Genomic DNA, 115,343 nt, shown 5'->3' with positions numbered 1-115,343 from the left:
CCAACGACTTTCGGGTCTCCTGCAGATCGCGGATGAGGTCGCGGGCCCAGCCCTCGGCCTCCAGCTCCTCGGTGACCACCGAGTTCAGCACCACCAGACCGGCATTGCCGGGCAGGGCGGCGGTGGACTCGGGCTCGGCGGCGACCAGGCGCTGCGTGTATTCCTCAGGGAGCAGCGCGATTCCGGCGGCGGTGACGACACCGGCGGCGTCCTCGGACCATTCGCCCGCCTTGACCGCCTTGATCACCGTCTGCACGTCCTTGCCGAGGCGCGGACCCGCGACACGGGCGTTGACGACCAGTTCGAACCGGCCGTGCACGTCGACGTCGGTGGTCAGATCGACCTTCTTGACGTTGACCTCGTCGGCGATGATGTCGGCGTAGGGCGCCAAGCGCGCGGCGTCGGCCGCGGCGATGGTGACCTCGGCCAGCGGCAGCCGCACCCGCAGGTTCTGCGCCTTGCGCAGGCTCAGCACCGTCGAGCAGACCACGCGGGCCTCGTCCATCGCGGCGACCAGCTCCGGATCCGCAGGCAGCTCACCGTCTTTCGGCCAGTCGGTCAGGTGCACCGACTCGCCACCGGTGAGCCCACGCCAGATCACCTCGGTGATCAACGGCAGCAGCGGCGCGGCCAGTCGGCTGACCACCTCGAGCACCGTGTGCAGCGTGTCCACCGCATCCGGCTCCTCGCTCCAGAAGCGCGAACGCGACCGGCGCACATACCAATTGGTGAGCGCGTCGGCGAACCCACGCAGCTGATCGCAGGCACTGGCGATGTCGTACGTCTCGAAGGCCTGGGTCATCGAGTCGCGGGTCTCCGCGAGCTTCGCCAGGATGTAGCGATCGAGCACGTTCGGCGAATCGGTGCGCCAGGTACCGGGTTTCGAGGCGTACAGCTGCAGAAAGGTCCACGCGTTCCACAGCGGCCGCAGCGCATGGCTGACGCCCTCGCGGATGCCGCGCTCGGTCACGATGAGGTTGCCGCCGCGCAGGATCGGCGAACTCATCAGGAACCAGCGCATCGCGTCGGAGCCGTCCCGATCGAACACCTCGTTCACGTTCGGGTAGTTGCCCTTGGACTTGCTCATCTTCAGCCCGTCGTCACCGAGCACGATGCCGTGCGCGACAACGTTTTTGAAGGCGTGACTGTCGAAGAGCGCGGTCGAGAGCACATGCAGGTTGTAGAACCAGCCACGGGTCTGCCCGTTGTACTCGACGATGAAATCGCCGGGGAAGTGGTTCGCGAACCACTCCTTGTTCTCGAACGGGTAGTGCACCTGGGCGAACGGCATGGAGCCCGACTCGAACCAGCAGTCGAGCACCTCGGGTACCCGGCGCATGGTCGACTTGCCCGTCGGATCATCGGGATTCGGGCGGGTCAGGTCATCGATCATCGGCCGATGCAGATCGGTCGGGCGCACGCCGAAGTCGCGTTCCAGCTCGTCGAGCGAACCGTAGACGTCGGTGCGCGGGTAGGCCGGATCGTCGGACACCCACACCGGGATCGGGCTGCCCCAGTAGCGGTTCCGGCTGATGTTCCAGTCCCGCGCGCCCGCCAGCCACTTGCCGAACTGGCCGTCCTTCATGTGCTCGGGCACCCAGTCGATCTGCTGGTTCAGCTCGACCATCCGGTCGCGGAAGGTGGTGACCGCGACGAACCAGGACGGCACCGCCATGTAGATCAGCGGCTGACCGGAGCGCCAGCTGTGCGGGTAGGAGTGCTCGATCGTCTCGTGCCGCAACAGCTTCCCGGCGGCCTTGAGATCCTTGATGATCACCGGGTTGGCGTCGAACACCATCAGGCCCTCGTACGGCGGCACCATCGAGGTGAACTTGCCGCCTTGATCGAGCGGTTGCACGATCTCGATGCCGTTAGCGGTGGCGACATCCATGTCCTCTTCACCGAAGGCCGGTGCGAGGTGGACGATTCCGGTGCCGGAGTCGGTGGTCACGTAGTCGGCGTTCAGCACGCGGTGCGCGCGCGGGTGCCCGACGAAGAAGTCGAACGGCGGATCATACGACAGGTCGGTCAGTGCCGCACCGTCGAACTCCCCGAGCACCTCCGGCTCGTCGCCGAACTCGCGGGTGTAGTGCGACACGCGTTCGGCCGCCAGCAGATAGCGCTTGCCGTCGGCGCCGCGCAGGTGCACGTAGCGGACGTCGGGGTGTACGGCGATCGCGAGGTTCGACGGCAGGGTCCACGGGGTGGTGGTCCAGATCAGCGCGTTGGCGCCGTCCAGCGCGTGCAGCGGATGCTCGGCGGGCACGCGCAGCAGCATGTCGACGGTGACCGCCGGGTCCTGGCGCATCTTGTACGCGTCGTCGAGGCGGGTTTCCTGATTCGACAGCGGCGTCTGCTCGTACCAGCTATAAGGCAGTACCCGGAAACCCTGGTAGATCAGCCCCTTCTCGTGCAGCGACTTGAACGCCCACATCACCGACTCCATGAAGTCGAGATCAAGTGTCTTGTAGTCGTTGTCGAAGTCGACCCAGCGCGCCTGACGTGTCACGTAATCGCGCCATTCGGCGGTGTAGCGCAGCACGGAAGATTTAGTGGCCGCGTTGAATTCGGCGAGGCCCATTGCTTCGATCTGTGATTTGTCCGTGATACCGAGCTGCTTTTCCGCCTCGAGTTCGGCGGGCAATCCGTGACAATCCCAGCCGAAACGCCGGTCGACGCGCTTGCCGCGCATCGTCTGGAAACGCGGGACGAGATCTTTGACGTATCCGGTGAGCAAATGTCCGTAATGCGGCAGCCCGTTCGCAAACGGCGGTCCGTCGTAGAAGACGAACTCCGCTGCCCCGGAACGGTTTTCGATGCTCGCGCGGAAGGTGTCGGCGGCCGCCCATGCGTCTAGCACGCGGCGTTCCATCTCGGGGAACGTCGCAGCGCTCACCCGCCCCGTCGGCTCCGCCGACTGCCATCCCCCAGGGGCACCAAGGTCGACCCTCGGGTACGCGCTGTTGCTGGAAGTTTGGTCCGCCATCGCGGATGCATCTCCTCGTGCCGTGTCGTTGGCACGGGGACGATGCCGACGCCGGTGCGTCGATACCGCGGTACCACCCCGCTTGTCCGGCAAGAGCTGCCGAACCTCTCGTAGTGAGCTGTGACGGGCTCACCCGTTCGGTTCTACTGGGCCCCGCCGCCGAGTGGGCAGCGAGTGCTGTTCTTCCGAAGGCTCCCCGGTGATGGCCGGATCAACACCATGTTCATGTTTGATTCTAGCCAGTGCGGTCAATCCTGTTTACGGCGCGCCTAGCGTTTCGCGTGACGCCCGGGCGGCGGAGCGGAATCTTCGTCCGGCTTACGCATAGACAGGGCACTGACCAGCAACAGCACCGCACCGAGCACGCACACCACGATGCAGCCCCACGCCCAGATCACCGATCCGGTGGTCAGCGCGGCTACCAGTAGTGCGAATCCGACAGCGGCAAGAACAAGCGTCAAGACGAGCATGTAACCCCCGTGCCAGGCGGCTCGACAGTTCCTCTAGTTGGCTGAACTGCGGTGTGCTCGGTGTGAGCGGCTTACTTGCCACCCTTGGCGAACGTGGCCGGCTGCAGGTTGTTGGCCGTGTTGGCGTCGGCAAAGGCCTCGCCACCGTCGACCGGGACCGCCGAGCCGCGGTTCTCCAGCTCTTCGAGCTGCGACTCCAGGTAGGACTTCAGCCGCACCCGGTACTCCCGCTCGAAGGTCTTGAGCTGCTCGATCCGGCTCTCCAGCACGCTGCGCTGCTGGGTGATGGTCGCCATGATCTCGGTGTGCTTGCGCTCGGCGTCGGCCTGCAATGCGTCGGCCTTCTCCTTGGCCTGACGCAGCTGGTTGTCCGAACGGGACTGCGCGTCCGACAGCATGGCGTCGGCCTTCTGGCGAGCATCGGCGATCATCGCTTCGCTGCGTGTCCTGGCATCGCCGACCAGACGCTCGGAGTTTGCCCTGGCGTTCGACAGCAGGTTTTCCGCTTCGACCTTCGCGTCGCTGGTCAGCCGGTCCGCCATCTCCTGGGCGAGGCTGAGCACCTTGGCGGCCTGCAGATTCGCGTCCGCGCTGGGCGCCTCTTTCGGGGCGGGCGGGGCGGGCATCGGCGCGGGCGGGGCCTGCTGCACCGGGGGCTTGATCGGCTCCGGCGGCGGCGGGGGGGCCTGCTGGACAGGCGCTTTCACGTTGTTCGGGCCAACGGGACCGCGATTCTTTTTGGCATCGGCCAGTTCCGCGTCGAGTTCGGCAACCCGCTGACGCAGATCGGCGTTTTCCTCGATCAGACGCGAAAGTTCCTGCTCGACGAGATCCAGGAAGGCGTCGACTTCATCCTCGTTGTAGCCGCGCTTCCCGATCGGCGGTTTGCTGAACGCGACGTTGTGCACATCGGCTGGAGTCAGCGGCATGGAAGGATCCCTTCACGCGTCTTTTGGAGATCTAGCAGATCTAGCAAGCTACTTCACGGCCCATTCTGTCACACCGGGGCTACCGGCTGCCCGAGCCTGCCCACGATCGACATCAAGATGAAGACGATGAATAGCAGGACCATAATCGACAGATCCAGGCGAATTCCTCCCAATGACACCGGTGGTATCAACCGCCTCAGGAGTTTCACCGGAGGGTCGGTGATCGTGAAGATCACCTCGAGGATGATGACCACGACACCGGTCGGGCGCCAGTCACGAGCGAAGCTTCGGATGAACTCGACGATCACCCGGCTGATCAGCAACAGCCAGAAGATGAACAGTACGAAGTACAGCACCGCGAACAAGGCCACGAGTTCACTCTGCCGCAAAATCCGCTTTGCGCAAAATGACCGCGCCGCCCCACCTGCGACCGGTCTGCAACACCCCCCAGATCACGACCTTATTTCTGGTTGTAGAAGCCGGTTTCGGCGATGCGTCGGCGTTCTTCGGCTGATACGTCGACATCGGCCGGTGAGAGGAGGAACACCTTCGTAGCAACCTTGTCGAACGAGCCACGCAGCGCGAACGCGAGTCCGGCGGCGAAGTCGACGAGGCGCTTGGCGTCGGCGTTGCTCAGGTCGACCAGGTCCATGATCACGGGGTTGCCCTCGCGGAACCGCTCGCCGATGATCCTGGCCTCGCTGTAGTCGCGCGGGCGCAGTGTCGTGATCTTGGACAAGGGGCCTCCGTCCTCGAAGATCCCCGGCCTGCGCGCGGGTGCCGGCTCGGGGCGCACGCGCTCCTCGAGTCGACGCTCCTCGGCGTCGGGATCGACGGCGAGCGCACCGCGGGTGGTACCCCGCATCGGTGGCACGCTGCCGCCCGCACGGAACCGGCCGGACGACGGCGCGGTCTCGATCCGGGTGGGACGCCGCTGCGACTCGTAGCGGTCCTCGCCGTACGGCTCGTCGGCGTACTCGGAGCGGCGGGACACGGGGTATCCGGCCTTGTACGGCGACTTGTAGGCAGGCTCCGGGTAATCGGCGTCCTCGCGGTCGAAGCCGTCGGCGGCGTAATGATCTGCGCCGTAACGGTCTTCGGGGTACCGATCGGCACCGTAGCCGTCCGGGTAGTCACGGGGCCGAGGCCGACGTGCGACGCGATCGTCGCTCCCTCGAGGGGCGCGGTCATCGACATAGTCATCTTCGTAGTCTTCGAGAGGGACCATGCCGAAGTACGCCTTGAACTTATGCAGCGTGCTCATGACTGTGCCTCGCTGACGCTCGGCGCAGTCATGACCACGATGGTGGCTGCGTCGAGAACTCGCTCGCTGCGCTCGCTCATATTGGTCGACCTTCCTTCGGCCCCGGTGGCGGCCGGGTGTTGAAGTCTTGCTCAGCCCTCGTCTGCCTCAAGCATATGTGTCGAATGTGACTGATGAGGTTTCTTTGCTACGCCGAGGTTATCGGTCGAGCGCCCATCAAGGCGGTACCGACACGCACACACGTGGAGCCGTGTTGGATGGCGGTTTCCAGATCTCCCGACATTCCTGCGGAAAGTTCTGTCGCGCCGGGATGCTCGGCGAGCAGCATGGTGTGCAAAGTCGCAAGTCGCGCAAATGCCGCATCAGACTCAGCCCCCAATGGGGGAATGGCCATCAGACCGGACAGTCGTAATCCAGAAGACGCCGCAACGTGTTCCGCGAGGCGGGCCAAATCGTCGGGTGCGACACCGCCGCGGGAGGGGTCGTCATCCAGGCTCACCTGCAGTAGGACCCGCACCGGGTCGGTCCGCTCCCCCGCGTCCAGCGCGGTGCGCGCACCCGCGTCAAGGGCCGTTGCCAGACGTTCGCTGTCGACCGAGTGCACGGTGTGCGCCCAGCGCGCGACGACCCGCGCCTTGTTGCGCTGCAGGCGTCCTATCATGTGCCACTGCACATCTGGGAGGTCTTCATCACCCGCAGAGCCATCGGCTACCAAAGAAGGCAGCGCGGCGACCTTTGCCGTGGCTTCTTGCTCGCGCGACTCGCCGAACTCGCGTCGGCCGAGACGGTAGAGGATCGCCACGTCGTCGACGGGGAAGAACTTCGTCACGGGGAGTAGACGCACCGAGTCCGGTGCGCGCCCCGCCGCGAGACAGGCCGCGTCGACGCGCTGGAGCAACGCGGACAGGTTGGTGGCCAGCTCGGCGGTCCGCGCGTCGACCTGCGCCGCAACGGCTTCCGAGTGACTCATCAGCGCACCTCCGCCCAGATCACGCTGCCGAGTCGTCCGGTCGGCGCGCCGCGGCGATGGCTGAACAGGGTGCGGTCCTCGATGGTGCAGCGCGGGTCGACGGCAACCCCGTTGACCCCGGCTTCGACGAGCTGCCTGGTGATTCCGGCGCGCAGGTCGAGCGAAGGGGTCTTGCGCACGGTGGTGGCGGCGCTACCCGGCAGATGCTTCTCGACATCGGCGCGCATCGCGGCGGGCACCTCGTACTGCCGCCCCGACGCGGCCGGTCCGAGGAACGCGCCGATCCGATCGACCCGCGCGCCGATAGACACCATCGCCTCGAGCACCTTGGGCACGATTCCAATCCGGGCGCCGATCCGCCCGGCATGCACGGCGGCCAGCACACCTGCCTCGTCGTCGGACAACAGGATCGGCACACAGTCAGCGGTCAACACCACCAGGGCGAGACCAGGCACGTTGGTCACGATCGCGTCGGTGGCAGGCACCGGCTCATCCCGTGGCCCATCGATGATCTCGACATTGCGCCCATGGATCTGCTCCATCCACACCAGCCGGTCCGGCGTGAGCCCGATCCCCTCCGCCAGCCGATCCCGATTGCGCTGCACCGTCGCCGGATCGTCCCCCACGTGATCCCCGAGATTGAACGACTCGTAGGGCGGAGCCGAGAACCCACCCGCCCTGGTCGTCGTCACTCGTCGAACGGTCAGCGTAGGGGCAGAAGTCATGTCAACGAGCCTAGTAGCGCTCCGAACCCCCGACGACCCACGAGCCGAGGGTTACGACACACCCCCGCACACCCTTTGTGTGAGCCGCACACCCTCTATACGGGGTGTGCGGCTTAGACAAAGGGTGTACACACCCCTTCTGCCGGACACGGCCCACCCAGCACAGCCCCGCCGGAAGCATCGAGGCGAGTCAAATGGTCGCCAAACGATCTCCAGCAGCAACCATATGACTCACTTGATCTTGAAACGCCCGAAAACAGCACCACAGCCAGATGACCACGCCGGAACCCGACACCACACACCCGACCGCTAACTACAGCCGGGAACCCCACCCGACGTGCCCAGCACTACTCACGGGAAAACCTGGGTAGGTCTCAGCTTCTACGGACTGCCCACCTGCGGAGTCCTAAGAAGCACTTGCCCGGTAGGTGCACTTCTTCGGGGGGTCTCTGGGTGTACTAGTCCAGGATCGTGTACGCAGAGACACCCCTGGTCTGCGGTCCCTAGGTTTTCGACAGTCCGTGGGATGACCGGAGTAGTGCTGAGCACGTGAGGTGGGGTTCCCGGCCTTAGTTAGCGGTCAGGTGCGCGGTGTGGAGGTTCCAGCGTGGTCATCTGGCTGTGGTGCTGTTCTCAAGCGTCTTTTCGGGCGGGCTGGGTGTCGGAGGGTGGGTTTTCAAGATCAAGGCGAACTGATGCAGGCATCGGCCCGAGAGAGCTCACCTGCACCAGTTCCCCATGATCTTGAAACGGGTGCTGTCGGCGACAGCTGCACCCTGTCTCGGGATCTGCACTGGCTTTAGGGCCCTAGAGCCAGTGCGGATCCCGAGAAAGAGTGCGGATCTTGGACGCACTCGCCGGGACGCGGGCGCAGGGGGTGGGATGGCGCGAAGGCCCTGATCCCGGCGGGGATCAGGGCCTTCGTGGTTCAGCTTGTGGTGCGCGCTGACTGGGCGTCACCGTCGCATGAAGGACGGGACGTCGACGTCGTCGTCATCGTCGTCGGGCGGTTCGATGTGTGTACGCGCGTTGTTCGCGACGGTCGGGTCGGCCATCCGGGCCTTCTCGGTTTCCCGGTAGCTCGGCACGGCACCGCGGGTCGAGCTGGTCGAGCTCGCGGTGGCGGCGGCGATGTCGGTGCTGCGGGCCGCTACCTCGGCGGGGCGGCTCGTGCCGATCTCGCCGGCGCGGGCCGATCCGATGGTGCTCCGGCTCGGGTTCTCGAAGGTCCGCCGGGCGGGACCTCCCCCGTCAAAACCCGCTGCGATCACGGTGACTCGCACTTCGTCGCCGAGCGAGTCGTCGATCACCGTGCCGAAGATGATGTTGGCCTCGATGTGCGCGGCCTCCTGGACCAGCGACGCGGCCTCGTTGATCTCGAATAGGCCGAGGTCGGAGCCGCCCGCGATGGACAGCAGCACGCCGTGCGCGCCGTCCATGGACGCCTCCAGCAGCGGCGAGTTGATCGCCGACTCGGCCGCCTTGACCGAACGACCCTCGCCGCGCGCCGAGCCGATGCCCATCAGCGCGCTGCCCGCGCCGGACATCACGCTCTTGACGTCGGCGAAGTCGACGTTGATCAGGCCCGGGGTGGTGATCAGGTCGGTGATGCCCTGCACACCGTTGAGCAGCACCTCGTCCGCCGAGCGGAACGCGTCCATCAGGCTCACCGCCGCGTCGCCGAGCTGCAGCAGCCGGTCGTTGGGGATCACGATGAGCGTGTCGCAGGACTCGCGCAGCTGGCCGATGCCGGTCTCGGCCTGGCCGCCGCGCCGCTTGCCCTCGAAGGAGAACGGGCGCGTGACGACGCCGATGGTCAGCGCGCCGAGCTTGCGCGCGATCTGCGCGACGACCGGGGCGCCACCGGTACCGGTGCCACCACCCTCGCCCGCGGTGACGAAGACCATGTCGGCGCCCTTGAGCACCTCTTCGATCTCGTCCTTGTGGTCCTCGGCGGCCCGGCGGCCGACCTCGGGGTCGGCGCCTGCACCGAGACCACGGGTGAGTTCGCGGCCGACGTCGAGCTTGACGTCGGCATCGCTCATCAGCAGGGCTTGCGCGTCGGTGTTGACCGCGATGAACTCGACACCTTTGAGGCCCTGTTCGATCATCCGGTTGACGGCATTCACACCGCCGCCGCCGATACCGACGACCTTGATCACTGCAAGGTAGTTGTGCGGGGGCGTCATGGGCTCTCGCCTTCCTTCGATCTAAAGCCTGTCGTTTTCGGATTCGAGACACTTCGCCGTATTCGCCTGAGCGGCTTCACTCAGCGAACCGCCGCCCGGGCAAACCCTAAACCTGAACCATAGGGTTAGCGTTATGTCAAGTATCCGACTGCTGCGGAACGCTATTCGCCGCCGCCGCAATACGCGCGCAGGCGCGCCGAAACGAAAGACAGAATCTTGTGTGATCCCTCTCGTCTCGCAGCGCCGCACGACGTATGGTGAACGGTTGCCCCCCGGCGCTCGGTTCCCGGCGCGAGGGCCGGTGGCGTGAGCGTCAGGCCCGGAAGTGGCTGCTCGCGCGGCCCTGGAGGGCCTGCGAGCGCCACCCGTCGAATACTGCAATTCGACGCGGGCGCAATGGGTATCGCTCACTTTACCGTGACCAGGTTAGGACTCGACACATCGAACACCGTTCCAGGGCGGGTGAGCAGCGGAAGCACGACCGCCGACTTGCGTTCGGCGTCGTTCATCCCGCCCCAGAGTACCGTGCGGCCGTCCTTCAGATTCAGCGAAACATCCGAAATAGACCGCGCCACAACCTCGTCCACCTGAACGACCAGCGCGGGCGGCAGCGCGGCGAGCACCGCGACCGCAGCCCTGGTCACGGGGGCGTCGCTGGCCGGGCGATCGGTGACCAGCTTGGGTACGCCGATCGGCGCGTCCTCGATCGCGAATTCCACGCTCTCGGCGTCGAGCAGATGCGCGCCCTGCGGACTTTCGAAGAACAGCACGGGTACCCGCTCGACCACGGTCACCTGGACCGTCGACGGGAAAACGCGCTGCACCCTGGCCGTGCGCACCTTCGGAATGCTCGCCACCCGCCGCGCGATGGCGGTGGTGTCGATGCGCAACATCGACTGCCCCGAAGGGATTTCGAGCAAGTCGCGCACCTGCTGTTCGGGCACCGCGACCGCGCCGTCGACCTTGACGGTGCGCACCGAGAGCACCGGCGTGAACCACGCGACGGCACCGACGACGGCAAGCACGCACACACCGAGCAATCCCCACAGCCAGACCCGCCGCCACCCGTTCGGCCCGAGCCGCGCACCGGCCGATCGCGCCGCGCCGAAGCCTGCCCTGCGCACACGTTCCGATCCCCTCGTACGTGTCAAGGCCTCACCGCCCGTACTGAGGGCGCGCCCGTAAGCCGTCGAGGATCTGGCTGCCGAGCATGGTCACATCGCCTGCGCCCATGGTGATCACGACGTCACCGGGCAGCGCGAGCTTCGCGACCTGACGGCCGACGCACGACATATCCGGCTGGTAGTGCACGGGTTTGGTGACCGACTGGGCCACCAGCGCGCCGTTCACGCCGGGCAGCGGCTTCTCCCGCGCGCCGTACACGTCGAGCACGACCACCTCGTCCGCGAGGCTCAGCGCGGCACCGAAGTCCTGCGCGAAAGTCGCGGTGCGGCTGTACAGATGCGGTTGGAAGACCACGATCACCCGGCCCTGCCGAGACCGGGCCCCGTCGCGGGCTTCCTGCTGCACCAGTTCGGCGGCGGCGCCGAGCACGGCGCGCACCTCGGTCGGATGGTGTGCGTAGTCGTCGAAGACGCGCACGCCGTTCTCCCGGCCCGCGAACTGGAACCGGCGGTGCACGCCGCCGAAACCCTCCAGGCCCTGGATGATTTCGTCCATGTCGGCGCCCGCCGCGCGGGCGGCGAGCAGCGCGGCCAGTGCGTTCAGCGCCATGTGCCTGCCCGGCACGGACAACCGCAGGGTGCGCGGTGTCGCTTCGTCGTCGAGCTGGAACTGGGCGATGCCGCCGACATCGCGCGGCTCCCAGCTGTGCATCCGCACGCCGACGGGCACCGGCGCGTCGGCGAGTTCGCCGGAGCCGTACCCGAGGACGCGAATGTTCTTGGCGGCCAGCTTCTCGCCGACGCGTTCGGCGAGCGCCCAGGAACCCGGATCGTCCAGGCAGACCACCAGCAGGCCACCTTCGGCGAGCCGGTCGGCGAAATCGTCGAAGACCTGGACGTAGGCCTCGTCGGTGCCGAAGTAGTCGAGGTGATCGGATTCGATATTGGTGACCACCGCGACGTCCGGGTCGTACTGCAGTAGCGACCCGTCGCTCTCGTCGGCCTCGGCGACGAAGATGTCCCCGGTGCCGTGGTGCGCGTTGGTGCCCGCCTCGTTCAGCTCGCCGCCGACCGCGAACGACGGGTCGAATCCGCAGTGCTGCAACGACACGATGAGCATCGAGGTAGTGGAGGTCTTGCCGTGCGTTCCCGAGACGAGCAGGGTGCGATGGCCCTGCATCAGCGAGGCGAGCACGGCCGGGCGCAGCAGCACCGGGATGTCGCGCCGCTTCGCTTCCACCAGTTCGGGATTGGTCTTCGGGATGGCCGCGTAGGTGGTGACCACCACGGTCGGGCCGCCGGGCAGCAGGTCGAGGGCGCTGGCGTCGTGGCCGATGCGCACCTGCGCACCACGGGCCCGCAACGCGAGTACGCCGCGGCTCTCCTTGGCGTCGGAGCCGGACACGGCACCACCGCGGGACAGCAGAATCCGCGCGATCCCGGACATCCCGGCACCGCCGATGCCGACCATGTGCACCCGCGCCAACGAGGGCGGCAGAGCCGAGAGGTCGTCAGCCACGTGCGACCTCCAGCACGATCCGCGCCACCGCGTCGGCGGCGTCGCGATGCCCGGCACTGGCCGCGGCGCGACCCATCTCGATCAGCCGTGCGGAGTCCATGAGCAGCGGAATCACCTCATCGATCACGTATTTCGGCGTCAGCTCCGAATCCGGGACAATTCTGCCGCCGCCCTGTCGGACGACCGGCCTGGCATTGAGCTCCTGCTCACCGTTGCCGTGCGGGAGCGGCACGTAGAAGGCGGGCAGCCCGACCGCCGACACCTCGGCGACGGTCATCGCGCCCGACCGGCAGACCACCGCGTCGGCGGCGGCGTAGGCGAGATCCATCCGGGAAAGATACGGCACCGCGACATACCGTGTGCTCGCGCCACTCTCGGCAACATCGAGGGTGTTCTTCGGTCCGTGCGCGTGCAGCACCGAGATGCCCGCGGCGGCGAGTTGCGGCGCGGCACCGGACACCGCCTCGTTCAGGCTGCGCGCGCCTTGCGATCCGCCGAACACCAGCAGCACCGGTCCCTCGGCGGGCAGCCCGAAATGCGCCCGTGCCTCGGCCCGCAGCGCGGCCCGATCGAGCGTGGTGATCGCGGCGCGCACCGGGATGCCGACGACCTGCGCCCCGGCCAAACCCGAATCCGGTACCGCGGCAAGCACTCGCGCGGCGCGCCGCGCGCCGACCTTGTTCGCGATCCCCGCCTTGGCGTTCGCCTCGTGCACCACCACCGGCACCTTGCGGCGACGGCGCAGCAGCCCCGGCCCGGCGGCCAGGTAGGCGGGCAGCGCCACGTATCCGCCGAAGCCGACGATCACGTCGGCCTCGACCGCGTCGATCACCGCCCTGGTCCGCGCCACCGAGGCACGCACCCGACCGGGCAGCCGCAGCAGGTCCGCGGTCGGCTTGCGCGGCAACGGAACCGGCGGGATGAGCTCGAGCGGATAGCCGCGCTCGGGAACCAGCCTGGTCTCCAAGCCGCGTTCGGTGCCCAGCGCCGTCACCCGGATCGAATCGTCGAGTCGCCGCAGCGCGTCCGCCACCGCGAGGGCGGGTTCGATATGGCCCGCCGTGCCGCCGCCTGCGACGATTACCGAGATCACCTAGATTTTCCTCGTTCTCTTGTGTGGTTGACCGGGTAACTGGGCTCCCACGCTCTGGTCGCGCGCAGCGAGCTGGTGCCACGGCTCTCCGGTGAGCGGCGCCGTCCCGGCTCGGGCTGCGGGCGCCGCGCGGGTGGCAGCGCCTGTCTCCCTTGTCGTGGCGCCTTGCGCTGTGCGGATTTCGCCCTGGCGGCGCTGGCCCGGGCCGGCGAGTACACCTCCGGCTTGGGCAAGCGCAGCAACTTGCTGAACCTACCGTCTTGTCCGGCATGCAGCGCGGAGACGGCCTCCGGTTCGTGCCGTGCTGCGTTGGCGATGATGCCGAACATGAACAGGGTGATGGCCAGCGATGAACCGCCCGCGGAGACCAGGGGCAACTGCAGGCCGGTGACCGGGAGCAGGCCGACGACGTAGCCGATATTGATCAGCGCCTGCCCGGTGATCCACGTGGTCGCGGTGGCCGTGAGCAACCGCAGGAACGGATCGACCGAGCGACTGGCGATGCGGATGCCGGTGTAGACGAACAGTGCGAACAGTCCGAGCACCAGGGCGCAGCCGAGGAAGCCGAGTTCCTCGCCGATGATGGCGAAGATGAAGTCGTTGTGCGAGTTGGGCAGGTAGCTCCACTTGGCCCGGCTCTGGCCGAGCCCGCGCCCCCAGATGCCGCCGTCGGCGAGGGAGAAGAGCGCTTGGCGTGCCTGATAACCGATGCCCTGTGGGTCGTCGCCGGGATTGAAGAACGCGCGCATGCGGTCCGAGCGATACCCCGCCGACAAGGCGAGCACGGCCGCGGCGATCAAACCGGACACCGCCACCGTCACGAACAGCCGCAGCGGCAGGCCGCCGAACCAGAGCAGCGCCGCGATCACCATGCCCAGCGCGATCGTCGTCGACAGGTTCGGCTCCACCACGACGAGCAGACACACCAGCAGACCCGCCGGAACCAGCGGCATCAGAATGTCTTTCAGCCCCGCGTGCTCCGAGCGGCGCGACGCCAGCAGATGCGCGCCCCACACCACCAGCGTGACCTTCACAATCTCCGACGGCTGCACATTGAACAAGCCCAGGTCGATCCACCGCCGCGCACCCTGCACCTTGGAACCGATGCCCGGCACCAGCACGAGCACCAGCCCCAGCACCGACAGCACGAACAGCGGGAACGACCACTGCCGCAACCGGCGCAACGGAATGCGCAGCGCGAGATAGAACAGCACGGTGCCGATCGCCGCGAACATCGCCTGCTGGATGAACAGCGAATACGCCGATCCCCCATCGGCATACGCCTCGACGCTCGACGCGGAAAGCACCATCACCAGGCCGAGCACGGTGAGCAGCGTGGCGATGGTGACGACGAGATGAAACGACGCGAGCGGCCGCGCCAGCCAGGCCACGAACCGGGCACCGGCTCGGGGCTGTTCCTGACGCCGCGCCGGCTGTGTCTGAGTCGCGCCGTTCACGGGGCCTCCATGGTTACGCTCCGACGCCGCCTCCGGGCCCTGAGCTCACGGCGCGGCGTCATAGCGTCCGCCCGACGTCACCGTCTTCCAGTGCGTGCACCGCCGCCGCGAAACTGCGGCCCCGGTGCGTGTAATCGGCGAACATGTCCAACGAAGCCGCCGCGGGGGCGAGCAGTACGGCGTCGCCTCGACTGGCGAACCCGGCCGCGGCCTGTACGGCACGCGCCATCACGGCGTCGGCCTTATCTCTCGACGCGTCACCCATCCCTGCATCGTCTCCCGCGATCAGCTCGATGACCGGGACCTCAGGCGCGTGTCGCGCCAACGCGGCCGCGAATACCGGTGCGTCGGCGCCGATCAGCACCACGGCGACGAGCCGGTCGGCGACCTCTTCGACCAGGTCCTCGATCTGCGCGCCCTTGAGCTGACCGCCGGCCAGCCAGACCACCTGCGGGTGCGCCAGGATCGCGGTGCGCGCGGCGTGCGGGTTGGTGGCCTTGGAGTCGTCGATGAAATCGACGCCGCCGACCTCGCGCACGAACGCGGACCGGTGCGGGCCGACCTTGTGCTCGATCAGCCCTTCCCGAATGAACTGCGGCGCCACGTCGATGGCCCTGGTCAGCGCGGCGGCGGCGAGCGCGTCGGCGACACCGGCGGGTCCGGGCGGGCTGATGTCGCCGACCTCGGCGAGGATCGCGGCCTTGGTGAACGCGCGATCGAGCAGTTTGCCGTCGACCACGCCGAGCTCACCGTCGGCGGGCACGCCGATCCGGAAGCCAACGGTGCGACGGGCTTTCGAGCGGCGGGCCAGCGAGGCGGCCACCGGATCGTCGAGCCCGACCACGCCGACCCGGCCGACCAGCGCCCGCGCCTTGGCGGCCGCGTACGCGTCCAATCCGCCGTGCCAATCCAGATGATCCTCGGCCACATTGAGCACCACGCCTGCCTCCGGACGCACCGACGGCGCCCAGTGCAGCTGGAACGAGGACAGCTCGACGGCGAGCACCTGTGGTCCTGGGTTGCGCCGCAACGCATCCAGGATCGGCAGGCCGATATTGCCGCAGGCGACGCTGGGGATGCCCGCGGCGCGCAGGATGGCGTGCGTCATCTGGGTGGTGGTGGTCTTGCCGTTGGTTCCGGTGATCACCAGCCACTTGCGCACCGGCCCGTAGATCCTGGCTTGATCGACCCACCAGGCGAATTCGACATCGCCCCACACCGGCGTGCCTTCGGCCACGGCCGCGGCGAGCACCGGTGAGTCCGGCCGCCAGCCCGGGCTGGTGATCACCAGCGCGAACCGACTCCAGTCGGTGGTTTCAAGTTCCACGCAGGTGGCGATGTCCAGGCCGAGCCCGGCCGCCTCGGCCAGCGCCGCGGCGCCACCGTCGGTGACCACCGGGCGCGCGCCGATATCGCGCAGCGGCTCGACGAGCGAGCGCCCCGATATGCCCCAGCCCGCGACGAGAACGTCACGGCCGCGCAGAAATTCGAGCATGGGCCCAGGTGATCGCAGGGCCCGAGGAGAATGTTCGACCATCGCTAGTTCACCCGACCGCAGAGAGATATTCGCTGTAGAACAAGCCGAGCCCGACGGCCGAAGCCATCGCGGCCAATAGCCAGAACCTGATGATCACCGTAGTCTCGGCCCACTTGCTGAGTTCGAAGTGATGATGGAACGGCGCCATCTTGAACAACCGGTTGCGCGTGGTGCGGTACACCGCCACCTGCAGCACAACCGACAGGGTTTCGGCCACGAACAGCGCGCCGATGACGATCATCAGCAGCTCGGTCCGTGTGGTGATCGAAAGTCCGGCCAGCATGCCGCCGAGCGCAAGCGAACCGGTGTCACCCATGAAGATCTTGGCGGGCGCGGCATTCCACCACAGGAAGCCGACGCACGCCGCGGCGCCCGCGGCACAGACCAGCGCCAGGTCGAGCGGGTCGCGCACGTTGTAACAGCCGACCTCGGCCTTGATCTCGCAGGCGTGGTAGTACTGCCAGAACGTGATGACCACGTAGCCGCCGAGCACCAGGCTCATCGAGCCGGCCGCGAGTCCGTCCAGTCCGTCGGTGAGATTCACCGCGTTGGACCAGGCGACCACGACGAGGCAGACGAACACCAGGAACACGACGACACCCATCGTCACCGTGCTGATGTCGCGCACATAGGACAGGTGCCTGCTGGCCGGGGTCAGCCCGCTGGCGCCGCGGAACTGCAGCGCGAGCACGCCGAACACGACAGCGGCGGTCAGCTGGCCGAGGTACTTGCCCGCGGCGGTCAGGCCGAGGTTGCGCTGCTTGCGGATCTTGATGAAGTCGTCCACGAAGCCGACGCCGCCGAGCGCGGTGGCCAGGCCGAGCACCAGCAGGCCGGACGCGGACGGCCCGTCCGCGCGGTAGCCGATGCCGATCAGGTGCGAGCCGAGGTAGCCGGCCCACATGCCGATGATGATGGCGACGCCGCCCATGGTGGGGGTGCCGCGCTTGGCCTGGTGACTGGCCGGGCCGTCGACCCGGATCTCCTGGCCGAAGCCCTGCTTGGCGAACATCTTGATCAGCAGCGGGGTCAGCAGAATCGATACGGCGAGCGCGATGGCCGCCGCGAATAGAATCTGTCTCACGACTGAGCCTCGCTAGCGCTCGCCTCAGCCGTTCGACAGAAGGTCGCTGCGACTTCGGTTCGCTCGCTGCGCTCCCTCACTCCAATGCCTCCGTGCTTCCCGTACGTCCGCTGGATGGCTCCGATTTGATCAAGTGTTCGGCGACCTCCCAGAGGCCCACCGACTTCGACGCCTTGACCAGCACCACATCACCCGCCTCGACTTCGTCGTCGAGCAACGCGATGGCCGCGTCGATGTCGGGCACGAGGATCGACTCCTCGCCCCATGAGCCTTCCATCACCGCTCCCTTATGCATCGCGCGGGACGGCCTTCCGGTGCCGACCACGATCAGCCGATGCACGTCCAGCCGCACCGCGAGCCGGCCGATCAGGTCGTGTTCGATCACGGAATCTTCCCCCAGCTCGCCCATTTCGCCGAGCACGGCCCAGCTGCGGCGCGGGGTCGTGCCCGCGCGCGACATGGTGACCAGGGCTTTGAGAGCGGCGCGGACCGAGTCGGGGTTGGCGTTGTAGGAGTCGTTGACGACGGTCACCCCGGCCGCGGTGGTGCGCACGTCCATCCGGCGGGCGGACGCTGCGCGCGCGTCGGACAGTGCCCGCGCGATGGTGTCGAGGTCCGCGCCGCATTCCTGGGCGACCGCCACCGCGGCAAGTGCATTGCCGACCTGGTGTTCGCCGTGCACGGCCAACTGGATCGGGATGCCGCCGGTCGGGGTGTGCAGGGTGAAACCGGCGCGGGCTTCGTCGTCGAGCCGGATATCGGTGGCCCGGATGTCGGCGCTGTCGGATTGGCCGACCAGCACCACGCGGGCGGTGGTGCGCGCGGTCATCGCGGCGACCTGCTGATCGTCGGCGTTGAGCACGGCCAGCCCGGTCGAGGGAAGCGCCTGCACCAGTTCGCCTTTGGTCTTGGCGATCGCCTCGCGGCTGCCGAACTCACCGAGGTGCGCGGTGCCGACATTGAGCACGACGCCGATGGTCGGCGGTGCCACCTCGGCGAGCGCGGCGATGTGGCCGGGGCCGCGCGCGGACATCTCGAGCACCAGGAAACGCGTATCGGCGTTGGCGCGCAACGCCGTCCACGGATGGCCGAGCTCGTTGTTGAACGAACCGGGCGGTGCGACCACGGACCCCAGCGGCGCGAGTACGGCCGCGAGCAGGTCCTTGGTCGAGGTCTTGCCGGACGAGCCGGTCACCCCGACAACGGTGAGAGTGCCTGCCGCGGTGAGGCGTTGCACGCTGGCGCGGGCCAGGTCGGCGAGCGCGGCGAGCACCGCCGCGCCCGAACCGTCCGAATCACCCGCCAGCGCAACGGAAGTCGACGGCACCGAGCCGGGGTTCGGCGTGACGACGATGGCGGGCACACCCACCGGACGCGCCGCCAGCACCGCGACCGCACCGGCCGCGACCGCCGTGGCGGCCCAGTCGTGGCCGTCCGACCGCTCGCCGGGCAGGGCCAGGAACAGATCACCGGAACCGATTCGGCGCGAATCGAATTCGACCGAACCGGTGACTCGCACCTCCGGGTCGGGGACGTCGTGCAGCGTGCCGCCGACGACGTCCGCGATCTCCCGCAGTGTCATCTCGATCATGAAACCGTCAAGTCCTCCGCGTCCGCGTGGTGCGGACTTCGCTTGTCCAGTGCCGCCGCGAGCACGTCGCGGTCGTCGAAGGGGTGCTTCACACCCCGGATCTCCTGCCCTGCCTCGTGCCCCTTACCCGCAACCAGTACCACGTCGCCGGCCTGAGCCCAATTCACCGCCGCCGCAATGGCTTCGGCGCGATCGCCGAGCTCGCGTACATCACCATGTTCGGGCACCGCCAGCGCGCCGGATCGCATCGCCGCCCGGATTGCCGCCGGGTCCTCGCTGCGCGGGTTGTCGTCGGTGATGATCACCAGATCGGCACCGCGGGCCGCTGCCGCGCCCATCAGCGGGCGTTTGCCCGCGTCGCGGTCGCCACCCGCCCCGACCACCACGGCGAGCCGCCCCGGCGATTCCGGCGCGTCCGCCGCGAGATGTCCACGCAGCGTGGCGATCACCGATTCCAGCGCGGCGGGCTTGTGCGCGTAGTCGACGATCGCGAGGAAGTCCTGCCCGCGCTCCACTCGCTGCATCCGGCCGGGCACGTCGACGGTGGCCAGTGCGGGCGCGGCGATCGCGGCCTCGACACCGGCGGCCGCGCACACGGCGACCGCGAGCAGCCCGTTGGCCACGTTGTAGCGCCCCGGAAGCCGCAGCCGCACAGCGATATTGCCGTCCGGTCCGGCCGCGGTGAACTCCTGCTCGCCGCCGTGCGCCACGATGTCGCCGTCCAGGCGCCAGTCGCCGGTTCCGGTGGTGGACACCGTGATCGGCGCCTCGAGCCCATCGGCGAGGCGCTGGCCCCATTCGTCATCGACGCAGATCACCGCAGTTCGCGCGGCAATCGGCGATGCGGGCTCGAACAGCCTGCGCTTGGCGGCGAAGTAGTCCTCGAAGTCGGAGTGGAAGTCCAGGTGGTCCTGCGACAGGTTGGTGAACGCGCCGACCGCGAATCGGACGCCATCCACCCGGCCCAGGGCCAGCGCGTGGCTGGACACCTCCATCACCACCGCGTCCACGCCCTGCTCGACCATCAGCGCGAACATCGCGTGCAGCTGCGGCGCTTCCGGCGTGGTCAGCGCGCTCGGCACGCGGCGGCCACCGATCCTGGTCTCGATCGTGCCGATCAGCGCGGTCGACAGCCCGGCGGCGGCCAGCCCGGCTTCCACCAGATACGAGGTGGTCGTCTTGCCCGAGGTGCCGGTGATGCCGACGATGCGCAGTCGCTCGCACGGATTGCCGTAGATCTGCGCGGACAGCTCGCCGAGCACCGCGCGCGGATGCTCGCGCACCAGCACCGGGACATTCAGCTCCCCGGCCAGCTCGGCGCCCGCCGCGTCGGTGAACACCGCGACCGCGCCGCGTTCGACCGCGTCCGCGGCGAACCGGGCACCGTGCGCCTGCGCGCCGGGTAACGCGGCGAACAGGTCACCGGGTCGCACGGCCTGCGACCGTTGCTCGATGCCGGTGACGTGGATCTCCGCGAACGCGGGTCCGGTCGCCTCGGCGCCGGTCGACGCCAGCAGGGCGGTCAGCGCGGTGGCCGGCGGATCGGCGGGCCGGAGCGCGTGCTGGCTGGACTGCGCAGGCACATTGCTCCTCTCAGATACGGGCGGGACTGGGACGACGAGTCAGGTTACCGACGGCCGTTCACGGGCCCGCAACGCACCTACGGTAAGTCCCACACCGCACAGATTCAGTCCGCCTGGAGCACGAAACGCTTGGACGGCTCCGGCGACGGCGGGATGCGGTCACGCTGCATCGCCCAGGAGGCGATGTTGTGGAACAGCGGCGCGGCCGACTGGCCGCCGCTGCCGTCGGCGCTGCGGATCGGGTTGTCCAACATCAGGCCGATGACGTAGCGCGGGTTGTCGGCCGGGGCGATGCCCGCGAAGGTGATGTAGAACGACGAGGTCGAGTAGCACTGGCAGCTGGGGTCGACCTTCTGCGCGGTGCCGGTCTTGCCCGCGATCTGGTAGCCGTCGATCGCGGCGGGCCCGCCGGTGCCGTTCTGGTTGGCGTTCATCGGATCCTTCTGGACCACCGACTGGAACATGGTGCGCAGCGTCGCGGCGGTCTGCGAGCTCACCACGCGCACGCCGTCGGGCTGCGTCTCGTCGGTCCGGCTGCCGTCCGGTGCGATCTTGGCCTTGATGATCCGCGGCGGGATGCGCACACCGTCGTTGGCGATGGCCTGGTACATGCCCGTCATCTGCAGCGTGGTCATCGAAAGGCCCTGTCCGATAGGCAGGTTGGCGAAGGTGCCGCCGGACCACTGATCACGGGCGGGCACCACACCGCCGCTCTCGCCGGGCAGGCCGACACCGGTGCGCTGGCCGAGGCCGAAGCGGTTGACCATGTCGGCGAACCGATCCTCGCCGACCCGCTGGGCGAGCATCAGCGTCCCCACGTTGGAGGACCTACCGAAGATGCCGGTGGTGGTGTACGGCGCCACGCCGTGGTTCCACGCGTCGTGCACGGTCACACCCGCCATCCGGATCTCGCCCGGAACCTGGTGCACCTCATCGGGAGTGGTCAATCCGTACTCGATCGAGGCCGCCGCAGTAATGATCTTGTTCACCGAGCCGGGCTCGAACACATCGGACACCGACGGGTTGTTCATGTCGGAGCTGGCCCAATTCTGCGGTCCCAGTTGCGGATTGAAGGTGTTGTCGTTGGCCATCGACAGCACCTGGCCGGTCTTGGCGTCGAGCACGACCGCGGAGGCCGAGTTGGCCCCGGACATCTCCTTGGCCTGCTGCACCTGCTGTTGCACGTAGTACTGCAGGTCCGAGTCCAGGGTCAACTCCACACCGTGGCCGTTGACGGCGTCCTGCTTGTCGCGCGAGCTACCGGGGATGACCGCGCCGTCGGAGCCACGGTCGTACGTGTGCGAGCCGTCGGTGCCCGCGAGCACCGAATCGAGCGACGACTCGAGACCGATCTGACCGTGCCCGTCCCAGCCGGTGGCGCCGAGCACGTTGGCCGCCAACGAGCCGCCCGGATGTTCCCTCGGATACTGGGAATCCGCGCCGACCTCGGGGTACTGCGTGCGGATGTCCGAGGCGATCCGCGGATCGACACCGCGCGCCAGGTACAGGAACTTCTCGTCGCTGCGCAGCATGGTGAGCAGATCCGACTCCGCCGGACCCGCCTTGCCGAGCTTGTCGTGCACGGTCTTGGCGATGGCCTTCAGGCGCTCATCCGGGTCGGGCGCCTTGTCGTTCTTGGCTTTCGCGTCGGCCAGCTGCTTGCGGACCGCGATCGGCTGGAAGGTCAGCTGTTTCGCGGCGATGGTGAACGCCAGCGACTTGCCGTTGCGATCGGTGATCGGGCCGCGGATCGCGTAGTCCGGCTCGTGCTGGGTGCGCTGGGTTGCCGCCTGCGCGGAAAGGCTTGGCGCGTTGATGGTTTGGATCCACAGCAGTTGCAGTGCGACGACACCGAGTGCGATCAGCATGATGATCCGGCCCGCGCCGAGGCGGCGACGCAGCGGCTGGTTCTTCTTGGGCGGAGCCGAACGCGGTCTGGTCGCCTTGCCTGGACCAGGCCCGCGTCGCTGGCGCGGGGCGGGCCTGGTCTGTGTCACCGCTGGCCTCCGTCTGGCAGTGCCTGTGACTGTGGCGTTTCCGGCTGTCCCTGGGCAACATCCGCGGGCGGATGCGCGGCTTCGGGCTGCTGCGGTGCGGCCTCGGCCGGTGCCTGCGGGACCGGGCTGACCGGAACCGGGCTCGCCGGAGCCGCATTCACCTGGACGTTGTTCGCCGGAGCGTTGTTGGCCGGACCGTTGGCGCCCGGCGGGGGCGGCAGGGCGGGCGGCGGCGGCGTGGTCGTCACCGGCATCACGCGTTCACCGCGGGCCTGCACGTTGCCCGCCTGCGGGTTGGCCGGGGCGGTCGGCGAGACGTTCAGCGGCGGCACCGGGGCACCTTCCGCCGGAGTCGGTTTGCCGATCACCGACACGGTGCCGTCCGGCGCGACCACGATGCGGGCCGGGTCCTTGGCCGGAATCATGCCCAGTTCCCTAGCGCGGGCGGCCAAGTCGGGCGCGGAATCCGCGGACTCCACCTCGCGTTGCAGCGCGGCCCGCTCGTCGGCCAGCCGCTTGTTGGTCGCCCTGATGTCGCCGAGCTGGTAGCTGTCCTCGGCGGCGCGGGTGGTCAGCAGCAACGTGAGCGCGAGACCGCAGCCGAGCAGCGCGATGATCGCCGCGACGAACGGAATGCGCGCCGCCATCACCGACCCCTGCTGACGCGGCAGATCAGGTGTGTCCGAACGGGTTTCGGCGCGGGTCCGGCGCCGGGCGTAGGCCCGTTGCGCGGCACCCGATTTCACCCGCTCGGATTCGTGGACCCGGCGGGCGATCCGCCCGGGTGCCTCGACGGTCCGCGTCCGTATGCTCATGCCTCCACCTCGCTAGCGCTCGGCTCCGGCATGCGCATGGCGCACTGATACACGATTCGCTCGCTAAGCTCGCTCATACTCTCGTCCCCTCGTGAGTCTGTGCGGGACATCCGGCCTCCCTTGTCCAGGCCCCGCACCCGGTCCGCCGGACGAGCTCATGTCTCATCCGACCTCCTGAATTCGCTCCGCGGCCCGCATCCTGACGGGTGCGGCCCGCGGGTTTTCTTCTATCTCCTGTTCGGTCGCCTTTTCCGCGCCACGGGTCAGCATCCGGAATTCCGGTCCCATGCCGGGCAATTCGACCGGTAGGTCGACGGGGGTGCGGGAGGCCGCGCGCGGCGCGAACTCCTGCTTGACCACCTTGTCCTCGAGTGACTGATACGACATGACGACGATCCGGCCGCCGATCCGCAGCGAGTCCATGGCCGCGGGTAGCGCGGCGCGCAGCGAATCGAGCTCGCGGTTGACCTCCACCCGCAGCGCCTGGAAGGTGCGCTTGGCCGGATGTCCGCCGGTCCGGCGGGTCGCCGCCGGTATCGCCGCGTAGAGCAGTTCGACCAGTTCGGCGCTGGTGGTGAACGGCTTCTGCTGGCGGCGGCGCAGCACCTCGGAGGCGATCCGGCCCGCGAAGCGTTCTTCCCCATAGGTTTTCAGCACGCGGGCCAGGTCGCCGTGGCTGTAGGTGTTCAGCACGTCGGCGGCGGTGGGACCGGTGGTGGGATCCATCCGCATGTCCAGCGGCGCGTCGATGGAGTATGCGAAGCCGCGCTCGGCCTCGTCGAGCTGCATCGAGGACACGCCGAGGTCCATCAGGATGCCGGAGACGGATCCGTTGGCGGTCAACCCGGCTTGCGCGAGTGCCTCGGCAATCCCGTCGTACCGGGTGTGTACCAGGGTGATTCGATCCGCGAACGGCGCGAGCCGCTCGGTGGCCAGCTTCAGCGCGGCGGTGTCTCGATCGAGACCGACGAGCCGGAGGCCGGGATAGGTACGCAGGAAGTGTTCGGCGTGTCCGCCGAGACCGAGGGTCGCGTCGAGGTAGACCGCACCGGGTTCGGTGAGCGCGGGCCCGAGCAGGGCGTCGGCCCGGCCGAGCAGAACAGGAACATGGCGGGGGCCGTCCTGCTCACGGTTCACCTCGACCTCCCGGGATCTGCCTCGCTTCGTCGCGCACCGCGCACGGGTCGCCTTGTTCCTCTGTGCCGATGCGGGAGTTCCCGCACCCCATCGGCCCAACGAGCGCTTCGCGATTGTGTCTCATTGGGCCGCAAGTGCTTTTGCATAAGAAACCGTTGCCGGAGACGAATGCCCCGTGGTCTCTGACCGAACCTCGGCACCTGGCGTCGGGGAAGTACGTCAGGGTCCGCGTCCGGGCAGAGGCCGCGCGGCACTCGTTCGCTCGGGGCTAGAAGATTCCGCCCAGCGACTCGTCTCTCGCTTGCGAGAAGTCCTCCTCGTGCTCGGCGAGGTAGGAGTCCCACGCCTGCTTGTCCCATATCTCGAGGAAATCGACCGAGCCGGTGACCACGCAATCCCGTTGCAGGTTTGCGTACCGCCGATGTTCGGCCGACAACACGATCCGGCCCTGTGCGTCCGGACGTTGTTCATCCGTTCCGGCCGCTAGTGCCCGGACGAACGCGCGCGCCTGCGGGTTACTTCGAGATGCCGCCGCGGCCCGACGAGCGAGCGCGGTGAACTCTTCTTTGGGGTACACGGCAAGGCTGTGATCCTGACCCTTCGTGACCATCAACCCTCCCGCCAGATCGTCTCGAAATTTCGCAGGCAACGTGAGTCGCCCCTTGTCGTCCAGCCGAGGTGTGTAGGTACCGAGAAACAACCCGATACCTCCCTAGTCGATCACCTCGATGGTCGGCCTTTCCGGTAGTGCGCGCTCCACATTACCCCACTTTCCCCCACTTTCAATCGAAACTGCCGGTGATCTGGCTCCCGGCCCAAACGATTTCGCAGGTCATCCCAGCTATCACCATGGTGGAGAACTTCTTGCGTGTTCTGCCGACACGCACAGTCCGCATGGACAAAGGCCCGGAAACACCCAGCAAACGCCCAGGTGCGGGCCAGCTCAGCCGAGAAGGGGGCGAAGTAGGGGATCTTGTGGGGAGATGTGGAGGAAGCGTCGCGCACCCCGCCCGGAGATCAACGGCGGCGCGAGGTTATCCACACGCGAGACGGCGACGCCGCACCGGATCGGTGCGGCGTCGCCGTCGGTATGCAGATGTCAGGCTATGAACGAGCTAATCCTGCTCGAACCGTCGCCGGAATCGGTCTTCCATCCGCTCGGAGAAACCGCCGGACTTGCGTTGGCGCCCACGCGGTCCGGTCGTTCCACCGCTCGGACCGCCGGGCGTGGCGTCGCCGCCGGCCCGATCACCCTTCGCGATGCCCTTGGACGTGCCGACCAGCAGCAGTACGCCCGCAGCGAACATGACGATGAATCCGACCAAACTGATGATCGGGAAGCCGCCGGGCTTCACCGGAGCGGCGATGCCGGCGATGAGTAGAAACAGACCAAGGACGAACAAGGCCGCGGCCTGGAGTCTGCGACGACTCGAGGTCGAGCGAAGGCGCCCGCCGCGGACGGACGACGCGAACTTCGGATCCTCAGCATAGAGCGCGCTCTCGATCTGTTCGAGCATGCGCTGCTCGTGCTCGGAGAGTGGCACGGTACCTCCCCCGGCACTAGGCGTGGCTGTCGCCTCCGGGTAGGCGACCTGATAGCCGACCTTGGCGGCTATCTATCACCAATGATACGAGTTCGATCAGGGCCGTACCACCTAGTCGCCCATAACTATGTGGGCGTGCCGCCGGTCACTATCCGGTCATGCCGCTAGACCACCCCGGTGCGGGGCGCAACCGAGCCGATGCGGTAAGGAGATCTTCAACGTCGTGAAGGAATGCTCCTACCCGCGAATAGAACTCGTCGGCCTCGTCGTCGTCGACGTCGCGATCGAGTCCGGCCTCCAGCGCGGCCCTGGTCTCCGACCGCGCGCTGAAGTAATCGGCCCACATGACGAACTCGGGCGCGGCGGACTGCATCAGTACCCAAGCGTTACGCGAACGAGCCCGGGGCGCGTTGTCGGCGCCGGTCAGCGCGATCACCGCGCCCGCCCCGCGCAATGCGGCCAGATAGGCGGTGCGGAAGCGCTCGCGCGGGTCCCGCTCCCCCGCCGCCTGCATGAGCAGGCCATCGGCCCGTTGCAGCAGCTTGCCCGCCCGACCGGGCTGTCCCGGATGTTCGACCCGACCAGACATCTCGGAGTCCCTCCGCCATCGCATACCTGGAGCCAACACCGCCTAGTGTGACCGAACAAGTATTCGAACGTTTGAATTGAGATTGAATATAGAGACGCCCACCGACAAACTTCCGCGCCCACCTGTGGACCCGACGAGAGCCATGACCGCCGTCAAGCCCAATCACACCCCCGCACCTGTCGTCGTCGACCTCTCCGTCGCGGCACTGCGCTCCCGGCTGCACGATGCACTGGCGGTGTATGTCGCGGCGATGGACTATCCGCGCGGCACCGAACACCATCGCGCGCCGATGTGGACCGAACACACCACCCGCCCCGGCTGGCAGGCCGTCGCCGCGGTGGTCCCCGACGATTCGGGGCACGTCGACCTACGCTCGTCGCCGATCGTGGCGATCGCCTACGGCTACCGCGGTGCCGCGCACCAGTGGTGGCACCAGCAGGTGCACAGCGGGATGCGGCGCTCCGGCTGGCCGGAACATTCGACGCGCGAACTGCTTTCGGACTACTTCGAGCTGACCGAACTGCACGTGCACCCCTCGGCGCAGGGGCTCGGCATCGGCGGCACGCTGCTGGAACGGCTGCTGCGGGACCGGCCCGAGCAGGCGGTGCTGCTGTCCACGCCGGAGGTGGACGGGGAGGACAACCGGGCCTGGCGGCTGTATCGGCGCCAGGAATTCACCGACGTAGTGCGGAATTTCGTGTTCTCGGGCGACAATCGGCCGTTCGCCATTCTCGGGCGGCGGCTGCCGCTGTGACGGCCGGCACGGTACCGGCGTGAGGGTCACGTGACGGTCGTCGTTGTCGGTTCCGGCCACAATGCGCTGGTCGCCGCCTGTTATCTGGCGCGGGCCGGGCACGACGTGGAGGTGCTCGAACGCGACGAGGTGCTCGGCGGGGCGGTGTCGACGGTCGAGCGGTTTCCCGGGCATCTGGTCGATCGCGGGTCGTCCGCGCACATCATGGTGCGGCACACAGGGATCATCGAGGAGCTCGAGCTCGACCGGTTCGGCCTGCGGTACATCGATTGCGACCCTTGGGGTTTCACGCCGGGCAGCGATGGGCGTGCGCCGCTGGTGTTCCATCGCGATCTGGCTGCCACCTGTGCGTCGATCGCGGCCGCCTGTGGCGATCGGGATGCGTTGGCGTATCGGCGTTTCGTCGAGGTGTGGGGGCCGCGTAGCGCGCGGGTGATGCGCGCGTTCGGCGGTGGGCCAACGCCGGGCCGATTGCTGCGTTCGTTCTGGGGGTTGGACGCGAAGGACGGCGGGAGCGCGTTGTCGCGGGAGTTCCTGCAGTCCGGGGATGCCTTGCTGGACACGCACTTTCAGGATGAGCGACTCAAGGCCTCGTTGGCGTGGTTCGGTGCGCAGTCCGGTCCGCCGATGTCGGAACCGGGCACGGCGCCGATGGTGGGGTTCGCCGCGCTGATGCACACGCTGCCGCCGGGACGTGCGGTCGGCGGCAGTGGCGCGTTGAGCGCGGCGCTGGTGCGGCGGCTGCGCTCCGATGGTGGCGTGGTGACGGCGGGTGACGCGGTGACCGCCCTGCGGCGCGACGGTGACGGCTGGCGGGTGTACACCGCGTCGGGGCGAAACCTGCACGCCGACACGGTGATCGCGGGTTCGCACGTGCTGACCACGCTGGATCTGTTGCGCGAAGGCGGATTCGACGCCGCCGTGCTGGACGACTGGCGGCGGCGCATTCGGGTCGGGCCCGGGATCGGCATGGTGGTGCGGGTATCGACCCGGTCGTTGCCGAACTACCCCGGCAGCTCGGTCGACGAATCCGCCCGTGGCCTCCAGTTTCTCGTGTCCGATCGGCGTCAGCTTCGGCTCGCACACGGGGCCGCGTCGGCCGGAGATCTGCCGCCGCGGCCGGTGGTGCTTGCGATGAGCTTCAGCGCGCTGGACCCGAGCATCGCGCCACCGGGTGAACATCAGCTCTCGCTGTGGGCGCAGTGGCACCCGTATCGGCTGGCCGACGGCAGCGATTGGGCCGAGCACGCCGAGCGGGAAGGTGATCGCATCATCGCCGAAGTCGACTCCTACGCACCGGGTTTCGCCGACTCGGTGCTGCGCAGGTATGTGCAGACACCGGTCGATCTGGAGCGGGAGATGGGGCTGCTCGGCGGCAATGTGATGCACGTGGAGATGTCACTGGATCAGATGATGCTGTGGCGGCCACTGCCGGAGCTGTCCGGACAGCGGGTGCCCGGCGCACCGGGTCTGTACCTGACCGGTGCGTCCACCCACCCGGGCGGCGGCGTCTCCGGCGCCAGCGGCCGCAGCGCCGCCAACCTCGCACTGCGCGACCTCCGCCGCACTCGATTCCCGCTGCTGCGGAGGCGATGAACCCGTGCACACGCATACCTTTCGACGCCCCGCATACCGAATCGCATGCGATTTCGTCTGCGGGACATCAGAAGGTGTGCGGGTGTGAGGCAGTCGCGTGGCGCACGTGGGACAGTGCGGCAGTTTGTGCCGCTTGTCTTCGCGGTGGTGCTGATTGTTGTGCAGATCGTCTATCCGCTGACTTCCGGCGCGGGGCGGGACCGGGTCACGGTGGCGGTTGTGCTCCTGTCGGCGGGTACGGCGTTGGCGCATGCCACGGCGACGCGTGGGATTCGTTATGCGGCCGGGTTTTTGGTGATCGTGTCCGGGCTCGGGCTGCTCGCCGAGATCGTCGGGACCGCAACGGGAGTGCCGTTCGGGTGTTATGCGTACGCGGTGGATCGGCTGGGGCCCGCGCTCAGTGGGGTGCCGTTGGTGATTCCGCTGGCCTGGACCGGCGGGCTGTATCCGGTCTGGGTGGTGGCCGGACTGTTATCACGACGGATGCTGTCGCGGATCGGACTGACGGCCGTGGGAGCGGTCGGCTGGGACCTCTTCCTCGATCCGCAGATGGTCGCGGACGGGCAGTGGACCTGGTGTGACACCGGCTCGGGTTTGCCCGGTCTGCCCGATATCCCGATCACGAACTATCTCGGATGGTTCGCGGTCGCGCTGCTCATGGGTGTGCTGCTGACCGTCTTGGAGCGCGCGTCAGTGGGGCTGGATTACCCGCCGAATCCGTCAGCAGGGCTGGACACCGTTTCACCGCTTTCCGGCTCGACCGCGGTGCCGGTGGCCGTTTTCTTGTGGACCTGGCTCGGGTCCGCGCTCGCGCACGCGGTGTTTCTCGGTCTACCGGTTTCGGCCGGTTACGGCGGCGTGGGGCTGGCGATTCTGGGCCTCCCGCTGCTCCGTCACCTCTGCTTTTCCCGCCCGCGACCGGATCCGGCGGGCTAGCGGAAGCACATCGCCGGGCTCGTTCCGCCCGTCGCGTGGGCAGTTGGACGGATGGCCTGGCACGATGTCCCCGTGCAGCCGAGTCCCGTCACCACGATGTCCGATGCCCCGGTACTACCGTCGCCGCGGACGCACCGCCCTGGCGTGCGTGTCGCCGCGGCAGTCCTGCTCGCGGCGTTGTTGGTGCCCGTGCTCGCGGGCTGCCTGCGAGTGCAGGTGTCGATGGGCGTTTCGTCCAACGACCGGGTGTCCGGGCGGATCGTCGCCGCGGTCGTGCCCGCCGAACCCAATGACAAGGGTCCGCAGCTGAAGGCGCCCGACTCGCTCGCCGCGAAGGTGCGGGTGGAGTCCTACGCCCAGGACGGGTACGTGGGCAGCCAGGTGTTCTTCGAGGACATGTCGTTCGGCGAGGTCGGCCAGCTCGGTCAGCTGTCCGAGCAAACCCAGGGCATGTTCCAACTGCAGTTCCAGCGGGCCGGCGACCTGGTCAGCCTGACCGGTCGGGTGGACCTGAAATCCGTGCCACCGCACGGTTCCGACGTGCAGTTCACCATCGCGTTCCCGGCCCGTGTCGCCAAGACCAACGGCAACCGCGAGGGCGACAACATCGTCTCCTGGAAGCTCCCCGCGGGCGACGTCTCCACGCTGCGCGCCGAGGTCAGCTACGCCGACCCGAACACTCGCTCGTTCGCGGGCTGGGCGGGCATCGTCGGCGGCATCACCCTCGCCGTCGCCGCCATCATCGCCGCCATGGCGTACATGGACCGCAACCCGCCCGCGCCGGGCGCCCCCACCGGTCTCTCCTGGAACCGCTGGTGGAAAACGGTCAAACAAAGCCGCTGAGTACCATCCTGCGGCTGGGGGGTGCGGTGTGGGCCGGGGCCGGAATCTCGTTGGTGGGCGCTGGGATTGCGCTGTACAACCGGGTTACGGTGCGGCAGTTGGCCGACACTGCGACCAGTGTGATCGAGCCGGTCACCGTATGTGTGCCAGCTCGTGACGAGGCGGCGCGCCTGCCGGGGTTGATCGCGGATCTGCGGGCGCAGCGCGGGGTTGCGCGGTTGAGTGTCGTGATTCTCGATGACGCGTCGGGTGATGACACCTTCGCGGCGGCAGTCGACGCGGCTGCTGGAGATCCACGAATCTCGGTGTTGCGCAACGACACCGAACCGCCGCCCGGCTGGACCGGTAAGGCTGCCGCGTGCGCGCGATTGGCCGAGTCTGTGGTTGCGCCGGTGCTGGTATTCGTGGACGCGGATGTGCGGCTGGCGCCGGGTGCGATCGCGGCGGCGGTCACCGAATTGCGCAGGCGGCGGGTCGCGCTGGTGTCGCCGTGGCCGATGCAACGGGCCGAGTCTATGGCCGAGGCGTTGGTGCAGCCGTTGCTGTGCTGGTCGTGGGCGGCCACGCTGCCGATCTCGCTGGCCAACCGGACCCTGCGGCCGTCGACTTCCGTTGCCTGCGGGCAGTTTCTGGTGTTCGACACGGCCGCCTACCGTGCCATCGGCGGACACGCCGCTGTGGCCGTCAGCGTCACCGAGGACCTCGACATCGCCCGAACATTGCGCCGCGCAGGACAATCCACCGTCCTCGTCGCCGCGGGCCGCATGGCGAACACCCGAATGTACGAGGGCACTCGCGAACTCGACGCCGGATACACCCGCTGGCTGTGGTCCGCCTACGGTGGCACCGTCGCGGGCGGCACTGCCGTGGGAACGCTTGCCGCGCTGGCCTATTGGGTCCCGCCCCTGGCCGCAGCTTGCGGTCGCGGCAAGGTCCGCCGGGTCGGAGCCCTCGGCTACACAGCTGCGGTCACCGGAAGGCTGCTGGCCCGCTCGACCGAGACCGGCGGACCACTCACCCCCGCCGATGTCCTTGCGGCCCTGTCCCACCCGTTCTCTGTGGCCGCCTACCTACTGCTGTGGGCACGCTCTCATCGCGCCCGACGCCGAGGCGCGCTGCGCTGGAAAGGCCGCGCGCTCAACACAGTCGGTGCTTAGCGCTTACGGAACCTCGGTGATCCCCACCGTCGGCAGGAAGAAGCAGGACTTGCCGCCGTTCTCGACGGTGCCGAAGACCGCGGCCAGCACGGTGCCCTGACCGGTATCGACGGGTACGGCACGGACGCCGCCCATCGGGAGGGCGGCGACGAAGAAGTTCTGGATGGCCCGTTCGGCCATGGGGCGCAGGGCGGCCGGGACTTCGGCGGGGATCATGGCGCGGAAGACGGTGGACAGCGGGCCCATCGACGCGAGGCCGCCGCGACCGCTGGTCACGTTCATCCAGGCGACCTGCATGCCGGTGGTGTCCGGCCCGTCCTGGCCGAGGCCGTAGGGGACGAAGGTGAACATGGTCTGGCCGGACTTGACGGCGGCCAGGTCGAGTCCGGGGATGGTGATCGAGGTCTTGGGCCACGGGCCCGGCACCGCCCCGGCTACGGCGGGTGCGAGGCCGAGCGAGGTGCCGTTGAGGCAGAACGCGGCCGCGGTCGGGTAGAGGAACGGCTGCATGCCGAAGGCGCGCAGGCCATCTATCGCGGTGTTGTAGACGCCGAACAGGTCGCCGGGTGCGGCGGTGCCGGTCGGGGCGGGACGGTCGCTCGCCACGGCGGGCGGAACGGGCGGCACGGCGGGCGGGATCGGGGCCGCGCCCGCGGTCGGTGCCGCGAGCGCCAGTGCGACCGAGCAGGTCGCCACGGCGGACAATACGGTCAGACGGCGTTGCACGGCCACGGAGACCTCTTCTCATCGTCGACACAATCGAAGGCTGACGGTACTCCGGCAAACGCTGTGAACAGCCCGTATTGCCCCTGGCAAGCTATCGGCGTGTCACCTCGAGCCCACCGCTCCAGCACTGCCGATCGATCCCCTCCCCTCAGTTGCGCAAGCGCACACATCAGGTCTGCGGCCCGACTTCGCGGGGTCCGCACACGGACACCTCCGACGAGCCGTATGCTGCTCCCCGACGGAGCCGCCCCGAGCGCGTGAGCGCCCGATCACACTGCGCCAGCGCATATCCGGCTACCGGACTTACCCGGCGAATCGGGCTACGGCAAGATCTACGCTCACGGTGATTACTTCCCTTGCCCAAGGGTTCGCCTGCTGGGCATGATAATTCGGCTCGACCCTGACATCGTCCGGTGTCCGGATCGGCGACAACCATCCAGAGCGACCGAGAGACCTGGCTCGTCGACGTCGCAGCAACCCCCCGGTTCACCGGGTGCGGGTGCTTCCGCCGGGACCGATGGAGGAACCGAAGTGATCATCGCTGCTGTCCGAGGCACCCGTTGGGGCCGCCGTCATATCGATCAATGCAAAGTGACATCCGCGAGCTGTCGGGGCTGACCCGCAGCCAGTCTGTTGCACCCGTCGCTGGCCGGGTGATGTGACCGCGGCCCGATGTGGCGCGGTCCGTTCGTTCTTCCGAAGGACCTCGACCATGCGTGAGCGCAGCGAGCGAACAAATGACACAGCTGCTTTCGCACTCATGACGGAGCCGAGCGCCCGCGAGGTGGAGTCATGAGTGCGTCCGCCGCACCCGATGCCGTCGCCGTCCCCGACGCCGTTCTGGACCTGGCGCCGGACAAGTCCGTGCCCGCGTCGACCGAGAGCATCGCGGACTCCCCCGTGACACCCGCCGAATCCGCCACCGTTCCGGGCGATTCCGCGCCGACCGTCGCCAAGACGTGGCATCCGTGGCGCTGGGTGATCAGCGCCGTCGCGCTCAACCTGCTCGCCCAGTTCATCCACGGCCTGGTCACCAATCCCGGTTGGGATTGGCCGACTTTCGCGAAGTACATCACCGCGAAGTCGGTGCTCGCCTCGCTGAAGGTGACCCTGGAGCTCACCGCGTGGGGTACCGCCCTGGGCTTCCTGCTCGGCACCGCGCTGGCTATCGCGCGGCTGTCGAACAACCCGGTGCTGCGGGTGATCTCGTGGTGCTACATCTGGGCGTTCCGGTCGATTCCGCTCATCGTGCAGCTGCTGTTCTGGTTCAACATCGCCTACCTGTACAACACGCTGTCGGTCGGAATACCGTTCGGCCCCGCGTTTTTCACCTTCGAGGTGAACGGCGTGATCAGCGGGTTCACCGCGGCGGTGATCGGGCTCGCGCTGCATCAGGCGGCGTATTCGGCCGAGATCATCCGCGCGGGCATCATCTCGGTCGACGCCGGTCAGCTGGAAGCCGCTGCCGCGCTGGGTATTCCGAAGGTCCGGCAGTTCCGCTCCATCGTGGTCCCGCAGGCCATGCGGTCGATCCTGCCCAACGCGACCAACGAGGTGATCAGCCTGTTCAAGGGCACCTCGATCGTGTCGGTGATGGCGATCGCCGAGCTGTTCTATCAGGTCCAGGTGATCTACGGACGCAACGGCCGGGTGGTGCCGCTGCTGCTGGTCGCCACCGCCTGGTACATCGTGCTCACCACCATTCTCTCGGTGGCGCAGTACTACATCGAGCGCCACTACGCCAAGGGCACCCAGCGCACGCCACCGCCGTCGCCCACCCAGCGGGCCTGGCAGAAGCTGCGCGAGATCGCCGATTCCGGTTCCACCGCACCGCGAGGAGCGACCCGATGAGCACCGCACTCGCCGTCGAGGTCCGCGGCGTCCGCAAATCCTATGGCGCGCACGAGGTCTTGCGCGGCGTCGACCTGACCGTGCGCTCCGGCGAGGTGGTCACGGTGATCGGCCCGTCCGGTTCCGGCAAGTCAACGCTGCTGCGGGTGGTCAACCACCTGGAGTCGCTGGACGCGGGCACCGTACACATCGACGGGGAGCTGATCGGATATCGGCTGCGCCGCAACACCTTGCACGCGCTGCCCGACCGTGAGGTGCGCAAGCAGCGCTCCCGCATCGGGTTCGTCTTCCAGCAGTTCAATCTCTTTCCCCATCTGACGGTGCTCGATAACGTCACGATCGCACCGCTTTCCGCGCAACGTCGCGACCGCAATGAGGTCGAGGCCGAAGCTCGGGTGCTGCTCGAACGGGTCGGCATCGGCGAGCTGGCCGACGCGTACCCGCGCAGGCTGTCCGGCGGACAGCAGCAGCGGGTGGCGATCGCGCGGGCACTTGCCTTGCGCCCCAGGGTGATCCTGTTCGACGAGCCGACCTCCGCGCTGGACCCCGAGCTCGTCGGCGAGGTCCTGGATGTGATCCGCGACCTCGCGCACGGCGGCACCGCGCTGGTGATCGTCACCCACGAGATCGGCTTCGCCCGCGAGATCGCCGACACCGTGGTGTTTCTCGATGCGGGCGCGATCGTCGAGCAGGGTCCCCCCGAGGTCGTCCTCGACCATCCCGAACACCCGCGCACCCGCGCCTTCCTTTCCCGAGTCCGTCGATGAACAGGTATCCGATGAAGCTCTCCGCCCTGGCCACCGCCGCCGCGACCGCGGTCGTCCTGCTGGCCACCGGCTGCACCGATCCCGAAGCGGAGTCCGCGGCCCAGCCCGCCGGTGCGATCACCTTCGACCTCTCCGCCGCCCAGACCGGCCGGGTACGCGCCGCCAAGGTGGACAGCATCGCCGCCGAAGTGCCGCAGGCCATTCGGGATCGCGGCACCCTGGTGGTGACCGGTGCGTCCGGCACCGCGCCGCCGCTGCGCTTCTACGCCGACGACGACAAGACCGTGGTCGGCTCCGAGGTCGATTTCGCCTCACTCGTCGCCGACACCCTCGGCCTGAAACTCGATCTGCAGGTGGCGGATTGGGCGCAGAACTTCGTGCACATCGATTCCGGCGAGGTCGACGCCTTCATCGGCAACGTGACGGTGACCGAGGAACGCAAGGAGAAGTACGACTTCGCCACCTACCGCAACGACACCGTCGCGCTGGAGGTGCCCAAGCAGAGCACCCTCGACTACAAGGATCGTAAGAGCCTGGCGGGCAAGCGGATCGGTGTCGGCAGCGGCACCAACCAGGAACAGCTGCTGGTCAAGTGGAACGAGCAGAACCGCGCGGAAGGCCTGGCGCCCATCGACATCGCCTACTTCCAGCAGACCAGCGACTACTACCTGGCGCTCGCCTCGCAGCGGCTGGACGGCTACATCGGCCCCAACCCGACGGCGATCTACCACTCCGCCACCGCGAATCAGACCAAGATCCTCGCCACCTTCTCCGGTGCCGGTGACGCGCTGCAAGGCGAGATCGCAGTGCTCACCAAGAAGAACAGCGGGCTGATCACCGCCGTCCAGCACGCGCTGAACTACGCCATCGAGCACGGCACCTATCAGCAGGTGATCGATCGGTGGGGCCTGAAGTCCGAGCAGGTCACCGAGTCGCGGATCAACCCGCCCGGCCTACCGAAGCAGCGGTGAGCCGGTGACCCAACAGCTTTCGGCACGCGACCTGCGGGTGCATCAGGTCGCCCAGGACGATCCGCTGGCCGCACCGCTGCTCGCCGAACTCGCCGTCGAATACAGCAGCCGCTACGGCCGCAGCCCCGGTGAGATGCACGCGTCGCTGCGCGACTACCCGGCCACCGAGTTCGCGCCGCCGCACGGCGCGCTGCTGGTCGTCACCCGGGACAGCGAGGCGGTAGCGGGTGGCGCGTTCCAGCGCTACGACGCGGAAACGGCTGAGCTCAAACGGATCTGGACGTCTCGCGAACACCGCAGGCAAGGGTTGGGCCTGTTCGTGCTCGAGCAGCTCGAAGCCGAGATCGTGCGGCGCGGCTACCAGCGCATCTACCTGACCACCGGGCCACGCCAGCCGGAGGCCGTCGGCCTCTATCTAGCCGCCGGATACACCGCGCTCTACGACCCGGCCGTGCCCGCCGAGGAGCTCGGCCCGCATCCGTTCGAGAAGCACGTCACCGACGAATTGGGGGCCACCGCATGAAGTTTCTGTTGTTCACCCTGGTCACCCGGGTGCCGGACCCGACAACGGGCCGACTGCCCGGCACCAGGGAGCGACTGCGCAACGTCGTCGAACAGGCCAGGCTGGCCGAGGATCTCGGCTACGACGGGTTCGCCGTCGGTGAACGGCACGAGGATCCGTTCCTGTCCGCCGCTCCCCCGGTGATCCTCAGCCACATCGCCGCGGTCACCTCCCGCATCACCCTGTTCACGGCTGTCACCACGCTGAGCCTGCTGGACCCGGTGCGCGCCTTCGAGGACTACTCGACGCTGGACAACCTCTCCGGCGGCCGCCTGGAGCTGATCATCGGCAAGGGCAACGGGGCCGCGCAGGCCGAGCTGTTCCACGTCACCACCGACGACCAATGGGACCGCAATCGCGAAGGCTACGACCTGTTCCGGGCGCTGTGGGCCAGCGACAGCGTCACCTGGTCGGGCCGGTTCCGGCCGGAGCTGAAGAACGCCAAGGCCTTGCCGCGACCGTGGCAGCCGAAGATCCGGATCTGGCACGGCAGCGCGACCAGCCGGGATTCGGTGGAACTCGCTGCGCGCCAGGGTGATCCGCTGTTCTCGGCGAATGTCACCAACCCGATCGAGCCGTACGCCGAACTGGTCCGGCACTATCGGGAGCGCTGGGAGTTCTACGGGCACAACCCGGCCGACGCGCTGGTCGGCGCGGGCACCGCCGGATTCCATGTCGCCCGCAGCTCCCAGCAGGCTCTGGAAACGTACCGGCCGATCTTCGAGGCGCGACTCGCGTTGGCGCGCACGCTCGGCCTGCCGATCGTGTTCGAGACGTTGGACGACTTCGTCACCCGCAGTTCGGCTTTGGTCGGCAGCCCGGAGCAGGTGATCGACAAGGTCGGCAGGCAGCACGAGCAGTTCGGCCACGAGGTGATCCACCTGTCCGCCGAGCGCGACGGCCGCCCCGAGATCGACTACCTGGACAGCCTGGCCCTGTTCCAGACCGAGGTGGCGCCGGAGCTGCGCCGCCGAATTCCCAGCCGCCCGTTGGCTACCGGCGCCGAGAGCGCCGAGCTCGATCCGCGTGACGAACTCGTCCGCACCGAAACATCTGGAGTTACCTCGTGATCCGAACCCGTCACCGAATCGTCGCGCTGGCAGGCGCACTCGCCGCGGCCACCACCGTGGCCGCCTGCGGCACCGATTCGGCCGCACCCGGCGGCGATGCCGGGCCGCCGCAGCCGGGCGGCACCCTGCGCTATGGCCTGTCGCAGGCGCCGACCTGCTCGGACCCCGCGCAGTCGAGCACCAACCAAACCCTGTACGTGACAAGGCAGATCGTCGATTCGCTGACCGACCAGGATCCGGAGACCGGCGAGCTGAAGCCGTGGCTCGCGCAGAGCTGGGAGGCCTCGCCGGACGCGAAGGTGTTCACCTTCCACCTCACCGACGGCGTCACCTTCAGCGACGGCACGCCGCTCACCGCGGACTCGGTGGGCAAGACCTTCGATTCGATCATCAAGCTCGGCGCGGCCAAGACCGCACTGGCGTCGAGTTACCTCACCAACTACGTCGGCACCACCGCCGTGGACCGGCTGACCGCGCGCGTCGAGTTCAGCAAGCCCAATGCGCAGTTCCTGCAGGCATCCTCGACCACCCAACTCGGGATTCTGGCCGACACCACCACCGCCAAGCCCGCCGAGCAGCGCTGCCTCGGCGACAACATCGCCAGCGGGCCGTTCACCTACGCGAGCTACCGCCAAGACGCGTCCGTGACGCTGGCCAAACGCGCCGGATACCAATGGGGTTCGTCGGTATTCGGGCATCGCGGCGAGGCGTACCTGGACAAGATCGAGTTCACCGTGGTGCCCGAATCCGGTGTGCGCACCGGCAGTCTGGCGTCGGGTCAGCTCGACGCCGTCAGCGATGCGCTGCCGCAGGACGAGCCACAGATCACGGCCGCGGGTGGGCGGGTGCTGAGCACCTCGAATCCCGGTGTGCCGTTCGGCTTCCAGACCAACGTGACCCGCGGACCGCTGCGCGACCCCGCGGTGCGTCAAGCCCTGCTACCCGCGATCGACCGTAAGCAGTTGGTGGACACCGTGCTCGGGCCGCAGTTCAAGCCCGCGACCAGCCCGCTGGCCAGCAGCACACCCGGCTACCAGGACCTTTCGGCGCGGCTGGCGTACGACCCGGCTAAGGCCCGCGGCATTCTCGACCAGGCGGGCTGGGTGCCCGGTGGTGACGGCATCCGGGCGAAGAACGGTGAGCGGCTGACCTTCTCGGTGGTGTTCAGTCAGGTGTTCGGCGGCAATCAGGCGATCATCGAGCTGGTGCAGCAGCAGCTGCGGCAGGTCGGGGTCGAGCTGAAGCTGGACCTGGTGTCGGTCGCCGAGCAGACGGCACGGCAGAACACGAAGGACTTCGACAGCAGCTACGGCAACACCACCCGCGCCGACGGGGACATCCTGCGCACCTCGTTCGGCTTGGATGGCCGCAATCTCAATGCGCGCGCGGGTATTCCAGCGCTCGATGACGCGCTGAACGGGCAGCTGAGCACGATCGACGCCGGCATCCGCACTGGCCTGATCCACACCGCGCAGCAGCAGGTGCTCGACGCCGGACTGCTGATTCCGACGGTGGAGCTGTCCCAGGCCATCGGCGCGGGCAGCGCCACCCAGGATCTGAAGTTCGAGGCGTCGGCGCGACTACAGTTCTTCGACACCTGGCTGAGCGGGCGGTAACGATGGCGCGCTATCTGGCTCTGCGGGTCCTGCAAGCGACCTGGGTGTTGTGGGCGGCATTCACCATCTCGTTCGTGGTGCTCTACCTGTTGCCCGCCGACCCGATCTCCATCGCGGCCGACGCCGGCGGGTCGGGCACCCCGGTGGACAAGGCCGCTATCGCCGAGTTGCAGGCCCGCTACGGGCTGGATCGTCCGCTGTGGGAACAGTATTGGACCGCGCTGGGGCACGCGGTGCGCGGCGATCTCGGACATTCGATCGCCACCGGGCAGCCGGTGACCGACGCCATCGGTGACGCGCTGCCCGGGACGCTCGGATTGGCCGGGCTCGCCTTGGTTTTCGCGACGGTCGGCGGGGTAACCCTGGCCTTCGCCTCGACGTACACCCGGCGGCCGTGGCTGCGCACCGCGCTCGCCGCACTCCCCTCGCTCGCGGTGTCGGTGCCGACCTTCTGGACCGGATTGCTGCTGCTGCAACTGTTCTCGTTCCGGTTGCGGCTGGCTCCCGCCTTCGGTGGTCATGGGTTCTCGGGCACCGTTTTGCCCGCGCTGACCCTCGCGCTGCCCATCGGCGCGGTGATCGCGCAGGTGCTGGCCGCCGGGCTGGCATCGACCTGGCGGCAGCCGTATGTCGATGTGGCGCTGTCGAAGGGTGGTTCGCGCTGGTGGGTGCAGCGCAGGCACGTGCTGCGTCCGGCCAGCGTGCCCACCTTCACCATCGCGGGGGTGCTGATCGGCAACATGCTCGCCGGATCGGTCGTGGTGGAAACCGTCTTCGCCCGGCAGGGTGTCGGCCGCCTGACTCAGACCGCCGTACTGGCCCAGGACATTCCGGTGGTGCAGGGCATCGTCCTGCTCACCTCGGTCGTCTTCGTCACCGTGAATCTCGCGGTCGACCTGCTGTATCCGCTGCTCGACCCGCGCATCGTCACCCGATCGCGCCGGGCGGCAAGGAGCGAGGAGACCGACGATCGGATCGGCGACACTGCCGAAGGGGTGGCAATTCATGGTTGACGTCATCGATGAGCGGCGCGGCACGCTGCCTCGCCTGCGCACGCCGGTGCTGCGGTGGAAGTGGTTGCGCGACAACGCAGTACTGGTCCTATGCGGTGTGGTTGTGCTGCTCGCCGTCGGATGGGCGCTGTTCCCGTCGGTGTTCGCCAGCGGCGATCCGTTGATCGGCGTGCCCGCGCAGAAGTTCCAAAGCCCCAGCGCCCAGCACTGGTTCGGCACCGACAATCTCGGGCGCGATCTGTACACGCGGATGGTGCACGGTGCCGGGCTCTCGTTGACCGCCACGCTCGCCGCGGTCGGCATCGCGCTGATCGCCGGGTCGGTGCTCGGCCTGCTGTCGGGCGCGGCGGGCGGCATCGTCGACGCCGCTGTCATGCGCGTCGTCGATGTGCTGCTGTCGATTCCGGCGCTGCTGCTGTCGCTGGCGCTGGTCACCGCGCTCGGCTTCGGCACCCGCAATGTGGCGATCGCGGTGGGTGTTTCGCTCGTCGCCAACTTCGCGCGGGTGATGCGGTCGGAGGTACTGCGAGTACGGCACGCGGTCTTCGTCGAGGCGGCACAGGCCTCCGGGGTTCGCTGGTACACGGTGCTGCTGCGGCACGTGCTGCCCAACTCCTACCAGCCGGTGCTCGCGCTGGCCGCCGTCGAATTCGGCATGGCCGTGCTCTCCATCTCGGCGCTGAGCTTCCTCGGCTACGGCGCGGAACCGCCTACGCCCGAGTGGGGTTCGCTCATCTCCGATGGCCGCAACTATCTCGCCACCGCCTGGTGGATGACCACTCTCCCCGGGCTGGTCATCGTCGCGGTCGTCGTGGCCGCCCAGCGCCTCGGGCGTGCCGTAGGAAGGAACGAATAGCCATGACCACCACGTCTTCGCCTCGAGCGGCACTGACCGACGAACCGTCGGTCGCGGAAACCACAGGGCAGGAAGCGGGTCCGCTGCTGCGGATCGACAACCTGCGCGTCCGCTACCGGTCGGACTCCGGCGATGTCACCGCACTGGACGGTGTCTCGCTCAGTGTGGCCCGCGGTGAAGTGGTGGCGCTGGTCGGTGAATCCGGTTCCGGCAAGTCCACTCTCGCGCAGGCGGTGATCGGCCTGCTCGGGGCGAATGCCGACATCATCGGCGGGACTGTCGCGTTCGACGGGCACGTCATCGATACCCGGTCCGAGCGGGCGTTGCAACGGCTGCGCGGTGCGCGGATCGGGTTCGTGCCGCAAGATCCCGGGCTGTCGCTGAATCCGGTGCGGCGCGTCGGTGACCAGGTGGCCGAGGCGCTGCTGGTCCATCGGCTGGCCGACAAGCGTTCGGCCCGGGAACGCGCGGTCGAGCTGCTGGCCGACGCGGGCCTGGACCGGCCGGAACTGCGGGAAGTGCAGTACCCCCACGAACTTTCGGGCGGGCAGCGGCAGCGGGTGCTCATCGCCTCCGCGCTGGCCTGCCAGCCGGAACTGATGATCGCGGACGAGCGGACCAGCGCGCTGGATGCCACGGTGGCGCGGCGAGTGCTCGATCAGCTGGCGGCACAGATCGCGGCCAAGGGCACCGCGGTGCTGCTGATCACCCACGATCTGGCGGTGGCGGCCGAGCGCGCCGATCGGATCGTCGTGCTGAGCGGCGGCGAGATCGTGGAGAGCGGGCCGACCGCGGCGGTGCTGGCCGACCCGCAGCATCCGTACACGAAGCGGCTGCTCGCCGCGTCGCCGAGCCTGGCGCCCGCAGGCGCCTATCGGACACCCAAGCCGCGCGAGGGCGCACCGCTGCTGGCGTTGCGCGAGGTGCACAAGCGCTTCCGCGCGCAGGCCGGTGGGTCGGTGACCGCGGTCGCGGGGGTCGGGTTCGAGCTCGGCCGCGGCGAAACCCTCTCGCTGGTCGGCGAATCCGGCTCGGGCAAGTCGACGACGGCCCGAATCGCGTTGCGGCTCACCGAACCCGACAGCGGCGGCGTCACCTTCGACGGGCACGAGCTGACCCGCGTCCGCGGCACCCGGCTGCGGGCGCTGCGCAAGCGGTTCCAGGTGGTGTACCAGAACCCGTACTCCTCACTGGATCCCCGGTGGCGGGTCGGCACGATCATCGAGGAACCGTTGCGCGCGTACGGCGTCGGCGACCGTGCGGCCAGGCAGGCCAGGGTCGCCGAACTGCTCAGGCAGGTGGCGTTGCCGGAGCACTTCGCCCAGCGCCGTCCCGCGGAACTGTCCGGCGGGCAACGTCAACGCGTCGCCATCGCCCGAGCCCTGGCCCTGCACCCGGATCTGCTGGTGCTCGACGAACCGGTCTCCGCCCTCGACGCCTCGGTCCAAGCCCAGATCCTGGAACTGCTCGACCGGCTGCAGGCCGAGCTGGCGCTGAGCTACCTGTTCATCTCGCACGACCTCGCGGTGGTCCGCCGCATCAGCGATCACGTCGCCGTCATGCGGCACGGCCGCATCGTCGAATCCGGGCCGACCGCAGCGATTTTCGACAACCCGCAGCACGAGTACACCCGCGAGCTGTTGTCGGCCATCCCCACCCCCGCCGTCGCGAAAGGACCATCCTGATGTCGGAATCGACCTATCGGCACAGCCGGATACTCGTCCGCCCCGACCGGACCGCGCACTGCCGCAGCAGGCCGGAGCGGGCGGGCTCGCTGCCCGCCCGAGCGAAACGCTGGTGGCGCACGCATCTGCACGTGCCCGAGCACACCGCCGCCACCGACCTGTGGCAGCACGCGTTCTTCTTCGCGCCCGACGCCGCGGGTGTGCACCCGGCGCGGCAGTGCCTGGACTGGAAGGAAACCTACTGATGGCCGAATCCGACTTCTTCCTGGCGGTGGAGCTCGCCGGGACGGGGATTCACCCGGCGTCCTGGCGGCGGGAGGACTCGCGGGCCGAGGATCTGTTCACCGGCGGGTACTGGGTCGACGCGGTCACCGCGGCCGAAAAGGCCGGTGTGGACGCGGTATTCGTGCCCGACTCGTTCGGGCTGCAACCCGGTGGGCCCGGTGTCGCGCGGGGCAGGCTCGATGCGGTGGCGATCGCGGCTCGGGTCGCAGCGGCCACTCGGCACATCGGCCTGCTGCCGCAGGGCGCGGTGACGCATACCGAGCCGTTCCATCTGGCCAAGGCCATTCAGAGTCTCGATTTCGCCACCTTCGGGCGCGCCGGTTGGGAGGTCACCGTGTCCGAAGGTGTGGAGCAGGCACGGGCATTCGGGCGTAAGGGCGAGCAGGACGTGGCGTCGCTGTGGCACGAGGCGGACGAGGCGATCGAGGTCGTCACCCGGCTGTGGGACAGCTGGGAGGATGACGCGGAGATCCGTGACGTGCCGACCGGGCGCTTCATCGACCGGGACAAGCTGCACTACATCGACTTCGCCGGAGAGAACTTCTCGGTGAAGGGGCCCTCGATCACGCCGCGGTCTCCGCAGGGTCAGTCGATCGTCGCGGTGCGCGCGGACGACGATGCGAGCACGGGTGTCGCGGTGCGCCGGGGCGATCTGATCCGTATCGCCGCAAGCGATCTCGACTCCGCGCGGGTCTTGCGTACCGCGCTGCGGACGGCTGTGCGGGCCGCGGATCGCGATCCCGATGCTGTGCAGATTCTGCTGGATGTCGAAGTCCATCTGGCCGATTCACCGGATGCCGCGCGCGATGAGGTGGCCCAGCTGGACGAGTGGACCGCCGATGCCCCGGCTGGCCTGCGCCACATCGGAACTCCAGCCACACTCCGTGAATTGCTGGGCTCCATCAGCGCTTCCGGCGCTGCCGACGGCGTGGTGCTCCGCCCGCTCGCGGTACCGGCGGCAGTCGGCCACCTCGCCGCGTTGGCGCGGAAACCACTGTCCGCCAGCACATTGCGCGATCGACTCGGCTTGCCACGGCCATTGAGCCGCTACGCCGACACCACCACGATCCAGGAAGGTACGCCGTCGTGACCGGCAAACCACGCAAGCAGATCCATCTCGCCGCCCACTTCCCCGGCGTCAACAACACCACCGTCTGGGCCGACCCGGCCTCCAAGAGCCAGGTCGATTTCGAGTCGTTCGTGCACCTGGCGAAGACCGCCGAACGCGGCCTGTTCGACTTCTTCTTCCTCGCCGAGGGCCTGCGGCTGCGCGAACACCTCGGGCGCATCCACGATCTCGACGTGGTGGGCAGGCCGGACACCTTCACGGTGCTGAACGCGCTGGCCGGGGTGACCGACAAGCTCGGCCTCGCGGGCACCATCAACAGCACCTACAACGAACCGTTCGAGCTGGCCAAGCAGTTCGCCTCGCTGGACCACCTGTCCGGCGGCCGCGCCGCTTGGAATGTGGTCACCTCCTCCGACGCGTTCACCGGCGAGAACTTCCGGCGCGGTGGCTATCTCGAACACGGTCAGCGCTACCAGCGTGCCGCGGAGGTGGTGCAGGTGACTCGCAAGCTGTGGGACAGCTGGGCCGCCGACACGCTGGTGGTCGATCGGGCGGCGGGGGTGTTCGCCCGCGAGATTCCCGAAACCCGGCACCGCGGTGGGCAATTCGATATCGCCGGACGGTTCGTGCTGCCGCCGAGCCCGCAGGGTCACCCGGTGGTTTTGCAGGCGGGTGATTCCGATGACGGCCGCGAGTTCGGCGCGGCCGCCGCCGACGCGATCTTCACCGGTCACGGCACTCTCGAAGCGGGACAACAGTTCTACGCCGACGTCAAGGGCCGGTTGGCGAAATACGGCCGGTCACCGGACGAGCTGAAGATCCTGCCCGCGGCCACCTTCGTGCTGGGCGACAGCGCGCAGGACGCCGAGGACCGGGCCCGCCACATCCGACGCCAGCAGGTCGGCCCGCAGACCGCCATCGCGTTCCTCGAACAGGTCTGGGGCCGTGACCTTTCCGGCTACGACCCGGACGGCCCGCTGCCCGACGTCGAACCGACCGACAACGTCACCATCACCCGCGGCCGGGTGCGCCACGCCAAGGACCCGCGCGCCGTCGCCGAGGCCTGGCGCGCCAAGGCCGAGGCCGAGAAGCTCAGCATCCGTGAGCTGATCATCGAGGTCACCGCGCGCCAGCAGTTCGTCGGCACGCCCGCCGCGGTCGCCGAGCAGATCGACACCTACGTCCAGGCCGACGCCAGTGACGGTTTCATCCTCGTCCCGCACCTCACCCCGGCCGGGCTCGACGAATTCGTCGACCGGGTCGTCCCGGAACTGCAGGAGCGCGGCAGTTTCCGGACCGAATACACCGGCACGACCCTGCGCGAACACCTCGGTCTGCGCCATCCGCACCAGCACACCACCGCCCACGAAGGAGCACGAGCCTCATGACGACCAGCATCAGCACCGTTTTCGAAACCGAGTGGGCGCACTGGCACGACAGCAGAGAGGATCAACTGCGTGATCCGCTCGGCTTCCTCAGCCTGACCGGATTGCATTGGCTCACCGACCAACCCGAGCGGCTGCCCGATGTGCCCGGCACCTGGTGGGTCACCGACGACAAGGTGTTCATCACCGCGCAGCCCGCCGACCGGCTGGAGTTCGACGGCGTCGGCATCGCGGGCGTGCGGATCATCAAGCCCGCGGAGGGCGCGCCGGGACTCAGTGTGCTGCACGAGCATCGGGTGCTCGAGGTGATCCGGCGCACGGGTCTGTACGCGGTGCGCGTGCACGATCCGGCCGCGCCGCCGCTATCGAGTTTCGACGGAATCCCCAGCTACGCACCGGATCCGCGCTGGGTGGTGCAGGGCCGGTTCACGCCGTTCGACGAGCAGCGCACGGTGACCACCGGCGCCGTGGTCGACGGACTCGAACACCACCACACCGCCTCAGGCACCATCGAATTCACCATCGGCGAGGCCACCGAGCGGGTCATCGCGTTCGGCGATCCGGCCGACCTTCGCCTGCTGTTCACCGATGCGACCAGCGGCATCACCACCTATCCCGCGGCACGCGCGCTCGCGGTCGGCCCGGTGGACGCGGACGGCACGGTGCGCCTCGATTTCAACCGCGCGGCCAATTTGCCTTGCGCCTTCACCGATTTCGCGACCTGCCCGCTTGCGCCCGCGGAGAACAGGCTGCGCGTGGCGATCGAGGCGGGCGAGCAGCATCCACGGCTAGGGAGGAATTCATGACCGTCCCACTCTCCATCCTCGACCTGTCCCCGATCAGCGCCGGGTCGACCGCGCAGCAGGCGCTGCGCAACACCATCGATCTCGCGCAGCACGCGGAACAGTGGGGCTACCACCGCTATTGGCTGGCCGAACACCACTTCGTCTCGGTCGCCAGTTCCTCGTCGATCACGCTGATCGGTCTGGTCGCGGCGGCCACCTCGCGAATTCGGGTGGGGTCGGCGGCCGTTCAGGTCGGCCATCACACGTCGGCGTCGATCGTCGAGGCGTTCGGCACCATCGACGCGCTCTACCCCGGCCGTCTCGACCTCGGCCTCGGGCGGTCCGGTCACCGGCGCAGCCAGTACGGATCGGAGCCGTCGCACCCGAAGGGCGGTCACCCCAAGGTCGATACGGCGATCGGGCGGACCGAGATCAGGGACGGCGTGGTGGTGCCGCCGCCGTTCGATCCCGGCCGGGTCGCCGACCGGTCGAAGTTCCTCGCCTCGGCCGCCGCGCTGCAGCAGGAGGGCGCGCAGCCGCTGGACTTCGCCGAACAGGTCGACGAGGTGCGCGCGCTGCTCGGCGGTCACTTCGTGAGCAAGGACGGGATCGCGCTGCACGCCGTTCCGGGTGAGGGTGCGCAGGTCGAGCTGTGGTTGTTCGGCAGCTCGGGTGGCGAGAGCGCGGTGCTGGCCGGCCAGCTGGGATTGCCGCTCGCGGCGGCCTACCACGTGTCGCCGGGCACCGCCCTGGACGCGGTCGAGGCCTACCGTGCCGCGTTCCGGCCCTCCGCCCACCTGGCCGAACCATACGTGGTGATCTCGGCCGATGTGGTCGTCGCAGGTGACGACGCCACCGCGCAGCAGCACGCGTCCACCTACGGCCACTGGGTGCACAGCATCCGCAGCGGCGCGGGCGCGGCCGACTACCTCGACCCCGCCACCGCCGCCCCACTCACCCCAGAGCAGCACCGCCTGGTAGCCGACCGTCTGGCATCCCAATTCGTCGGCGCCCCAAGCACTGTCGTGGAGCGCCTGGAAGCACTGCAACGCGTCACCGGCGCCGACGAACTCCTCGTCACCAGCATCACCCACCGCCACGCCGACCGCCTCGAATCGCACCGGCTACTCGCCGACGCCTGGGGTTTACGCGCGGCCCGCGCCGCCTAGCCCCGCGCACCAATTCGCCTGGTGCGCACGAAACTGCTAGCAATTTCGTGCGCACCAGGCAAAACCGCACGCAGCAGGGTGCTACACCCTCAACGAGCGCGGCCGGACGTACAGATTGTTGCCCGCGCACGCCTCCGAGGAACCAAGCGCGCCCTGATCAACTGCCATAAGAGCCAAGGACGAGCACCCTTCGCCGAAGTGCACACCCTTTCCATAACCCGCACACCCAGTACACGGGGTGTGCGGGTTGCAGAAAGACATCCCAGGAGCTTGAATGTCAAGCAGCGGACTGCTGAGCTGGGTCGGGCCAGGCTGTGGTCTCGTTGTAGAGGGTTCCGGTTTTGAGGCAGCCGTGCAGGATCCCGACGAGTCGGTTGGCGAGCTGGCGTAGCGCGGCGTAGTGACCGACACCGCGGGCTCGCTGACGGTCGTAGTAGTCGCGGGCGCCCCGGGACCACATCAGCGCGGATTGCGCCTGGGTGGTGAGGGCGTCGATGAGCCGGTCGTTGTGTACGAACCGGGCCAGGGCGACCTTCTTCTTGCCCGACGCGCGGGTGATCGGGGAGGTGCCCGCGTAGTTCTTGCGGGCTTTGGCGCTGCGGTAGCGGTCGGGGTCGTCACCGAACTCTGCGAGCACCCGGGCACCGAGGACCTGTCCCAAACCGGGCTGGGACGCGATGATCTCAGCGGCCGGGTGCTGCCCAAAATGCGCCTCGACCTGCCCCTGCAACGTCTTGATCTGGGTGTTGAGGACAGTCAGGACCGCCAGCAGCGCCTGGACCGAGGCTGCGTAGGCCTGCGCCACGACCTCGGGCTGGCCGAGCTGCTCGCTGCGCAGTGCGGCCGCAATAGCGGTGGCTTTGTCGGCGACGTTGCGGCGGCGCGCCCGCTTCAACGCGGCACTGATCTGGGGGATCGTGAGCCGGGCCGCCGCAGCTGGGGTGGGTGCTTTGGCGAGCAGTTCCAGGGTGTCGGCGGCGTCGAGGTCGTCGAACGCGGCCAGCGCGGCGGGGAAGTAGTCACGCAGAGCGTGACGCAACCGCTGGGTGTGGCGAGTTCGGTCCCAGATCATCGTCTTGTGAGCACGGGCCACCACCTTCACGGCCTCGGCTCGCGCGGAATCCCCAGCGACAGGTCGCAATTCGTGGGAATGGGTGCGGACCATATCCGCCAGCACGTGAGCGTCACCAGCGTCGCTTTTGGCACCCGAGACTCCCAGCCGGTCCCGAAACCTGGCCGCCTGCAATGGATTCACCGCCAGTACCGTGTATCCGGCGGCGACCAGCGCCCCGACCCAGGGACCGCGGTCGGTCTCGATCCCGACCAGGACCTCGACCTCGTCGGCGTCGTCGACCAGGCCGCCGAGGATCGCGTGCAGTCTCGCCATTCCGGCGACGCCCTCGGGCACGCGCGCTTTGGCCAGGCGGCGCCCGGCGGTGTCCATCACCTCCACGTCGTGGTGGTCTTCAGCCCAGTCATCTCCTACGAACAGTCGCAACAATCCTCCAATTGCTAATGCCGATCACCGTCGAGCAGCCAGCAGGAGAACCATCAGCGACCTAATCAAGCAGTGCTCACGCCCATTCGGGCGGGCACGACATCCCAGCAGCGATCAACTCTCCCGGCCTACCGGCAGGGGCACGGTCTTTCTCCAGGACTCGAAGTCCAGGGTGCGAAAGTGCTCACCTACCGGCCGGCTACTACCAGGAGTGTGCCGGATAGCTCACTCCCAGAACTGATTAGGGTGTGCACAGAGCGTCCGCACCCCGCAGCCCCCGCAACCCGCCGACCACAGCCCCGCCGCAAGCATCGAGGCGAGTCAAATGGTCGCCAAACGATCTCCAGCAGCAACCATTTGACTCACTTGATCTTGAAACGCCCGAAAACAGCACCACAGCCAGATGACCACGCCGGAACCCGACACCACACACCTGACCGCTGACTACAGCCGGGAACCCCACCTGACGCGCCCAGCACTACTCACGGGAAAGCCTGGGTAGGTCTTCGGCTTCTGTGGACTGCTCACGCATGGAGTCCTTAGAGGTACTTGCCCGGTAGGTGCACTCTTCGAAGGGTCTCTGGGTGTACTAGTCCAGGATCGTGTACGCAGAGACACCCCGGGTCTGCGGTCCCCGAGGTTTTCGGCAGTCCGTGGGATGACCGGAGTAGTGCTGAGCACGTGAGGTGGGGTTCCCGGCTGTAGTTAGCGGTCAGGTGCGCGGTGTGGAGGTTCCAGCGTGGTCATCTGGCTGTGGTGCTGTTCTCGAGCGTCTTTTCGGGCGGGCTGGGTGTCGGAGGGTGGGGTTTCAAGATCAAGGCGAACTGATGCAGGCATCGGCCCGAGAGAGCTCACCTGCACCAGTTCCCCATGATCTTGAACGACGGCGCTGTCAGCAACAACTGATCTTGAATGCGGCCACTGGCGGCAGATCCGCACCCTGACTCGGGATCCGCACTCGGAATAGGGCCCTAGGTGGCTGGTGTCGAATGGCCGTTTGTGGCGCATAGTGGTGTCTGTTTGTGGGTGTCTTGGCTCAGGTTGGTGATCGACCGGGGTTCTGGCTCGGGCGTGCTGCTGTGTGATGGTGGGTCTGATCGGTCGCTGGGGTGCGTTGCCGGTGTGTGGCTCAGGCGATGGCGAGGGTTAATTGTGTTGCGGTGGAGCCGATTCCGAGGGCGGCCAGTCGCGCGAGGTTGACCGCCGCGGCGAGCAGTGAGAAGTCTGCGGCGATCTTCATCCGTCCGCGGACTCGAGCGCGCCGACCACCGTGGCGGCGGCGCATGAGGTGGCCGATCTTGCGTTCGACCTTGGGGCGGGTGGCGCGATACTCGGCCATCCAGGCCAGATCGCGTCGGCGCGCGCGGGCGGCGAGTAGCTGTTTCTCGTGTGGCCCGATGCCGATCGTGCGGCCAGCGGCCGCAGACGTGCAAAGCTCGCGCAACCGACAGCCACCGCAGGCGGCACCGAAGGCGGCGGCACCGATGGTGGCGGGCTGGCCTTTGCGGGGCCGGATGGGTGCGGTGTGCCCGGCCGGACAGCTCACCATCGCGCGGTCCAGGTCGACCTCGAAGCGGTCCTTGGGGAAATGCCCCTTCACCGATGACGCCGGCTGAACTTTCAGCCCGTTGTGAATACCGTTGTCGTCCAACAGTTTCAACAACTCCCCAGCGCCATAGGCGGCATCACCGAATACCCGTGCACCGGCTTCGGCTTCGGCTTCGGCTTCGGCTTCGGCTTCGGCTTCGGCTTCGGCTTCGGCTTCGGCTTCGGCTTCGGCTTCGGCTTCGGCTTCGGCTTCGGCTTCGGCTTCGGCTTCGGCTTCGGAGGGCAGTATGTCGGCGAGCAGAGCGGTGGCGGGCCCGGCGTCGCCGCTGTTGGCGGGTGTGACGGTGGTGGCGGTGATGATCTCGCTGTCGGGGTCGATCGCGATGTGGCCTTTGTAGCCGTCGAAGCCGCGGGCCTGGGTTTTGTGCCCGTGGCGGGTCTCGGGGTCGACGGTCGAGATCACTCGATCGGCGGCTGTGCCGCGAACGATGCGGAAGTTCCCGTCGTCATCGGTGGTGATGTCCTGGCCGAGCACGGTCGCCAGCAACTGCGCGGCCTTGCCGGCGCGTTCGTCGAGTTCGAGCCCGTCGATCACCGCCAGCATCGCCGACCCATCCCGGGCACGGGAGTCGATCAACTGCTCGCGGGCGGTCTCGTCGTCCCAGTCGATCACCGGTTTCGCGGTGCTGGTGTAGTCGTCATCGCTGGTGATCACTGCCCGCAGGCACTCTGCCAGCTCCGCACCGGCCGCAGCGAGCAGGCCACGGATGCCCGAGCGGACCAAGGTGATGGTGTCCATCGTGGCGACCGCGTCATGCAACGGGGTCGAATCCAGCACCCGTTTGCGGCCCACCAGCCCTGCCTCGCGAGCCACGTCGAGCACGGCGTCGAAGATGCGGTCCGGCCGATCCGAACGAGCCAGCCGGGCCCGCATGTCCACCAGCACCGTGTGCACGAACCCCGGATAATCGAAATCCAGGCCCCCGGCGGCGTACTTCCAACGAGCATCGAACGCGAACCGCTCCACCGCTTCCCGATCCGAGAGGCCCCCGAGCCGTTGCAGCACCATCACCACCGCCACGATCATCGGCGGCACCGAGCGGCGCCCGATATCGGTGAACAGATCCGCGAACATCTCATCCGGGAACAACCGGAAGCAATCACGATGCAGCACACCGTAAATCGAGTCCGACCCCACACGACCCTCACAGAAGTTCGCGGTCGACCGCAACAAATCCGCCTGCCTCGGCGACTGCCCCAACGTCACCGGACCATTCTGCTCGAGCCAGACGATCACCGCACGAAAAACACCAGCCACCTAGGGCCGGTGCGGATCCCGAGAAAGGTGCGGATCTGGGGTCGGCGGGTGGGGTCGGCGGATTCGGCAGGTCGACCAGGTCGGCGCCTGATTGTTGGGCACATCGACACACTTCCCACGATCGACCTAAAACATACAGGCGTGCATGTATATTTCTGGCCGATCAGGATTGGGAGGATATCGATGAGGATTGCTCCAGCCCGCCGGTGGACCAGGGTTTTCGTCGGAGTGCTTGCGCTGCTTACGGTTTCGCAGGTGCTGGTGGCACCTGGGGGATCGGCCGCGCCCGAAGGTCTGGCCGCGTGGACGGCGCTCCACGATGGCCCGCAGCAGTATCCGGCGATGCATATCGACTGGGATGTGCCGATCACGATGAGCGACGGCACCGTGCTGAAGGCCAATGTGTATCGCCCGGCGGATGCGAACGGGCCCATTGCCACGCCGCTGCCGACGATTGTGAACCTGACGCCCTACACCAAGCTGCTGTCGATGATCGCGCAGACAGGGCTGTCGGTGCCGGGGCTATCCGATGCGATCGTCGGGTTCCTGCGTGACTTCGAGTTGCCCGGTACGCCTTTGGAGGCGCTGACTGACGCTACCCGGGTGGCGGGCGGTGGGTTCGGGCGCGCTTTCGCGGTGGACCCCCACCTGATTCGCAGCGGCTACACCCAGATCGTCGTCGACGTACGCGGAACCGGCTTCTCCCAGGGGATCTGGGAACCGTGGGGCCCGAAGGATCAACAGGACACCCCCGAGGTCATCGCCTGGGCGGCGGTGCAACCGTGGTCGGACGGCAAGATCGGGATGACCGGTGCCTCCTACTCCGGCATCAATCAGGTGCAGGCAGCCGAAAAGCAGCCTCCCGCACTGAAAGCCATCGTTCCGGCGGTCCCCGGTAACGACCTGGTGCGCGACATGATCGCCCCGGGTGGCGCGGCCATCGGCATCCTGCTCCCCTACCTGCTCGCGGTGAACGCGGCCAAGTTCATGCCGGACCTGGTGTCGCTGGTGCGGGGCAACTTCGATATGCAGTGGCTGGCCGACCGACTGGCCAGCCCGATGTCGTTCATGGACGTCGGAATTCAGACGATGAGCACCGATTCGTTCGACACCGTTCCACCACAGCTACAGAGCGTGCTCGACCCGGACAGCCCGCTCCGCCAGGCCTGGCTCGGCCATCCCGAACGCATCAACGTGCCCACCCTGGTGGTCGGCGGCTGGCATGACAACTTCGCCAACGGCGAACCCCGTATCTACCAAGAGATTCCGCTGCCGCCCGGCCAGAAGCAGCTGATCATGGGCAACAGCTACCACGTGAACGCGGGCTTCGACATGCGCGGCAGGCCCGGGGAGCCGCCGCGCATCGATGTGCTCACCCGCGCGTGGTTCGACAAGTGGCTCAAGGGCATCGATAACGGCATCGACGGCTACGGCCCGGTGACGATGTGGCAGCAGGGCGCGGGCTGGACCAGCGCCGAGCAGTTCCCCCGACCGGAGGCGAGCCATCGGCGGCTGTATCTGTCGGCGGCACCGAGCGGCAGCACGACCACCAGCGTGCACGACGGAACCCTCAGTGCCGAACCGACTTCCGAGACCACCCGGATCACCGTTGCCCCCGGCCTGGCCAGCCTCTGCTCGTCGGACTCGGTGCAGGGCACCGCGGGTGCCCTCGTCTTCTCCGGCTGCGGCAAAGACGCCAGGGTGCAGGAACTCAGCGGGCTGACCTTCACCAGCCCACCGGTGGCCGAGCCGACGCCGATCTCCGGGCTGATCGCGCTACACCTGAACACGGTGCACGACGCCGCCGACGGTTACTGGACCGCGACGCTGAACGACGTTGCACCCGAAGGCCGTTCGATGACGTTGACCACCGGCCAGTTGATGTCCTCGATGCGCGCCATCGACGACAGCAAGAGCCGCCGGTCGCCCGACGGGGCCTACACCGATCCGTTCCCGGTGATGTCCCTCGCCGAGCGGCAGGCCACAGTCCCCGGCCAACCCACCCAACTCGACCTCGGCCTCGCCCCCACCGACGCGATACTGCAACCGGGACACCGGCTTCGGGTCGACATCTTCGCGGGCAACTACCCCAAGGGCCTACCCATCCGCCCGATGCTGGACGCGACCGAACTCAAACCCCAACACCTGCAACTGGACCCGTCGGCACCGAGCTACGTCAACATCCCCCTCGCCGGAACCCCAGGCTGGTAACCGACAGCCGCACACCTTTCGATTTCCCGCACATCGAATCGCATGCGATTCCGTGTGCGGGAAATCAGGAGGTGTGCGGCGGTGTTCTAGGCGCTGATCGGGGCGGCGGTGACCCCGTAGCCGAGATTGGTGAGGACCTCGGTGGTTGCCTTGGCGAAGTTCAGGGTGATGAAGTGGAGGCAGGGGGCGCCCTCGTCGATGAGGCGCTGCGCCATCTCGGTGGCGATCTCGATGCCTGCCTCGCGCACCGCGGCCTGGTTCGCGTCGGGTGCGTCGCCCGCGGCCTGGTTCAGCCGCTCGACGACCGCGGTCGGCAGCGCGCGGCCGCAGAGTTCCTCGGCCCGGGCCACCGTGCGCAGCGAGGTGATCGGCATCAGCTCGGGGATGATCGGCTTGGCGCCCTCGATCGGGTCGAACTTCGCGATCCGGTCGCGCAGCCGCAGGTAGTGCTCGACGTCGAAGAACATCTGGGTGATCGAATACTCCGCGCCCGCACGCAGTTTCGCGGCCAGGTAGGCGGTATCGGAGTCCAGGTCCGGTGAGCGGTGGTGGCCCTGCGGGAACGAGGCGACGCCGACGTGGAAGTCGCCGAGGTCGCGCACGATGCGCACCAGTTCCTCGGCGTAGGCGACACCCTCGGGATGCTGCTGCCATTCGCCGAGCGGATCGCCGGGCGGATCGCCGCGCAGCACCAGGATGTTGCGGATGCCCGAATCGGCGTAAGAGCCGACCAGCGAACGCAATTCGGACAGACTGTGCTCGACGGCGGTCAGGTGCGCCACCGGCAGCAGGGTGGTCTCCTGGGCCAGCTCGCCGGTGACCCGCACGGTGCGGTCGCGGGTGGACCCGCCCGCGCCGTAGGTCATCGAGACGAACGCCGGATGCATCCGCTCGAACTGGCGCACGGCCCGCCACAGTCGCGCCTCGGCGGCGGCGTCGCGCGGCGGGTTGAACTCGACCGAGAACGGCACCGCGGCGGTGGAATGGGCCCGCAGACTCTGGACAACCGAAGGTGTGGCAGAGACGTTCGGGTGCGTCCGGGGCGGACGGCCTGGGGTCGAGCGTCCCCGCGCATTGTCGAAAGTCACCGGTTCAGTCTAGTGGTGACCCGGCGCAGGCCCCACCGGTCGTACCGACGAGTACGCGTATTCTTCGGACCAGAATCACTGGCACCACGCGTCCACCACCGCACGACCTTGGAGGCTCCCCTGTCCGCCGGACCCGGTACCCAGACGCCTCACCGCACCTCGGCGGCCGAGCTCATCGCACCGCAGCCGGGCACGCCGGCCTTCGTCACCGCCGTGGAAGGCGCGCTGACCAGGTTCTTCAGCACCCGGCGCGGAATGGTCGAGGAGCTGGGTCCGGTCTTCGTCGAGGCCGCGGACGAGCTGGAGCTGTTCGTGCTGCGCGGCGGCAAGCGGACCAGGCCCGCGTTCGCCTGGACCGGCTGGCTCGGCGCGGGCGGCGACGCCGACGGTCCCGCGGCCGATGCGGTGCTGACCGCGTGCTCGGCGTTGGAGCTGGTGCAGGCGTGTGCGCTGATCCACGACGACATCATCGATTCCTCGCGCACCCGCCGCCGGTTCCCGACGGTGCATGTCGACTTCGAGCGGCGCCACCGCGACCGCCGCTGGGCGGGTGATTCCGCCCACTTCGGCGCGAGCGTCGCGATCCTGGTCGGCGATCTGGCGCTGGCCTGGGCCGACGACATGGTGCACGCGTCCGGGCTGGACCCGGCGGCGATCGCCCGGTTCGCGCCGGTGTGGGCGAGCATGCGCACCGAGGTGCTCGGCGGCCAGCTGCTCGACATCCACGGCGAGGCGGGCGCGGACGAATCGGTCGAGGCCGCGCTGCGGATCAACCGGTACAAGACCGCCGCCTACACCGTCGAACGCCCGCTGCACCTCGGCGCGGCCATCGCCGACGCCGACCAGGGCCTGGTCGACGCCTACCGGCTCTTCGGCACCGACATCGGCATCGCCTTCCAACTGCGCGACGACCTGCTCGGTGTGTTCGGCGATCCCGCCGTCACCGGCAAACCGTCCGGCGACGACCTGCGCGAGGGCAAGCGCACCGTGCTGCTGGCCGAGGCGCTGGTGCGAGCCGACGAGGCCGACCCGGCCGCGGCGAAGCTGCTGCGCACCAGCATCGGCACCGATCTCGACGCGGACGAGGTGGCGAAGCTGCGCGACGTGATCACCGAACTCGGTGCCGTCGACGAGGTAGAACGCCGGATCACCGAGCTCACCGACGCCGGGCTGGCCGCCATCGAAACCAGCACGGCGACACCGGCCGCGAAAGAGCGGTTGCGCGCCATGGCATTGGCGGCGACCAAGCGCGCCGCGTGAAAATGGTTGCGCTACCGGCAGATCGGGTACCCCTGGTCGGCGTCGGCACCGACCCCGTACGTGCCGCGAGGAGGGGAACCGAGTGAAAGACGTTGCTGCTCAGAGCGCTTGCGAGTCGCGAATGCGCGAGGCCGCACCGTCCGATCGACTGCTACTCGTCCGGGGAATGCCGGTCGTCACACCCGATCAGGCCACGCACCGCAACGCCCATCCCGTGAAAACCGTTGCCGGACCGACGGATCGCGTCGTCGTGGTCGGTGCCGGGCTCGCGGGGCTGTCCGCCGCGCTGTATCTCACCGGCGCCGGACGCAAGGTCACCCTGCTGGAGCGGGCCGACCATCCGGGCGGGCGAGTCGGGCGCTACCGGGGTCCGGATTACGAGATCGATTCCGGTGCAACCGTATTGACGCTGCCCGAGCTGATCACCGACGCGCTGGCCGCGGTCGGCCGGACGCCGGAGACGTGCACACCCCCGCTGCGCATCCATCAGCTGGCGCCCAGCTATCACGCCAAGTTCGCCGACGGCGCCACGCTGCGGGTGTTCGCCGACCCCGACGCCATGGCCGAGGAGGTCGCGCTGGTCTGCGGCCCGGCCGAGGCGCGCCGCTACCGGCGGCTGCGCGACTGGCTGGCGCGGATCTACGCGGCCGAGTTCACCGAGTTCATGGACACCAACTTCGATTCGCCACTGGACATGGTCCGGGTGCCCGAAAAGCGCCGTGCGCTGGCGGCTTTGGTGCGGCTCGGCGGGTTCGGCAGGCTCGGACCCCGGGTCGACCGGTTCCTGCGGGATCCGCGGCTGGCCAGGTTGTTCACCTTCCAGGCGCTCTACGCGGGCCTGCCGCCCGCCGAGGCGCTGGCGGTATACGGCGCGATTCCGCACATGGACACCTCGCTCGGCGTCTACTTCCCCGAAGGCGGGATGCGGGCCATCGCGGCGGCGATGGCCGAGTCGTTCACCGCCGCGGGCGGGACGCTCGAGCTGGGCACCGAGGTGACCGGGGTGGACTACGCGGGGCGGCGGGCCGAGCTGGTGCGCACCGCGGACGGTCGCACGTTCGACTGTGATGCGCTGGTGCTGACCGCCGATCTCGGCTCCATCGACCGCTTCGGCGTGCGGCGTCGCCGCGGCTTGCGGGCCGCGCCGTCCGCGGTCGTCGCGCACGGCACCGTGCCCGCCGAAGTCGCCCGCACCTGGCCGGTGCAGGCGCACCACACCATCGAATTCGGGGCGGCGTGGGACAAGACGTTCGCGGAGATCGCGGGCCGACGCGGTCGGTTGATGAGCGACCCGTCGTTATTGCTCACTCGACCCGCACTCACCGACCCGAGTCTTTACATCTCCCGCACCGATGGACAGCACGAACCATTCTCTTTGCTGGCCCCCTGCCCGAATCTGGACACCGCTCCCCTGGACTGGCTCCGAATCGGCCCGGCCTACCTGCGCGAACTGCTGGAAGTGCTGGAAGGACGCGGTTATGCGGGCATTGCCGCGCATTTCACCGTCGACCACCTCGACACCCCGCAGACCTGGCGCGACCAGGGCATGCTGTCCGGCACCCCGTTCTCCGCGGCGCACCTCTTCCGGCAAACCGGACCATTTCGTTCGCGCAATCTTCCGCGCTCCAGCGACAACGTAGTTATTGCCGGTTGCGGCACCACGCCGGGTGTAGGAGTACCGACCACGCTGCTGTCCGGGAAACTGGCGGCAACCCGTATTACCGGCGATAACCGCCCCGCTCGAGATGAAACCGCGCGTACCAGCGGGATAGTGTTCCCGGCGACGCCGTAAACTAGGCGCCGACCTATTCACTCGCGGTTGCGACCGCTGATCATTCGGGGGGACCGACACCAGATGGCATCCCCCGAAACGCGCGCCGCAGAGGCCACATTGACTGAAATCACCGGCCACGCACCGAACATCGCAGCGAAGCGCGAATCGGCCAGTACCGAGCCGCCGACCGCGCGGTCGTGGATGCGCACCGTCGCCCTCTTCCTGCGCAGCCCTGAGGGGCACTCCGCCCTGCTCGGTTTCTACGGCGCGATCATGATCACCTTCGGTGGGTTCGGCGCGGGCAGCACCCGCCAGCGCGACCCGATCCTCGAGGCGCTGCACCTGTCCTGGCTACGGTTCGGCCACGGGTACGCGCTGTCGACGATCGTCATCTGGATCGGCGTGCTGCTGATGATCACCGCGTGGGTGCGACTCGGCCGCACCACGATCGGGCGGGACGACCGGCTGGACGCCGGAGTGACGCTCAACGAGTTACGCGCGATCGTCGGCATCTGGATCACCCCGCTGCTGTTCGCCGTGCCCATGTTCAGCCAGGACGTCTACTCGTACCTGGCGCAGGGCGCGCTGTTGCGCGACGGCTTCGACCCGTACGCGGTGGGCCCGGTCAAGAACCCCGGCGTGCTACTCGACAACGTGAGCCCGGTGTGGAAACTCACCACCGCACCGTACGGCCCGATCTTCCTGCTGCTCGGCCGTGGCATCACCAGCATCACCGGCGACAATGTCGTCGCGGGCACCATCGCGATGCGCCTGGTCATGCTGCCCGGCCTCGCGCTGATGATGTGGGCGGTGCCCTATCTGACCAAGCACCTCGGCGGCAAGCCGACGGTGGCGCTGTGGCTCGCGGTGCTCAACCCGCTGGTGCTGATCCACCTCTGGGGTGGCGTGCACAACGAGATGCTGATGGTCGGCCTGATGTGCGCGGGCATCGCGCTGGTGCTGGAACGCCACCACGTAGCAGGCATCGTGGTGGTCGCCATCGGCGTGGCCATCAAGGCGACGGCGGGCATCGCGCTGCCGTTCCTGGTGTGGATCTGGATGCTGCACGAACGCGAGAAACGCGCCGCCCAGCGGGCCGGGCGCGACCCCGCGAACCTACCGGAGAGCGAACGGCCGCACGACGCTGCCGAGTCGACCGAGGACATGCCGCACCCCGCGCTGATGTTCGCCAAGATTGCCGGGCTCGGGCTCAGCGTGTTCGCGGCGGTCTTCGTGGCCGCCTCGGCCATCGCGGGTGTCGGCATCGGCTGGCTGACCGCGCTGTCCGGCTCGAAGAAGATCATCAACTGGCTCTCGCTGCCGACGATCATGATGCACGCGGTCGGCTGGTTCACCTCGTTCGACTCGGGCAAGGTGCTCTCGGTGACCAGGGCGCTGTGCGCGGTGGCGCTGGCGATCGTGCTGGTGTGGGCCTGGTGGCGGTTCCGGCACAGCGAGCGCGAGGCCGTGTTCGGCATCCTGATCGCGTTCGTGGGGATCGTCATCCTGTCCCCCGCCGCGCTGCCCTGGTACTACTCGTGGCCGCTCGCGCTGGCTGCCGGGTTCGCACTGTCCACCACGACATTGATGGTGCTGGTCGGGTTGTGTACCTGGCTGATGCTGGTGTTCCAGCCGGACGGCTCGATCGGGTTGTACAGCTTCGGGCACGTGGCCCTGGCGACGTTCGCCGCCGTGGTGGCCGCGATGTCGCTGCGCAAGGTGGATCCGCTGCGGTTGCGGGCCACACCGCCGAGCACCGATCCGGCCGCGCCCGCTCGGCCATGATCGGTGGCGCGCCGCCTGCCGCGGGGCTCGCCGTCGCGTATCGCGAATGCCGGCAGATCGCGGCGGCGCACGGACGCACCTACTTTCTGGCGACCCGATTGCTGTCGGCCGAGCACCGACCGGCGGTGCACGCGCTGTACGCGTTCGCCAGGATGGTGGACGACATCGTCGACCACGCGGAAACCGATGTCGCACAGCGTTATCCGACGCACGCCGAGGTCGTCGAGCGCGGTGAGCTCGAGCCATCCGGGCTGCTCGACCTGATCGAGAAGCAACTGCGGATCGCGCTGGAGTCGCGCGAGCAGGGCGCGCTGGAACCGCAGGGCCTGATCCTGTGTGCGGTCGCCGACACCATTCACCGCTACGGCATTGCTACACAGCACTTCTGGACGTTCCTGGACTCCATGCGGATGGACGTACCCGGCACCGCGCGTTTCCGCGACCGCTACGCCACTATGGCCGACCTCAACGAGTACATGAGCGGCTCGGCCGCGGCCATCGGCCTCCAGGTGCTGCCGATCCTCGGCACCGTGGTGCCGATCGCCGAGGCCGAACCGGCCGCCGCCGCGCTCGGTGAGGCGTTCCAGCTCACCAACTTCCTGCGCGATGTCGCGGAGGACCTCGATCGTGGGCGGGTGTATCTACCCGCGGACGAGCTCGCCGCGTTCGGGGTCGACTACGAGCTGCTGGTCCATTGTCAGCAAGCGCAGCGCACCGATCCACGAGTCCGCCGGGCGCTCGCCCACCTCATCGCGATCAACCGCGACACCTACCGACGCGCCGTGCCGGGCATCGATCTGCTCGAGCCGCGAGTACGTCCGGCCATCCGCACCGCGGCCGTGCTCTACGCGAGCATCCTCGACCGCATCGAGGACTCCGACTATGCCGTGTTCAGCCACCGCGCGGTGGTCCCTCGGCACCAGCGACTTCGGGTAGCCGCGACCCAGTTCACCGCTGCCGCCCTGAGCCACTAGCCGCACGCCCACCGATCGGTTCAGAGCTAGTCGCAGACCGTGGCGGATCGAGTAGCCCGGGCAGATCCCACCCCACCAGCCCGACTGAACACTGTTCGTAAATGAACACTGTTCATCCATTGAACAGTGTTCGTTCGTCGTGCTACGGTTGGCCCATGGCAGATGGAAGTACCCCGAACAGGGGTGTGACGCGCGATCAGTGGGAAGCGCAGATCGCGGCGCTCGGCGAGGCGGGAACACCGCGGCGGGCTCGCAAGGAGCCGATCACGGTCGACCGGATCGTGGCTGCCGCATTCGAGTTGGTCGAGGCCGAAGGCTTCGACGCTTTGACGATGCGTCGTGTCGCCGCCGCGCTCGAGACGAGCCCGGGGGCGCTGTACGTGCACGTGCGAAACAAGGCGGAGCTCGATGATCTGCTGATCGGGCAGCTGTGCCGGAATGTGGTGCTGCCCGCACCCGATCCGGCGAACTGGCGCGCGCAGATCAGTGACGTGTGTGGGCAGCTGCGTGATCAGTATCTGCGTTATCCGGGGATATCCCGCGCGGCCCTGTCGGCGTCACCGAACAGCCTGGACACGGTTCGGTTGGGCGAGGGCATGCTGGCGATCCTGCTGGCCGGTGGGGTGGCGCCGCAGTCGGCGGCGTGGGCGGTCGATGCCGCGGTGCTGTACGTCAACGCGTACAGCTTCGAGGCCTCGCTGCGGCGCGCTCCCGGCACCGACACCGACGGGCGGATCCTGGATCGCGCCGAACACATCGCGCGACTCGAGATGCTGCCTACCGCGCTCTTCCCGAACACCGTCGCCTACGCGCAAGAACTCACCGCCGGGACCGGACACGAACGGTTCGATTTCACCCTCGAGCTGATGTTTCGTGGACTGACCCCGGACAGCCAGGACGGAGGACAGTCATGAAAGCAGTTCGTTTCGACCGGTTCGGTGGGCCGGAGGTCCTGGAAATCGTCGATCTGCCCGATCCGCACCCGGGCCCCGGCCAGGTTCGGATCTCGGTGCGCGCCGCCGGTGTCAACGTCAGCGATTGGAAGAAACGCCAAGGGCAGATGGATCAGCAGCTCCCGCAGACCCTGGGTTACGAGGCGGCCGGTGTGGTCGACGAGCTCGGTGCGGGCGTGACCGATGTCGCGCTCGGGGACCGGGTGTTCGGGTTCTCCGCCGACGGCGCCGCGCAGGCCGAACTGGTGGTGTTGTCCTACTACGCGCCCATTCCGTCATCGGTCGGATTCGCCGAGGCCGCCACCCTGCCCGCAGCGGTGGAGACGGCGGCGCGCGCACTCGACCAACTCGGCATCAAGGCAGGTAGCACACTGCTGGTCAACGGCGCGTCCGGCAACATCGGTAGTGCCGCAGTGCAATTGGCGTTGGCCCGCGGTGCACGCGTGATCGGCACCGGCAGTCCGGCCTCCCACGACCTGATCCGCTCAATGGGCGCCGAACCCGTCGCCTACGGCGCAGGCATGAGCGAGCGGGTGCGCGCACTCGCTCCCGAGGGCGTCGATCGGGCGCTCGACGTCGCGGGCAGCGGTGTGCTGCCCGAGCTGATCGAGCTCGCCGCGGGCCCGCAGCACGTCATCACGCTCGCCGACTTCGACGGCGCGCAGACATACGGCGTGCGGTTCTCCCGAGGAGACGACGGTCGGGCGCTCTATGTCCTGGCCCAGATCGGTGAGCTGGTCGAGTCCGGACAGTTCGCGCTCCCCGCCGTGCAGACCTTCCCGCTGGCCGATATCGCCGAGGCACACCGAGCCGGCGAGTCCGGTCGAGTACGCGCAAAGCTCGTGCTGCTCCCCAACTGACCGACCACGCCCGCACCTGCGCGGGCACCCACCGCCGCGTGACCCTGAGCGTGTCGCGCCACCGAATATCGATCACCGATGCCGCATACCCGCATCGGCGATGCCGCCTGCGCATACGACTGAGAGGTCACCATGAACGCTGCCATCTCATCGACCGGATCCGACCGGCCGACCCGAGCAAGAACAACCGATTCCGGCCGAAACCGATGGCTGGCCTTGGTCGTGCTGAGCCTCGCCCAGCTGATGGACATCGTGGACAACACCATCATGAACATCGCACTACCCAGCGCCCAGCACGATCTGGGTTTCTCCGCAGGCGACCGGCAGTGGGTGGTGACCGGATACGCGCTCGCCTTCGGCAGCCTGCTCCTGCTCGGCGGCAGGCTCTCCGACTTCTTCGGACGCAAGCGGATGTTCCTCATCGGCGTCGGCGGATTCGCCGCCGCCTCCGCGCTCGGCGGCGCCGCCGGTGGTCTGGAAATGCTGCTCGTCGCGCGGATCGCCCAGGGGGTGTTCGGTGCGCTGCTCGCGCCCGCGGCGCTCTCGCTGCTGTCGGTCACCTTCGCCGACAACGCCGAGGAACGCGGCCGCGCGTTCGGGATCTTCGGCGCGATCTCCGGTGCGGGCGGTGCGTTGGGACTGCTGCTCGGCGGGGTCCTCACCCAAGGACTGTCGTGGCGGTGGTGCCTGTACGTGAACATCGTGATCGCCGCGATCGCGTTCGCCGGTGCGCTGGTGTTCCTGCGTGACGGCGACCGGCCCGCGCGGGTCCGGCCCGACATCGCGGGCACGGCCGCCGCGGTGTTCGGCCTGGTCGGCATCGTCTACGGGCTCGGCAACGCCGAATCGCACGGCTGGAACAATCCGGCGACCCTCGTTCCGGTCAGCGCGGGAGTCCTGCTGGTGGCCGCGTTCGTGCTCATCGAACGCCGCACCCAGCACCCGCTGCTGCCGCTGTACGTGCTGCTCGACCGTGTCCGCGGTTCGGCCTATCTGACCGTCGCGATCACCGGCACCGGCATGTTTGCGATCTTCCTATTCCTGACCTACTACCTGCAGAACACCCTGGGGTTCACGCCGATCCAGTCCGGCGCCGCGTTCCTGCCGATGATCGCCATGGTGATGGTGGGGGCGGTGTTCTCCGGGACGGCGCTGATGCCGCACACCGGGCCGCGGCCGCTGGTACCCACCGGATGCCTGCTCGCCGCGATCGGGATGGCGCTGCTCACCGGCATCGGCACCGACTCCGGCTACGCCACCGGTGTGCTACCGGCGCTGCTCGTCACCGGTCTCGGATTCGGATTCATCTTCGGCCCGATCCAGAACGCCGCGACCAGCGGAGTCCATGCGCACGATGCCGGGGTGGCGTCCGCGACGGTCAACACCGCTCAGCAGATCGGCGGATCCATCGGGTTGGCCGTGTTCAGTTCACTGACCACGACGGCGATCGACAGCTACCGCACCACACCCGGAACGACGCTCGCCCAAGCGACGATCCACGCCTATCACCTGGTGTTCTGGATCGCCGCGGCGGTGTTCGCTGGCAGCGCCGCACTGGGCGCGCTGCTCTTCCGCACCGGCCCGTTACCGGTCAGCGCCAATGACGTGACCGTCGAAAAGCATTGAGTTGTAGACGAATTCGATGTGGTCGCGAGCGTCCACCGAAACTACCTCTCCGCAAACGAATTACACCCGAAACCGAACTACAGGAACGCACATGACGATCACCCTCCGCCCCGGCAGCACCGTGCTGTTCACCGGCGACTCGATCACCGACCCCGATCGGCTCGAGAGCGAAGACGGCCACCGGTTCGGCTACCCGCTGCGTATCGCGGACGACTGGGCACTCCGACACCCGGAACGGGCGGTGCACTGGCTGGTCTCCGGGATGGCGGGTAACAAGGTGATGGACCTCGAAAAGCGTTGGCAGGCAGACGTACTCGACGCGCACCCGGACGTGGTGTCGATCCTCGTCGGCATCAACGACGTCGGCTGGCACTCCCTCGACCCGGACGGCTACGTGATCCCCACGGCGGACTACGCGGCAGGTTACGACCGCCTGCTCGCACCCCTCGCCGAGGCCGGGACCGAGCTCATCCTCATCGAGCCGTTCCTCCTGCCGATCAGCGGCATCGTCGAGGCAGGCCGGGGCAACGCGCGCCTCGACGAAGCGGATCGCAAGCAGTGGCGTGCCGACCTGGACCCGAAGATCCAGGTCGTGCACGAACTCGCCGACAAGTACAACGCGCACCTGCTCGCCGCCGACGACATGTTCGCCGAACTCGCCGTGTCGACCGGACCGGAGTACTGGTCCGACGACAGCGTGCACCCGACTCGGGCAGGTCACGCCGCACTCGCGGCGGCCTGGCTGCGCCTGGTCGCGTGACCGTGCCGAAACACACCCCGCCAGGAGTACAGGCGATGACCGACCGCAGCTTCCCCGCACCGTCCACGATCAGCGTGCAAGCGCAGCGATGGCTTGCGCTCCGTGGCGACGAGCTGGTGTATCCAGCGCCCGACGACGCCGAGGCCTGGCTCGCCATGGCCGAGCAGGCGAATCAGTCCACCGCCCAACGGTTTCCGATCGCCGAACTGCCCGTCACTGTCGCGGACCTCGACCTGGATGGCGTCACTGTGTACGCCGCCCGGCCGAACGGGATCGAGGCGACACCGGATGACCCGCTCTATCTCTGGATGCACCCGGGCGGCCTGCTGGTCGGCGGCGGGGCCGCGTGCCGCGCGACGACGAGCAGAACCGCGACGGAAGTCGGCATCCGCACGTGGGGCGTGGATTATCGAACGCCGCCTTTGTATCCCTACCCCGCAGCGCTCGATGATGCGGTCTCCGTCTACCGCGTCGCGCTGAAGGAACGCGACCCCTCGCGGATCGTCGTCGGCGGGGACTCCGCTGGCGGGAACATCGCCGCGGCACTTCTGTTGCGCGCCAAGGACGAAGGGCTTCCGATGCCCGCCGCCCTGGTGCTCAACACCCCGCAGGTCGACCTCACCGAAGCGGGCGACACCTTCCAGACCCTCCTCGGCGTGGACAACGTCCTGAGCAGCCTGCGCGAAACCAACGCGCTATACGCCGCAGGTGCTGATCTGACCGACCCCTACCTGTCCCCACTCCACGGCGACCTGTCCGGCTTCCCGCCCACCTTCCTGCAAAGCGGCACCCGCGACCTGTTCCTCTCCAACACGGTCCGGATGCATCGCAAGCTTTGCGCCACGGGCGTGGATGCCGAACTACACGTCTTCGAGGCCATGCCGCACGGCGGATTCGGCGGAGACACCCCCGAAGACCTCGACCGTGCCGCCGCACAACGCGACTTCCTCGCAAAGCACGGCATCTGAGATCACGGTTGATTCCGGTTCGCACGTAGTTCGGTCAGCGGCGATCTCCGCCGCGGGCCGGGATGCGCGTGCCTATCGGCCCGCACAACGTATGCGGGCGATCAGGCCGCGTTCGGCTCAGAACGGGTCGGCGGCGGCGCGGCGGATGACCTCGCGGGCGAGGGGGCCGTGCAGGGCGTCGACCGGGGTGCCGGGGAGGCTGTCGTCCTCGGTGAAGACCCATTCCAGGATCTCCTCGTCGGTGTATTTGGCGTCCTTCATGACGGTGATCAGGCCGGGCAGGAACCTGACAACGCCCTCGTGGTCGAAGAACCGTTCGGGAACGCTGACCACGCCGTCGCGGCGGACGGCGAGTAGCTGGTGGTCACGCAGCATCTGATGGACGCGGGTCACCACGAGCCCGAGTCTGTCGGCCACCTCGGGCAGCGGCAGCAGCGCCACGGACTCCGGAAGGACATCATCACTGCAGGGAAATGCACTCACGCGGATAACGGTAGACGGTCACTCGCAGCAAGTCGTGAGACACCCGGGTGCGTTTCGTCGATACCATCGTGAGGGCCGCACGGGGCGGTCGATCGCTTGTGGGATCAACCGCGAGGGGTGAGAACTTTGTGAAAGCCGGAGGACATCAATTGATCGGCCAGATGCTGGAAGGGCGCTATCGCATAGATGCGCCGATCGCCCGCGGCGGCATGTCGATGGTCTTCCGGGGCGTCGACACCCGTCTTGACCGTCCGGTGGCCATCAAGGTGATGGACCCGAAGTTCGCCGGTGATCCGCAGTTCCTCTCCCGGTTCGAGTTCGAGGCCCGCGCGGTGGCCAAGCTCAAGCATTCGTCGCTGGTCGCGGTGTACGACCAGGGTGTCGACGGCGAGTATCCGTTCCTGATCATGGAGTTGGTCGAGGGTGGCACGCTGCGCGAGCTGCTGCGCGAACGCGGTCCGATGCCGCCGCACGCGGTGCGCGCGGTGGCCGAGCCGGTGCTCGCGGCGATCGGTGTCGCGCATTCGGCCGGTCTCGTGCATCGCGATGTGAAGCCGGAGAACGTGTTGATCTCCGACGCGGGCGAGGTCAAGATCGCCGACTTCGGCCTGGTGCGCGCGGTGGCGGCGGCCAACACCACCTCGGCCAGCGTGATTCTCGGCACTGCCGCCTACCTGTCCCCCGAACAGGTGACCACCGGCACAGCCGACGCCCGCAGTGATGTGTACTCGTTCGGCGTGTTGATCTTCGAGCTGCTGACCGGGCGAGTTCCGTTCACCGGCGACACCTCCCTATCGGTGGCGTTCCAGCGGATCGAGAACGACGTGCCGAGCCCTAGCCGGTTCATCTCGGGTGTGCCGCCGGAGTTCGACGAGCTGGTCGCCAAGGCCACCGCGCGCGAGCCCGCACACCGATTCGCCGACGCGAACGAGATGGCGGCGGCGCTGCGGCAGATCGGCGCGAAGCTGAACCTGCCGCCGTACCGGGTGCCCGCGCCGCAGGAGTCGGCCGAGCATTTGAGCGCGAGCTATCGGATTGCCACACCGGCCAGTCAGCAGCCCGCGGCGAATCATCAGCCCGCCGCGATGGCCGCCCCCGCCTACACGCCGCCGACAGTGCAGCACACCAAGGTGGTCACCGCGGCGCGGCCCCGCGTGGATTACGGCCCGCCGGACGATTACGACCCGCAGCCACAGCGTCAGCAGTACGCGTCGTCGCCATATCAGGCGTACGCGCCCGATCGCACCAAATCGAAGCGCATGACGTGGGTGTGGGTCGCCATTGTGGTGATCCTCACGCTGGTGGTCGGCGTCGGCGGCTGGTGGCTGGGCGTCGGCCGGTATTCGCCGGTCCCGGCGATCGCCGGGATGGACTCCGACCGCGCGACCGCCGCGCTGCGGGACGCGGGATTCGAGACCGAGTTGCGGCAGAAAGCGTCGGACATCATTCCGGTCGGCGGCGTGGTCGGCAGCGATCCCTCGGCGGGATCGCGGGTCACCAAAGGATCGACGGTCGCGATCCTGATCTCCAGCGGTAAGCCAAAGGTGCCCGACGTGAAGCCGGGTGATCAGATCACCAAGGTCAATCAGCTGATTCGCGACGCGGGCCTGCAACCGGTGGATTCCGGTGAGATCGGCAACTCCGCGCCGAAGGGATCGCTCGCCAAGACCGATCCGGCGCCCGGCACCGTCCTCCCCACGGGTGGGCAGGTAAAGGTGTACCGCAGCAAGGGTTCTCAGCCGGTGAAGGTGCCCGACGTGCGCGGCAAATCGGTCGACGAGGCCACCAAGATCCTCACCGGCGCGGGTATCACGGTGCGCGAGAACCGACCTCAGTTCGACCGAACCATCGAGGCCGACAAGGCGATCGGCACCGACCCGGCCGCGGGCACGACCGTCCAGTCCGGCGACGGCATCACCCTGATCGTCTCCAACGCACTGAAGATGCCCGACGTCCGCGGCTGGACCGTCGCCAACGCCCGCGCGAAACTGCAATCCCTCGGCGTCCAGGTAGACGTGAAACAGCTTGTCGCCAGCGATAGTTCACTCATCGTCTCGCAGACCCCCGCCGTCGGCGCCAACATCGAATCGGGCAACACCGTGTCATTGGTGGCCCTGCCTTAGGTCTGCCCGCTCGGATTCCATGGCCTCGCCGCACACTTCTTGATTTCCCGCACAGGGAATCGCATGCGATTTGCTGTGCAGGAAATCAGAAGGTGTGCGGCTGCGTGCTCAGCGGAGCATTTCGGCGACGAGGAACGCCAGTTCCAGGGACTGCTGGGTGTTGAGGCGCGGGTCGCAGGCAGTTTCGTAGCGGCCGGACAGGTCCAGGTCGGAGATGTCCTGGGCGCCGCCGAGGCATTCGGTGACGTCTTCACCGGTGAGCTCGATGTGCAGGCCGCCGGGGTGGGTGCCGAGGGCGTGGTGCACCTCGAAGAAGCCCTGGACCTCGTCGACGATGCGGTCGAAGTGGCGGGTCTTGAAACCGGTGGAGGCCTCGTGCGTGTTGCCGTGCATCGGGTCGCACTGCCAGATCACCTGGTGGCCGGTGGCCTGGACCTTCTCGATGATGGGCGGCAGCACGTCGCGGACCTTGCCGTTGCCCATCCGGGAGACGATGGTCAGTCGGCCGGGCTCGTTGTTCGGGTCGAGCCGCTCGACGTACTCCACCGCCATATCGGGCGTGGTCGTCGGGCCGATCTTCAGGCCGATCGGGTTGGCGATGAGTTCGGCGAGCGCGATGTGCGCGCCGTCGAGCTGCCTGGTCCGTTCGCCGATCCAGAGGAAGTGTGCGGACAGGTCGTAGAGCACCGGCTCGCCCGCGGCGTTCTCGCTGAGCCGCAGCATGGCGCGCTCGTAGTCGAGGACCAGGGCCTCGTGGCTGGCGTAGATGCGGGCCGAGCTCAGGCTCGGGTCGTTCACCCGGCAGGCGGTCATGAACGCGAGGCCGCGGTCGATCTCCTCGGCCAGTGCCTCGTAACGAGCACCGGCGGGCGACTTCGCGACGAAGTCACGGTTCCAGTCGTGCACCTTGTGCAGGTCGGCCATGCCCGCGCCGGTCAGCGCGCGCACCAGGTTCATCGCCGCGCTGGCGTTGGCGTAGGCGCGCACCAGCCGCGACGGATCGTGTTCGCGCTGTGCGGCATCGGCGACCAGCGCGTTGACCATGTCGCCGCGGTAGGACTTGAGGCCGAGCGAATCCGTATCGGAAGAGCGCGGTTTCGCGTACTGGCCGGCGATGCGGGCCACCTTGACCACCGGCAGGCTGGCGCCGTAGGTGAGCACGACGGCCATCTGCAGCAGGGTGCGGATGTTGCCGCGGATGTGCGGTTCGGTGTTGTCGGCGAACGTTTCGGCGCAGTCGCCGCCCTGCATGAGGAACGCCTCGCCGCGGGCCACCTCGGCGAGCTGCTCGCGCAGGTCCTCCACCTCGGCGGGCACGCAGATCGGCGGCACGCTCTCCAGCACGGTGCGCATCTGCGTCGCCTGCTCGGGATCCCACGAGGGCTGCTGTAACGCGGGACGGGCCAGCGCGTCGTCCAACCGCCTGCGCAGCTCGTTCGGCAGCGGCGGCAGTTCCGGGAGGCGATCGATCGGTACGTCCACGGTCCAGTTCACTCGTTCAGAATACGGACCACTCGGACGTCGGTGGTACCCACCATAGGGGTGGACGTGGCCACCGCCCTCGGTCCGCGGAGCCCGGCTGCAAATCCGGCCCCCTCCCCACCTAGGGTGATCGGTGGGAGGTACCTGCGGCGCGACGCCTGCGCCATACCGAATTGCTGAGGAGTAGACCGATCTCGCTTCGATACTTTTACGACTGCGAATTCATCGAGGACGGGGTCGTCATCGACCTGGTCTCCATCGGTGTCGTGTGCGAGGACGGACGCGAATACTACGCGGTGTCCACGGAATTCGATCCCGAGCGGGCCGGCCCGTGGGTGCGCAAGCACGTGCTGCCGCAGCTGCCCTCGCCGTCCTCGCCACTGTGGCGCAGCAGAAAGCAGATCCGCGACGACCTGTACAAGTTCCTGGTGCCGCGCTCGTCCGTGGTGCCGGAGCTGTGGGCCTGGGTCGGCGCGTACGACCACGTGGCGTTCTGCCAGCTGTGGGGTTCGATGGTCGACCTGCCCACCGCCCTCCCCCGCTACACCAACGAGCTGCGTCAGCACTGGGACGCGCACGGCCGCCCCGAGCTGCCGCCGGTTCCCCCGGACGCGCACGACGCACTCGCCGACGCCAGGCACAACCTGGCCAAGTTCGAGGCGATCGAAGCGTCTCGCCGCAGCGCGCCACGGTTGTAGTCGAACGACCGTACGCTGCTCGGGCAGACGATCCGCCCCGGACAGCTGGGCCGACTTCAGCTGCGGGGCTCCGGCGACTGCTCAAGCGCCCGAATTAGCTCGTACATCGATGACGACGGATTGTTGTCCGGAAGCGTGTTGCCATTGCTCTCATGGCGCTTTGCGAGCATTGCCGCTCGTCGCACCGCGTGCGTTCGGAGAGGCATATATACGGCCGCCGCATCTATGTGTTTGCCATCGCGGCGGTCGAGCCTCCTGCTATCGCTTTCAGCGCATTTGGTATCGATATACGCATTGTGATCTCGGTGGTGCAGGATCAGCCAGAGCTCGAAACACGGATTCGAGATGGCCAATCCGATTCCATGCTTCCCGGCCAGCTCGACCGCTTTAGTTAGATGTGGATGATGCTGCGGCCACTCTACATCGAAGACACACCAGCATTCGTCGATCTCCTTGTCCTGTTTACGCGCGACCGCGCGTTGCACAAGAGTAAGAGGCACTCCCTGTTCTGGGTCCAACTCGATTCTGACCGAATTATTCGACCGAACATGCGGCAGGTTCTTGACAGCTTTCAGATAGTCATGCTCCGTGTTGACACCTTCACAGAAGATCAAGATGGTCCGAAGTTCTGTGCGAGTACCAATCCTGCGCCCAAGTGGCCGGGCGGGTTTGCGTCGTACCATGCCGGTCAGGCAATCATGCCGAGAGCACGAAGAAGGTCAGCCCTGTCGATGTCGGGCAAAGCGCCGAAGCGACCATGAAGGTAGGCGTTCTCCAGGTTTTGTGACTTGCGGACGCGTTCACCGGCGAACTCGGCTAGTCCGCCAAGCCTGGTGGCGCCGCTACCCGACTTCTCGGTGAACCATACTTCGTCCCGGTTGAGGTGATTGAGCAGGCTGGTGTCGTGTGTCGTGAAGATCAGCTGAGCCCCCAACGGGTTTGTCGCCGAATCATGAAACAACTGGATCAGCTGCGCCGAAAGAGTCGGATGCAAACTAGCGTCGATCTCATCGAGTACGAGCATCGAGCCTGACCGAAGCGTGCTCAGCAACAATCCGATCAGCACGTACCAGTTTCGGGTACCCGCCGATTCTACGGCGAAATCAAGCGTGGCGGATTCGGCGGATGAGCGATGCACGAGACGTGGCAGCCTAGTAGTCAGAACCTTTCCCGACGACAGCACATGATGTTCTTCAGCGAATAGCACATCTTCGATCCCGAGATCAGCCATTTGCAGCAATGCCAATGCTTCGCGCCGATTCTTTTCGTGCTCAGCTTCAGAGCCTGTCTCAACCTCGACGTCATCGAATAGGTCCGCGAAAAGACTATCGTTCCTTTCGAGGTCTCGACTCGAATCGAACCACCAGTCTGTCGGCCTGTCCCCTGCCTGAGCATGAACCATACTCCGAGGCATGGGGCCAACCCCGCGAGTCCTCATGCCGAGCAAGGCATTTGCGAAGCCAGACACCGAGGGGTCGTCGAATCGCCGGGCAGCGGAAAGTGCCATTGTTCTGTCCGTGAGCAGCTGACGGGTGCCCGACAGATCACCCAATCCACGCTGGAGCGTGAGCTTCAGCTCCTCACGTTCGAAGATTCGGCGACGCTTTTTTTCCGGATAATGAAACAGGCCCTCGTAGCGGACCCGTTCATTGTCCAATTCGACCAGATATTCGTAACGTACATCGTGCACCAGCAGCTCTACGGTGAACTCGGTGGATCGGCTTGGGCCATCCCCGAACGCGAAAGGCTCGATAGGAATCGACTCATCCCATGCGCGGACCGACAACCTGACCGCATCACGAATCCACTGCAGTGCCGCCACCACGTTCGACTTGCCCGAGGCGTTCGGGCCATAGATCCCGGCAGCGGTGAGGATGTGCTCGCCCAGCATTGCTGCCTCACGCGCGGCCGGTCGATCGCGATCGACCGCAACCATCGATAACTCAGCCTGGTCGAGGATCGATCGGAAGTTAGAGACTTCGAATCGAATCAACACAGCTGCATCCTACGCACCTAAACGCTGGATTGCAGCGCACAAGACATAGATTCTGTCAGAAATATACGAAACTGGCAGCCTAACTGGCGTACATCTGTAGACATTACCTCGCGGTTACGCGTTCGGCGAACCCATCATCGATGATGGTCGACCACCGTAAGCACGCAGGCCCCGAGTCCATGACTCGGGGCCTGCGTTTCTTCAGCGATCAGTGGCTGTGCTTGCCACCATGCTCTTTTTCTTGACGCGCCTGCAACACCTCGAGCTGCTTGTGCTCCTCGGCGTGCTCGATCTCGAAGTGCTGCTCGCTCTCCTGCCACGGGTCCGCGCGCAGGAAGCTGCCGGTGCCGGGCTTGCCCGCCGAGCCGAGCTTGTTCATCTTCTTCGGGACGGTCGCGCCCTGGTACTCGAGCGGGATCGGGTGGCCGTGGTCGTCGACCGGGCCGAGCGGCTGGTGCACCTCGATGTACTCACCGTGCGGCAGACGCTTGATCACGCCGGTCTCGATGCCGTGCTCCAGCACCGCCCGATCGCTGCGCTGCAGGCCGATGCAGAACCGGTACGCGATGAAGTACGCGAGCGGCGGCACGACCAGGATGCCGATGCGGCCCATCCAGGTGGTCGCGTTCAACGAGATGTCGAACTTCAGCGCGACGATGTCGTTGACGCAGGACAGGGTCAGCACGACGTAGAAGCCGATCGACATGGCGCCGATCGCGGTACGCACCGGCACGTCGCGCGGACGCTGCAGCAGGTTGTGCCCGGCGGTGTCGCCGGTCAGCCGCTTCTCGATCCACGGGTACATGATCAGCACCGTGAACACCAGGCCCATGATCAGCGCCACCCAGAACACGGCGGGGATCGTGTAGCGACCCAGGTAGAGCTCCCACGGCGGCATCAGACGCGCCAGGCCGTCGGTCCACATCATGTAGAAGTCGGGCTGCGAACCCGCGGAGACCTGAGACGGGTTGTACGGCCCCAGGTTCCAGATCGGGTTGATCTGGAACAGACCACCCATGATGCCGACGATGCCGAGGGTGAACGCGAAGAACGCGCCCTGGTCGGCGGCGAACACCGGGATGATGCGGGCGCCGACCACGTTGTTCTCGGTGCGGCCCGGTCCGGGGAACTGGGTGTGCTTCTGGTACCAGACCAGCGCCACGTGCGCGGCGATCAAGGCCAGGATGATGCCGGGCAGCAGCAGCACGTGCGCGATGTAGAGGCGCGGGATGATGATCGTGCCGGGGAAGTCCCCGCCGAAGATCAGCCAGTGCATCCAGGTGCCCGCGATCGGGATACTCATCGTGATACCGCCGAACGCGGCCCGCAGGCCGGTGCCGGACAGCAGGTCGTCGGGCAGCGAGTAACCGAAGAAGCCCTCGAACATGGCCAGGATCAGCAGCAGCGAGCCGATCACCCAGTTCGCCTCACGCGGCTTGCGGAACGCGCCGGTGAAGAAGATGCGGAACAGGTGCACGATGATCGACGCCGCGAACAGCAGTGCGGCCCAGTGGTGCACCTGGCGGACGAACAGACCGCCACGCACCTCGAAGGTGATGTCCAGCGAGGTCTCGTAGGCCCGCGACATGGTGACACCACGCAGCGGCTGGTACGAGCCGTTGTAGACGACCTCGGTCATCGACGGATCGAAGAACAGCGTCAGGTAGACACCCGACAGCAGCAGGATGATGAACGCGTACAGCGCGATCTCACCGAGCAGGAACGACCAGTGGGTCGGGAAGACCTTGTTGATCGACCGCTTCATGAACGCGGCGGCTTGGTACCGCTCGTCCATCTCGTTGGCCTGTGCGGCGACAGCAGGACTCATGCCTGCACCTCGCTGACGCTCGGTTCCGGCATGTGCCCTGCACGCTGGCACATGATTCGCTCACTACGTTCACTCATGAACGACGCTCCCAGTAGGCCGGGCCGAGCGGCTCGATGAAGTCGCCGTTGGCGACGAGGTAGCCCTCGGAGTTGACGGTGATCGGCAGCTGCGGCAGTGCGCGAGCGGCGGGACCGAAGACCGGCTTACCCCATTCGGTCGCCAGGAACTGCGACTGGTGGCAGGGGCAGAGGATCTTGTTGGTCTGCGACTCGAACAGCGACGTCGGGCAACCGAGGTGGGTGCAGATCTTCGAGTAGGCGAAGTAGTCGCCGTAGTTGAAGCTCTCCTGGCCCTTGCGCTTGATCGCCTTCTGCGCGTCTTCGGTGCGCAGGCGAATCATCATGACCGCGTTGCGGATACCGCGCAGCGACTGCAGCGTGGCGTGCTCGTCGCCGCGCCACTTCTCTTTCCACGGGAACACCGTCTCCATGCCGCCCGCGTCCATGTCCTCGGGGCGGACGAGCACGACGTCCTCCGGGCGACCGGTGTCGCGGCGGATGTAGATGGTCTCGCCCGGGAAGTCCGGGGTCCAGCCGGAGACCCACAGCGGCGACTTCTCGCGCTTGGCCCACGGGTTCTTCACCATGCCGCCGACGAACACCAGCAGCGCGCCGATACCGAGCACGCCGACGCCGGCGCCGGCCGTGCGGGTGATCAGCTTGCGGCGGGCCAGCGTGGAGGTGTCCAGCGCGTCGGTCAGCTCGGCGACCAGGGTGCGCCGCTCGACCTCGGGCGACGGGCCGTCGTGGCGGTCCTGGATGGACAGCTCGGCGGGGATGAACATCTTGCGGATCAGCACCACCGCGACACCGATGACCAGCACCGAGACGCCGAAGGTGACGCCGACCAGCGGGGTGAACAGCGAGTAGGCGGTGTGGCCTTCCTCGTCGGAGGGCTTGAACTTCCACGGCCAGAACAGGTACACGCCGACCAGCGCCGCCGCGGCGATGCCGGAGACGGCGAACCAGAACGCGACCGCGCGCTCGGCGCGCTTCTCGGCGCGGGTGCCCGGCACCGGGAACCGCTCGCGCCGGTAGGCGACGTCGACGCCGTCCCGCTCGGTGCCGAGCTTGACCAGCTCGTCGCGCGTCATCGCGTCGAGTTCGGCCTCGGTGTAGTCCTTCTTCAGCGCGTGGCTGTCGGACTCCGCCACCGCGTGACCGTCGGAACTCGCCACCACCTCGTGGGAACCGTGGCCCGTGGACGGCTCGCCGCCGTCGTGGCCCTCATCCGGCCGACCCATGTCGTTTGGCTCCTTCTCATCCGTCATGACTGCGTCCTCTGGGTCATGAGCCCGAGCCCTGCGTGGTTACACTGCACTGCCGCCTCCGGGCTTGACGTGCTCATGACCGCGACCCGATCCAAATCGCGGCACCGACCACGGTCGTAATACCGATCACCCACATGACCAGGCCTTCGGTCGCGGGACCGAAACCGCCGAGATCCCAGCCGCCGGGGGCCTTCTCCTCTTTCGAGTTCATGACGTAGGCGATGATGTCGCGCTTCTCTTCCGGCGAGAGCTGCCGGTCGGAGAACTTCGGCATGTTCTGCGGGCCGGAGACCATCGCGTCGTAGACCTGCTGCTCGGAGGCGGGCTCCAGCGGGGGCGCGAACTTACCGGAGGACAGCGCGCCGCCGCGGCCGGTGAAGTTGTGGCAGGACGCGCAGTTCATCCGGAACAGTTCCGAACCGCGGGCGATGTCGTCGCCGCGCAGCGACTCCTGCGCGATCTCACCGTTCGCGTCGCGGACAACGCTCGGGCCGCCACCATTGGCCGCCACGTACGCCATCAGCGCGTCGGTCTGGTGCTCGTCGAACTTCGGTGGCTTGCGCTGCGCCTGGGCCTCGTTGCGGGCCATCGGCATGCGGCCGGAAGACACCTGGAAGTAGACGGCGGCCTCACCGACACCGATGAGGCTGGGGCCGCGGTCCTGCACACCCTGCAGGTTCGCGCCGTGGCAGGTGATGCAGGACGTGTCGTAGAGCTGATTGCCCTCGCGGATCAGCGCCGAGGAATCCTCGTTCGCGGTCGCCCGCTGCGGGTCCGGCGTCAAGGCCGCGGCCAGGAAGCCTGCTCCGACGAGGCCCACCAACAGCGCGAGCCCGCCCGCGATGCGACGGCGAACGCGGCGCTGACTGCGTGTCTTGCTGGCCTCGCCGCTCCCGTTGCTGGCGGGCTCTGGCGCTGACGGGGGAGATGAACTCATCTGTGTCCCTTTGGAGTAGACGGAACCGACGTGTGCAAAAGACTGGGGTATGCCCGACTCAGCGGACGAAGTAGATCGTGGCGAACAACCCGATCCACACGATGTCGACGAAGTGCCAGTAGTACGAGACGACGATCGCGGCAGTGGCCTGCGCGGGGGTGAACTTACTGACCTTGGTGCGGATCAGCAGGAACACGAACGCGATCAGACCGCCGATGACGTGCAAACCGTGGAAACCGGTGGTGATGTAGAACACCGAGCCGTAGGCACTGCTCGAGACCGAGGTGCCTTCCTTGACCAGGTTCGTGTACTCGTAGCCCTGACCCGCGACGAACATCGCACCCATGATCAGGGTGACGACGTACCAGCGGCGCAGGCCGAACACGTCGCCCCGCTCCGCGGCGAACACGCCCATCTGGCAGGTGAACGACGACGCGACCAGCACGGCGGTGACCGGCACGGCGAGCTTGAGGTTCAACTCGGTCGGTTCCGGCGGCCAGACGCCGTGCGCCTGTGCGCGCGCGACGAAATACATCGCGAAGAGGCCGGCGAAGAACATCAACTCGCTGGACAGCCAGATGATGGTACCGACGCTGACCATGTTGGGCCGATTCAGCGAGTGCACACGCTGGGTAATGGCCGATCCGGGGGTCCCTACTGCGGTCGTCACGGGGGTAAGTATGACTCGTCGTAGTACGACACAAGTACCCGGGTGCGAAACTTGTGTCTCCGTGTCGGAAAACCCACGGACAGACAGCCTCTCGACCAGGGCTCGGCGTGTTGAAGTCGGCCCGCCCGCGGCGCGGCGGCGTCGGTCGGGACGTGTTTACGTGCCGGGTCCGCGTGCCCTCGGGTAGCTGGACCACAGCATGACAGGTGTGCGTAAGTAAAAGCTGAGATGGAGGCGATGTGGCAGCCGGTTTGTGGCGCCGAATGTTCGGGCGAAGCGGGCCTTTGCCGCTGGATCCGAGCCGGGCCGATCTGGTGGTGGTCGCGGCGAGTTTCGATGACGCCGAGGCGTGTTCGGCGGCGCTGGCGCGGGCGACCGAGTTGGTCGCGGACGCGGATGCGGTGTTGCGGCATCATCTGCGGATTCCGCCGGATCAGGTCGAGGCGGTGTGTGCGATCGCGGCGCAGGACGGGTATACGCCCACGCCGCAGGTCGGTGGGCCGGGGACGGATGCGTTGGAGACGGTGATTCTCCAGCGGGTGCAGGTGCTCGACGCGCTGCACTGTTCGCAGGAACGTTCCAGGATGGCCGGGCTGGCGCAGCGGCACGAGGGCACCGCTGACGGTTGGGATGCGCTGCAACCGCGTCCCGCGACCGAAGAATCCGGGCCTTCGACCGGGTAGCGGCCGTAAGTTCTCGCGGACTGGGCTCTGCACGGTTTAACGACGGGCTTCGCCCCGACAGTGGGCAGTAGGCTACTTCGCGACAAACTGGTGTGAAACCAGTGTGACGGGAGAAAGTAAGTTCATGAGCGTGCGCAGCTGGCCCCAGGTGCTCGGAACCCTCGCCGACGGTGGCGACCTGGCCGCGGACGACACGGCGTGGGCGATGGACGAGATCATGTCGGACAACGCCACCTCGGCCCAGATCGCGGCGTTCGGCGTCGCCATCAAGATCAAGGGTCCGACCGCCGCCGAACTGACCGGCCTCGCCACCGGCATGCTCAAGCACGCCAGGCTGGTACACATCGACGGCGACGCGGTGGACATCGTCGGCACCGGCGGTGACCGTTCCGGTTCGGTGAACATCTCCACCATGTCCTCGATCGTGGTCGCCGCGGCCGGGGTGCCGGTGGTCAAGCACGGCAACCGCGCGGCCTCGTCCAAGAGCGGCGGCGCCGACGTGCTCGAATCCCTCGGCGTGCGACTGGCGCTCGGGCCCGAAGCGGTGGCGCGCTGCGTGCGCGAGGTCGGGATCGGCTTCTGTTTCGCGCCGGTGTTCCATCCCGCGCTGCGGTTCGCGGGTGCGGCGCGCAAGGAGATCGGCATTCCCACCGTCTTCAATGTGCTCGGGCCGCTGACGAATCCGGCGCAACCGCGCGCCGGGCTGGTCGGGTGCGCGTTCGCCGATCTGCTCCCGGTGATCGCAGGCGTGTTCGCCGGACGTGGCGGAAGTGCGCTGGTGGTGCGGGGTAACGACGGGCTCGACGAGATCACCACCTCCGACACCACCACCGCCTGGGTGGTGTCCGGCGGGCAGCTGCGGGAGACCACGATCGACCCGACCCGACTCGGCATTCCGCGCGTCGACCTGGAGGCGCTGCGCGGCGGCGACGCCGAGGTCAACGCGGGCGTGGCGCGCAGCGTCTTCGCCGGAACCAGCGGTGCGGTGCGCGACGCGGTGCTGGTGAACTCGGCCGCGGCCATCGTCGCCTACGACTTGTCCCAGGGGACAGTCGATTACGAGGCCGACGTGCACGACGCGTTGGCAGGCGGAATCGAGCGAGCCGCCGAGGCCATCGATTCGGGTAAGGCGGCCGCGCTGCTCGAGCGTTGGACGAAGCTGACCGTCACGCTCGGCGACCGCTGAACCCCACCTCCCCTAGACCTCGCAATGCCGCCCGCGCGGCAGTCAACCTTGCCCCGCGCATGAATTTGCCCGCCGCGCACGCAATTGCCCGCAGTTTCGGTCGCAGCCTGATGAAACGTGCGCGGCGACGCTTGCCATGCGCGCGGTGGCGGGCGACCTGCGGGTGGTGGGGTGGGCTCAGCGGGTGCTGCGCTCGGGTTTCAGGCCGTCGGGCGCCAGTTCCGAGGTTCAGCGTCAAACGCGAGACACGACGATAGCTATAGCGCATAAGATATGGTCAGCGCGGTAGCTAGACCGGCGCCTTCATTACCTGGCCGAGTCGGCGCGGCATGCGGCGAACGGCTTCGACTGGCGAGGAGCACAGCATGCGACGGAGCATTCGTGCAGTACTCGGGAGCGTCTCGGCGGCCGCCGTCTGCGCAGCCGCTCCGATGGCTGTGGCCGATGGTTGCGGGCTATTCGTGAACGGGGTGAACTACACCGGCCGAAACGGATGCGTCCTGCTCGGCGACGACGCGCCCCGCGATTTCGAGAACGACACCGACAGCGTGGTGACCATCTATGCCGATGCCACCTGTGGCGGTATCGCCACCGAGGTCCTCTCGCCGCACGACAGCGGCCCGTACACCGGTAAGTCGATGATCATCAGCTGATCCGGCTCCCGGCGAGAACCCCGGCTCCGATCAACGAAGGAGCGCAGCATGAAGCGCAGCATTCAGATCGCACTCGGGGTGCTTTCCGTGGTTGTCGTGTACGTCGCCCCGATCGCCGGGGCCGCGGAGGGTGAACTGCTCGTCGACGGCACCGATTACGGCGGGCAGTCCGGCTGTATCGACCTCGGCCCCAATGCGCCACGCAAGTTCAAGAACAACAGCGACCGGCTGGTGACCATCTATATGAACGTCCACTGCGTGGGCGCCGCCTCCGGCATCATTTCCGCTCGCGGGAGCGGCACCTACACCGGAAGTTCGATGCTGCGCAGCTGAGTCCGCTACTCCCCCAGCGAGAACCCGGCCTCGGTATCCGCGCTGGCGTAGGACTTGAACGCGATGTGCGTGATGGTCCGCGCGACACCGGGGACCTTGTCGAGCCGGTTGGTCACCACTTCGGCGATCTGCTCGTGGTCGCGCACCCGCACGATCGCGATCAGATCCACATCGCCCGCACAGGAGTACACCTCGGCAACACCTTCGGTGTCCGCAACGGCCTGCGCGGTCTCGGGAATGCGGCCATTGTCGGCGTCAATCATCACGATCGCGGTAATCATGCGCTCAGCCTAAGCGGTCGACGTACGCCTCCTCAGCGGGTTGGGCGTGCGCCGCCGCATCCGCCACCTCCGCCCACCCCATCCACCGCGCGGCGCCGTACATCGGCTCGCGATACCCCTCGGTAGTCCGCACGATCCGCACCCCCGCCCGCGCCAACCAGCGGGCAACAAGCGCCGCCTCTTCCGGCGAGGCACCGCGCAGAGGCGGCACGTTCACAGGCACCCAATCCTGCGCCGCACCCGCCAACCTCGACAACGCCTCAGCCGCATGACCGCTCGCCTCACCGGTGCCTGCCATGTCGTTGTTCGCCGCGCCGCCGTTCGCCGCAGCGCCACCACCCGCCGAAGCGCCGCCGTTCGCCGCAGCGCCACCGCCCGCTGGGTTGGCGCCTACCGCGCTGACACTCCCCGCACGATCAGCTGCAACGCCACCTGCCGCGTCACCGCCTGCCGCGCCGACACCCACCGCACGATCAGCTGCCGCGCGATCGGCTGCGTCACCGCCTGCCGTGCTGACACCCACCGCGCGATCGGCCGCAGCGTCACCTGCCGCGTCACCGCCAGCCGCGCCGACACCCACCGCACGATCAGCCGCAGCGCGATCGGCTGCGTCACCGCCCGCCGCAGCGTAGACCCGCGACACCACCGCACCCGCAGCGTCGCCTACCGGGGTACTGCTCGCAGAATCGTCGCCTGCCGGGTGGCCAACTGATGAATCGCCACCGACAGTGCCGCTCACCGCGTTGCCGCCCACCACAGCGGTGCGCGCCGCGCTATCGACTGTCGCGTTGCCCGAATCCTCAACCTCCCCAACGTGATCCGACGAACGGGCAGCACTCTGCTCGAGTGTTAGCACGGACGATCGGGGCGCCGGAATGTCCACGACGATCTGGACCTGAGCGGCCACGCCCCCCTCGGGGATCACAGTCTCGGCAGCAGCGACGATCTGTTCTACGACAGCCATCGGCGGCACTCCCCGTACCGCGTTCCCCGCGCCCGCGAGGCGGCCGTAGCGAATCACCGCGAACTCCCAACCACCCGCGCCGTCCGGGTGCGCGGCGATCAACTCCGCGATGCGCGCGACGGCGGCGAGGCGCTGGGTCCGATACAGGGCACGGACGACGGCGGCGGTGCGGTCACGTAGCCGTGCGGCTGCCTCGAAATGCTCGGCGCGGGAATGGGTTTCGATGCGATCGAGCATCGTGCGCAGCGGAGCATCGGAGTAACCGGCGAACAGTGCGCGGACGAGCGCGGGAGTGGGTGCGTATTCCTCTGTATTAATAGGAGTGCCACTCGAGGCCGCCGGGCAGCCGCCGACGATCGCTGGCGGGCACTCGTGCGTGCCGTGCCGGGGCAGGCGAGTACTGCAGGTGCGCAGGCCGGTGTATTCGGCGATGATCACTGCCAGCTCGGTCGCATCGGCACGAGAGTTGAAGGGACCCAGCGCATCTCGGTTCGGAGTGCGCACGATGGAGAATCGGGGGAAGGGTTCGTCGGTGAGCACGATCCACCAAGCGCGCTTGGGGAACTTGGAACGGCGGTTGTACGGCGGGGCGTGCGCGACGAGCAGTCGCAACTCGCGAACACCGGCCTCCAGCGCGTGCGCGCAGACCACATGGTCGACCCGAGTGGCGAGCGAGACCATCTCTTTCATCCGCCCGCGGGTCTCCGAGCCGGTGAAGTAGTTGCGCACTCGGCGGCGCAGATTCACCGCCGTGCCGATATAGAGGACCTCGTCGGTCGGCCCGCGGAACAGGTACACGCCGGGGCTCGCGGGCAGATCGGCGGCGAGGACGCGCTTGGCGCGCTGACGCGGCGTGACGTCGGGTAGGTAGTCGACCAGCTCGGTGAGGCTGTGCACGCCCTGGTTGCCGACCCGAGCGATCAGCGCGTGCAGCACGTCCACGGTCGCCCGCGCGTCATCCAGCGCCCGGTGCGTGGGCTGTGTGCTCGCGCCGAGCAGCTGAGCCAGCGCGCTCAACCGAACCGACGGCGCCTCATCCCTACCGAGGACACGGCGGGCCAGCTTCACGGTGCACAGGACGGTCGCAACGGGCCACGCCATGTCGTTGGCCGCCGCCGCGGCACGCAGGAACGCCATATCGAACCGCGCGTTGTGCGCGACCAGCACCGCGCCCGACGCGAACTCGAGGAAGCCGGGCAGCACCGACGCGATCTCGGGCGCCCCGTAAACCATCGCCGTGGTGATCCCGGTGACCTGCACGATCGCGGGCGGCACCGCCCGCCCCGGATTGACCAGCGTGGCGAACTCGCCGAGCACCTCGCCGCCGCGCACCTTCACCGCCCCGATCTCGGTGATCGCGTCACCGCCCGGACTGGTCCCGGTCGTCTCCAGGTCGACGACCACGAAGGTGGTGTCGAACAGGGGCGTGTCGAGGTCATCGAAGACCAGCTGCTGGGCGGCGGCCTTGCGCGGCGCGGGGTCGGACACGGGCTGGAGCGTAGGGGGTGGGTCCGACAAGAACGGGCCGCGCGCGGACAGACTTCCGCGCACACGAAAACCCCAGAAAATGTCTGAATTACGCCGTGCGTATTTCGTTCTGTTACCCACGAAATGATCTAGAACGCCAAAAAGTGACGCAGGTCACATCGTCGCATAAAACGTATCAATCGGTCGGGCGTGTCGGGCAACGGCGACGGGCCGCTTCATGCTCGCTGTGACCGATCACAGCGAGTTGGCCGACCGCCCAGTGTTCGACCCGCAGATGTCCCCGAGATGAACGTAGCGACCTGGGGGAATGTCCAAACGGTTCACTCTCGGTCGCCGGTAGGCGATGGCATCGCTGACCGAGATAGCGACCGGGACGCTCGCCGCCGAGAATGCGTCGTTATCTATTCGTGATTGTTGGGATATATCTCACACTGATTAAGCGTGAATTCACACCCACACACAGAATTCGCAGGAGCCGGACTTTACAAACCCCCGTGATGTGTTCGTAACCTTTTCGAGACCTCACGGAGTCCGACGCACCAACTCGGTGCGAACGACACGAAGTCCGCGGCACCAGTCAGGGTGCGGCGTCGTGGGGCAGATTGGGAGTACCGCATCATGACGACCAAATCCGTCAAGCGTTCGGCGCAGCGTGCCGTCGCAGCCGGGGCCGTCGGCGCTGCCACCATCGGCGCTTTCCTGCTTCCGGCCGCCCCCGCATCGGCACAGCCGGTGACCATCCCCGGTGTCGGCACCTTCGAGGTGCCGAACGAGATCCAGATCCCGCAGGGCATCCCGGGCATCGAACTGCCGAGCCAGGCGCCGCTGCCGTTCGTCGCCCCGAAGCGGACCGTCGGCGAGGAAGCCCTCGACGCCGCCATGAGCAAGCTCGGCGCGCCGTACGTGTACGGCGCCGCGGGCCCGAACGCCTTCGACTGCTCCGGCCTCGTGAAGTGGTCCTACGAGCAGGCCGGCCTGGAGCTGCCGCGCACCAGCGGTGCCCAGCTGTCCGCGGGCAGCCCGGTCTCGATGGACGACCTGCAGCCGGGCGACGTGGTGTCGTTCTACGGCGGCGGCCACTCCGGCCTGTACGCCGGCGACGGCAATGTCGTGCACGCGTCCACCGCGGGCACGCCCGTGCAGGTGGCCCCGATCTCCTCGATGCCGGTCGCCGGAGCCCGTCGCTTCTGAGAAACCGCTGGTCGGGCCGTACGTTGCGGCCCGACCGCCGGACGGCGCCTGTGATCGTTTCGTTCTCTACTGGACATAGACGCAGGCCGTTCCGTAACCTAATCGAGACCTTCTCGATTTACCCGAGGCACGCCCAGCGCAAACCTCGTTTTCGCGAGAAGGGGCTCGTCGGTTCAGATCGTCGGTTCCAGAGAGATCGTTTCACGAGAGAACGGGGCACGGCAGGCTGTGGCAACACACCGGAGACATGGCACGCGACGTCTGGTGGGAGGGGCACTGGCGGTCGGCGTCCTGGCCACCACCGCCCTCTACGGTGGCAGTCCCGCCGGAGCTGATCCGGTCGCGCTACCGTCCACGGCCACCGAGGCCGTGCAGCGGATGATCGACCTATCGCACCAGTCCGAGCAGCTCAACCAGGCGGCTCTCGGTGCCCAGTCCGACCTCGATGCCAAGCTCGTCATCCAACGCGATGCCGACGCCAAGCTGGCCGCGAGCACCGACGTGGTGAACCGCGCCCGCGACGAAGTGCGCAAGTACCAGCCGATCATCGACCGGACCGCGATCGCCGCCTATCAGGGCGCACGCACCAACCGGTTGTTCGCCGTGCTGGTCAGCGATTCCCCGCAGCAACTGCTCGACCAGATGTCGACGCTGGATGTGCTCGCCGCACAGACCTCCGCACAGCTGGACCAATACAAGGTGGCGACCGACTCCGCCAACGCCGCCGAAACGGTCGCCCGCCGCGCCGCAGACGAAGCCCGCGCCGCCGCCGACAAGGCCGACACGGTGCGTGCCGATCTGGAACGCAAACGCAGCGACCTCGGCGGTGCCATCGCTCAGGTGGTCTCCGCGTGGGGCTCGCTGTCCACCAAGGACAAGTCCGCGCTCGCCGGCTCCCCCTTCCCGCCTGGCTTCGACCGCGACACCCTGCTGCAGGGACTGGTACCCGGCAGCGGCACCAGCGCACTGGCCGCCGGACTCACCCGCATCGGCGACCCCTACGTGTGGGGCGCGACCGGACCGAACCAGTTCGACTGCTCCGGTCTCGTGCAGTGGGCCTTCAAGCAGGTCGGCAAGAACGTGCCACGAACCAGCTCAGCGCAGGCGACCTACGGCACGCCGGTCTCGAAGGACGAACTGCAGCCCGGTGACGTCGTGTTCTTCTACTCCGACATCTCCCACGTCGGCATCTACGCGGGCAACGGACTCATGCTGCACGCCTCCACCTTCGGCGTCCCCGTCGCTGTCGCACCCATGGCCTCCACGCCGTACAACTCCGCTCGGCGATACTGACCAACTATGAATGGACATAACCTGTCCAACACCTCTCGGCCGTCGGTCGTCGTCAGATCTGCTCCGAGAACGGAGGCTCAGCGATGAGTGAGCGTCGCAGTGCGCGGATCGTGTCGCAGCGCGCCTCGCTACAGGCATCGACGAGGTGCGGTCATGAGTGACCTGCGCGGCCTGCGGGCCTGGTGGTCGGCACGGCGGCGCTTCGAGTTCTGCCTGACCGTCGCGATGGTGGTCGCGCTGACCGGTTTCTGCGGTGCCCTGGTCATGCTGCCGAACTCCGCACTTCCGAAACCGCATACGGCACAGGCCACCGCCGAAGCCGTCGGCCAAGCCGCGGCCACCGACCCGCGACTGGCCGAGGTCCGTCGCAACATCGAACCGTTCGGCCCGATCGTCGCGCGCCAGGTCGCAACCGGCGACGGACAGCAATCCCTGGTCGTCGGCCATCCCGCGCAACGCATCGAAATCGATGTCCTGGAACGTGAACTCGCCGCCGCCACCACCGCGGTCACCGACGTGTGGGGCCGGGACTGGCCGCAGGCCAGCACGATCGTCGTCGCCTCCTCCCCCTCCGAATTCGCCGGGCTCGTGCACGCGGGCACCATGTCCACCGAGGTCGCCGCCGCCTCCGTCGCCGACCCGTTCGCGCCGGGCACCCAACCGACCGGCCAGCGCATCGTCTTCAGCCCCGACGCGGGCCGCCGCCTCGACCCCGAGGGCCTGCGCACCCTGCTCCGCCACGAACTCACCCACATCGCCACCCGCGCCGAAACCCGCGACGGCGCGCCACTGTGGATGCTCGAGGGTTTCGCCGACTACACCGCCCACCGCGGCCAAGGCCACCGCTTCACCGACATCGCCCCCACCCTCACCGCGCGGGCCCGCCTCCACGACCTCCCCGGCGACCTCCCCGCCGACCCGGACTTCACCGGCCGCAACGCCGCGGGCACCTACGAACAAGCCTGGTCCGTCTGCGCCTTCATCGCCGACAAGTACGACCAACCCCGTCTGGTCGAGCTCTACCGCCAGATCGCCGCGGCCCGGCAAACTCCCGACACCGAAGACCAGATCCTGCAGAACGTGCTGGGCACCAGCCGCGCCGATTTCATCGCCGACTGGCGCAGCTGGTTGACGACGCAAACGGCGTGAGCTCGCCATAGCCGCACACCCTTTGACATACGCACGCGTGTCAGTGCGGCGAGTCGGTCTGCCAGAAATCAGAAGGTTTGCGGCTGGTGCCGCCAGCCGCGCCCAGGCCGCTCGGATGCCAGACCCGAGAGGCCGGAACGCGCCGCGCGAACTACCGAAACATCCAACACAGTAGGTTGTCACCATGGCCCGAACTCTGCTGGTGACCAATGATTTCCCGCCGCGGCCGGGTGGTATTCAGTCCTATCTGCATGCCCTGGCCGGTCAGCTCCCGCCGGACGATCTCGTCGTGTACGCCCCGCGCTGGCGCGGCGACAGCCACCTGAAGTTCGATGCCAAACAGAAGTTTCAGGTGGTCCGCCACCCCACCACGCTGATGCTGCCGACCCCGCTGGTCATGCGCCGGGCCGCGCGGCTGCTGCGCGGCGAGAAGTGCGACACCGTGTGGTTCGGCGCCGCCGCCCCGCTCGCCCTGATGTCGCCGGTGCTGCGCCGCGCGGGCGCCGAACGCATCCTGGCCAGCACGCACGGGCACGAGGTCGGCTGGTCCATGCTGCCCGGCGCCAGGCAGGCGCTGCGGCAGATCGGTGAGCACACAGACGTGATCACCTATGTCAGCAAGTACACGCGCGGCCGCTTCGCATCGGCATTCGGGCGCAATGCCGCGCTGGAGTACCTGCCGCCGGGCGTGGACACCGACACGTTCCGCCCGGACCCGGCCGCGCGCGCGGAACTGCGCGACCGCTACGGCCTCGACGATCGCCCGACCATCCTGTGCCTGTCCCGCCTGGTCCCGCGCAAGGGTCAGGACGCGCTGATCGTCGCCATGCGTGAGATCCGCGACCGGGTCCCCAAGGCCGTGCTGGTGATCGCGGGCGGCGGACCCTACGAGGAAAAGCTGCGCCAGCTCGCCATCGCCGCGGGCGTCTCCGACGACGTCATCTTCACCGGTCGCGTGCCCTCCGGCGAACTCGCCGCCCACCACACCCTCGCCGACGTCTTCGCCATGCCCTGCCGCACCCGCGGCGCGGGCCTGGACGTGGAAGGACTCGGCATCGTCTACCTCGAAGCCTCCGCCTCCGGCGTGCCGGTGGTCGCAGGGCGTTCCGGCGGCGCTCCCGAAACGGTTATCGAGGGTGAAACCGGGCGCGTCGTAGACGGCCGCAACGTCCAGCAGATCACCGACGCCCTGGTAGACATCCTCTCCGACCCCGACGCGGCCGCCCGCATGGGCGCCGCGGGCCGCGCCTTCGTCGAGGAACGCTGGCGCTGGGACACCCACGGTGCCCGGCTCCGCCAGCTACTGCGGTGATCACAGCTGCGGGTTGGATGGTTTCATCCGATACGCTCACCTACGTGAGGGAGCGCAGCGAGCGAACCAAAGACACAGCGCCGGTGGGCACGATGCAGCCGAGCGCTAGCGAGGCGGAGTCGTGAGCACAATCCAGGTCGCCGACCAAACCTTCGTCGCCGCGCCAGGGATCGCCGTCGCCGATGTCCTATCGGCACCGAACAACTGGCGCCGCTGGTGGCCCGACCTGACCCTCGTTGTCCGGGAAGACCGGGGCGACAAGGGAATCCGCTGGACCGTGTCCGGCGCGCTGAACGGAACCATGGAAGTCTGGCTGCAGCCCGCGCTGGACGGGGTGATCGTGCACTACTTCCTGCACGCCGAACCGCAACCCGCGCTGCCAGAGAACCGGATGGCCGCCGCCAACCGCGCGCGCCGCGTCGCGGGCCGCAACATGGCCTTCGAATTGAAATCCCGGCTGGAGGCAGGTCGCCCGGCCGGTGTCGCACCCGCTCACGCCTCCTGACGCTCATCCTGTATTGACCCACCCCGCCGGCTCCGCCGGCTGCCATCCCCCAGACCGACGCTGAAAGGAACCGCTGTCCGCCATGGCCGACAGGACCCAGAGGTCGATCATCATCGAGGCCCCGTCGCAGCAGGTGATGTCCGTCATCGCCGATCTGGAGTCCTACCCGGAGTGGGTCTCGGCGGCGAAATCGGTCGAAGTACAGGAAAAGGGACCGGACGGCCGGGCGCGCACCGCGCGGTTCGTGCTGGACGCGGGCGTGGTGAAGGACAGCTACGTCCTCTCCTATACCTGGCGGCCGGACAACAAGGCGGTCAGCTGGACGCTGGTCAGCGGTGACCTGCAGAAGGCGCAGAACGGCACGTACGAACTCATCGATCAGCCCGACGGGAGCACCGAGGTCGTCTACACACTGACCGTCGACCTGAACATCCCGATGATCGGCATGTTCAAACGCAAGGCCGAGAAGGTGATCACCGATACCGCGCTGAAAGAACTGAAGAAACGGGTCGAAGGCTGACGACGCACACGACCCGGGTCGAACTGTTCATCGGCAAAGGCGGGGTAGGCAAGACGACGCTGGCGTGCGCCACCGCCATGTCCTATGCCAGGACCGGTAGCCGCGTGCTGGTGGCCTCGCTGGACCAGGCGCATTCGCTCGGCGACGCGCTCGGCTTCCGTTTTCCGCACGATCCGGGCACCGTCACCGGGATCGCGAATGTGCTGCCCGGCCTCGACGTGATCGAGGTGGATTCCCTTGCGCTGCTGGAGGATCGGTTCCGCGACGTGGTCCGCGTGCTGTCGCCGGGCACCGGTCACGAGCACGGTATCGACCTCGCCGCGCTCGATCCGGCCGAGCTGACCGGCCTGCCCGGCGTGCAGGAACTGCTGATGCTCGTCGAGATCACCCAGTTCGCCAATGAGGACGACTGGGATGTGATCGTCGTCGACTGCCCGCCGTCGGCCGACATGCTGCGCATCATCACCGCGCCGGACACCCTGCTCGGTTATCTCGAGCGGATCTGGCCGCCGCATGCCAGGGCGATGAGCACGGTCGGCACCGACCTGCGCCGCGCGATCCTCGCCGCGACCGTCGAACGGATCGTCAAGGCGGTCACCGAGGTCCGCGATCTGCTCGCCGACCATCAGCGCACCGGCGCGCGGCTGATCACCGTCGCCGAGCGGGTCACCCTCGCCGAATCCGAGCGGGTCCGCTCCGCCGCCGCGCTGCTCGGGCTGCGGCTGGACGCGGTGGTGGTCAACAAGGTGCTGCCGCCGACCTCCCCGCTCGACACCGAACACCCCGCCGTGCACTGGTATCTGAACCGGCGCGGCGAACAGCTCGCCGCCATCGCCGAATTAGAACGCTCGATGCCGGGTATCCCGCTGCTGATCGCACAGCACACCGGACCGGAGCCGATCGGACTCACCTCGCTCGCGGCCCTGTCGTACGCGGTGGACTCGGACAGGAACACCGTCGGCACAGGACCTATGCTGAGCGACAGTCCGGCGGAGGTTGACGCGAGTTCCAGCGAACCGGTGGTTCGATGTGAATCAGGCACCGGTCTGCGCGCGATATACACCCTGCGGATGCCGCTGCCCGTTGTCGATGCGGCGACGCTGCGACTTGGCCGAGTGGAGGACGATTTGATCGTGGGAGCGGACGGTGTCCGGCGGCGAGTTCGTCTCGCGCCGGTGTTGCGGCGGTGCACGGTCGACGGCGCGGAACTCGACGGCGGACATCTCGTGGTGCGTTTCCGCCCGGACCCGGAGTTATGGCCCGAAGGTAGCGGCGATGAGCGGTGATCGGAGCGGCGGTTTCTTCCGGCGAGGCCGCGACGTGAGCGGGGATCGGCCCGAGCCGGGTACCCAGAGCGGGGATCGTGGTTCCGCCGCGCCGGGTTTCGGCACCGACGGGCCGGGCACCCACGACGATCTGACCGGCGGGCCGGGCAGTGATCGAATCGGCGGTTTCTTCCGTCGGAGTTCCGGAGGCGGTGACCAGGGCGGTAATCCCGAGTGGGACACCGACAGCGAGGATCGCACCGCACCTGGTTTCGCAGGCTCGAACGATGACGGGCCGCAGGCAGAGTCGAGCGAGCAGCCGAAAAACGCTGCCCCCGAGGGCGATCCGGAGGATGGCCTCGCCGAGTTCGCCGCGGAGCTGAAGCTGCTCGCCGAAGCTGTACTGGAGCGGGTCGAGCCGGTATTGCGCCAAGCCGCCGACGGGCAGGTGGAATGGTCGAGTTGCAGCTGGTGCCCCGTCTGCGCGGCCGCCGCGTTGATGCGTGGCCAGCACCACGATGTGTTACAGGCGGTCGCCGAGCACGGCACCGCCCTGGTCACCGTGCTGCGCGAGGCGTTGGCCGGGGTCCCGGTCGATCCGGTCATGCCCGAGCACGATCCGACCGGCGGCCCACAGCACAATCACGGTGTGCCACAGGACAATCCAACCGGTGCCACGACCGGCGCGGAATACGCTGCCGGACAACACACATCGCGGGCGAGCACGCGCTCCCGCTATGTCAGCATCCCTGTGACGATCAAGGCATGACGCACCGCATGGCAGGTGCGCGACCGCTGACCGTCGGAATCGACGTCGGCGGCACCAACATTCGCGCATCGGTGATCGACACCAGCGGCGAGGTCCTCGATACCGTCCAGGCGCCGACACCGCATTCCGCGAAGGCGCTAGAGGATGCCCTCGCCCGCTCCGTCCGCGAACTGTGCCAACGGCATCCGATCGGCGCGGTGGGCTTGGCCGTCGCCGGATTCATCAACGGCGACCGCTCCACCGTCCGCTTCGCCCCGCATCTGCCCTGGCAGGACACTCCCGTCGCGCAACGGCTCACCGAACGGCTCGAGCTCCCCGTCATCCTCGAGCACGACGCCAATGCCGCCATGTGGGCGGAATACCGGTTCGGCGCGGCCGCGGGTGGCCACAATGTGGTGCTCGTCGCGATCGGCACCGGCATCGGTGCCGCGCTGCTCATCAATGGCCAGCTGTATCGCGGAACCCACGGCGTCGCACCGGAACTCGGTCACCTGCAGGTCGTCCCGCAGGGTCGCGCCTGCCCGTGCGGCAAACGCGGCTGCTGGGAAAGGTATTGCAGCGGAACGGCACTCGCCGACACCGCGATCGAAATGCTGGCCACCGACCCGGTCCGCTCGGTCCTCGCCAAGGACGTCTACCGCGACCCCGGCTCCCTCACCGGCCGCCGCGTCGCCAATGCCGCCCAGGACGGCGACCCCCTCGCCGTGCGCGTCATGGAGGACTTCGCCCGCTGGCTCGGCCTCGGCCTGGCCTTCGTCAGCGACATCTTCGACCCCGACCTGGTCGTCATCGCCGGCGGCGTCAGCAGCTCCGCTCCCCTGTTCCTCGACGAAGCCCGCGAGGAATACGCCCGCTCGGTAACCGGCGCAGGCCACCGCCCCCTCGCCCGCATCCGCACCACCCAGCTAGGCGAAGCCGCAGGCATGATCGGCGCCGCCGACCTCGCCCGCGCCGCGCTGATCGAGAGCGAACGCAAGTCCTCCCGAGTAGCCCGCAGCCACTGACCCACCGGGCGACAACGCGTCTTGACCGATCCACCGGTAGTCGTGTGCCCGGTGAATTCACGCTGGTTGACGTTTCATCGCGTGCGGCAGTGGTATTCGATCGGTGAATGCTTGCTTCGGTCGCCGATGACCCCAATTCCGGTCGCCGAGGAATCTGCTTCCGGTCGCCGATTACGGCGCGTCCGCTTGCTCATGGCAGAGTGTGGTGAGATTCGCCGCTGCGGTTGGATGTGATCTAGCACCAGCGGTAAAGTCGGCAACTGACGCAGGTGCCCGCCTCAATCCCGGTCCCGGGGAAAGGACGTCATGTTCTACTGGCTGCTGAAGTACGTGCTGCTGGGACCGTTCATGCATCTCTACAACCGGCCCACGGTCGAAGGTGTGGAGAACATTCCGGCGGACGGTCCGGCGATCATGGCGGGTAATCACCTCTCCTTCGCGGACTGGCTGTTCGCGCCGCTGCTGAGCCCGCGGCGCATCAACTATCTGGCCAAGGCCGAATACTTCAACACCCCGGGCATCAAGGGCGCCTTCCAGAAGTGGTTCTTCACCACCTCCGGCCAGTTCCCGATCGACCGCACCGGCGCCGACGCGGCCGAGGACGCCCTCAACGCCGCGCGCAAGCTGCTCGACCAGGGCCGCCTCGTCGGCCTGTACCCCGAGGGCACCCGCTCCCCCGACGGCCGCCTGTACAAGGGCAAGACCGGCCTCGCCCGCCTCGCGCTGGAAACAGGCGTCCCCGTCATCCCGGTCGCCGTCATCGGCACCGACGACGTGAGCCCGCCCGGCCCCTTCCGCTGGCGCCGCCGCAAGGTCACCGTCAAGTTCGGCACCCCCATCGACTTCTCCCGCTACGAAGGCATGGGCGGCAACCGCTTCGTCGAACGCGCGGTCACCGACGAGGTCATGTACGAACTCATGCAACTCGGCGGCCAGGAATACGTAGACGTCTACGCCGCCAGCCTCAAGAAGAACACCCCCGGCGACAGCGCCCGCGAAGCCACCCGCATCCCGCACACCGCGGCCAGCTGAGCAGTTCCGAGCACGTAAGACACGACCACCCATGTCCGCGCATAGCGCGACATGGGTGGTCTTCTCATTTCTGGCATCGAGCGGTACATCACCGAGTGGCGTCTCGTGAGCTGGTGCAGTCTTGTCCCGGCTACGGGGTGGTGAGGATGGCAGTTGTGAGGCTGGTGGCGTAGGTGACGATTTCGGGGCGGGAGGCGGGGATTCGGCCGGACAGCCAGTCGAGGAAGAGGGAGACCAGGGCGCCAGAGAGGGCGCTGATCGGCATGGTGAGGTGGTCAGGGGTGAGGTCGGCGGCTCGTTCTGGGGACAGTTGAGCGGCGACCAGCAGGACGAAGTTCGGTAGGGCGGCGGAGCCGTGGCTGCGCAGCGTGTCGTCGGCGAGAGTTTCGCGGAACATGATTCGGCCGCGGCGAGGATCGTCTTCGAAGTAGAGGGCTGCTGCATCGAAAGCCGCGTGGATGCGAGCGGTTTCGTCGGCGGGTGCCGCCGCCAGCCGGGTGGTGACCGCCTCGAGCAGGCCATGCGCGACCTGGTCATAGACCTCGACGAGCAGCGCCTCACGGTCAGGGAAACTCTCGTAGAAGTACCGCAGGCTAAGCCCCGCCGTGCGGCAGACCGCGCGCATAGTGGTCGCCGCCGCACCCTCCGCACCGAGCAGTTCGAATCCGGCGCGCACCAACTGGTCCCGCCGCTCGGCGGAACGCGCGGCCATGGTGCTGCCGCGCCAGGTGTTGTCGGTTGACGAACTCACGGTCCTGATGATGTCACGGGACTGTCGAGTGGCTCGGCGGCGTGCGGCAGTGCGCGTTCATCCGATGCCACAGCACTATCGACAGCCTCAGCCGCGAGCGCCAGTGCGCGTTGTTCCAGCCGACGGATCAACTCGTGCGTTTGCGCGTCCAGGCTGAGGTAGCGGTCGAGCACGACGTTCACGGCGCCGCGCAGCAATGCGTACGGCTCCCAGGCACTCGGGGCGATCGTGCGCGCAGCCCGGTGCGCGATGCCGTCGGCGATCGTGGCGGCCGCTTCGACGGCGGTGATCCGACGGTTCAACGGCCACGGCAGCAGCCTGCCCACTTCGCGACCCAGCTCGTCCTCGTCCAAGGTGTGGTGGGTCATCGCGGTGTCCACGATGCCGAAGTAGGCGACGCCCGCACTGGCTCCCACCGCAGCCAGTTCGACGCGCAGCGCACGACCGAGTTGCTCGACGCCCGCCTTACTGATCATGTACGGCGAGCCACCCATGCCCGGCGCAAACGCGGCGCAGGACGACACCACCACGACATGCCCACGGGCAGCGACGATGTCGTCGAGCGCCGGACGAACCGTATTGAACACCCCGGTCAGATTGATCGCGAGGACACGATCGAAATCGGCCGGATCCATCGTGCGAATCGTCGCCGGAGCAGGCGTCACACCGGCATTCGCGACCACCACATCGATCCTGCCGAACCGCTCACGAACCGCCTCGAAAGCCGCAACCATCCCCGCACGATCGGCGACATCGGCCCGGACAGCGAGCGCCCGCTGCCCCAATTCGCTTGCGGCACTTCGAGCTCTCTCCTCATCGAGATCGATCATCGCCACCGAAGCACCGCGCCGATACAGCATCCGAGCCAACTCGAGCCCGATCCCCTGCCCCGCACCACTGATCACCACCACCCGGCCACGCACCTCGAAACCGGCCGTCGACCAACGCAAGCCCAGCATCATCCACGCACCTCACTCGTCAGATAGGCGTCCTCATCGAAACGACTTGTCCGGCGGGCGTACTCGAAGCTCCAGTTCGGGTACAAACCGGCATTCCCGGTGCCGTCGGCGGTTTGGTAGTAACTGCGGCAGTTGCCGGTTACCCACACGGTGTCCCGGCTGCGGGCATCCATTTCCAGGAGGAAGGCCTGCTGTGCTTCGGGGCGTACTTCGATTCGCCGGAGTCCGTTGTCCCGCATGGTTTTCAGGGCATCCACGATGTAGCGGACCTGGGCTTCGATCATGAATATCGCGGACTGGTTTCCGGCGGCACCGAACGGACCGAGGGTGGTGAAAAAGTTCGGGAAGCCGGTCACCGTGGTGCCCAGATAGCTTTGCGGGCGTTCGCGATACAGCTCACCCATGCTGCGCCCGTCACTGCCGCGGACCCGATCGAACACCTGCGGTGGCACACCGAAACCGGTACCCCAGATGATGGTGTCCACCTCGTGCTCCACGCCGTCGTCGGTGCAGATGGAACGCGGTCCCACCGCGACGATCCGCGAGGTGACCACCTCGACATTCGGCTGCGTGAGCGCCGGATAGTAGGCGTCGGAGAAGATGGCCCGCTTGCAGCCGATCATGTAATCGGGCGTCAGCCGCTCGCGCAGCCGCCGATCCCGCACCTGCCGACGTAGCTGAAGTCGCCCCAACGCCTCGTACGGATGCCGGAATCGCTTGTCCACGAAGCCGACCAACCCGAACCCCTCGATCGCCGCGAAGTAGGCGCCGCGAACTGCTTTGCCTACCAAGGGCATCCGCCGCAGCACGGAGCGTTCGAGATCGGAGGTCGCCCAATCCAACCGCGGCACGATCCACGGCGCGGACCGCTGGAACACCGTCAGCTGCCCCACCTTCGGCTGTATCTCGGGAATGAACTGCACCGCCGACGCCCCGGTACCGATAACGGCTACCCGCGCGCCGGTCAGGTCATGGCCGTGATCCCAATGCAGCGAATGGAATTGCGCGCCGGTGAAGTTCTCGATCCCCGGCAGTTCCGGAATCTGCGCCTCACTGAACGGACCGATCGCCGAGACGAGCACGTCAGCCGTCATCGACCCCTGCGACGTGCTGATCCGCCAATGTCCGCGCGCATCATCCCAACTCGCCTCCCGCAGCTCGGTGTCGTAGCGAATATGCTGCGGCACAACGAATTTCGCCGCCACCCTGCGCAGGTAGTCGAGAATCTCCGGCTGCGTGCCGTACCGACGCGACCACTCCGAATTCGGCGCGAACGAATACGAATACAACATCGACGGCACATCACACGCACACCCGGGATACGTATTCGCCCGCCACGTACCCCCGAGCTCCCCGGCACGCTCCAGGATCACGAAATCCTCGAACCCCGCCTCCCGCAACCGCACCCCGAGCCCGATCCCCGCAAACCCCGCACCGACGACCGCAACCGACACATGCTCTGCACCATTTGCCATGAACTACTTCCTCTTTCGCTGCACAGCCGCGGCGATCGCCTGCGGATAGGGCGCCAATCGCAGGGCGAGGCTCGACGATTCGGGCGCGAGCCCGAGCTGCTGAGCGACTTCGATCGGATCGTAAAAGCTCTGCATGGCACACACTTTCGGACCGCGCAGCGTATACGTGTCGATCCCGGTGAAATCGAAGCGTTTTCCGTTGGGCGCGAAGGACTTCCGCTTACCGGGCGGACCCCACGCCAGCGGCCCGGTGAACGTCCCCATCGCCCGCCACGGCACCACGATCATGTCGGCCGCCAGCCCGAAGTACGGCAGATCGGCCGCTGCGAACAATGTGTCCGGAAATGCCACGAAGGTGTCGACCAGCATCCGCCGGAACTCACCCGGACCCTGCACCAAGTGCCCCAGGTTCAGTGGATCCCGGTTGGTGAAGTCATCGGTCACCATCGACACAAGCACGTCGACATCACGACGCAAGTACCCGTCGAACACCCAGCGCCGTACGAACTCGCGCCACCGATCCTCATCGGCAACCCAGCGCCCGGCAGCCTCCCCCACCAGGTCCTCGAACCGCCCGAACACATCGTCGAAGAACTCGTTCGCCGCCCGCTCGCCGGTTTCCTGGTCCATCTGCTCTCCTACCAGGGCCGCAGCCCGTCCGACCAGGCCGCTCCGCCAGCAGCGGACCAGGCACCGTCGCCCGAAAGGAATCAGCTGATTCCACTAGAATCAGATGATTCCTCTGCACGCCGCAGAAGTCAAGGACGTGTACGAGCGCGACGACGTCCAGCTCAGAGCAGTAGCGCTCCGGCACGCTTGACGGTCTTGATGATGGGAGCGGTTTCCATCGAGTTGATGCCTTGCAGCGGAGCGATTCGTTCGGTCAGGAACAAGCTCAGGTCGGTGGTGTCGCGACAGTTGACCGCCACGAGCAGGTTGGTCGACCCGGTCGTCATCGCAGCGAAGGCGACCTCAGGCCTGCGAGCCAGGGCTTCGGCGACCTCGACGAGGCGAGCGGGTTGCGCATTGATCCACAGCCGGGCCTCGGTGCGGAACCCGATCGCGGCAGGCGGCAGATCGAGGTGGAATTGCAGCACTCCCGTGCGCCGCAAACTCGCGAGGCGACGCTTCACCGTGGACTCCGACCACCCGGTCACCGCCGTCAACTCCGCGTAGGAAGCGCGGCCGTCCCGGTTGAGCGCGTGCAGCAGTGCACGAACACCGTCATCCAGTTCGACTGGGGCGGTGGATGATTCAACCGGAAGCGGTTCGAGGCGCGCGACCTGCTCCGGCGAGAGCACTGCTAGACCTTGCCATCCCGACGGCAACGCGAACCCCCGCAGCACGAGATGCGCCGACACCGAGACCACCCGACTGGTCCGCGGCAACTTATGCAGCAGCAACGCATCCTGCTCCTGACTGCTAGCGGCCTGCACAGTGCAGGACACCTCGGTGCCACCCGACAGCAGGTACACGAACGAGGTGTCCGCGCGGCCCGCCAACGCCTTGGCCACCGACACAGCGGCATCGGGCGTACAACGCACCCGCACCGTCCAGGACACATACCCAAGACGCCCACCGTTGACCATGCCAACCACTCGCAAAGTGCCCTCGCCGCGCAGCTTCCGGTACCGGCGGGCAACGGTGTTCTCCGAAACGCCGAGCACCGCGGCGATATCACGAAACGCGACCCGCCCGTCGACCTGCAGCGCATGAATCAGCCCACGATCGACAGTATCCATTGATTCAGATTAGATCCATGCCGGTATCCAGCATTCCCATAGGTCTGAATGGCGGCAAGTACACACCTTGGCCGACAGTTGCCCATGCGCAAACGTTGTCGCACATCGCGACCCGCCGCACGCACCGCGACCCACCACACTCACCGCGACCCACCCCGGTCTGCACGGCGTGTATCCGCTTGCGGCAGTGACTGGTTCGCTCACCAACGCGATAGCCCAACTACTCGCTCGGCGCGCCCCAAAACCTGATGTGCACACGAATGTCCAAGGAGAACAACATGATCGAAGAAATCCTCGACATCCCAACCGCGGACGGACCAATGGCGGTTATCACCAAACGCCCCGAAACCGATGCCCCACTTCCGGTCGTGCTCCTATTCCACGACGGTCCCGGCATTCGCGCGGCAACCCACGAAACAGTCCACCGCATAGCAAAGTCCGGCTATTACGTCCTCGCCCCTGACCGATACCACCGCTTCGGACAATTCATCCACGTCCCACCCGAAGACTTGATCGCCGCCGGACGCGACTCGACACTGATGCGCGACTTCTTCCAAATGGTCACGGCCACAACCGACGACCTGGTCCGCACAGACGTCACCGCCCTCCTCGACCACCTCGCCGCGGATCCAGCCGCCAAGCAATCCTCGATGGGATGCATCGGCTACTGCAACGGCGCACGCGCAGTCCTGCAAACCATGTCGGACCACGCCGACATCTTCACCGCAGGCGCAGGCCTACACCCCTCGTTCTGCGTTTCACCGGAAGCGAATTCACCACACAAGACCGTGGCAAACGCAAAGGGCGAATTCTATTTCGCCATCGGCAAGGCCGACCACATCGCATCGGCCGAACACAACCAACCCCTCATCGATGAACTCCAGAAGCTGGGCCCCCGAGCCACCGTCGACATCCTCCCCAACGCCGACCACGGATTCGCCGTCCCCGGCCCCACCTATCACGCCCCCGCCGCCACCCACGCCCACCGCAAAGCACTCACCCTCTTCAACAGAACCCTCAACCCCGCATAGCTTCCGACACCAGACCAGGAGTCCCCGTGAGTGGCACATGGCTGCGGCAAATCGCGAGATCCCCTCTCCATGGTGTGCCACTCACGGTTCCCCCTGACCGGCTCGAAACCGTCCGCACCCCCGACCCAGTTACCCAACCGGACCGGACCCGTTCACATTGCGTTGAGATAGCTGGTCCAGGGTGATCCCATGACTGGTTCGACCTTCGGCTTCTCCCGCCGCACCCTGCTGCGCACCTCCGCACTCGGCCTGGTGGCGGCTCCCGCGCTGGCCGCGTGCTCGTCCGACGGCCCCGGCCTGGCCCGGCAGCGTCCGGTGCTGACGCACGGTGTCGCGGTGGGTGACCCGCGCAGCGACGGCGCGCTGATCTGGGCGCGCACCGACCGCCCCGCGAAGCTGATCGTGGAGACCGCCTCGACCGAATCCTTCGCCAATGCCAAGCGATTCACCGGACCGTTGCTCACCCCGGATTCCGACGGCACCGGCCGGGTACGCGTCAACGGCCTGCCCGCAGGCGAGCAGGTTCACTACCGGGTAACTCTCGAGGGTGACGATGGCGGCATCTCCGAGCCGATCACCGGCGTGTTCCGCACCGTGCCCACCGGCGCATCCGATATCCGGCTGCAGTGGTCCGGCGACGTCGTCGGCCAGGGCTACGGCATCAACCCCGATCTCGGCGGCATGAAGATCTTCTCCACCATGGCCGCCCGCGACCCGCACCTCTTCCTGCACTCGGGCGATTCCATCTACGCGGACAACCCCGTCAAGGAGTCGGTGACACTCCCGGATGGGCGAATCTGGCGCAACATCGTGTCGGAGGCGAAAAGCGCTCCCGCGCAAACCCTCCAGCAGTACCGCGGCAACTACGCCTACAACCTGACCGACCAGAACTACCTCCGCTTCAACTCCTCGGTCGCGCAGGTCGTGCAGTGGGACGACCACGAGACGGTCAACAACTGGTACCCCGGCGGCCTCGTCCCGGAGAGCAAGGGCTATGCCGAGCGCAGTATGGACACCCTGGCCACCCGCGCCTGGCAGGCGTTCCACGAGTGGATGCCGGTGGAGCCCAAGGAGGCCGTGGACGGTCGCCTCTACCGCAAGATCTCCTACGGCCCGCTGCTCGACATCTTCGTGCTGGACATGCGGACCTACAAGGACACCAACGACGCCGACAATGGCCCCGAGGGCCGCATTTTCGGTCCGGCACAGACGATGTGGTTGATCGAGGGCCTGCGCGACTCCAAGGCCACCTGGAAGATCGTCGCGAACGACCTGCCGCTCGGCCTGGTCGTCAAGGACGGTGAACAGCCGAACACCACCGCGTTCGAGGGCCCGGCCAACGGCGACCCCGGTGCGCCGTCCGGCCGGGAAACCGAGGTCGCCCAGGTGCTCTCGTCGATCAAGGCGAACAAGGTGACCGACGTGGTCTGGCTGACCGCCGACGTGCACTACACGGCGGCGCACCGCTACTCCCCCGAGCGCGCGGCGTTCACCGACTTCGACGAGTTCTGGGAGTTCGTCTCCGGACCGCTCAACGCGGGCGCGTTCGGGCCGAATCCGCTCGACGCGACGTTCGGTCCGGAGGCGGTGTTCGTGCACGCGCCGACTGTGCAGAACAGTTCTCCGCTGGATGCCTTCCAGCATTTCGGCGAGGTACAGATCGACGGCAAGTCAAGGGAACTGACAGTCAATCTGTGCGACGCGAGCGGATCGGTGCTGTTCAGCCAGCGACTCGAACCGACCGTCCGGTAGCACACGAGATCGGGGAGGCGTCGCGGGCCGCGCTGTAGTAGCTTTCGTGCCATGAGCACGCCGCAGTTTGTCTCCGCCGAGGAATACCTACCCCGCGATACGGCGGATGTCGTTCGCACGGTTCGGGATTCACGCGGCCGCGCGGAACCGCTCACCGTGCGCGGTGGCGAGCAACTGGACGATGGTCTGACACTGCCCGCCCAGCCGACGGTGGTGTCGCTGCGCCGGATGAATCAGGTGCTCGACATCAACCTGGGGCGGCGGACGGTGCGCGTGCAGGCGGGCGCCAAGCTGTCCGACATCGACCGGCGGCTCGGCGCGCACGGGCTCGGCCTGCCGATCGTCGGCGACCACCGCGACATCACCGCGGGCGGATTCGCGTCCGTGGGCGGCGTGAGCGCCGCGTCGCACAAGTACGGCATGTTCATCGACCAGATCGTCGATCTGGAGTACGTCGACAACGACGGGCGCATCGGCACCTGCGGACGCACCCACCACGCCGAGCGCTTCCACCGCATCCTCGGCGCGGGCGGGCGCGCGGGCATCATCACCGCGCTCACCCTCGACGTGATCGACATCGACAAGGACCGCACCTGGCTGACCACCAATGCCGACCGGTTCCTCGACTTCGACTCCTTCGTCGAGCACGCCTACGCCGAGATCATGCGGCCGGGCAACGCGGCGCTGCAGGTGGGTCGCTGGGTCGATACCGCACCGCTGAAGGTCGCGCGGCCGGGTGGTGTCGGGCATGTGCAGTTGGGCACGGTGCGGTTCGGGCAGTGGTCGACGCTGCATCCCACCGCGCCGACCCGCTCGGTGCGGGCGCGCCGTGAGGTCGGTTCGCGTGCGCGAAAGTCGCTGGGCGTTATCGCCTCCGCCGCCAGCGGGCCCGCGGGCATGCCGCTGCGCAACGCGGCGGCGGGCGCGGTGCTCTTCGCACCCAAGGTGCAAACCCTGCGCGACGCGGAATACCTCGCCGACACCGCCCTCAGCTCCTCCGAGCGCGGCCCCGCCTACCGCGTCGGCATCTTCGCGCCCCTGTCCAGCTACACGTCGGTCTTCTACCGCCTGCACGACCTGTTCGCCGGCCACCGCGAGCGCACCGGCTGCTTCACCGTCATCTCCGCGATGACCTACGGCGTCCGCTCCCGCTACCTCCGCTCCGAGTCCGCCGCCCGCGGCCTCTCCCCCGAAGACCACGGCCTGATCACCTTCACCAGCCGCCTCCGCCCCGCCGCCCTCCCCTCAGAACTCTTGCGCGACATAGTTTCTGGCATCGATGAGATCTGCCGCTCAGAGAACGCCCTGCGCTACGAGTCGGAGGAGTAACCGCACTTCCGCCCAGGCCGACCCGCCCGCCGACCACCGGCTCGTACCAGCCGGTGGTCGCGCACGCCGTCGTCAAGTTCGGCACTGCAGTGCTCGCGTTGTCAGCCTGAACTTCCGCGGCTACAGCACGGAACCCCCGAATGGGACTCGCATCTAGCGAGGCTGCGCCACAACACAAAACACACCGTCGCGATCCCGGCGACCAAGATCGCGCGGCCAGACGCCGAGTGGGACATAACGGCGGAAACACAGGGCACGACGACGCGATATCCCGCTCGGCGATCCCACGTTGCGTAGCTGGATGCCGAGTGAGACAGCAGGGCGGCAAATCACGGACGCGTCGCCCCGGTGTCCCGCTCGGCAACGAGACTTTGACCGTTGAGCGGGACATGATGTCGATTTCGGGTTCAGTGGCGGACCCGAATCGGTGGACCGGAGTTGTGGTTTGGCGCCGACGTGACTCCCATCGGCACGGGAGGCCCGATGGGAGTTCACGATGCGTGAGCGTCAGGCGGAGGCCAGTGCTGCGGCGCTGAGGGGGGCGAGCACCGCGGCGAGGGGGCCGAGCACCGAGCTGCCGGTTCCGGCGATCGAGCTACCGCCGTCGAGGGCCGCGCTGCCGGTGCCAAGAGCTGCGCTGCCAGGGCTGAGCGCCGCGCTGCCGGTGTCGAGGATCGAGCTGCCGGATTCCAGGCCCTGCGTCAACGCTGCTCCCACTTTCAGCGCGGCGCTGATGGTGGCCAACAGTGAGGTGAGATCTGTTGCCGGAGCAGCCATTTGGACACTGTTGGCGCTCGTGCTCTCAGTGCCCGCGGCGGCAGCGTCGTCTTCCGTACTGCTCGGAGCAGGTTTGCTCGCCTCGGTGTTGCGGACCGCACTGCCGGACTCCAGGCCTTCCGCGAACGCTGCTCCCGCGTTGAGGGCGGCACTGATGTTGGTCAGGAGCGCGTTGAGATCCAGTGGCGGAAGGGCGATTTGGGCACCGGGCCTGGCGCCTACCGCGTCGTTCTGATGGTGATATCGCGGCGTGTTCGTCCGGCCGGGCACGGTCACCTTCGGCTCAGCAGGCGTGAGCGGCAGGCCGAGTCCGTCCGGTCCGACCTTCTGGCTGGCCGGCTGATCAGGTAGTTCGTCGGCGTCGATGGATGGTCGTATCGGACGTGTCGGCCGCTCGGGCCGGCCGACCGCGGCAGGCTGCCGTGAATCGGCTGCGGTGCCAGCCGGCTCGGTGACCGGCGCCTGGGGCGGTAGTTCGGTCATGGTGGCCGTCAGGATCGCCGCTTGGTTCTCGGGCGACGGCCCGTGCTCGGTGGCGATTCCGGTAGCGATCAGTGCGGTCATCGAGAGCATGGCCAACCGCATCGAACCGAGAGGGTTTCGCCTTGCGTTGTGTTTGCCCATCAGTTGTTGTCCTTAGTAACGAATCGACCGATTCAGTTGTGCCCGCACGTCGGTGTCACCGGATGCGACGGAGCCGGCGCTGCTATTCGCGCACGTCCGCCGTGGCCGAGCATGGGTGAGGCGAAGAATGAAACCGTCCGGTGTCCTGAGATACGGCCATTTTGGATGTCACGCATCGTATCGGACGGTTCGTCTTCCTCGCTACGTTATGAAGTCGAATCTCCCGCACCGAATCGGCCGATTGCCACCAGGCCGCTAGAGCCCACAAAGATGGTGCTGCGATCTTGCCGTCACTCCGGGCGAGATGCTACCGTTATTTAAACGTAATACGAACCGTGGAGTCTGAATTATGCGTCTTTCTCCCGCTCTGACCCGTTCCTCACTTACTTGTCTCGTCATATCAGGCTTTTCCGCCGGTCTGATGGCCTGGGGTCCGACGGCCCTAGCCGCGCCGCAGGCCCAGCCCGCCATCGCCGAGGTCGTCAGCCTCACCAACGCGGAACGCGCGAAGTCCGGATGCCCCGCCCTCAAAGCCGAAAGCCGCCTCACCCAGGCCGCTCAGGCGCACACAGCGGACATGGCCGCCCGCGGCGTCCTGGACCACAACTCCCCCAAAGGCAGTCCGGGCGATCGGATCAAGGCAACGGGCTACCGCGCCAGCGCCTGGGCCGAGAATATCGCCTCGGGACAACCGACTGCTTCTGCCGTAGTCAGCGGCTGGATGCGCAGCCCAGGCCACCGCGCCAACATTCTCAATTGCAGCCTTCGTGATATCGGTGTCGGATTTGCCAAAAGCAAAACCGGCACACCTTATTGGACCCAAGACTTCGGCACATCCAGCGGCCAGAACTCAAATCAATTCTCTGGTCGAGCACGTCGATAAACCTTCCAAGTAACCGCAGTCGAATTCACCGGAAATTAGAGCGGGGATGCCGAATTTCCAGAACGCCGACTGCGTTTACCCACACCCGACAACCTAGGTTCTGCACACGGAACCATGACTGGCAGCGATAGGTCGACCGATAGCCGACCTATCGCTACCCATGCTGTCGCGCGCGACCTGATCCGAGCCCTGCACGATTAGCCCACTCATCTCTGCGAGGGGTGGACCGATAACGCGAACGTCAGGGTGTGGTCGATAACCCCGGGACGCTGCCGGGCTGAGAAGCGACAGCCCGGTCCCTTGCTGCAAGATCCAGCCAAGCCTGACCGAATCCGAGTTCCAAGGATCGACCAGCAGTACAAGTCAAAGTTCTCCAACCACCGCTGCCCGCTCGGCAACAAACTCGGGCGACGGAGCCTCGAAGGGATATGACGGCGGTGAATTGAGGGAGGGCCCGGTGGTGTCCGCTCGGCGACGAGATGGGGCGTGGCCGACGCTGCTGCGAATGCGACAGGTAACTGGCTTGCCAGTAGATGTGGCCTTGCGGGACATAGTTGCAGCCCGGTGCGGATGGCTTGGTGGTTGCCGCACTTGGTGTCTCAAGGGGGCAGGTGCTGCCCGGGGCATTTGGCGAACGGCTCCGTCAAACGGTGGGCAAACTCTATACTGTGACCGGCCGTGCATGGTCGCCAGAAGGTAGCGGCGGCCGGTGTGGTCGGCACTGTTGGTGTGGTGCCGTGCGTGTGTTCAGCCCGTCCGCTTGTGAAGGTTGCTGTGCCGATGCCCGAATTTCGTGCTGTCCCGGTTGGATTCGTTGAACGTAAGCGTCACCGTCCGCCGGAGCGATCGCTGATCGGCCAGCGCGTGCTGATCACCGATGCCTGTTCCGACATCGGCCGGGCCACCGCGAATGTGCTTGCCGCCCAAGGCGCCCAACTGTTGTTGGTGGCGCGCGGCAGTGATGAGCTGATCAGTGCCTGCGAGGAGATCCGCTCGGACGGCGGTGTGGCGGACTGGAATCGCTGCGACATCTCCGCACTCGGCGACGTCGACCAGCTGGTCACCTGGGTGCTCAGCGAATTCGGCACCATCGACGTGCTGATCAACATTGCCGGGCGACCGATGCGCAGACCGGTGACCGAGTCGATACACCGATTCCGCGATTACCAGCGAATGATGGCCACCAACTACTTCGGCCCGCTGCGCCTCACCCTCGGCCTCCTACCCGCCATGCTGCGGTCCGGCACGGGCCACGTGATCAATGCCGGCCCCTGGAACGTGAACACCGGCGCCGCACCGAATTTCGCCTCCTACGCCAGCGCTCAGGCCGCCTGGACCACCTTCGGCCAATGCGCCGACGCCGAACTATCCCCGCACGGCATCCAGGTCACCGCGGTCCACTACCCCGCCTTCCGCGCCGACCTCGACGCCACCCAGTACACCGAGGAACCGACCCCTGAGGCCGACCAAACCGCCCACCGCATCGAAACCGCCATCCACGCCAAATCCCCCCGCCTCGAACCCCGCTTCACCCGCACCCTCTACGCCCTAGCCGGCGTAGCCCCCCGCTCCACGGCCCGCCTCATGCACGCCTTCGGCATCTGACGCGACACTCCGAAACGACGAAAGCCCCCTCCCGCGGATGCGGAGGGGGCTTTCGGCAACAGTGTCAGTGCTTTTCGGGCCCGAGGTAGTACTCGAAGACCAAACCCGCGGCGGCGATGAGGATGCACACCACGCCGAGGCCGATCAGCCAGAACTGGAAGAAGGCCAGGCCGAGGGCGGTGATGGCACCGGCACCGGCCAGGCTGATGGGCCAGAAGCTGCCGGGCGAGAAGAAGCCCAGGTCGCCTGCGCCGTCGACGATCTCGGCATCTTCGTAGTCTTCCGGACGCAGGTCGAGGCGACGCGCGACGAAGCGGAAGTAGGTGCCGATGATCAGCGACAGGCCCGCGGTCAGGACGGTCGCGGTGGTACCCGCCCATTCCACACCGGTGCGGGAAACGCCGGTGAAGTAGCCGTAGACAATCGCGACGATGATGAAGAACACCGTCAGCAGTTCGAAAATCCGCGCTTCGATCTTCATGTCAGATCAGTCCCTTACTTTGCCTCGGCCGCGGTCTTGGTCGTGCGCTCGGTGTTGAACGGCCGGGTCGACGTGGCGACCGGCGACTCACCGATGGACTGCAGCGCTTCGGCGTTGGTCTGGCCTTTCTTGCGCGCATCCATGTACTTGGTGAACTTCTCCGGTGTAACCGCACGTACCTCGAAGTTCATCATCGAGTGGAACGTGCCGCACATTTCCGCGCAACGGCCGACGAACGCACCTTCCTTCTCGATCTTGGTGATCTGGAAGATGTTGTCCGAATGGTTTTCCTTCGGATTCGGCATCACGTCGCGCTTGAACAGGAACTCCGGCACCCAGAACGCGTGCACCACGTCGGCGGCGGCGAGCTGGAACTCGATCACCTTGTTGGTCGGCAGCACCAGCACCGGCACCTCGGTGCTGGAACCGTACGTCTCGACCTTGTCGTAGTGCAGGTAGGACAGGATGTCGTGCGCGGGCAGGCCGTCGTGCATCGGGCCCGGCTGCGGGTGACCATCCTTGGTCCGTTCCTTGTACCCCTCGATCTGTTCCTGGTTCGAGGCCTCACGCGTGGTGTCGATGCCGTCGTACTTGGCGCCGTCCTTGAAGTCCACCCCGCGGTAGCCGAACTTCCAGTTCCACTGGAAGGCGGTGACGTCGACCGTCACGTCGGGATTGTCGACCTTCTCGTGCACGTAGTTCTGCACGACGACGGTGAAGTAGAACAGCACCGCGATGATGACGAACGGCACCGCCGTGTAGGTCAGCTCCAGCGGCACGTTGTAACCGGTCTGCCGGGGGAACTCCGGGGAGTCCGCCTTCTTGCGGTGGAAGGCGACGGTCCAGAAGGTCAGACCCCACACCAGCACGCCCATCAACAGGGCGGCGACAACGGACCAGGTCCACAGCTCCCGCATCCGGGTGGCCTGCGGCGTGACGCCCGAGGGCCAGCCGAACCGCAGCCAAACATTGTCGATCGAGCAGCCCGAGACGAGCACCGCGGTGATCCCGAGGGACACCGCCAGCCCGGCCCGCCGAAGGATCCGACCTTGGGGACGGCTAGCCGGCGAAGCCGGTGGGGTGGGTGAACCCTGCACGGGTCGTGCCCCGATCTCTTCGCTCGCCTTGTGCGCCACGCTCACGCCTTCCTGGTCGCCACACATTCCGACATTTGCACCGCCTGGGCTGCGACCGCCCCGGCGATACGTTCTAAGCACATGATCAGGCCGGTCCCGGGTCGAGCGCGTACGCCGCCTGAGAATGGCCTGAGTACTACGCAGCGTAGACCAAACGGGCGCCCTCTTTGTCGTCGGGTCGCATTCGACACTCCGCGCATCGCACGCACCTGCGCATCCGTCCGCAAAAGCCCTGGACAGGGTGCGCAGTACGCGCGCAGCGCGCGTGTGCGGCATACTCGGACACAACATTTCGGCCGCTGTGCTCACCGCGAGATCAGGCCCCGGCAGGTACCGGAACAACCACTCGCGGCAGACGCTGCGCACCGCCCCCGCAAGACATTCGGACGCGCCGTTTTCCGGCCGTGTCCCGACCGGAGAAACGAGGTTGCCGACGCCGTGTGTGGACTGCTCGGGTTTCTGACATCTGACGAGGCAGCGCCTGGCGTGGTGGAGCAGGTGTACGACGCACTGCACTGCGTCCGGCACCGTGGTCCCGACGAACGCGGCACCTGGCACGACGATCACATGATCTTCGGCTTCAACCGCCTGTCGATCATCGATATCGAACACTCGCACCAGCCGCTGCGCTGGGGGCCGCCGGAGAACCGGGAGCGTTATGCGCTGACCTTCAACGGCGAGATCTACAACTACATCGAGCTGCGCAAGGAGCTGGCCGAGGCGCACGCCGCGGAGTTCGGTGCCGACTCGATCTTCCTGACCGAGGGTGACGGCGAGGCCGTCGTCGCGGCGTTCCACTACTGGGGACCCGAGGCCGTGCGCAAGCTGCGCGGCATGTTCGCGTTCGCGATCTGGGACACCGAGACCAAGGAACTGTTCCTGGCGCGGGACCCGTTCGGCATCAAGCCGCTGTTCCTGGCGACCGGGCCCGGCGGGACCGCGTTCGGCAGCGAGAAGAAGAGCCTGCTGGAACTGCTGCCCGCGCTCGAACTCACCGACGCTTTGGATCCGCGCGCGCTGGAGCACTACACGGTGCTGCAGTACGTGCCGGAGGCGGAGACGCTGCACAAGGACATCCGGCGGCTGGAATCCGGCAGCTACGCGACGGTCCGTCCGGGCGAGGCGCCGAAGGCCACCCGGTACTTCCATCCGGAGTTCAAGGTTCGCCCCTTCACACCGGGTTCGGCAGCTGCGCGCTACCGCGAGATTGCCGAGGCGATGGAGGACTCGGTCGCCAAGCACATGCGCGCCGATGTCACCGTCGGCTCGTTCCTGTCCGGCGGTATCGACTCCACCGCGGTCGCGGCGCTGGCCATGCGGCACAACCCGAAGCTGATCACCTTCACCAGCTGCTTCGAACGCGAGGGCTACTCGGAGGCCGACGTCGCCGCCGAGACCGCCGCGGCGATCGGCGCCAAGCACGTCATCAAGACCGTCTCGCCCGCCGAGTTCGCCGCCGCGATTCCCGAAATCGTCTGGTACCTCGACGATCCCGTGGCCGATCCGGCGCTGGTGCCGCTGTACTTCGTGGCGAAGGAAGCGCGTAAGCACGTCAAGGTGGTGCTGTCCGGCGAGGGTGCCGACGAGCTGTTCGGTGGATACACGATCTACCGGGAGCCGTTGTCGCTCAAGCCCTTCGAGTACCTGCCCGGCGGGTTGCGCAGGCTGGCGGGCAAGCTCTCCGATCGCATTCCGGACGGTACCCGTGGCAAGAGCCTGCTGCACCGCGGCTCGCTCAGCCTGGAGGAGCGCTACTACGGCAACGCGCGCAGCTTCAGCGACGCCCAATTGCGTTCCGTGTTACGGGAATTCCGGCCCGAATGGACCCATCAGGACGTGACCGCGCCGATCTACGCGCAGTCCCGCGGCTGGGACCCGGTGGCGCGCATGCAGCACCTGGACCTGTTCACCTGGTTGCGCGGCGACATCCTGGTCAAGGCCGACAAGATGACCATGGCCAACTCGCTCGAACTGCGGGTGCCGTTCCTGGATTCCGAGGTGCTGAAGGTCGCCGAGGGGCTGCCGTTCGAGCAGAAGATCACCAAGGAAACCACGAAATACGCACTGCGCCAGGCACTCGAGGGCATCGTGCCGCCGCACGTGCTGCACCGCGCCAAGCTCGGCTTCCCGGTCCCGCTGCGGCACTGGTTGCGCGGCACCGAACTCTACGACTGGGCCCAGCAGCAGATCCTCGAATCGCAGACCGACCACCTGCTGAACAAGGCGGCGATCAGCGACATGCTCGTCGCACACCGCGCGGGGACGTCGGATCACAGCCGCAGGTTGTGGACGTTGCTGGTGTTCATGGTGTGGCACGGGATCTTCGTCGAGGACCGCATCAAGCCGGAGATCCAGGAGCCGGTCTACCCGGTCTCGCTGTAAGTCGACGTCGAAGTGCCCCTCGCCGAAAGGTTGAGGGGCACTTTGCGTCTGGTGACGTGGCAGCAACTCGCACGGCCCGTCACCGCCGCGGCGATGCCACCTCCGGACTTGATCCGGAGCCTCAAGCACCGGCTAATACCGTTCGCGCGCATACATTCTCACGCCGCGCACGAAATCACTAGCAGTTCCGTGCGCTGCCACACAACACGTGCGCGGCAGCGAGCAGACTCAGAGCAGGGGCTTGATTTCGGCGGCGGCTTCGGCACCGTAGGCACCGGCGAGACGCTCGAGTGCGGATTCCTTGTTCAGCGTCCACTCCTGGGTGCCCATGGTCTCCAGAACCAGGACCGCGATGAGGGAACCCAGCTGGGCCGAGCGCTCCAGGCTGAGGCCCGCGGTGTGGCCGGTGAGGAAACCGGCGCGGAACGCGTCGCCGACGCCGGTGGGCTCGACCTTCGTGGTCTCCGGGACGACGCCGACGGTCAGTTCGGTGCCGTCACGGTCGACGATGTGCACGCCGTCGGCGCCGAGCGTGGTCACCCGGATGCCGACGCGCTGGGCGATCTCGGCCTCGCTGAGTCCGGTCTTCTGCAGCAGCAGCGCCCATTCGTACTTGTTGGTGAAAAGGTATGCGGCGCCGTCGATCAGCTGCACGGCCTGCTCGCCGTCGAGGCGGGCCAGCTGCTGGGACGGGTCGGCGGCGAACGGGATGCCGAGCTCGCGGCACTGGGCGGTGTGCACCAGCATCGCGTCGGGGTCGTTGGCGCCGACCAGCACCAGGTCCAGCGAATGTGACTTGGCGAGTTCGCCGATGGAGATATCGCGGGCCTCGCTCATCGCACCCGGGTAGAACGACGCGATCTGCGCCATGTCGTCGTCGGTGGTGCAGACGAAGCGCGCGGTGTGCGCACGCTCGGAGATCAGCACGCCGGAGCAGTCCACGCCGTGCGACTCGAGCCACTGGCGGTACTCGGCGAAGTCGGCGCCCACGGCACCGACGAGCAGGGGCGTGCGGTTCAAAAGCCCCATGGCATAGGCGATGTTGCCTGCGACACCACCGCGACGGATCTGCAGATCGTCGACGAGGAAGCTGAGGGACACGTGGTCGAGTTGATCGGCCAGCAGTGCGTCACGGAACCGTCCGGGAAAACGCATGAGGTGGTCGGTGGCAATGGACGCGGAAACGGCGATGGACACGAGGCTGGCCCTTCAACGGTAGGCGGCAGGCGGTGCAGACCGGGAACGAAGTCCCAGCATTACCGTACCAATGTTGGCCGGGGGCTCCGAGACCTCGATCCGGTGGGGGACGTGCGCGAGATCCCCGGCGGCGCGCGATCGTTGGGCCGGATTGTCGTTATCGGCCGGTCCGCGACACGCCCGAATCCTTACGAAATCTGATGCTCCGGCGGTGGCCGGAGCGTTTCGAGACGGCCTTGGATCCAGCGCAGTCAGAAAACGCGCAAACCCACGTGAGCAGCTCTCACGTGGGTTGGGCTGTTACGCGGTGAACCCGCTTACGACGAGTCGGACGGGTTCGGTCAGTTGAACGAATCGCCGCAGGCGCAGGAGCCGGTGGCGTTCGGGTTGTCGATGGTGAAGCCCTGCTTCTCGATGGTGTCGACGAAGTCGATGGAGGCACCCTGGATGTACGGGGCGCTCATCCGGTCGACGGCCAGCTTGACGCCGCTGAATTCGACAACGATGTCGCCGTCGAGCGAGCGATCGTCGAAGAAGAGCTGGTACCGCAGGCCGGCACAGCCGCCGGGCTGCACGGCGATGCGCAGCGCCAGGTCGTCGCGACCCTCCTGGTCCAGCAGCGCCTTCGCCTTGCTGGCGGCAGCATCGGTCAGCACGGCACCGTGGGTTTCGGTGGCGGTCTCGTTCTGCACAGTCATGAACTCTCCTCGAGGAACCTGTCGTCGACCCGTGAACAGCGCACGGGTCATGTCGGTCAACACCACTCGGCGGGCTGCTATTCCCCATCTTGCCATCACTGCGCCCCGAGGAACACGGCACCTACGTGACCCACCACACCTGCGCGAATCGGACCGCATTTCCCGCCGGGTATTCCATCGAATAGCCTGGTCGATGTGAAATTGTTCCGTCGCGGCGAGTCCAGCACCACCGACGCGGCCGCCGATCAGACGGCGGTCGTGGACGGCGGCTCGACCGCGGGCTCCACTCGCACGGCGGTTACCGCCACCGCGGGCAAGGGCCGTCCCACTCCGAAACGCCGTGACGCACAAGGCAAGCGCCGTGGCCCGATCGCTCCAGCACCGCTCACCGCGAAGGAGGCCCGCGCCCGGCGCAAGGCCACTCGCGGCAGCAAAGAGGAGCGCAAACAAGCCTCCGCCGAGCGCAAGGCGGCCGTCCAGGATCGGCGCACGCGCATGCTCGCCGGCGAGGACAAGTACCTGTTGCCGCGTGATCAGGGGCCGGTGCGCGCGTTCGTCCGCGACATCGTCGATGGTCGGCGCAACCTGGTCGGCCTGTTCATGCCGATGGCGCTCGTGCTGATCCTGTCGATGTTCGTGGCGCCCGCGCTGCAGACGATCGTCACGCTGGCGATGCTGGTGATGATGTTCTTCATGATCGCCGAGGGTTTCCTGCTCGGCCGGATCGTGAACGGGCGGGTCAGGGAGCGTTTCCCGGATACCGACGACACCGGTTACAAGCTGGGTTGGTACGCCTTCGTGCGCGCGTCGCAGATTCGCAAGATGCGGGCGCCGAAGCCTCGGGTCAGCCCGGGCGAGGCTATTTAGCTCTGCTGCTGCGGCGAGTACGGGCCCGGTTCGGTGGAGCCCGGGTGCTGTGCGGCGGCTAGGCCCGGCTTCGGCACGCCGTTCAAGCCTGCGTTAAGCGCGGTTGACAGCTGTTTCCCGTTACCGGTCGAAGGATCGGCAGCCCTGCACATGATTGCGGCCCGGCTCGTGGACACGAGCCGGGCCGCTGTCGGTTGCGGGGACATGGGTCAGATGTTGGTGGTTCGGCCGTGCATCGCCGACAGATCGGCCTGCATGCGCTGCGCGTCGCGATCGGTGATGTTGGACGAGCCCTCGTGCGCCGGGTAGTGGGCTACCAGAGCGGCGAAAGCGACGATGACTGCCATGGTGATCAGAAAAGTTATCATGGCAGTAAGTTTGCGCTCGTTGAGTTACCGCCGAAAGTGGCTGAACTGACACAGTTCGTAAATATCCAGCCACTATACTCGAGGCATGCTCTCGAAGGTTGCCGTCGTTCTGTCCGATCACATGGCCATGTTCGAATTCGGAGTGGTCTGCGAGGTTTTCGGGCTCGACCGGACCGCCGATGGGCTGCCTGCCTTCGACTTCAAGGTCTGCAGCGCCACACCAGGCCAGCCGCTGCACTCCCGGACGCCCGGCATCACGGTGACCCCGGAGTACGGCCTCGAAGAGCTCGTGAAGGCGGATCTGGTCGCCATTCCGGCCGCTTCGACGAAGACCGGGTTCGATCCGCGCGTCCTCGACGCAGTCCGCGATGCCGCCGCGGCGGGTGCGATCGTGCTGACCGTGTGCTCGGGAGCGTTCCTTGCCGGTGCGGCGGGCCTGCTCGATGGCCGTAAATGCACCACCCACTGGACCTACGTGGATGAGCTCGCCGAGATGTACCCCGAGGCGACCGTCGACCCCGACGTGCTGTTCGTCGACGCGGGCAACCTGATCACCAGCGCGGGCACCGCCGCGGGCATCGACGCCTGCCTGCACCTGGTGCGCCGCGAACTCGGCAGCGCGGTGGCCAACGCGATCGCGCGGCGGATGGTCGTGCCGCCCCAGCGCGACGGCGGTCAGCGCCAGTTCATCGAGCGGCCGGTCGCCACCTGCACCTCCGACAGTCTCATCCCGACGCTGGAGTGGATGAACGAGAACCTCGACCTCCCACACACCATCGAAGACCTGGCCGCTCGCTCGACCATGTCCACGCGCACCTTCGCCCGCCGCTTCGCCGCCGAAACCGGAACCACCCCGGTGAAGTGGTTGACCAACCAGCGCGTGCTGCTGACCAAACAACTGCTCGAGGAAACCGACCTCGGTCTCGAACAAATCGCCACCCGCGCAGGTTTCGGCTCCGGAGCCCTGCTCCGCCACCACTTCCAACGACTCGTCGGCATCGCCCCCACCGAATACCGCCGCCGCTTCGGCGCCGTCCCCGAAGTCGTCGACACCTCAGCCTGACCCGCGCACCCTAATCAGTTCTGGGAGTGAGCTATCCGGCACACTCCTGGTAGTAGCCGGCCGGTAGGTGAGCACTTTCGCACCCTGGACTTCGAGTCCTGGAGAAAGACCGTGCCCCTGCCGGTAGGCCGGGAGAGTTGATCGCTGCTGGGATGTCGTGCCCGCCCGAATGGGCGTGAGCACTGCTTGATTAGGTCGCTGATGGTTCTCCTGCTGGCTGCTCGACGGTGATCGGCATTAGCAATTGGAGGATTGTTGCGACTGTTCGTAGGAGATGACTGGGCTGAAGACCACCACGACGTGGAGGTGATGGACACCGCCGGGCGCCGCCTGGCCAAAGCGCGCGTGCCCGAGGGCGTCGCCGGAATGGCGAGACTGCACGCGATCCTCGGCGGCCTGGTCGACGACGCCGACGAGGTCGAGGTCCTGGTCGGGATCGAGACCGACCGCGGTCCCTGGGTCGGGGCGCTGGTCGCCGCCGGATACACGGTACTGGCGGTGAATCCATTGCAGGCGGCCAGGTTTCGGGACCGGCTGGGAGTCTCGGGTGCCAAAAGCGACGCTGGTGACGCTCACGTGCTGGCGGATATGGTCCGCACCCATTCCCACGAATTGCGACCTGTCGCTGGGGATTCCGCGCGAGCCGAGGCCGTGAAGGTGGTGGCCCGTGCTCACAAGACGATGATCTGGGACCGAACTCGCCACACCCAGCGGTTGCGTCACGCT

General features: G+C 67.4%; 100 protein-coding genes, 1 pseudogene and 1 riboswitch (2 of these 102 running past the window's edge). Of the genes and pseudogenes, 54 read left to right on the top strand and 47 right to left on the bottom strand.

The window, feature by feature from the left end; genetic code table 11:
- From ileS to ACQPW1_RS15820, 22 genes are all read right to left on the bottom strand, one after another.
- Nucleotides 1-2,986, bottom strand: partial view of an isoleucine--tRNA ligase gene (ileS, locus tag ACQPW1_RS15925; protein WP_433663473.1) — the 5' portion only. The gene continues 185 nt to the left of window position 1, outside the view; only the first 2,986 of its 3,171 coding nucleotides appear in the window; the start codon lies at nucleotides 2,984-2,986; the stop codon falls past the left edge of the window.
- Between the two features lie 269 nt (nucleotides 2,987-3,255).
- Nucleotides 3,256-3,456, bottom strand: coding sequence for a hypothetical protein (locus ACQPW1_RS15920; RefSeq protein WP_357391202.1), 201 nt, complete (start codon nucleotides 3,454-3,456; stop codon nucleotides 3,256-3,258).
- A 71-nt stretch (nucleotides 3,457-3,527) separates the two neighbouring features.
- Nucleotides 3,528-4,385 (bottom strand): DivIVA-like cell division protein Wag31, encoded by an 858-nt coding sequence (wag31, locus tag ACQPW1_RS15915; RefSeq protein ID WP_357391200.1) that lies wholly within the window; start codon nucleotides 4,383-4,385, stop codon nucleotides 3,528-3,530.
- Nucleotides 4,386-4,453: 68 nt separating this feature from the next.
- The gene (locus tag ACQPW1_RS15910; protein ID WP_014983168.1) at nucleotides 4,454-4,756 is read right to left on the bottom strand and encodes a YggT family protein; all 303 of its coding nucleotides are present in this window, start codon (nucleotides 4,754-4,756) and stop codon (nucleotides 4,454-4,456) included.
- Nucleotides 4,757-4,845: 89 nt separating this feature from the next.
- On the bottom strand, nucleotides 4,846-5,649 hold the full coding sequence (locus tag ACQPW1_RS15905; RefSeq protein ID WP_433663472.1) for a cell division protein SepF: 804 nt from the start codon (nucleotides 5,647-5,649) through the stop codon (nucleotides 4,846-4,848).
- A gap of 187 nt (nucleotides 5,650-5,836) precedes the next feature.
- On the bottom strand, nucleotides 5,837-6,619 hold the full coding sequence (locus ACQPW1_RS15900) for a YggS family pyridoxal phosphate-dependent enzyme (RefSeq protein WP_433663471.1): 783 nt from the start codon (nucleotides 6,617-6,619) through the stop codon (nucleotides 5,837-5,839).
- On the bottom strand, nucleotides 6,619-7,344 hold the full coding sequence (gene pgeF / locus ACQPW1_RS15895) for a peptidoglycan editing factor PgeF (protein ID WP_433663470.1): 726 nt from the start codon (nucleotides 7,342-7,344) through the stop codon (nucleotides 6,619-6,621). The genes ACQPW1_RS15900 and pgeF overlap by 1 nt, the downstream gene beginning before the upstream one ends.
- A gap of 956 nt (nucleotides 7,345-8,300) precedes the next feature.
- Nucleotides 8,301-9,533 (bottom strand): cell division protein FtsZ, encoded by a 1,233-nt coding sequence (ftsZ, locus tag ACQPW1_RS15890; RefSeq protein ID WP_433663469.1) that lies wholly within the window; start codon nucleotides 9,531-9,533, stop codon nucleotides 8,301-8,303.
- Nucleotides 9,534-9,940: 407 nt separating this feature from the next.
- A complete protein-coding gene (locus ACQPW1_RS15885) occupies nucleotides 9,941-10,657 on the bottom strand; it encodes a cell division protein FtsQ/DivIB (protein WP_433663468.1) in 717 nt (238 codons plus the stop codon).
- Nucleotides 10,658-10,688: 31 nt separating this feature from the next.
- The gene (gene murC / locus ACQPW1_RS15880) at nucleotides 10,689-12,128 is read right to left on the bottom strand and encodes a UDP-N-acetylmuramate--L-alanine ligase (RefSeq protein WP_433665252.1); all 1,440 of its coding nucleotides are present in this window, start codon (nucleotides 12,126-12,128) and stop codon (nucleotides 10,689-10,691) included.
- A 40-nt stretch (nucleotides 12,129-12,168) separates the two neighbouring features.
- Nucleotides 12,169-13,269 (bottom strand): undecaprenyldiphospho-muramoylpentapeptide beta-N-acetylglucosaminyltransferase, encoded by a 1,101-nt coding sequence (gene murG / locus ACQPW1_RS15875; RefSeq protein ID WP_433663467.1) that lies wholly within the window; start codon nucleotides 13,267-13,269, stop codon nucleotides 12,169-12,171.
- A complete protein-coding gene (ftsW, locus tag ACQPW1_RS15870) occupies nucleotides 13,266-14,726 on the bottom strand; it encodes a putative lipid II flippase FtsW (RefSeq protein WP_433663466.1) in 1,461 nt (486 codons plus the stop codon). The genes murG and ftsW overlap by 4 nt, the downstream gene beginning before the upstream one ends.
- A gap of 58 nt (nucleotides 14,727-14,784) precedes the next feature.
- Entirely contained in the window at nucleotides 14,785-16,221 is a 1,437-nt protein-coding gene (gene murD / locus ACQPW1_RS15865) for a UDP-N-acetylmuramoyl-L-alanine--D-glutamate ligase (RefSeq protein ID WP_433663465.1), read from the bottom strand.
- 49 nt (nucleotides 16,222-16,270) lie between these two features.
- The gene (gene mraY, locus ACQPW1_RS15860) at nucleotides 16,271-17,347 is read right to left on the bottom strand and encodes a phospho-N-acetylmuramoyl-pentapeptide-transferase (RefSeq protein WP_150406558.1); all 1,077 of its coding nucleotides are present in this window, start codon (nucleotides 17,345-17,347) and stop codon (nucleotides 16,271-16,273) included.
- Nucleotides 17,348-17,423: 76 nt separating this feature from the next.
- Nucleotides 17,424-18,938 (bottom strand): UDP-N-acetylmuramoyl-tripeptide--D-alanyl-D-alanine ligase, encoded by a 1,515-nt coding sequence (locus ACQPW1_RS15855; protein ID WP_433663464.1) that lies wholly within the window; start codon nucleotides 18,936-18,938, stop codon nucleotides 17,424-17,426.
- Nucleotides 18,935-20,521: a UDP-N-acetylmuramoyl-L-alanyl-D-glutamate--2,6-diaminopimelate ligase gene (locus ACQPW1_RS15850; protein ID WP_433663463.1), complete on the bottom strand. Its 1,587-nt coding sequence runs from the start codon at nucleotides 20,519-20,521 to the stop codon at nucleotides 18,935-18,937. Before ACQPW1_RS15850 ends, ACQPW1_RS15855 begins: the two co-directional genes overlap by 4 nt.
- A 104-nt stretch (nucleotides 20,522-20,625) precedes the next feature.
- Complete coding sequence (locus ACQPW1_RS15845) at nucleotides 20,626-22,518, bottom strand: peptidoglycan D,D-transpeptidase FtsI family protein (RefSeq protein WP_433663462.1); 1,893 nt, start codon at nucleotides 22,516-22,518, stop codon at nucleotides 20,626-20,628.
- Nucleotides 22,515-23,333 (bottom strand): hypothetical protein, encoded by an 819-nt coding sequence (locus ACQPW1_RS15840; protein WP_433663461.1) that lies wholly within the window; start codon nucleotides 23,331-23,333, stop codon nucleotides 22,515-22,517. Before ACQPW1_RS15840 ends, ACQPW1_RS15845 begins: the two co-directional genes overlap by 4 nt.
- Nucleotides 23,334-23,495: 162 nt before the next feature.
- A complete protein-coding gene (gene rsmH, locus ACQPW1_RS15835; protein WP_433663460.1) occupies nucleotides 23,496-24,470 on the bottom strand; it encodes a 16S rRNA (cytosine(1402)-N(4))-methyltransferase RsmH in 975 nt (324 codons plus the stop codon).
- A 268-nt stretch (nucleotides 24,471-24,738) separates the two neighbouring features.
- Nucleotides 24,739-25,170, bottom strand: a complete 432-nt coding sequence (gene mraZ, locus ACQPW1_RS15830) for a division/cell wall cluster transcriptional repressor MraZ (RefSeq protein ID WP_040733463.1) — start codon at nucleotides 25,168-25,170, stop codon at nucleotides 24,739-24,741.
- A 415-nt stretch (nucleotides 25,171-25,585) separates the two neighbouring features.
- A complete protein-coding gene (locus ACQPW1_RS15825) occupies nucleotides 25,586-26,014 on the bottom strand; it encodes a DUF3040 domain-containing protein (protein WP_433663459.1) in 429 nt (142 codons plus the stop codon).
- A 148-nt stretch (nucleotides 26,015-26,162) separates the two neighbouring features.
- On the bottom strand, nucleotides 26,163-26,603 hold the full coding sequence (locus tag ACQPW1_RS15820) for an SAV_6107 family HEPN domain-containing protein (RefSeq protein ID WP_433663458.1): 441 nt from the start codon (nucleotides 26,601-26,603) through the stop codon (nucleotides 26,163-26,165).
- A gap of 142 nt (nucleotides 26,604-26,745) precedes the next feature.
- On the opposite strand from ACQPW1_RS15820, the gene ACQPW1_RS15815 reads away from it, so the two are divergent.
- From ACQPW1_RS15815 to ACQPW1_RS15795, 5 genes are all read left to right on the top strand, one after another.
- A complete protein-coding gene (locus ACQPW1_RS15815) occupies nucleotides 26,746-27,357 on the top strand; it encodes a GNAT family N-acetyltransferase (RefSeq protein WP_433663457.1) in 612 nt (203 codons plus the stop codon).
- A 30-nt stretch (nucleotides 27,358-27,387) separates the two neighbouring features.
- Complete coding sequence (locus ACQPW1_RS15810; protein ID WP_433663456.1) at nucleotides 27,388-28,953, top strand: phytoene desaturase family protein; 1,566 nt, start codon at nucleotides 27,388-27,390, stop codon at nucleotides 28,951-28,953.
- Nucleotides 28,954-29,067: 114 nt separating this feature from the next.
- Nucleotides 29,068-29,889, top strand: coding sequence for a carotenoid biosynthesis protein (locus ACQPW1_RS15805; RefSeq protein WP_433665251.1), 822 nt, complete (start codon nucleotides 29,068-29,070; stop codon nucleotides 29,887-29,889).
- Between the two features lie 96 nt (nucleotides 29,890-29,985).
- Nucleotides 29,986-30,732, top strand: a complete 747-nt coding sequence (locus ACQPW1_RS15800) for an LppM family (lipo)protein (protein WP_433665250.1) — start codon at nucleotides 29,986-29,988, stop codon at nucleotides 30,730-30,732.
- Between the two features lie 8 nt (nucleotides 30,733-30,740).
- Nucleotides 30,741-31,889 carry a glycosyltransferase gene (locus tag ACQPW1_RS15795; protein WP_433665249.1) on the top strand — a complete coding sequence of 383 codons (1,149 nt, stop codon included), beginning with the start codon at nucleotides 30,741-30,743 and terminating at the stop codon, nucleotides 31,887-31,889.
- Between the two features lie 3 nt (nucleotides 31,890-31,892).
- On the opposite strand, the gene ACQPW1_RS15790 is transcribed toward ACQPW1_RS15795, so the two are convergent.
- Nucleotides 31,893-32,621 (bottom strand): hypothetical protein, encoded by a 729-nt coding sequence (locus ACQPW1_RS15790; protein WP_433663455.1) that lies wholly within the window; start codon nucleotides 32,619-32,621, stop codon nucleotides 31,893-31,895.
- Between the two features lie 423 nt (nucleotides 32,622-33,044).
- A riboswitch (SAM riboswitch) is annotated at nucleotides 33,045-33,139 on the top strand.
- Nucleotides 33,140-33,407: 268 nt separating this feature from the next.
- Here ACQPW1_RS15790 and ACQPW1_RS15785 point away from each other — a divergent pair.
- From ACQPW1_RS15785 to ACQPW1_RS15720, 14 genes are read left to right on the top strand one after another with little or no spacing between them, the layout of a single operon-like run.
- Entirely contained in the window at nucleotides 33,408-34,466 is a 1,059-nt protein-coding gene (locus ACQPW1_RS15785) for an amino acid ABC transporter permease (RefSeq protein ID WP_433663454.1), read from the top strand.
- A complete protein-coding gene (locus ACQPW1_RS15780) occupies nucleotides 34,463-35,233 on the top strand; it encodes an amino acid ABC transporter ATP-binding protein (RefSeq protein ID WP_433663453.1) in 771 nt (256 codons plus the stop codon). Before ACQPW1_RS15785 ends, ACQPW1_RS15780 begins: the two co-directional genes overlap by 4 nt.
- 11 nt (nucleotides 35,234-35,244) lie before the next feature.
- The gene (locus ACQPW1_RS15775; protein ID WP_433663452.1) at nucleotides 35,245-36,204 is read left to right on the top strand and encodes an ABC transporter substrate-binding protein; all 960 of its coding nucleotides are present in this window, start codon (nucleotides 35,245-35,247) and stop codon (nucleotides 36,202-36,204) included.
- Nucleotides 36,205-36,208: 4 nt separating this feature from the next.
- Entirely contained in the window at nucleotides 36,209-36,727 is a 519-nt protein-coding gene (locus ACQPW1_RS15770) for a GNAT family N-acetyltransferase (RefSeq protein WP_433663451.1), read from the top strand.
- Complete coding sequence (locus ACQPW1_RS15765; RefSeq protein WP_433663450.1) at nucleotides 36,724-37,836, top strand: LLM class flavin-dependent oxidoreductase; 1,113 nt, start codon at nucleotides 36,724-36,726, stop codon at nucleotides 37,834-37,836. The genes ACQPW1_RS15770 and ACQPW1_RS15765 overlap by 4 nt, the downstream gene beginning before the upstream one ends.
- Nucleotides 37,833-39,452, top strand: a complete 1,620-nt coding sequence (locus ACQPW1_RS15760; RefSeq protein WP_433663449.1) for an ABC transporter substrate-binding protein — start codon at nucleotides 37,833-37,835, stop codon at nucleotides 39,450-39,452. Before ACQPW1_RS15765 ends, ACQPW1_RS15760 begins: the two co-directional genes overlap by 4 nt.
- A gap of 2 nt (nucleotides 39,453-39,454) precedes the next feature.
- A complete protein-coding gene (locus ACQPW1_RS15755; protein ID WP_433663448.1) occupies nucleotides 39,455-40,465 on the top strand; it encodes an ABC transporter permease in 1,011 nt (336 codons plus the stop codon).
- Nucleotides 40,458-41,321 carry an ABC transporter permease gene (locus ACQPW1_RS15750; RefSeq protein WP_433663447.1) on the top strand — a complete coding sequence of 288 codons (864 nt, stop codon included), beginning with the start codon at nucleotides 40,458-40,460 and terminating at the stop codon, nucleotides 41,319-41,321. The genes ACQPW1_RS15755 and ACQPW1_RS15750 overlap by 8 nt, the downstream gene beginning before the upstream one ends.
- 2 nt (nucleotides 41,322-41,323) lie before the next feature.
- On the top strand, nucleotides 41,324-43,006 hold the full coding sequence (locus tag ACQPW1_RS15745) for a dipeptide ABC transporter ATP-binding protein (protein ID WP_433663446.1): 1,683 nt from the start codon (nucleotides 41,324-41,326) through the stop codon (nucleotides 43,004-43,006).
- Nucleotides 43,006-43,251, top strand: coding sequence for a hypothetical protein (locus ACQPW1_RS15740; RefSeq protein ID WP_433663445.1), 246 nt, complete (start codon nucleotides 43,006-43,008; stop codon nucleotides 43,249-43,251). Before ACQPW1_RS15745 ends, ACQPW1_RS15740 begins: the two co-directional genes overlap by 1 nt.
- Entirely contained in the window at nucleotides 43,251-44,381 is a 1,131-nt protein-coding gene (locus ACQPW1_RS15735) for an LLM class flavin-dependent oxidoreductase (protein WP_433663444.1), read from the top strand. Before ACQPW1_RS15740 ends, ACQPW1_RS15735 begins: the two co-directional genes overlap by 1 nt.
- Entirely contained in the window at nucleotides 44,378-45,748 is a 1,371-nt protein-coding gene (locus ACQPW1_RS15730; protein WP_433663443.1) for an NtaA/DmoA family FMN-dependent monooxygenase, read from the top strand. Before ACQPW1_RS15735 ends, ACQPW1_RS15730 begins: the two co-directional genes overlap by 4 nt.
- Entirely contained in the window at nucleotides 45,745-46,551 is an 807-nt protein-coding gene (locus ACQPW1_RS15725) for a DUF1684 domain-containing protein (RefSeq protein ID WP_433663442.1), read from the top strand. The genes ACQPW1_RS15730 and ACQPW1_RS15725 overlap by 4 nt, the downstream gene beginning before the upstream one ends.
- Nucleotides 46,548-47,699: an LLM class flavin-dependent oxidoreductase gene (locus tag ACQPW1_RS15720; RefSeq protein WP_433663441.1), complete on the top strand. Its 1,152-nt coding sequence runs from the start codon at nucleotides 46,548-46,550 to the stop codon at nucleotides 47,697-47,699. Before ACQPW1_RS15725 ends, ACQPW1_RS15720 begins: the two co-directional genes overlap by 4 nt.
- 277 nt (nucleotides 47,700-47,976) lie before the next feature.
- On the opposite strand, the gene ACQPW1_RS15715 is transcribed toward ACQPW1_RS15720, so the two are convergent.
- On the bottom strand, nucleotides 47,977-49,200 hold the full coding sequence (locus ACQPW1_RS15715) for an IS110 family transposase (protein WP_433653875.1): 1,224 nt from the start codon (nucleotides 49,198-49,200) through the stop codon (nucleotides 47,977-47,979).
- Nucleotides 49,201-50,326: 1,126 nt separating this feature from the next.
- On the bottom strand, nucleotides 50,327-52,063 hold the full coding sequence (locus ACQPW1_RS15710) for a transposase (RefSeq protein WP_433663440.1): 1,737 nt from the start codon (nucleotides 52,061-52,063) through the stop codon (nucleotides 50,327-50,329).
- A gap of 183 nt (nucleotides 52,064-52,246) precedes the next feature.
- Between ACQPW1_RS15710 and ACQPW1_RS15705 the strand changes: the two genes are divergently transcribed.
- Nucleotides 52,247-54,274 (top strand): CocE/NonD family hydrolase, encoded by a 2,028-nt coding sequence (locus ACQPW1_RS15705; RefSeq protein ID WP_433663439.1) that lies wholly within the window; start codon nucleotides 52,247-52,249, stop codon nucleotides 54,272-54,274.
- Between the two features lie 86 nt (nucleotides 54,275-54,360).
- On the opposite strand, the gene ACQPW1_RS15700 is transcribed toward ACQPW1_RS15705, so the two are convergent.
- Complete coding sequence (locus tag ACQPW1_RS15700; protein ID WP_433663438.1) at nucleotides 54,361-55,362, bottom strand: methylenetetrahydrofolate reductase; 1,002 nt, start codon at nucleotides 55,360-55,362, stop codon at nucleotides 54,361-54,363.
- A 108-nt stretch (nucleotides 55,363-55,470) separates the two neighbouring features.
- On the opposite strand from ACQPW1_RS15700, the gene ACQPW1_RS15695 reads away from it, so the two are divergent.
- The 9 genes from ACQPW1_RS15695 to ACQPW1_RS15655 all read left to right on the top strand — a co-directional run bounded on the left by ACQPW1_RS15695 (nucleotide 55,471) and on the right by ACQPW1_RS15655 (nucleotide 66,322).
- Nucleotides 55,471-56,622, top strand: coding sequence for a polyprenyl synthetase family protein (locus ACQPW1_RS15695; RefSeq protein WP_433663437.1), 1,152 nt, complete (start codon nucleotides 55,471-55,473; stop codon nucleotides 56,620-56,622).
- 166 nt (nucleotides 56,623-56,788) lie between these two features.
- Nucleotides 56,789-58,414: a phytoene desaturase family protein gene (gene crtI, locus ACQPW1_RS15690; RefSeq protein WP_433665248.1), complete on the top strand. Its 1,626-nt coding sequence runs from the start codon at nucleotides 56,789-56,791 to the stop codon at nucleotides 58,412-58,414.
- Between the two features lie 63 nt (nucleotides 58,415-58,477).
- Complete coding sequence (locus tag ACQPW1_RS15685; RefSeq protein ID WP_433663436.1) at nucleotides 58,478-60,181, top strand: alpha-(1->6)-mannopyranosyltransferase A; 1,704 nt, start codon at nucleotides 58,478-58,480, stop codon at nucleotides 60,179-60,181.
- Nucleotides 60,178-61,155 (top strand): phytoene/squalene synthase family protein, encoded by a 978-nt coding sequence (locus tag ACQPW1_RS15680; RefSeq protein WP_433663435.1) that lies wholly within the window; start codon nucleotides 60,178-60,180, stop codon nucleotides 61,153-61,155. The genes ACQPW1_RS15685 and ACQPW1_RS15680 overlap by 4 nt, the downstream gene beginning before the upstream one ends.
- A gap of 155 nt (nucleotides 61,156-61,310) precedes the next feature.
- Nucleotides 61,311-62,069 (top strand): TetR/AcrR family transcriptional regulator, encoded by a 759-nt coding sequence (locus tag ACQPW1_RS15675; RefSeq protein WP_433663434.1) that lies wholly within the window; start codon nucleotides 61,311-61,313, stop codon nucleotides 62,067-62,069.
- Nucleotides 62,066-62,968, top strand: a complete 903-nt coding sequence (locus ACQPW1_RS15670) for an NADP-dependent oxidoreductase (RefSeq protein ID WP_433663433.1) — start codon at nucleotides 62,066-62,068, stop codon at nucleotides 62,966-62,968. The genes ACQPW1_RS15675 and ACQPW1_RS15670 overlap by 4 nt, the downstream gene beginning before the upstream one ends.
- 132 nt (nucleotides 62,969-63,100) lie before the next feature.
- Nucleotides 63,101-64,594, top strand: coding sequence for an MFS transporter (locus tag ACQPW1_RS15665; RefSeq protein WP_433663432.1), 1,494 nt, complete (start codon nucleotides 63,101-63,103; stop codon nucleotides 64,592-64,594).
- A gap of 91 nt (nucleotides 64,595-64,685) precedes the next feature.
- Nucleotides 64,686-65,354, top strand: a complete 669-nt coding sequence (locus tag ACQPW1_RS15660; protein ID WP_433663431.1) for a GDSL-type esterase/lipase family protein — start codon at nucleotides 64,686-64,688, stop codon at nucleotides 65,352-65,354.
- Nucleotides 65,355-65,389: 35 nt separating this feature from the next.
- The gene (locus ACQPW1_RS15655; RefSeq protein WP_433663430.1) at nucleotides 65,390-66,322 is read left to right on the top strand and encodes an alpha/beta hydrolase; all 933 of its coding nucleotides are present in this window, start codon (nucleotides 65,390-65,392) and stop codon (nucleotides 66,320-66,322) included.
- Between the two features lie 117 nt (nucleotides 66,323-66,439).
- Here the strand turns inward: ACQPW1_RS15655 and ACQPW1_RS15650 are convergent, their stop codons facing one another.
- Nucleotides 66,440-66,805, bottom strand: a complete 366-nt coding sequence (locus tag ACQPW1_RS15650; RefSeq protein ID WP_433663429.1) for an Rv2175c family DNA-binding protein — start codon at nucleotides 66,803-66,805, stop codon at nucleotides 66,440-66,442.
- Between the two features lie 149 nt (nucleotides 66,806-66,954).
- Here ACQPW1_RS15650 and pknB point away from each other — a divergent pair, with 149 nt between their 5' ends.
- Nucleotides 66,955-68,928, top strand: a complete 1,974-nt coding sequence (pknB, locus tag ACQPW1_RS15645) for a Stk1 family PASTA domain-containing Ser/Thr kinase (RefSeq protein WP_433663428.1) — start codon at nucleotides 66,955-66,957, stop codon at nucleotides 68,926-68,928.
- Between the two features lie 108 nt (nucleotides 68,929-69,036).
- On the opposite strand, the gene ACQPW1_RS15640 is transcribed toward pknB, so the two are convergent.
- Nucleotides 69,037-70,422 carry a class II 3-deoxy-7-phosphoheptulonate synthase gene (locus tag ACQPW1_RS15640; RefSeq protein WP_433663427.1) on the bottom strand — a complete coding sequence of 462 codons (1,386 nt, stop codon included), beginning with the start codon at nucleotides 70,420-70,422 and terminating at the stop codon, nucleotides 69,037-69,039.
- Nucleotides 70,423-70,586: 164 nt separating this feature from the next.
- Between ACQPW1_RS15640 and ACQPW1_RS15635 the strand changes: the two genes are divergently transcribed.
- The gene (locus tag ACQPW1_RS15635) at nucleotides 70,587-71,108 is read left to right on the top strand and encodes a polyadenylate-specific 3'-exoribonuclease AS (RefSeq protein WP_433665247.1); all 522 of its coding nucleotides are present in this window, start codon (nucleotides 70,587-70,589) and stop codon (nucleotides 71,106-71,108) included.
- A 56-nt stretch (nucleotides 71,109-71,164) separates the two neighbouring features.
- Here ACQPW1_RS15635 and ACQPW1_RS15630 read toward each other — a convergent pair whose 3' ends face one another.
- The 6 genes from ACQPW1_RS15630 to ctaE all read right to left on the bottom strand — a co-directional run bounded on the left by ACQPW1_RS15630 (nucleotide 71,165) and on the right by ctaE (nucleotide 77,869).
- Nucleotides 71,165-71,722, bottom strand: a complete 558-nt coding sequence (locus ACQPW1_RS15630; RefSeq protein WP_433663426.1) for an RloB family protein — start codon at nucleotides 71,720-71,722, stop codon at nucleotides 71,165-71,167.
- Nucleotides 71,723-71,796: 74 nt separating this feature from the next.
- Nucleotides 71,797-73,104, bottom strand: a complete 1,308-nt coding sequence (locus tag ACQPW1_RS15625; RefSeq protein ID WP_433663425.1) for an AAA family ATPase — start codon at nucleotides 73,102-73,104, stop codon at nucleotides 71,797-71,799.
- A gap of 208 nt (nucleotides 73,105-73,312) precedes the next feature.
- Entirely contained in the window at nucleotides 73,313-74,932 is a 1,620-nt protein-coding gene (qcrB, locus tag ACQPW1_RS15620) for a cytochrome bc1 complex cytochrome b subunit (protein WP_433663424.1), read from the bottom strand.
- Nucleotides 74,933-75,005: 73 nt separating this feature from the next.
- Complete coding sequence (gene qcrA / locus ACQPW1_RS15615; protein WP_433665246.1) at nucleotides 75,006-76,235, bottom strand: cytochrome bc1 complex Rieske iron-sulfur subunit; 1,230 nt, start codon at nucleotides 76,233-76,235, stop codon at nucleotides 75,006-75,008.
- 100 nt (nucleotides 76,236-76,335) lie between these two features.
- The gene (gene qcrC, locus ACQPW1_RS15610; protein ID WP_433663423.1) at nucleotides 76,336-77,199 is read right to left on the bottom strand and encodes a cytochrome bc1 complex diheme cytochrome c subunit; all 864 of its coding nucleotides are present in this window, start codon (nucleotides 77,197-77,199) and stop codon (nucleotides 76,336-76,338) included.
- A gap of 58 nt (nucleotides 77,200-77,257) precedes the next feature.
- On the bottom strand, nucleotides 77,258-77,869 hold the full coding sequence (ctaE, locus tag ACQPW1_RS15605) for an aa3-type cytochrome oxidase subunit III (RefSeq protein ID WP_433663422.1): 612 nt from the start codon (nucleotides 77,867-77,869) through the stop codon (nucleotides 77,258-77,260).
- A 263-nt stretch (nucleotides 77,870-78,132) separates the two neighbouring features.
- On the opposite strand from ctaE, the gene ACQPW1_RS15600 reads away from it, so the two are divergent.
- From ACQPW1_RS15600 to ACQPW1_RS15585, 4 genes are all read left to right on the top strand, one after another.
- On the top strand, nucleotides 78,133-78,552 hold the full coding sequence (locus ACQPW1_RS15600; protein WP_433665245.1) for a hypothetical protein: 420 nt from the start codon (nucleotides 78,133-78,135) through the stop codon (nucleotides 78,550-78,552).
- Between the two features lie 124 nt (nucleotides 78,553-78,676).
- Nucleotides 78,677-79,738, top strand: a complete 1,062-nt coding sequence (trpD, locus tag ACQPW1_RS15595; protein WP_433663421.1) for an anthranilate phosphoribosyltransferase — start codon at nucleotides 78,677-78,679, stop codon at nucleotides 79,736-79,738.
- Nucleotides 79,739-80,103: 365 nt separating this feature from the next.
- Nucleotides 80,104-80,391, top strand: coding sequence for a hypothetical protein (locus ACQPW1_RS15590; protein ID WP_433663420.1), 288 nt, complete (start codon nucleotides 80,104-80,106; stop codon nucleotides 80,389-80,391).
- A 48-nt stretch (nucleotides 80,392-80,439) separates the two neighbouring features.
- The gene (locus tag ACQPW1_RS15585) at nucleotides 80,440-80,724 is read left to right on the top strand and encodes a hypothetical protein (RefSeq protein ID WP_433663419.1); all 285 of its coding nucleotides are present in this window, start codon (nucleotides 80,440-80,442) and stop codon (nucleotides 80,722-80,724) included.
- A 5-nt stretch (nucleotides 80,725-80,729) separates the two neighbouring features.
- Here ACQPW1_RS15585 and ACQPW1_RS15580 read toward each other — a convergent pair whose 3' ends face one another.
- Nucleotides 80,730-81,005, bottom strand: coding sequence for an Lrp/AsnC family transcriptional regulator (locus ACQPW1_RS15580; protein WP_433663418.1), 276 nt, complete (start codon nucleotides 81,003-81,005; stop codon nucleotides 80,730-80,732).
- A 913-nt stretch (nucleotides 81,006-81,918) separates the two neighbouring features.
- Nucleotides 81,919-83,457, bottom strand: a pseudogene (locus tag ACQPW1_RS15575) (DEDD exonuclease domain-containing protein); the annotation flags it as partial.
- 618 nt (nucleotides 83,458-84,075) lie between these two features.
- Here ACQPW1_RS15575 and ACQPW1_RS15570 point away from each other — a divergent pair.
- The 10 genes from ACQPW1_RS15570 (at nucleotide 84,076) to ACQPW1_RS15525 (ending at nucleotide 93,497) form a co-directional block, all read left to right on the top strand.
- Nucleotides 84,076-84,648, top strand: a complete 573-nt coding sequence (locus tag ACQPW1_RS15570) for a C40 family peptidase (RefSeq protein WP_433663417.1) — start codon at nucleotides 84,076-84,078, stop codon at nucleotides 84,646-84,648.
- A 264-nt stretch (nucleotides 84,649-84,912) separates the two neighbouring features.
- The gene (locus tag ACQPW1_RS15565; protein WP_433663416.1) at nucleotides 84,913-85,941 is read left to right on the top strand and encodes an NlpC/P60 family protein; all 1,029 of its coding nucleotides are present in this window, start codon (nucleotides 84,913-84,915) and stop codon (nucleotides 85,939-85,941) included.
- Nucleotides 85,942-86,094: 153 nt separating this feature from the next.
- Nucleotides 86,095-87,090: a hypothetical protein gene (locus ACQPW1_RS15560; RefSeq protein WP_433663415.1), complete on the top strand. Its 996-nt coding sequence runs from the start codon at nucleotides 86,095-86,097 to the stop codon at nucleotides 87,088-87,090.
- 184 nt (nucleotides 87,091-87,274) lie between these two features.
- A complete protein-coding gene (locus ACQPW1_RS15555; protein WP_433663414.1) occupies nucleotides 87,275-88,402 on the top strand; it encodes a glycosyltransferase family 4 protein in 1,128 nt (375 codons plus the stop codon).
- 121 nt (nucleotides 88,403-88,523) lie between these two features.
- Nucleotides 88,524-88,907 carry a polyketide cyclase / dehydrase and lipid transport gene (locus ACQPW1_RS15550; protein ID WP_433663413.1) on the top strand — a complete coding sequence of 128 codons (384 nt, stop codon included), beginning with the start codon at nucleotides 88,524-88,526 and terminating at the stop codon, nucleotides 88,905-88,907.
- A gap of 82 nt (nucleotides 88,908-88,989) precedes the next feature.
- Nucleotides 88,990-89,427 carry an SRPBCC family protein gene (locus ACQPW1_RS15545; protein WP_433663412.1) on the top strand — a complete coding sequence of 146 codons (438 nt, stop codon included), beginning with the start codon at nucleotides 88,990-88,992 and terminating at the stop codon, nucleotides 89,425-89,427.
- A complete protein-coding gene (locus ACQPW1_RS15540; protein ID WP_433665244.1) occupies nucleotides 89,424-90,713 on the top strand; it encodes an ArsA family ATPase in 1,290 nt (429 codons plus the stop codon). Before ACQPW1_RS15545 ends, ACQPW1_RS15540 begins: the two co-directional genes overlap by 4 nt.
- Complete coding sequence (locus tag ACQPW1_RS15535) at nucleotides 90,703-91,461, top strand: hypothetical protein (RefSeq protein WP_433663411.1); 759 nt, start codon at nucleotides 90,703-90,705, stop codon at nucleotides 91,459-91,461. The genes ACQPW1_RS15540 and ACQPW1_RS15535 overlap by 11 nt, the downstream gene beginning before the upstream one ends.
- Nucleotides 91,458-92,465 carry an ROK family glucokinase gene (locus ACQPW1_RS15530; protein ID WP_433663410.1) on the top strand — a complete coding sequence of 336 codons (1,008 nt, stop codon included), beginning with the start codon at nucleotides 91,458-91,460 and terminating at the stop codon, nucleotides 92,463-92,465. Before ACQPW1_RS15535 ends, ACQPW1_RS15530 begins: the two co-directional genes overlap by 4 nt.
- 306 nt (nucleotides 92,466-92,771) lie before the next feature.
- On the top strand, nucleotides 92,772-93,497 hold the full coding sequence (locus ACQPW1_RS15525) for a lysophospholipid acyltransferase family protein (RefSeq protein ID WP_433663409.1): 726 nt from the start codon (nucleotides 92,772-92,774) through the stop codon (nucleotides 93,495-93,497).
- A gap of 130 nt (nucleotides 93,498-93,627) precedes the next feature.
- Here ACQPW1_RS15525 and ACQPW1_RS15520 read toward each other — a convergent pair whose 3' ends face one another.
- The 5 genes from ACQPW1_RS15520 to ACQPW1_RS15500 all read right to left on the bottom strand — a co-directional run bounded on the left by ACQPW1_RS15520 (nucleotide 93,628) and on the right by ACQPW1_RS15500 (nucleotide 98,424).
- Nucleotides 93,628-94,248 carry a TetR/AcrR family transcriptional regulator gene (locus ACQPW1_RS15520; protein ID WP_433663408.1) on the bottom strand — a complete coding sequence of 207 codons (621 nt, stop codon included), beginning with the start codon at nucleotides 94,246-94,248 and terminating at the stop codon, nucleotides 93,628-93,630.
- A complete protein-coding gene (locus ACQPW1_RS15515; RefSeq protein WP_433663407.1) occupies nucleotides 94,245-95,210 on the bottom strand; it encodes an SDR family oxidoreductase in 966 nt (321 codons plus the stop codon). Before ACQPW1_RS15515 ends, ACQPW1_RS15520 begins: the two co-directional genes overlap by 4 nt.
- Nucleotides 95,207-96,682 (bottom strand): flavin-containing monooxygenase, encoded by a 1,476-nt coding sequence (locus ACQPW1_RS15510; RefSeq protein WP_433663406.1) that lies wholly within the window; start codon nucleotides 96,680-96,682, stop codon nucleotides 95,207-95,209. The genes ACQPW1_RS15515 and ACQPW1_RS15510 overlap by 4 nt, the downstream gene beginning before the upstream one ends.
- A gap of 3 nt (nucleotides 96,683-96,685) precedes the next feature.
- Entirely contained in the window at nucleotides 96,686-97,312 is a 627-nt protein-coding gene (locus tag ACQPW1_RS15505) for an ester cyclase (protein WP_433663405.1), read from the bottom strand.
- Nucleotides 97,313-97,473: 161 nt separating this feature from the next.
- Entirely contained in the window at nucleotides 97,474-98,424 is a 951-nt protein-coding gene (locus tag ACQPW1_RS15500) for an Lrp/AsnC family transcriptional regulator (RefSeq protein ID WP_433663404.1), read from the bottom strand.
- A 278-nt stretch (nucleotides 98,425-98,702) separates the two neighbouring features.
- Between ACQPW1_RS15500 and ACQPW1_RS15495 the strand changes: the two genes are divergently transcribed.
- The 3 genes from ACQPW1_RS15495 to ACQPW1_RS15485 all read left to right on the top strand — a co-directional run bounded on the left by ACQPW1_RS15495 (nucleotide 98,703) and on the right by ACQPW1_RS15485 (nucleotide 102,536).
- Nucleotides 98,703-99,455, top strand: a complete 753-nt coding sequence (locus ACQPW1_RS15495; RefSeq protein WP_433663403.1) for a dienelactone hydrolase family protein — start codon at nucleotides 98,703-98,705, stop codon at nucleotides 99,453-99,455.
- 189 nt (nucleotides 99,456-99,644) lie between these two features.
- Nucleotides 99,645-101,207, top strand: a complete 1,563-nt coding sequence (locus ACQPW1_RS15490) for an alkaline phosphatase D family protein (RefSeq protein ID WP_433663402.1) — start codon at nucleotides 99,645-99,647, stop codon at nucleotides 101,205-101,207.
- Between the two features lie 51 nt (nucleotides 101,208-101,258).
- Entirely contained in the window at nucleotides 101,259-102,536 is a 1,278-nt protein-coding gene (locus ACQPW1_RS15485; RefSeq protein WP_433663401.1) for an FAD-binding oxidoreductase, read from the top strand.
- Nucleotides 102,537-103,043: 507 nt separating this feature from the next.
- On the opposite strand, the gene ACQPW1_RS15480 is transcribed toward ACQPW1_RS15485, so the two are convergent.
- The gene (locus ACQPW1_RS15480) at nucleotides 103,044-103,937 is read right to left on the bottom strand and encodes a hypothetical protein (protein ID WP_433663400.1); all 894 of its coding nucleotides are present in this window, start codon (nucleotides 103,935-103,937) and stop codon (nucleotides 103,044-103,046) included.
- 349 nt (nucleotides 103,938-104,286) lie between these two features.
- Between ACQPW1_RS15480 and ACQPW1_RS15475 the strand changes: the two genes are divergently transcribed.
- Nucleotides 104,287-104,820 carry a CAP domain-containing protein gene (locus tag ACQPW1_RS15475; RefSeq protein ID WP_433663399.1) on the top strand — a complete coding sequence of 178 codons (534 nt, stop codon included), beginning with the start codon at nucleotides 104,287-104,289 and terminating at the stop codon, nucleotides 104,818-104,820.
- Nucleotides 104,821-105,600: 780 nt separating this feature from the next.
- Nucleotides 105,601-106,425 (top strand): SDR family NAD(P)-dependent oxidoreductase, encoded by an 825-nt coding sequence (locus ACQPW1_RS15470; RefSeq protein ID WP_433663398.1) that lies wholly within the window; start codon nucleotides 105,601-105,603, stop codon nucleotides 106,423-106,425.
- A gap of 64 nt (nucleotides 106,426-106,489) precedes the next feature.
- Here the strand turns inward: ACQPW1_RS15470 and ACQPW1_RS15465 are convergent, their stop codons facing one another.
- Nucleotides 106,490-106,906, bottom strand: a complete 417-nt coding sequence (locus tag ACQPW1_RS15465; RefSeq protein ID WP_396972139.1) for a cytochrome c oxidase subunit 4 — start codon at nucleotides 106,904-106,906, stop codon at nucleotides 106,490-106,492.
- Nucleotides 106,907-106,920: 14 nt separating this feature from the next.
- Nucleotides 106,921-108,042, bottom strand: a complete 1,122-nt coding sequence (gene ctaC, locus ACQPW1_RS15460) for an aa3-type cytochrome oxidase subunit II (protein WP_433663397.1) — start codon at nucleotides 108,040-108,042, stop codon at nucleotides 106,921-106,923.
- A 438-nt stretch (nucleotides 108,043-108,480) separates the two neighbouring features.
- Between ctaC and asnB the strand changes: the two genes are divergently transcribed.
- Nucleotides 108,481-110,424, top strand: coding sequence for an asparagine synthase (glutamine-hydrolyzing) (asnB, locus tag ACQPW1_RS15455; RefSeq protein ID WP_433663396.1), 1,944 nt, complete (start codon nucleotides 108,481-108,483; stop codon nucleotides 110,422-110,424).
- 228 nt (nucleotides 110,425-110,652) lie between these two features.
- On the opposite strand, the gene ACQPW1_RS15450 is transcribed toward asnB, so the two are convergent.
- Nucleotides 110,653-111,621 carry a carbohydrate kinase family protein gene (locus tag ACQPW1_RS15450; protein ID WP_433663395.1) on the bottom strand — a complete coding sequence of 323 codons (969 nt, stop codon included), beginning with the start codon at nucleotides 111,619-111,621 and terminating at the stop codon, nucleotides 110,653-110,655.
- 341 nt (nucleotides 111,622-111,962) lie between these two features.
- Nucleotides 111,963-112,319: a HesB/IscA family protein gene (locus ACQPW1_RS15445; RefSeq protein ID WP_069165132.1), complete on the bottom strand. Its 357-nt coding sequence runs from the start codon at nucleotides 112,317-112,319 to the stop codon at nucleotides 111,963-111,965.
- A 258-nt stretch (nucleotides 112,320-112,577) separates the two neighbouring features.
- Between ACQPW1_RS15445 and ACQPW1_RS15440 the strand changes: the two genes are divergently transcribed.
- Nucleotides 112,578-113,186 carry a DUF3043 domain-containing protein gene (locus tag ACQPW1_RS15440; RefSeq protein WP_433665243.1) on the top strand — a complete coding sequence of 203 codons (609 nt, stop codon included), beginning with the start codon at nucleotides 112,578-112,580 and terminating at the stop codon, nucleotides 113,184-113,186.
- 209 nt (nucleotides 113,187-113,395) lie between these two features.
- On the opposite strand, the gene ACQPW1_RS15435 is transcribed toward ACQPW1_RS15440, so the two are convergent.
- On the bottom strand, nucleotides 113,396-113,554 hold the full coding sequence (locus tag ACQPW1_RS15435; RefSeq protein ID WP_433663394.1) for a hypothetical protein: 159 nt from the start codon (nucleotides 113,552-113,554) through the stop codon (nucleotides 113,396-113,398).
- 85 nt (nucleotides 113,555-113,639) lie between these two features.
- Between ACQPW1_RS15435 and ACQPW1_RS15430 the strand changes: the two genes are divergently transcribed.
- Together ACQPW1_RS15430 and ACQPW1_RS15425 are read left to right on the top strand one after the other, a co-directional pair.
- Entirely contained in the window at nucleotides 113,640-114,617 is a 978-nt protein-coding gene (locus tag ACQPW1_RS15430) for a helix-turn-helix domain-containing protein (RefSeq protein ID WP_433663393.1), read from the top strand.
- A 252-nt stretch (nucleotides 114,618-114,869) separates the two neighbouring features.
- Nucleotides 114,870-115,343 carry the start of an IS110 family transposase gene (locus ACQPW1_RS15425; protein WP_433653875.1) on the top strand. 750 nt of this gene lie beyond the right edge of the window, so only the first 474 of its 1,224 coding nucleotides appear in the window; the start codon lies at nucleotides 114,870-114,872; its stop codon lies off the right edge, out of view.

It is taken from the genome of Nocardia sp. CA-128927 (assembly GCF_050955855.1).
In the GTDB taxonomy this organism is placed as follows: domain Bacteria; phylum Actinomycetota; class Actinomycetes; order Mycobacteriales; family Mycobacteriaceae; genus Nocardia.
This window is presented reverse-complemented; position numbering and strand designations above follow the sequence as displayed.

Excerpts from the sequence above, each read along its gene's own strand:
- ACQPW1_RS15920 (WP_357391202.1), bottom strand. The coding sequence starts at position 3,456 with ATGCTCGTCTTGACGCTTGTTCTTGCCGCTGTCGGATTCGCACTACTG.
- wag31 (WP_357391200.1), bottom strand. The coding sequence starts at position 4,385 with ATGCCGCTGACTCCAGCCGATGTGCACAACGTCGCGTTCAGCAAACCG.
- ACQPW1_RS15905 (WP_433663472.1), bottom strand. The coding sequence starts at position 5,649 with ATGAGCACGCTGCATAAGTTCAAGGCGTACTTCGGCATGGTCCCTCTC.
- ACQPW1_RS15900 (WP_433663471.1), bottom strand. The coding sequence starts at position 6,619 with ATGAGTCACTCGGAAGCCGTTGCGGCGCAGGTCGACGCGCGGACCGCC.
- pgeF (WP_433663470.1), bottom strand. The coding sequence starts at position 7,344 with ATGACTTCTGCCCCTACGCTGACCGTTCGACGAGTGACGACGACCAGG.
- ftsZ (WP_433663469.1), bottom strand. The coding sequence starts at position 9,533 with ATGACGCCCCCGCACAACTACCTTGCAGTGATCAAGGTCGTCGGTATC.
- murC (WP_433665252.1), bottom strand. The coding sequence starts at position 12,128 with ATGGTCGGCATCGGCGGTGCCGGGATGTCCGGGATCGCGCGGATTCTG.
- murD (WP_433663465.1), bottom strand. The coding sequence starts at position 16,221 with ATGCTCGAATTTCTGCGCGGCCGTGACGTTCTCGTCGCGGGCTGGGGC.
- ACQPW1_RS15855 (WP_433663464.1), bottom strand. The coding sequence starts at position 18,938 with ATGATCGAGATGACACTGCGGGAGATCGCGGACGTCGTCGGCGGCACG.
- ACQPW1_RS15840 (WP_433663461.1), bottom strand. The coding sequence starts at position 23,333 with ATGAGCATACGGACGCGGACCGTCGAGGCACCCGGGCGGATCGCCCGC.
- ACQPW1_RS15820 (WP_433663458.1), bottom strand. The coding sequence starts at position 26,603 with ATGTCTGGTCGGGTCGAACATCCGGGACAGCCCGGTCGGGCGGGCAAG.
- ACQPW1_RS15815 (WP_433663457.1), top strand. The coding sequence starts at position 26,746 with ATGACCGCCGTCAAGCCCAATCACACCCCCGCACCTGTCGTCGTCGAC.
- ACQPW1_RS15800 (WP_433665250.1), top strand. The coding sequence starts at position 29,986 with ATGTCCGATGCCCCGGTACTACCGTCGCCGCGGACGCACCGCCCTGGC.
- ACQPW1_RS15785 (WP_433663454.1), top strand. The coding sequence starts at position 33,408 with ATGAGTGCGTCCGCCGCACCCGATGCCGTCGCCGTCCCCGACGCCGTT.
- ACQPW1_RS15780 (WP_433663453.1), top strand. The coding sequence starts at position 34,463 with ATGAGCACCGCACTCGCCGTCGAGGTCCGCGGCGTCCGCAAATCCTAT.
- ACQPW1_RS15775 (WP_433663452.1), top strand. The coding sequence starts at position 35,245 with ATGAAGCTCTCCGCCCTGGCCACCGCCGCCGCGACCGCGGTCGTCCTG.
- ACQPW1_RS15765 (WP_433663450.1), top strand. The coding sequence starts at position 36,724 with ATGAAGTTTCTGTTGTTCACCCTGGTCACCCGGGTGCCGGACCCGACA.
- ACQPW1_RS15755 (WP_433663448.1), top strand. The coding sequence starts at position 39,455 with ATGGCGCGCTATCTGGCTCTGCGGGTCCTGCAAGCGACCTGGGTGTTG.
- ACQPW1_RS15750 (WP_433663447.1), top strand. The coding sequence starts at position 40,458 with ATGGTTGACGTCATCGATGAGCGGCGCGGCACGCTGCCTCGCCTGCGC.
- ACQPW1_RS15745 (WP_433663446.1), top strand. The coding sequence starts at position 41,324 with ATGACCACCACGTCTTCGCCTCGAGCGGCACTGACCGACGAACCGTCG.
- ACQPW1_RS15740 (WP_433663445.1), top strand. The coding sequence starts at position 43,006 with ATGTCGGAATCGACCTATCGGCACAGCCGGATACTCGTCCGCCCCGAC.
- ACQPW1_RS15735 (WP_433663444.1), top strand. The coding sequence starts at position 43,251 with ATGGCCGAATCCGACTTCTTCCTGGCGGTGGAGCTCGCCGGGACGGGG.
- ACQPW1_RS15725 (WP_433663442.1), top strand. The coding sequence starts at position 45,745 with ATGACGACCAGCATCAGCACCGTTTTCGAAACCGAGTGGGCGCACTGG.
- ACQPW1_RS15720 (WP_433663441.1), top strand. The coding sequence starts at position 46,548 with ATGACCGTCCCACTCTCCATCCTCGACCTGTCCCCGATCAGCGCCGGG.
- ACQPW1_RS15705 (WP_433663439.1), top strand. The coding sequence starts at position 52,247 with ATGAGGATTGCTCCAGCCCGCCGGTGGACCAGGGTTTTCGTCGGAGTG.
- crtI (WP_433665248.1), top strand. The coding sequence starts at position 56,789 with ATGCCGGTCGTCACACCCGATCAGGCCACGCACCGCAACGCCCATCCC.
- ACQPW1_RS15685 (WP_433663436.1), top strand. The coding sequence starts at position 58,478 with ATGGCATCCCCCGAAACGCGCGCCGCAGAGGCCACATTGACTGAAATC.
- ACQPW1_RS15680 (WP_433663435.1), top strand. The coding sequence starts at position 60,178 with ATGATCGGTGGCGCGCCGCCTGCCGCGGGGCTCGCCGTCGCGTATCGC.
- ACQPW1_RS15675 (WP_433663434.1), top strand. The coding sequence starts at position 61,311 with ATGGCAGATGGAAGTACCCCGAACAGGGGTGTGACGCGCGATCAGTGG.
- ACQPW1_RS15670 (WP_433663433.1), top strand. The coding sequence starts at position 62,066 with ATGAAAGCAGTTCGTTTCGACCGGTTCGGTGGGCCGGAGGTCCTGGAA.
- ACQPW1_RS15665 (WP_433663432.1), top strand. The coding sequence starts at position 63,101 with ATGAACGCTGCCATCTCATCGACCGGATCCGACCGGCCGACCCGAGCA.
- ACQPW1_RS15660 (WP_433663431.1), top strand. The coding sequence starts at position 64,686 with ATGACGATCACCCTCCGCCCCGGCAGCACCGTGCTGTTCACCGGCGAC.
- ACQPW1_RS15655 (WP_433663430.1), top strand. The coding sequence starts at position 65,390 with ATGACCGACCGCAGCTTCCCCGCACCGTCCACGATCAGCGTGCAAGCG.
- qcrB (WP_433663424.1), bottom strand. The coding sequence starts at position 74,932 with ATGAGTCCTGCTGTCGCCGCACAGGCCAACGAGATGGACGAGCGGTAC.
- qcrA (WP_433665246.1), bottom strand. The coding sequence starts at position 76,235 with ATGGGTCGGCCGGATGAGGGCCACGACGGCGGCGAGCCGTCCACGGGC.
- qcrC (WP_433663423.1), bottom strand. The coding sequence starts at position 77,199 with ATGAGTTCATCTCCCCCGTCAGCGCCAGAGCCCGCCAGCAACGGGAGC.
- ACQPW1_RS15600 (WP_433665245.1), top strand. The coding sequence starts at position 78,133 with ATGTTCGGGCGAAGCGGGCCTTTGCCGCTGGATCCGAGCCGGGCCGAT.
- trpD (WP_433663421.1), top strand. The coding sequence starts at position 78,677 with ATGAGCGTGCGCAGCTGGCCCCAGGTGCTCGGAACCCTCGCCGACGGT.
- ACQPW1_RS15590 (WP_433663420.1), top strand. The coding sequence starts at position 80,104 with ATGCGACGGAGCATTCGTGCAGTACTCGGGAGCGTCTCGGCGGCCGCC.
- ACQPW1_RS15585 (WP_433663419.1), top strand. The coding sequence starts at position 80,440 with ATGAAGCGCAGCATTCAGATCGCACTCGGGGTGCTTTCCGTGGTTGTC.
- ACQPW1_RS15580 (WP_433663418.1), bottom strand. The coding sequence starts at position 81,005 with ATGATTACCGCGATCGTGATGATTGACGCCGACAATGGCCGCATTCCC.
- ACQPW1_RS15570 (WP_433663417.1), top strand. The coding sequence starts at position 84,076 with ATGACGACCAAATCCGTCAAGCGTTCGGCGCAGCGTGCCGTCGCAGCC.
- ACQPW1_RS15560 (WP_433663415.1), top strand. The coding sequence starts at position 86,095 with ATGAGTGACCTGCGCGGCCTGCGGGCCTGGTGGTCGGCACGGCGGCGC.
- ACQPW1_RS15555 (WP_433663414.1), top strand. The coding sequence starts at position 87,275 with ATGGCCCGAACTCTGCTGGTGACCAATGATTTCCCGCCGCGGCCGGGT.
- ACQPW1_RS15545 (WP_433663412.1), top strand. The coding sequence starts at position 88,990 with ATGGCCGACAGGACCCAGAGGTCGATCATCATCGAGGCCCCGTCGCAG.
- ACQPW1_RS15535 (WP_433663411.1), top strand. The coding sequence starts at position 90,703 with ATGAGCGGTGATCGGAGCGGCGGTTTCTTCCGGCGAGGCCGCGACGTG.
- ACQPW1_RS15530 (WP_433663410.1), top strand. The coding sequence starts at position 91,458 with ATGACGCACCGCATGGCAGGTGCGCGACCGCTGACCGTCGGAATCGAC.
- ACQPW1_RS15525 (WP_433663409.1), top strand. The coding sequence starts at position 92,772 with ATGTTCTACTGGCTGCTGAAGTACGTGCTGCTGGGACCGTTCATGCAT.
- ACQPW1_RS15515 (WP_433663407.1), bottom strand. The coding sequence starts at position 95,210 with ATGATGCTGGGCTTGCGTTGGTCGACGGCCGGTTTCGAGGTGCGTGGC.
- ACQPW1_RS15510 (WP_433663406.1), bottom strand. The coding sequence starts at position 96,682 with ATGGCAAATGGTGCAGAGCATGTGTCGGTTGCGGTCGTCGGTGCGGGG.
- ACQPW1_RS15505 (WP_433663405.1), bottom strand. The coding sequence starts at position 97,312 with ATGGACCAGGAAACCGGCGAGCGGGCGGCGAACGAGTTCTTCGACGAT.
- ACQPW1_RS15500 (WP_433663404.1), bottom strand. The coding sequence starts at position 98,424 with ATGGATACTGTCGATCGTGGGCTGATTCATGCGCTGCAGGTCGACGGG.
- ACQPW1_RS15495 (WP_433663403.1), top strand. The coding sequence starts at position 98,703 with ATGATCGAAGAAATCCTCGACATCCCAACCGCGGACGGACCAATGGCG.
- ACQPW1_RS15490 (WP_433663402.1), top strand. The coding sequence starts at position 99,645 with ATGACTGGTTCGACCTTCGGCTTCTCCCGCCGCACCCTGCTGCGCACC.
- ACQPW1_RS15485 (WP_433663401.1), top strand. The coding sequence starts at position 101,259 with ATGAGCACGCCGCAGTTTGTCTCCGCCGAGGAATACCTACCCCGCGAT.
- ACQPW1_RS15480 (WP_433663400.1), bottom strand. The coding sequence starts at position 103,937 with ATGGGCAAACACAACGCAAGGCGAAACCCTCTCGGTTCGATGCGGTTG.
- ACQPW1_RS15475 (WP_433663399.1), top strand. The coding sequence starts at position 104,287 with ATGCGTCTTTCTCCCGCTCTGACCCGTTCCTCACTTACTTGTCTCGTC.
- ACQPW1_RS15470 (WP_433663398.1), top strand. The coding sequence starts at position 105,601 with ATGCCCGAATTTCGTGCTGTCCCGGTTGGATTCGTTGAACGTAAGCGT.
- ACQPW1_RS15465 (WP_396972139.1), bottom strand. The coding sequence starts at position 106,906 with ATGAAGATCGAAGCGCGGATTTTCGAACTGCTGACGGTGTTCTTCATC.
- ACQPW1_RS15445 (WP_069165132.1), bottom strand. The coding sequence starts at position 112,319 with ATGACTGTGCAGAACGAGACCGCCACCGAAACCCACGGTGCCGTGCTG.
- ACQPW1_RS15435 (WP_433663394.1), bottom strand. The coding sequence starts at position 113,554 with ATGATAACTTTTCTGATCACCATGGCAGTCATCGTCGCTTTCGCCGCT.
- ACQPW1_RS15430 (WP_433663393.1), top strand. The coding sequence starts at position 113,640 with ATGCTCTCGAAGGTTGCCGTCGTTCTGTCCGATCACATGGCCATGTTC.